Below are 115343 nucleotides of genomic sequence, written 5' to 3'. Positions count from 1 at the left end.
TGCGCCAGCGGCATGCAGAACGGCCATGGGATCTGTGTAGGTGCCCGGGTTGCCATTCACGGGGACCACCGGTGTCGGCAGGATGAACGCCGGCCGGCAGATGCGCCCCGCAGGTGGTCGTGCGAGGCTGCGCGACGAACCGGCGACGACGCCGACGTGCCCCACCGGAGGTCGACGATGCGCATCGAGTCCCGCTACAACGGGCCCGCCGGCTCGGGCAACGGCGGCTGGAGCGCGGGAGTGTTCGCCGCCCAGGCGGGTGGCACCGGCCCGGTCGAGGTGACGCTGCGCCGGCCACCGCCGCTGGAGACCGAGTTGACCCTGGTCGGCGACGAGGTCCGGGACCCGGCCGGCGAGCTGGTGGCCGAGGTGCGCCCCGCCGGGGTGGTCGACGCCGTCGTACCCCCGGTCGACCTGGACACCGCGGTGGCCGCGGCGACCCGCTATCCCGGCCTGGTCGAGCATCCGTTTCCGGGTTGTTATGTCTGCGGGCCGCAGCGGACCGACGGGTTGCGGATCTTTCCCGGTCGGCTGCCGGACGGGCGGACCGCCGCGCCGTTCCGGGCGCCCGCGCAGGTCGGCGCGGCCACGGTCTGGGCGGCGTTGGACTGCCCCGGCGGCTGGACGGTGCTCGCGCCGGGCCGCCCGTACCTGCTGGGTCGGATCGCCGCCGTGGTCACGGCGCTGCCGAACCCCGGCGACGACTGCGTGGTGACCGGGGCGCTGCTCGGCGTCGACGGGCGCAAGGCGCTCGTGCACACCAGTCTGTACGGCCCGGACGGTGCGCTGCTCGGCGCGGCCCGGGCGACCTGGATCGCCCGCTGAGCCCCGGCCCGTCGTCCGCAGGGTGGACTCGCCTCCGCCCTGCGACGGAGGCGAACATACGGACCGCGCCTGATTGACCTTGTTGCCCCGGGCCGTCACGCTGTGCCACGGCGTACCTCGACGCCGTACACGGGAGGAGAACGATGACTGACGGGCAGCGAAGCCCCACCAGCGACGGTCAGATCGTGGTGTCCGGTCTGACGAAGCAGTACAAGAACGTGCGGGCGGTGAACAACCTGTCCTTCACCGTGGCACCGGGGCGGGTGACCGGCTTCCTCGGCCCGAACGGCGCTGGCAAGACCACCACCCTGCGCATGCTGCTGAACCTGGTCACGCCGACTGCCGGCACGGCCACCATCAGCGGCCACCGGTACACCGACCTGTCGGACCCGCTGCGGCACGTCGGCGCGGTGCTGGAAGCCTCCAGCGCGCACAAGGGCCGCACCGGCATCAACCACCTGCGGGTCATCTGCGCGGCGGCCGGGCTGCCCCGGCAGCGAGCCGACGAGGCGCTGGCCCTGGTCGGGTTGACCCCGGCGGCGAAGCGCAAGTTCAAGGGCTACTCGCTGGGCATGAAGCAGCGGCTCGGCATCGCCGCCGCGATGCTCGGTGACCCCCGCGTGCTGATCCTCGACGAGCCCGCCAACGGGCTCGACCCGGAGGGCATCCGGTGGATGCGCGGGTTCCTCAAGAACCTCGCCGTCGAGGGCCGCACCGTGCTGGTCTCCAGCCACCTGCTGTCGGAGATGCAGTTGCTCGCCGACGACGTGGTGATCATCGCGGCTGGGCAGTTGGTCCGGCAGGGACCTGTCGAGCAGGTCCTCGGCTCGATGGCGCAGAGCGCCCGGGTGCGGGTGCGCACGCCGCAGGCCGAGGCGCTGGTCGCGGCCCTGAAGGCGCAGTCGGCGACCATCGAGACCGACGAGCAGGGCGTGCTGCTGGTCGGCGGGGTGGACGCCCCGACGATCGGCCGGGCCGCCCTGGCCACCGGGGTCGAGCTGCACGAACTGACCACCGAACGACCCGACCTGGAACGGGTCTTCCTGGAGCTGACGGCCGGAAAGGCGGGCATCCGATGAACCTGGTCCGAGCCGAACTGCTCAAGATCCGTACCACCAGCACCTGGTGGTGGCTGGCCCTCGGCGCGTTCCTCTCGATCGCCCTGGCGTTCGCGATCAACGCGTGGTTGCTCGTCACGGCGCTCGGTGGCGACGCCGAGAACATCGGCGTCAGCGCCGAGCAGGCGACCGCGCCGGCGCAGGCGGCGAACCTCTACACCTCGGGCCAGTACCTCGGGCTGATGTTCGTGATGCTCATCGGCATCCTGATGGTCACCAACGAGTTCTTCCACCAGACCGCGACGACGACGTTCCTGACGACTCCCCGGCGTACGTCGGTCATCGTCGGCAAGCTCATCGCCGCCAGCCTGCTCGGCTTCATGTTCTGGTTGGCGACGACGCTCATCGACCTGGCCGCCGGCTCGATCTTCCTGTCCCTGAACGACTACGGCACCCAGCTCGGTGAGTGGCCGGTGCAGCGGGCGCTGCTGTTCAACCTGCTCGCGTACGCCATCTGGACGATCCTCGGGGTGGGCATCGGCACGCTGATCACCAACCAGCTCGGAGCGGTGATCACGGCGGCGGTGCTCTACCTGATCGGCACGCAGGTGGTGGGTCTGCTGTTCCTGCTCCTGTCGAACCTGCTGGACAGCCAGGCGGTGCTCAAGTGGCAGGTGGTCTGGCCGGCGGTGGCGTCCCAGGTCATGATCACGGAGGGCACCTCGGAGTTCACCCCGTCCTGGTGGGTCGGCGCGCTGGTGCTGGTCGGCTACGCCCTGGTCACCGGGGTCGTCGGCGTCCTGATCACCCGACGGCGCGACATCGCCTGACGGCGGTCCCGACCCCGGGACGGCGGCGACAGTCCCGCCGCTCCGGGGTCGGTGCCCCGCCCTCGCGGGCGACCATGCGTTACCAGTCCCTCACCAGCCGCGCAGCGGTTGCTGAACTTCTGGCATCTTCTGTGAATCCGGCCACGGGACCGAGGCTGAAATGCCTGCGGGATCGGTACGGCGTAGCCTGGGAGCCGTCCAGTCCGTGCTCCTAATCGGGCACGAGGGACACACCGCGTGCCACACAAACCCGCGTGAAAGAGGCGATTACCGGCCGTGTCGACCCAGCAGACTTCGCAGGAGAACCCACTGGCGGGTTTCGGCCCGAATGAGTGGATCGTCGAGGAGATGTACCAGCGGTACCTCGCCGACCCATCGAGCGTCGATTCGGCCTGGCACGACTTCTTCGCCGACTACCGGCCGGCGCCCGGCGCGGCCACGCCAAGCGGGGCCGAGTCGTCGGAAAAGCCGGCCGCCGCTCCCGAGCCGGACGGGCAGCCGGAGGCAGCCGCCACGGTCAGCCAGCCGAGCGCCACGCCGCCGGCGACCGCGAGCAAGCCGAGCGCCGCACAGCCGTCCGCAGCGCAGCCGTCCGCCGCGCAGCCGGCACCGGCCAAGCCCGCCGCCGCACAGTCGGCACCGGCCAAGCCCGCCGCCGCGCCGGCCGCGCCCAAGGCCGCCCCGGCGAAGGCCGCCCCGACCAAGCCGGCCGCCGCGCCCAGCGCCGACGGCCCGCAGACCACGCCGTTGCGGGGCGTCGCGGCGAAGATCGTCCAGAACATGGACGCCTCGCTGAGCGTGCCCACCGCGACAAGCGTGCGCGCGGTCCCGGCCAAGCTGCTCGTCGACAACCGCATCGTGATCAACAACCACCTCGCCCGGGGGCGCGGTGGCAAGGTCAGTTTCACCCACCTGGTCGGCTACGCGCTGGTCCGGGCGCTGGCCCAGCACCCCGAGATGAACAACTCCTTCGCCGAGGCCAACGGCAAGCCGGCGATGATCCGCCCGGCGCACGTCAACCTCGGCATCGCGATCGACCTGGCCAAGCCGGACGGCACCCGCAACCTGGTGGTCCCCTCCATCAAGGGCTGCGAGCAGATGGACTTCCGGCAGTTCTGGCAGGCGTACGAGGACGTGGTCCGGCGGGCGCGGCGCAACGAGCTGACCATGGACGACTACTCCGGCACCACGATCTCGCTGACCAACCCGGGCGGCATCGGCACCGTGCACTCGATGCCGCGCCTGATGCAGGGGCAGAGCGCGATCATCGGCGTGGGCGCGATGGAATACCCGGCTCCCTACCAGGGCATGTCCGAGGCCACCCTGGCCGAGCTGGCCGTCAGCAAGATCATCACGCTGACCAGCACGTACGACCACCGGATCATCCAGGGCGCGCAGTCCGGCGAGTTCCTCAAGGTGATGCACGAGCTGATCCTCGGCGAGCACGGCTTCTACGACCAGATCTTCACCTCGCTGCGCATCCCGTACGAGCCGGTGCGGTGGATGCGCGACGTGGCGGTCAACTCCGAGGGTCAGATCAACAAGACCGCCCGGGTGCACGAGCTGATCCACGCGTACCGGGTGCGCGGTCACCTGATGGCCGACACCGACCCGCTGGAATTCAAGATCCGCAAGCACCCCGACCTGGACGTCCTCCAGCACGGGCTCACCCTGTGGGACCTCGACCGCGAGTTCCCGGTCAACGGCTTCGCCGGCCGGCAGCGGATGAAGCTGCGCTCGATCCTGGGCGTGCTGCGAGACTCCTACTGCCGCCGGGTCGGCATCGAGTACATGCACATCCAGGACCCGGAGGAGCGGCGCTGGATCCAGGAACGGATCGAGCGCAAGTACGAGAAGCCGTCCGCCGACGAGCAGAAGCACGTGCTCAACCGGCTCAACGCCGCCGAGGCGTTCGAGACCTTCCTGCAGACCAAGTACGTGGGCCAGAAGCGCTTCTCGCTGGAGGGCGGCGAGTCGCTGATCCCGCTGCTCGGTGAGGTGTTGGAGTCGTCCGCCGAGAACGGCTTGGACGAGGTCGTCATCGGCATGGCGCACCGGGGTCGGCTCAACGTGCTGGCCAACATCGTCGGCAAGCCGTACGAGAAGATCTTCTCGGAGTTCGAGGGTCACCTGGACCCGCGCTCGACGCAGGGCTCCGGCGACGTGAAATACCACCTCGGCCAGAACGGCAAGTTCACCACCCCCGACGGCGAGCACGCGGTCAAGGTGTCGGTGGTGGCCAACCCGTCGCACCTGGAGGCCGTCGACCCGGTGCTGGAGGGCATCGTCCGGGCCAAGCAGGACCGGATCGACCTCAAGCTGGAGGGTTACACCGTGCTGCCGCTGGCGGTGCACGGTGACGCCGCGTTCGCCGGGCAGGGCGTGGTCGCCGAGACGCTCAACCTGTCGCAGTTGCGCGGCTACCGCACCGGCGGCACCGTGCACGTGGTGGTCAACAACCAGGTCGGCTTCACCACCGCCCCGGAGTACAGCCGGTCCAGCCTCTACAGCACCGACGTGGCCCGGATGATCCAGGCGCCGATCTTCCACGTGAACGGCGACGACCCGGAGGCTGTGGTCCGGGTGGCCCGGTTGGCCTTCGAGTACCGGCAGACGTTCAACAAGGACGTCGTGATCGACATGGTCTGCTACCGCCGGCGCGGGCACAACGAGGGCGACGACCCGTCGATGTCCAACCCCCAGATGTACAAGATCATTGATTCGAAGCGCTCGGTGCGCAAGCTCTACACCGAGGAGCTGATCGGTCGCGGCGACATCACCGTGGAGGACGCGGAGGAGCTGCTGCGCGACTACCAGGCGCAGCTGGAGAAGGTCTTCAAGGCCACCCGGGACGCCGCCTCGGCGCCACGGCAGCTCAACCGGCCGCGCCGCGAGGAGGAGCCGGAGCCGCAGGTCGACACCGCCACCGACGCGTCAGTGGTCAAGGCCATCGGCGAGGCGCACATCAACCTCCCGGAGGGCTTCACCCCGCACAAGCGGATCCAGCAACTGCTGGACCGGCGGGCCAAGATGTCCACCGAGGGCAACATCGACTGGGGCTTCGGCGAGATCATCGCGCTCGGGGCGCTGCTGCACGACGGGGTCACCGTCCGGCTGGCCGGGCAGGACTCGCGGCGCGGCACCTTCGTCCAGCGGCACGCCTCGGTGGTCGACTCCCGCACCGGCGAGGACTACCTGCCGCTGAAGTCGCTCACCGGCGACGGCGAACGCTCCCGGTTCTTCGTGCACGACTCGCTGCTCAGCGAGTACGCGGCGATGGGCTTCGAGTACGGCTACTCGGTGGAGAACATCAATGCCCTCGTCGCCTGGGAAGCCCAGTTCGGCGACTTCGTCAACGGCGCCCAGTCGGTGATCGACGAGTTCATCTCCTCCGGCGAGGTGAAGTGGGGCCAGCGCTCCGCCATCACCCTGCTGCTGCCGCACGGCCACGAGGGCCAGGGCCCGGACCACACCTCCGGCCGGCCGGAGCGGTTCCTACAGATGTGCGCCGAGGACAACATGCGGGTGTCCATCCCGACGACCCCGGCGAACTACTTCCACCTGCTGCGCCGCCAGGCCCTGTCGCCCAAGCGCAAGCCGCTCGTGGTGTTCACACCGAAGTCGCTGCTGCGGCACAAGCTCTGCGTCTCCTCGGTGGAGGACTTCACCACCGGCACCTTCCAGCCGGTGCTGCGCGACCCGGCCGCCCCGGCACCGGAGGCGGTGAAGCGGGTGCTGCTCTGCTCCGGCAAGGTCTACTACGACCTGTTCCAGGCCCGGCAGGATCGCGGCGTCACCGACACCGCGATCCTCCGCATCGAGCAGCTGTACCCGCTGCCGGTGGAAGAGATCCGGGCCGCCCTCGCGCAGTTCCCGAACGCGGAGGACTTCGCCTGGGTGCAGGAGGAGCCGGCCAACCAGGGCGCCTGGTCGTTCGTCGCGCTCAACCTGCTGGAGCACCTCACGGACGTCCGGCTGCGGCGGATCTCCCGCCCGGCCGCGGCCGCCCCGGCGGTCGGCTCGGCCAAGACCCACGAGGTCGAGCAGAACGCACTGATCGAGGCGGCTCTCCCCCGCCCGTGACCTGACCGCACCACGCGAGCCGGGGCAGGGCCGTTTCACAGCGGTCCTGCCCCGGCTCGCGTCGGTCCCGCCCGGTCCACCCCGCGCTGGCCTACCTGTTGACCAGTCGACCATCCACGCACCCACCAACCGAACCCGCCCGGTCCGACCCGGGCCGAGCACGAGGACGTACCCATGTACTTCACCGACCGTGGCATCGAGGAGCTCGTCGAGCGCCGGGGCGAAGAGCAGGTGACCCTGGAGTGGCTGGGTGAACGCCTACGCGACTTCGTGGACCTCAACCCCGACTTCGAAACCCCCATCGAACGCCTGGCCACCTACCTGGCCCGCCTAGACGACCCAGACGACGAAGACGCCTAACCCCCTCCCGCCCCGCCCCACCCCGCCCCGCCCCACCCCGCCCCGTCCGCGTTGCCCCGCCCCGTCCGCGTTACCCCGCCCCGTCCGCGTTGATCATGAGGTTAGCCGCGCGTGTCGTCGGCGTGTCGAGCAACAACCTCATGATCACCGAGGGCGGGCGGGGAGAGGGCCGGCCGCCCCGCCGCCCCGCCGCCCCGTCAGCGGTGATCATGAGGTTATCCGCGCGTGTCGTCGGCGTGTCGGGCAATAACCCCATGATCACCGGGAACAGGCCGGCCGGGGGCGGGGGTGGGTGGGTCGGCCGAGGGCGGGCGGGGTGGGGGCGGGCGGGGCAGGCTGGGTGGGGGTGGGGTTTTGGGGTTTGCGATCTTTTAGGGTGGGGGCTGTGGCTCGCAGTGTGTATCTGACCAGCGTGGGGTCCGGTGGGGGGAAGTCGACGGTTGCCCTCGGACTGGCGGAGTTGTTGTCCCGTCAGGTGGGGCGGATCGGGGTGTTCCGGCCGTTGGTCTCCGACACCGGGCAGGACCCGATCCTCGCCCTGCTCAGCGAGCGGTACCGGGTCGAGCTGCCGCTTGCCGAGCTGGCCGGGGCGACCTACTCCCAGGCTGCGGCGCTTGTCGCCGACGGCCGGCGCGAGGAGCTGATCTCCACGGTCGTCGAGCGGTACCGGGCGGTGGAGCGGCAGTGCCCGGCGGTGGTCGTGGTGGGCAGCGACTTCGACGACCCGGGCGACCCGGCCCACCCTCGGGAGTTGGCCTTCAACGCCCGGCTGGCCACCGAGTTCGGCAGCGTCGTGGTGCCGGTGGTGGACGGCTTCGGGCAGGAGCCGTCGGCGGTGGCGGCGGCTGTGCGCGGGGCGTACCACGATCTGGCCGACCTGGGCGCGACGGTGCTCGCGGTGATCGCCAACCGGGTCACCGAGCCGATGACGCTGCCGGACCTGCCGGTCCCCGCGTACGCCATCCCGGAGGTGCCGAGCGTGTCGGCGCCGACGGTGGCCGAGGTGGCGGCGGCGCTCGGCGCCACCCTGCTGGCCGGGGACGACGCGGCGCTCGGTCGGGACGTCCTGGACTTCGTGGTCGGCGCGGCGCATGTGCCGACGCTGCTGGGCCACCTCACCGAGGGCGCCCTGGTGATCACCCCCGGAGACCGGGCCGACCTGCTGGTGGCCGCGAGTGCCGCGCACGTGGCCGGGCAGGTGTCGGTGGCCGGGCTGGTGCTCACCCTCGGCGTTCAGCCCGACCCCAGGGTCATGCGGCTGGTGGAGGGCCTGAACACCGGGCTGGCGGTGCTCTCCGTAGGTAGCGACAGCTACGACACCGTGGCCGCGTCCAGTCGGATCGAGGGCCGGCCCAGCACGGCGAACCCGCGCAAGGTGGAGGCGGCGCTGGGGGCGTTCGAGCGTTGCGTGGACACCGACGACCTGGCCCGCCGGCTGCGGGTCAGCCGGTCGACGCGGGTGACCCCGCTGATGTTCGAGAACGAACTGATCGACCGGGCCCGGTCGAAGCCGCGGCACCTGGTGCTGCCGGAGGGCGCCGACGAGCGGATCCTGCGCGCGGCCGAGATCCTGCTGCGCCGGGGCGTCGCCGAGTTGACCCTGCTCGGCCGGCCGGACGACATCACCCGACGCACCCGCGAGCTGGGCATCGACCTCGGTGACGCGAACGTCGTCGACCCGGTCACCAGCGGGTGGCGCGACGACTTCGCCGCCGAGTACGCGCGGCTGCGCGCCCACCGGGGTGTCAGCGCCGAGTTGGCGTACGACATCGTGGCCCAGCCCAACTACTTCGGCACGCTGATGGTGGCGACCGGCCGGGCCGACGGCATGGTCTCCGGCGCGACGCACACCACCGCCGCGACGATCCGACCGGCGTTCGAGGTCATCCGTACCGTGCCGAACGTGTCGGTGGCGTCCAGCGTCTTCTTCATGCTGCTCGCCGACCGGGTGCTGGTCTACGGCGACTGCGCGGTCAACCGCGACCCGGACGCCCCCCAGCTCGCCGACATCGCGATCTCGTCGGCCGACACCGCCGCCCGGTTCGGCATCGAACCCCGGGTGGCCATGCTGTCGTACTCCACCGGCAGCTCCGGCGCGGGCGCGGACGTGGAGAAGGTCGCCATGGCCACCGCCCTGGTCCGGGAGCGCCGGCCCGACCTGCTGGTGGAGGGGCCGATCCAGTACGACGCGGCGATCGACCCCGCGGTGGCGGCGACGAAGCTGCCCGGCAGCCCGGTCGCCGGTCAGGCCACCGTCTTCATCTTTCCGGACCTGAACACGGGCAACAACACGTACAAGGCGGTGCAGCGCTCCGCCGGGGCGGTCGCCGTCGGCCCGGTCATGCAGGGCCTACGCCGGCCGGTGAACGACCTGTCCCGCGGCGCGGGAGTGCCGGACATCGTCAACACGGTGGCGATCACCGCCATCCAGGCGGCAACGGAGGAGCCCTCGTGAGTCGGGTGCTGGTGCTGAACTGCGGGTCGTCGTCGGTGAAGTGGCGCCACTACGACGGGGACCGGGTGCTCGACCACGGCACCGTCGAGCGGGTCGGTGAGCCCGGCGGCGGCCCGGCGGACCACGCCGGTGCGGTCCGGCAGATCCTGGACGGTCTGGACCTGACCGGGCTGACCGCGGTGGGGCACCGGGTGGTGCACGGCGGCCGGAGGTTCGCCGCACCGGTGCTCGTCGACGACGAGGTGCTGGCCGCGATCAAGGATCTGGTGCCGCTCGCCCCGCTGCACAACCCGGCGAACCTGGCCGGCATCGAGGTGGCCCGCGCGGCGCTGCCGGACGTCGCGCAGGTCGCCGTCTTCGACACCGCGTTCCACCACACCCTGCCGGAGGCCGCCGCGACGTACGCGATCGACCGGGACACCGCCGAGCGGTACGACATCCGCCGGTACGGCTTCCACGGCACCTCGCACGCGTACGTGTCCCGGCGTACCGCCGAGCTGTTGGGCCGCCCGTACGAGCGGGTCAACACGATCACCCTGCACCTGGGCAACGGGGCCAGCGCGTGCGCGGTGGCGAACGGTCGCAGCGTCGCCACCTCGATGGGCATGTCCCCGTTGCAGGGGCTGGTGATGGGCACCCGCAGCGGCGACGTGGACCCGACCGTGATCTTCCACCTGCGCCGGGAGGGTGGGCTGTCCGTGGACGACATCGACGACCTGCTCAACCACCGCAGCGGCCTGTTGGGGCTGACCGGCGCCAACGACATGCGTGAGGTGCTCGAACGTCGGGCGGCCGGTGACCGGGCGGCGGCACTGGCCTTCGACGTGTACTGCCGGCGGATCACCGAGTACGTCGGGGCGTACTACGCGCTGCTCGGCCACGTCGACGCGATCGCCTTCACCGCCGGGGTCGGCGAGAACGCCGCGCCGGTGCGGGCTGCCGCGCTGGCCGGCCTGGGCCGGCTCGGCATCACCGTGGACGACGCCCGTAACGACGGCGCGGGCGACCGGTTGATCTCGCCCGAGGGCGCCGAGGTGAGCGTGTGTGTCATCCGGACCGACGAGGAGCGGGAGATCGCCCGGCAGACCCGGGACGTGGTCGGGGCGGCCTGACGCCACGCAGGCGCGCACCCCCGGGAAGCCCGAGGGTGCGCGTGAGTCGGTGCGACTCGATCAGCCGGTCGCCAGCCAGGCGACGAGTGCCACCAGCACCACGACGACCACTGCCGCACCGATGATGAGCGGCAGGCGGGACGGGGTCTCCGTCGGCGCCGCAGTCTCCGGCGTCTGGTTGAAGGCGCGGAACGCCTCGGTGTTGCCGCTGGGGTCCGTGTAGTTCTCAGGCATGTCGGTGACCCTAGCGAAGCTGGTCACCCGGCATCGCCCCCGGCCCACTGACGCGGACGACCTGGCCCGACCGCGGGCCGGGCCTTGTCGAGCAGGTCCTCGTACACCCCGACCTTGAAGGTGATCAGATCCAGGCTCTGGGTGAGCCTGTCGATCTGGTCCGTGACGCGCCCGTGGTGCTCACGCATGAGCGCGAGTCGTTCCTCCTCGTTGCCCGCGCCCGCACGAACGAGTTCGGTGTAGCGGCGCAGCGCCGGCAGTGGCATGCCGGAGGCGCGGAGGATGACGCAGACGGTCAGCCAGTCCACGTCGTCCTGGCTGTAGAGACGACGTCCGGTGGAGCCACGGCGGACCGGGCTGACGAAGATGCCCTCCTGCTCGTAGAAGCGGAGGGTGTGCACGCTCAGACCGGTGCGTTCGGCAACCTGTCCGATGCTCAGCGTCTCGGTGACCTCAACCATGCCGAGCAGGGTAACGAGGGTTGACCTAGAGCCGACTCCAGCTCCTACGGTGCCAGGTGATCACTACTGGAGCACCGAGGAGAACATCGACATGCGCTATCGCACTCTCGGCGGCACCGGCATCGAGGTGAGCACCCACTGCCTCGGGACCATGATGTTCGGTGCCGTCGGAAACCCCGACCACGACGACTGCGCCCGGATCATCCACACCGCGCTCGACCAGGGCATCAACATGGTCGACACCGCCGACATGTACGGCCGGGGTGAGTCCGAGGAGATCGTCGGCACGGCGCTGCGGGGGCGCCGCGACGACGTCGTACTGGCCACCAAGGTGCACTTTCCGATGGGCGAGGGCCCCAACCAGGGCGGCAACTCGCGGCGGTGGATCCTGAAGGCGGTCGAGGGCAGCCTGCGGCGTCTGAACACCGACTGGATCGACCTCTACCAGATCCACCGTCCCGACCCCGCGACCGACATCGAGGAGACGCTCTCGGTGCTCACCGACCTCGTCCGCGACGGAAAGATCCGCGCCTTCGGCTGCTCGACGTTCCCGGCCGAGGAGATCGTCGAGGCGCACCAGGTGTCCGAGCGTCGCGGCCTCGGACGGCTGCGCACCGAGCAGCCGCCGTACTCGATCCTGGCCCGCGGGGTGGAGGCCTCGACCCTCCCGGTCTGCCAGCGCTACGGGATGGGAGTGCTGGTCTGGAGCCCGCTCGCCTTCGGGTTCCTCAGCGGGAGGTACCGCAGGGACCAGCCCGTCGACCTGACGACCGGGCGGGCCGCCCTGCGGCCGGCACAGTTCGACCCCACGATCGCCGAGAACGCCGCCAAGCTCGACGCCGTCGAGCAGCTCGTCGACCTCGCGGCCAGTCTCGGCTGCACGCTTCCGCAGTTGGCCATCGCCTTCACCGTTGCCCACCCGGCCGTCACCTCGGCGATCATCGGACCGCGCACCCTGCCGCAACTGGAGGATCTGCTCGCGGGCGCCACGCTCACCCTGGACGACGCGACCCTCGACCGGATCGACGAGATCGTGCCGCCCGGGACGAACAGGTACAACCCCAACGCCGCCTTCCCACTCCGCGCACTGACCGACACCACACGGCGGCGGCGCCCACTCGCCGAACGCGCCGCGGCCTGAGTACGCCCGGTGCCGGCCGTGCGACGTCGGGTGATCGAATGGACACACCGCGCCAGAACGCACCGGGCAGGTCCGGTGGGCGAGGCACAATCGGATTCATGTCCCGTCGCGTCACCCCGGCACTGCTGGCCGGCACCGTGTTGCTGGCCGGTCTCGTCGGCTGCTCCGCGGACGCCCGGAAGAACGAGGACCGGCAGGCACCCGTCGAACGACCGCCCGCCGCCACACCAACTCCGAAGGTTCCCGCTGGCAAGGCCCCGCAACGCAGCTTCGCGGTCGGCGTACGCCAACTGAAGCTGAACCGGGACGGCCGGGCGCTGCCGACGACGCTCTGGTACCCGGCGGCCGGGGAATCCGGCGGCGCGGCCAGACGGTCCGCGACGGCGGCCGAGGGCCGGTTTCCGGTGGTGATGTTCAGCCACGGGCTGGGCGGGCGGCCGGACGACTACGCCACGCTGCTGACCCGGTGGGCGGCGGCGGGTTTCGTGGTGGCCGCGCCGACGTTCCCGCACACCTCTTCCGGCGGCGACAACAACGTCCTCGACGTGCTCAACCAGCCGGCCGACGTGTCGTACGCGCTGGATCAGGTGTTGGCGCTGGACGGCACGGCCGGCGACTCGTTGCGCGGCCGGGTGGACGGCGAGCGGGTCGCCGCGGCCGGGCACTCGGCGGGCGGGGTGACCACCATCGGCCTCTTCACCGCCAGCCGGGACAAGCGGCTGGACGCGGGAGTGGTGTTCGCCGGCACGGCCCTCGGCGTGGGCACCGCGTTCGCCGGCGCGTCCGCGCCGCAACTGTTCGTGCACGGCGAGTTGGACGAGGTGGTCGACTACGCGGCGGGCAAGGCGGCGTACGACAAGGTGCCCTGGCCCAAGGCGATGCTGAGCCTGCCCAGGGGCGACCACGGGCGGACGATGCTCAAGGACAAGGCCGCGCTGCGAGTCGTCTCGGACACGACTGTCGAGTTCCTGCGCTGGTCGCTCTACGGCGACCCGGCGGCCAAGAAGCGCATCGCCACCGACGCCACCCGCGGCGACATAGCCACCCTCGACGACCACCTGTAACCCGCCCCGCGCCAGCCCCCGGGGGCGGGGGGGCTTTAGGCGGTGTGGTCGATGACGACCTTGCCGAAGGCGTCGCCGGAGTGCAGGCGGGCGAAGGCGTTCTCGACCTGGCTGAACGGGACGACGCTGTCCACCACCGGGCGCACCTCGTTCTCGGAGCAGAACGCCAGCAGCTCGTACAACTCGCCCGGCGTACCCATCGAGGTGCCCAGGATCTCCAACTGCATCGCGAAGACCCGACGCAGGTTGACCGTCGGCTCGTGCCCGGCGGTCGCCCCGGAGACCACGATCCGGGCCATCGGCGCGGCCGACTTCAGCGAGTGGTCGAAGGTGGCCGCGCCGACCGTCTCGATCACCACGTCGACCCGTTCCGGCAGCCGGGCACCGGGTTCCACGGCGGTGGCGCCGAGGGCCGAGATCCGGTCCCGCTTGGCGGCGTCGCGGCTGGTCGCGTACACCCGCTTGCCCATCGCGACGGCGAGCGCGACGGCCGCGGTGGCGACGCCACCGCCCGCGCCCTGGACCAGCACGCTGTCGGCGTCCGCGACGCGGCCCTTGGTGGTCAGCATCCGCCAGGCCGTCAGCCAGGCCGTGGGCAGGCACGCCGCGTCGGTCGCCGCCATGCCGTCGGGCAGCGGGATCAGATTCGACCGGGGTACGGCGACCCGCTCGGCGAGCGTCCCGGCGAAGTGCTCGGAGAGGATGGAGACCCCGCGCGGGTCACCCCGAGTGACCACCACCGGGTACACGACCACCGGGCGGCCCTCCGGGTCCAGCCCGACCGCGTCGCAGCCGAGGATCATGGGCAGCTGGGCCTCGGCGAGCCCCACCCCGCGCAGCGACCAGAGGTCGTGGTGGTTGAGCGAGGTGGCTCGCACCTGCACGGTCACCCAGTCGTCGGCCGGCTGGGTCGGCTCGGGCCGCTCACCGACGGTGAGCGCGGCGAGCGGGTCGGCGTCGTCGAAGCGGGAGGCAAAGGCAGCACGCATGATCGGCACGGTAACAAGCTGAGCGCCCGTTAAGAAGCCGTGCACGCAGACCGGCGGCGCATGCTGCGCCGGAGCGCCCCCGGCCCACGCGTGCACGCAGACCGGCTGCGCATGCCGCGCCGGAGCGCCCCCGGCCCACGCGTGCGCACAGACCGGCGGCGCATGCCGCGCCGGAACACCCCCGGCCCAGGCGTGCGCACAGGCCGCGCCTAGCGGCGGGCGACGCCGTCGCGGCGGGCGGCTTCGGCGACCGCCTCGGCGACGGCCGGCGCGACGCGCGGGTCCAGCGGCGAGGGAACGATCGCGTCGGCGGTCAGCGACTCGGCCACCACACCGGCGATGGCGTCCGCGGCGGCGACCTTCATCGCCTCGGTGATCCGGGTCGCACCGGCGTCCAGCGCGCCGCGGAACACACCCGGAAAGGCCAACACGTTGTTGATCTGGTTGGGGTAGTCACTGCGCCCGGTGGCGACCACCGCGACGTGCCGGGCGGCCACCTCGGGGTGCACCTCCGGGGTCGGGTTGGCCAGCGCGAACACGATCCCGCCGGGGGCCATCCCGGCCACCGCCGCCTCGGGGATCTGCCCGCCGGAGACCCCGATCAGCACGTCCGCATCGCGCAGCGCCTCGGTGATGTCGCCGTGGCGGCCGTCGGCGTTGGTGTTCGCCGCCAGCTCGGCCTTGGTGCCGGTCAGCTCGGTGCGGTGCCGGCCGATGATCCCCTTGGAGTCGCAGACCACCACCTGGTCGGGGTTGACGCCCCCGGCGATCAGCATCTTCGTCACGGCCACCCCGGCCGCGCCCGCGCCGCTCACCGCCACCCGCAGGTCACCGAGCTTGCGGTCGAGCAGGGTGGCGGCGTTGCGCAGCGCGGCGAGCACCACGATCGCGGTGCCGTGCTGGTCGTCGTGGAAGACCGGGATGTCCAGCGCCTCGTCGAGCCGGCGCTCGATCTCGAAGCAGCGCGGCGCGCTGATGTCCTCCAGGTTGATCCCACCGAACGAGGGGGCCAGCGCCCGGACCACGGCGACGATCTCGTCCGCGTCCTGGGTGTCCAGGCAGACCGGCACGGCGTCCACCCCGCCGAACTGCTTGAACAGCACCGCCTTGCCCTCCATCACCGGCAGCGCGGCGCGCGGGCCGATGTTGCCGAGCCCGAGGACCGCCGAGCCGTCGGTGACCACCGCGACGGTGTGCGACACCCAGGTGTAGTCGTCCACCAGGGCGGGATCGGCGGCGATCGCCTCACACACCCGCGCCACCCCCGGGGTGTACGCCAGGGAGAGATCTTCCCTGCTGGTGAGCGGCACGGTCGAGGTGACGGCCATCTTGCCGCCACGGTGCAGCAGGAAGACGGGATCAGCGGGGTCCATGGTGGACGAAGACATGGTGGTGACTCCAGGATCTGTCGAGCAGACGGAGCGGGCCAGCCGGCCGCGAGGTGGGCGGCGAGCGATGGCGCGCGGTGCAGGGGGTCACCCGGTCACTTCCAAGCATAGTGCCGGCCCTACCCCCCGGGTGTGAGCAGGGTCATATCTAACGACGGCGCACCCGGCCGGGGCGTGGCCAGTAGCGGACCACCACCCGCCCCCGCACGTCCGCCACCCCGTACGCCCGGGAGTCGTCGGTGACCAGGTCGTTGTCCCCGCGCAGCCACCAGCCGCCGTCCTGTTTCCGGACCGCCCGCTTCACCACCAGCAGGTCGGGACGACTCCGGAAGACCGCGACCACCACGTCCCCGGGTCGGATCCGGTGGTCACCGGGGCGGACCAGGACCGAGTCGCCGTGCCGCAGGGTGGGTGCCATGGACGGGCCAACCACCAGAACGGCGGTCACCGGCCCGCGCAGCCGCGCCGCCTCCGCCGGGTGATCGGTGCCCATTGGTTTCACCTCCACCCGGTGAGGGGAGCATCCCCAGGAGTAATGTCGCCTTTGATCATCGCAAACTTCCCATGGAGGATCCCGATGCGATTTCTGCGCATCCTTGCGCCCCGCGTCACCGCGAGCGCTCACTGCGACCTACCGTGCGGCGTCTACGACCCGGCCCAGGCCCGGATCGAGGCCGAATCGGTCAAAATGATCTGCGAGAAGTACCAGGCGAACACCGACCCGGAGTTCCGCACCCGCGCCATCATCATCAAGGAGCAGCGCGCCGAACTGGTCAAGCACCACCTGTGGGTGCTGTGGACCGACTACTTCAAGCCGCCGCACTTCGAGAAGTACCCGAACCTGCACAGCCTGTTCAACGAGGCCACCAAGCTCGCCGGCGCCGGTGGCGTCAAGGGCAGCCTCGACCCGGCCACCGCCGACAAGCTGCTCGCGAAGATCGACGAGATCTCGAAGATCTTCTGGGAGACCAAGAAGGCGTGACCCCATCGGTCACTCCGACGATCCGGCCGGCACGTCCCGAGGACGTGCCGGCCGTCGTCGCCATGGTGCACGAGTTGGCGGAGTACGAGCGGGCCCCCGACCAGTGCCACCTCACCGCGGAGCAGTTGACCTCGGCCCTGTTCCCGGCCGCTCCGGACAGCGGCGCGGCCTCGGACGCGTCCAGCCCCGCGCCGGCTCCGGCGCTCTTCGGTCACGTCGCGGTCGATGAGCAGGACGAGCCGATCGGCTTCGCGTTGTGGTTCCTCAACTTCTCCACCTGGGCCGGCGTGCACGGCATCTACCTGGAGGACCTCTACGTGCGGCCGGCCGCCCGGGGCACCGGGGCGGGTCGGCTGCTGCTCGCCACCCTGGCCGAGATCTGCGTACGACGCGGCTACCGGCGACTGGAGTGGTGGATGATCAACTGGAACCCGGCCGCCGGTTTCTACGCCTCGATCGGCGCGCAGCCGATGAGCGAGTGGGTGCCCTATCGGCTCGGTGGCGACGCGCTGCGCGAACTGGCCGACCATGCCGCCACCGCTGACACGCGCACGGGCGACCGACCGGGTAGAGTCCCCGACCGGGGGGATGAGGCGTGACTCAACTGACTGGCCAGCCAGCGACCGACGACGACGTGGTGCACCTCACGGTGCCTGCCGACGGCGGTTACCTCGGCGTGCTCCGCACCGCCACCGCCGGTCTCGCGGCCCGGTTGCAGTTCGCGCTCGACGAGATCGAGGATCTGCGGATCGCGGTCGACGAGGCGTGCGCGATGCTGCTCGCCATCGCCACCCGCGACGCCGAGTTGGAGTGCCGCTTCGCGGTCACCGAGGACGCGTTGACAGTCGAGGTGACGGTGCCGACCGTGCGCGGAGCCACGCTGCCCGCCGAGTCGTCCTTCGCCTGGAAGGTGCTCACCGCGTTGACCACGTCGGCGTCCGCCACGGCCGTCGACGGTCGGGCCACGATCGCGTTGCTGACCCGCCGCTCCGGCGGCTACTGACCGGCTCGGCGCACGCCGGCCCGACTCAGGCCGCCCGGCGCACGCCGGCCTGGTCACTCGAAGCCGAGCGCCCGGGTCGTCGGTGGGCTGACCAGCAGCCAGCCCACGCCCAGACCGAGCGCCATCAGCGGCACGCCCAGCCAGCCCAGCCCACCCTGGATCATGAACCACCCGATCGGCAGCAGCATCAGCTGAAGCACGATCGCGGGCGCGCGGGCGCCGGCCTTTCGGCGCGACAGCGCCCGGCCCAGCGCCCAGAGCACGACGGCGGCCCCGATGGCGAACGCGGTCACCAGCAACGCCGACGCCAGGTCGGTGGTGGTGGCCGTGAGGTCGGCCCAGACCAGCCATGCCGCGATCAGCCCGACGGCGGCCGCCTCCGCCCACAGCAGCCGCACCGCCCAGCGGAGCGTGACGGGAAACGGGGCCGAGTCGATGGTCACGCGCGCCACGATACCCGGGCTACCGAGAGGTACAGTGCCGCCCATGCGGGCCGTCCTGGTGGTCAATCCAAAGGCCACCACCACCAGCGAACGCAGCCGGGACGTGCTTGTCCGGGCGCTGCGCAGCGAAGTCGACCTCAGCGTGCGCTACACCCGCCGGCGTGGGCACGCCATGGCGTTGGCGCGGGAGGCCGCCGCGGAGGGTGTCGACCTCGTTGTCACCCTCGGTGGCGACGGCACCGTGAACGAGGTGGTGAACGGCCTGATGACGGCCGACCCGCCGTCCCGCGCCGATGACGCGCCGATGGCCGAGCGGCTGCCCGCGCTGGCGACCGTGCCGGGTGGCTCGACGAACGTGTTCGCCCGTGCGCTGGGCCTGCCCCGGGAGTGGCCGGAGGCGACCAGCATGATCCTCGAAGGGTTGCGGCTGGGCCGGAGCCGAACGGTCGGGCTGGGCCGCGCGGACGACCGCTACTTCACCTTCTGCGCCGGGTTCGGCCTGGACGCCGCGGTCATCCACCGGGTGGAGCAGGCCCGGCGGAAGGGTCGGGTGTCCACGCCGACGCTCTATCTGCGTTCGATCATGAACCAGTACTTCCTCGCCTCGGACCGGCGGCACCCGGCGATCACCCTGGAGCGTCCGGGCGAGGCGGCCGAGGCCGAGCTGGCCACCGTCATCATCCAGAACACGGCGCCGTGGACGTACCTGGGCGACCGGGAGGTCAACCCGAACCCGGCCGCGTCGTTCGATCTCGGGCTGGATGTGCTGGCGTTGCGTCAGCTCCGGGTGGCTAGCACAACACGGACAGTGACGCAATTCTTCTCCCGGCAGCCGGATCCGCGCGGTCGGCAGGTGTTACGACTCCATGACACGCCGGAGTTCACCCTGCTCTCCAGCCGTCCGCAGGCGTTTCAGCTGGACGGGGACTATCTCGGCGAGCGGGAGAAAGTCAGATTCACCTCCGTTCCCGCCGCACTGAGAGTAATCTGCTAGGTCTCGGGTACTGCCCTAGGTCGACACGGTGGCCACAACCGCATCGACGGGTCACCGCCACACCGAGGGGCAGGTGCCGGAAATGTCAGCAATGTCACGCGGACTGTACTATATTGATCCTCGACTGTGGCACGGCGGGTAATCGGGAAGGCCCCGAAAACCGGACAAAGGGGCTGTGGGCTTGCTCACCGCCCGGAGTTTTTCCGAGCGTCACCCTTGACATCACGAGCGTTCGTGAAAGTATTCACAAGCGGACTTGAGTTACCGGGACATTGCCTGGATATGCTCGTCAGGTTGAGCTGTTCCAGCAGGTCCCCGGCGCTGAACGCCTGCTCACGCACTGCCGAATGGACGAACGCTAACTGTCACCATCGGCACTGCGGATGCATATAGGAAACGCACGACAAGCAATTGTTCGCCACCCATCCAGAATGAGGAGTGTTGCCGCCATGGACTGGCGTCACCATAGTGTCTGCCGCGACGAGGACCCGGAGCTGTTCTTCCCGATCGGGACGTCTGGACCGGCTCTGCTGCAGGTCGAGCAGGCAAAGGCCGTCTGCAGGCGCTGCTCCGTGACCGACCAGTGCCTGCAGTGGGCGCTCGAGTCAGGTCAGGACGCCGGCGTCTGGGGCGGGATGAGCGAAGAGGAACGGCGGGCCGTCAAGCGGCGCGGCGGCCTCCGCGTGCTGCGCGCTCACTCCGCCTGATCCCCAACGACACCGCTGTACGCCCCGGTGGGTTCGCCCACCGGGGCGTACCGCTGTCCGGTACCGGTTTTCAGCCCGCCGGCGCCATGAGACGGCCGGACGACCCGTCGTCGACCCGGCGCAGCACCATCTCGACCAGCTCCGGCGCGTCGGTCAACGGGGCGGACACCGCCACCGCACCGGCCGCCCGAGCCGCCTCGGTCACCCCGTCGTGGAACAAACCCGGCGCCAGGAAGTACCCGGCCACCGCGACCCGCCGTGCGCCGGCCGCCCGCAGCCGGGACACCGCCACGCCGGCCGCCGGTGGAGCCGCCGAGGCGTACGCCACCCGGCAGGGCACCCCGAACTCCGCGCCGAGCGCGTCCGCGACCTGGCCCACCGAGCGGCGTGCCCGCGCGTCCCTGGTGCCCGCCGCCGCCAACACCAGCGCGTCGAAGCGGCCCGGCCGCGCCTCCGCGAGCCGACGGCGCAGCCCCGCCATCAGCCCCGGGTCGACAGTCCCGTCCGCCGGGCCGAGCACGTCGGTCACGCGTACCGCCAGCGGTGACCCGGCCCGCACCGCCGCGGTGACCGCCGCCGGAATGTCGACCCGATGGTGGTACGCGGCGGTCAGCAGGAGCGGCACCAGGACCGCCCGCGGGTGACCGGCCGCCGCCAGCCCCCGCAGCACCTCGGTCGGCCCCGGCTCGGTGTGGTCCAGCCAGCTCGCCGACACCGGGGTGCCCGGCCGGGCCGCCGACACGGCCCGGGCCAGTGCCCGGGTGGCGTCGGCCGCTCGCGGATCCCGACTGCCGTGTGCGACGAGCACCACCGGGTCCGCCCCGCCGGCCGCCCCTGGGCCGGTCGGGGCCGTCGCCGGCGAGGTCAGACGTGCAGCCCGCACTCGGTCTTCTCGAACATGGCCCACCGGCCGGCGCGAGCGTCCTCGCCGGCCTTGGTCCGCCGGGTGCACGGCCAGCAGCCGATCGACCCGTACCCCTGCTTGAACAGCTCGTTCACCGGCACGTTGAAGCGGGCGATGTAGGCGTCGACATCCTTCTGCGACCACGCCGCGATCGGGTTGACCTTCACCCTGCCGCGCCGCGCGTCGAAGGTCACCACCGGCGTGTTGGCCCGGGTCGGCGACTCGTCCCGGCGCAGGCCCGCCGCCCAGGCGTCGTACCCGGTCAGCGCCCGTTCCAGTGGCTCCACCTTGCGCAGCTGGCAGCAGTCGTCCGGCGACTTGTTGAACAGCCGGGGGCCGTACTGGCCGTCCTGCTGACCGACGGTGAGCCGGGGACGGATCGACCGGACGTTCACCGGGAGCGTCCGGGCCACCTCGTCGCGGACCCGTAGCGTCTCGGGGAAGTGCAGGCCGGTGTCGAGGAAGACCACGTCCACACCCGGGGCCACCCGGGACACCAGGTGGGCCAGCACGGCGTCGGCCATCGAGCTGGTGACGCAGAACCGGTCACCGAAGGTCTGCGCCGCCCAGCGGGCGATCTCCAGCGCCGGGGCGCCCTCCAGGTCGCGAGCCGCCTGCTCGGCCAGCGCCCGCAGCTCGTCCGGGTCGCGGCGGGCCGGGTCGGCCTTCGTCGTCGCACCCGGACCGACCAGGCGCAGGTTGGCTGCGGAGACGAGACTCATCGGGTCACCGCCGCCCGCGAGAGCAGCCCGGTGAACTTCACCGAGAAGACCCGGGTGCAGGCGTGGCACTCCCAGGCGCCGTGCCCCGCCTCGTGCGGCCGCAGGTCTTCCTCGCCGCAGTAGGGGCAGTACAGAGGTGCCGCTCGGTTCTCGCTGCTCACCGCAGTGCCTCCTCGTCGACTCTGATCACCCAGTTGGCGAAGGTCTCGCCCTCGCTCCGGCCGGCCAGGTAGCGGGTGGCCAGCCGTTCCACGTAGTCCGGAAGCTCCTCGGCGGTGGTCTTCAGCCCGCGTAGCTTGCGACCGAAGCCGGCCGTCTGCCCCTGGGCCATGCCCAGCCCGCCGCCGAGATGCACCTGGAAGCCCTCCACCTGCCGGCCGTCGGGACCGACCACCAGCTGCCCCTTGAGCCCGATGTCGGCCACCTGGGTGCGGGCGCAGGCGTTGGGGCAGCCGTTGATGTGGATCGAGATGTCCGCGTCGAAGTCACGCAGCCGCTGCTCCAGCCGGGCCACCAGCTCCTCGCCGCGGGCCTTCGTCTCGACGATTGCCAACTTGCAGTACTCGATGCCGGTGCACGCCATCGTGCCGCGTCGCCACGCTGACGGCCGGGCCTCCAGGCCAATGCCGCGCAGCGCGTCGACAAGCGACTCCGTCCGCTCCGACGGCACGTCGAGCACCAGCAGCTTCTGGTACGGGGTGAGCCGCACCCGGTCGCTGCCGTGCGCCTCGACCACGTCGGCCAGCTGGGCGAGCTGCCCGCCGGAGACCCGTCCCACCACCGGCGCGGCACCGACGTAGTTTCGCCCGTCGGACTGCTCGTGCACGCCCACGTGGTCGACCGGCTTCGACGGCAGGACCGGCGCCGGGCCGTCGAGCAGCGTACGACCGAGGTAGTCCTTCTCCAGGACCTCGCGGAAGCGCTCCACACCCCAGTCGGCCACCAGGAACTTCAGCCGGGCCCGGTTGCGCAGGCGGCGGTAGCCGTAGTCGCGGAAGATGCCGACCACCCCGGCCCACACGTCCGGCACCTCGGCCAGCGGCACCCAGACGCCGAGCCGCTTGGCGAGCATCGGGTTGGTGGACAGACCCCCGCCGACCCAGACGTCGAAGCCGGGCCCGTGCTCCGGGTGGTCGACACCGAGGAAGGCGATGTCGTTCGACTCGTACGGGGTGTCCACCAGCCAGGAGATGGACGTCTTGAACTTGCGGGGCAGGTTGGAGAACTGCTTGTCACCCACGTACCGGGAGACGATCTCGTCGATCGCCGGGGTCGGGTCGAGCAGCTCGTCGCGGGCCACCCCGGCGACCGGGCTGCCCAGCACGATCCGCGGGCAGTCGCCGCACGCCTCGGTGGTCTGTAGGCCGACCGACTCCAACCGGCGCCAGATCTCCGGCATGTCCTCGACCCGAATCCAGTGGTACTGGATGTTCTGCCGGTCGGTGATGTCGGCGGTGTCCCGCCCGAACTCCCGCGAGATGTCCGCGATCACCCGCAGCTGAGCCAGGCTGAGCTGACCGCCGTCGATGCGGACCCGGAGCATGAAGAACTCGTCCTCCAGCTCGTGCGGCTCCAGCACGGCGGTGCGCCCGCCGTCGATGCCCGCCTTGCGCTGGGTGTAGAGGCCCCACCAGCGGAACCGCCCGCGCAGATCCTGCGGGTCGATCGAGGCGAAGCCGCCGTGCGCGTAGATGTTCTCGATACGCGCCCGGACGTTGAGCGGGTCGTCGTCCTTCTTGATCCGCTCGTTGGGGTTGAGGGGCTCGCGGTGGCCGAGCGCCCACTGACCCTCACCCCGTGGCCGGCGCGGCGCCCGGGCCGGGCGGGTCGTCGGGTCCTCGGAACGGGCAGGGATGCTGCTGACCGCCATCGCGGCGTCCTCCGTTGTCTGCGGTGCCTCGAAGCAGGCGGGGCGCGACGGCCGGCCCGGCGGAAGCGGGCGGGACAACGGTGTCTGAGACAGCCGGCGCGGAGCGCACCCGAGACAGATTGGTCGGGCGTCGTCAGGAAGCCGGACAGATCGCGCTGCGCACGCGGCCGTAATCGACGTGGCGACGAGCCACGAAGCGGCGGACGACAGCGGCGGTCATGCCGACCATGCTGCCACACGACATGAGGCCCGGCCAATGTCCACGTGCTGGATCCCACATCACGGACCAGGGGTTAGCCGACGAGTTGGTCACCGAGAACAGTTCGGGCATAGCGCACCACTCGCCCCTGTCGTACGCCGACGACCAGGCCGTTGTCGCGCAGTGTGGTGAGGTGGTGCGACGCGGTCGCCGCCGCGAGGCCCAACATCGCGGCCAGCTCGCCGGTGCTCAGCGGTGTGTCGAGCAGGGACAGCGCCGCCGCCCGCGTGCTGCCGAGCAGCGCACCGAGCGCGGCGCTGGGCGGCGGCGAGGCCCACAGCCCGCCCAGACCGGCGGGCGGATAGCAGAGGGCCGGACCGGCGTCCCCTTCCATGATCGCGTGCACCGTCGGCCCGGAGAACGAGGTGGGCAGCAGCGTCCACGGGCGGTCGTCCGGACCGGCCGGCCGGGTGGCGCCGACGGCGACCCGCAGCGCCGCGCCGTCCCAGCGGATCAGCGGGTGCAGCCCGCGGAGCAGGGTGCGCCCGCCCTGCTCCGCGGCGAGGAGCGTCCGCCGCCGGATGTCGGCCAGCGCGAGCGCCCGCAGCCGGGGCCAGTCCGGCGCGATCAGCAGGGAGAAGTACCGGTGTAGCTGCGCCACCAACTCGTCCGGGGCCAGCCGGGGCGCGCCGGCCCGGTCCAGCTGCCGCCGTACCCTCCTCGGGTCGGTGCTCGCGACCGCCCGCAGCTCGGCCGCCAGGTTCGGTGCCACCCCGATCGGGGTGAGGAAGTCCGGCATGTATCCGTTGGACGACCGGAGCACCGCCAGCAGCGGCTCCAGGCCCGCGCCGGGCAGCAGCCGCTCGGCACGCTCCCGCCACGGGCGGTGCATCCAGTACTTCGCCGGCTTGCGCAGCGCCCAGGAACTGGCCACCAGCTCGGCCAGCGGCGAGTGCACGAATCGGACGCGACTCAGGTCGTCGGGCGTGAACCGAACCTCGATCACCGACAGATTCGACCACGTTCGAACGGTTCGGCGACAGCGCGCGCCCGGCCGAGGATCCTGGAATGGAATACAGGCAACTCGGCCGGTCGGGCCTGCGCGTGAGCGCGGTCGCGTACGGCAACTGGGTCACCCACGGCAACCAGCTCGACGACGACGCGGCGGCCGCGTGCGTGGCCGCCGCCCTGGACGCGGGCATCACCACCTTCGACACCGCCGACCGGTACGCCCAGGGGCGGGCCGAGGAGGCGTTGGGCAGGGCACTGAGCGGCGTCCGGCGCAGCTCGATCGAGCTGTGCACGAAGGTGTACCTGCCGGTCGGGCCGGGCGCCAACGACTCCGGGCTGTCCCGCAAGCACATCATCGAGAGCTGCCACGCCTCGCTGGGTCGGCTGGGCACCGACTACGTCGACCTCTACCAGGCACACCGGTACGACGACAGCGTGCCGCTTCAGGAGACGATGCTCGCCTTCGCCGACCTGGTCCGCCAGGGCAAGGTGCTCTACGTCGGCGCCTCCGAGTGGACCGCCGCGCAGCTGCGTGCGGGCCTGCGGCTCGCCGCCGACCTGCACGTCCCGTTCATCGCCAACCAGCCGCAGTACTCGATGCTGTGGCGGGTGCCAGAGGCCGAGGTGGTGCCCACCAGCGCCGAACTCGGGTTGGGTCTGCTCGCCTGGGCGCCGCTCGCCATGGGGGTGCTGACCGGCAAGTACGAGCCCGGCCAGCGCCCGCCCGCCGGTTCCCGGGCCACCGACGGCTTCGGCGGGTCGTTCATCGCCCGTTACTCCTCGGATCTGCTGCTCTCCCGGGTCCGCCAGCTCCGGCCGATCGCCGATGCCGCCGGCTGCACGATGGCCCAGTTGGCGGTGGCCTGGGTGTTGCACCGGCCGACAGTGGCCAGCGCGATCGTCGGCGCGTCCCGACCCGCGCAGCTCGCCGAGACGGCCGCCGCCACCGCGGTCCGGCTGGACGACGAGCTGATGGCGCGCATCGATACCGTGCTCGGCGACCTCGTCGAGCGTGATCCGGCGAAGACCGCCCGGCCGAACGACGTGCCGCCCGCCTGGCGCCCACCGCCTGCGGCCGGCTGACGCCCACGAACGGCACGGCCGTGGCAGGCTCGAACCGTGGGCAGATTGTCCGAGTCGACCGGGGCGGCGTGGGAGCACCTGCGCCGCGTACCGGTCTGGCTCGCCCCGGCGCTGCTGACCCTGGCGGTGACCGTGACCGGGTTGGGCTCCGCCCAGCTCTGGCGGGACGAGTTGGCGACCTGGAGCGCGGCCAGCCGATCGCCCGCGGATCTGGCCCGGCTGGCCGGCACCATCGACGCCGCCACCGGGCCGTACTACCTGCTGATGCACGGCTGGACCGCGCTCGTCGGCGACTCCACGATCGCCCTGCGCGTACCGGCCGTGCTGGCGATGACCGTGGCGGCCGGGTTGCTCGCCGTGCTCGGCGCGCGGCTCGTCGACCGGCGCACCGGCCTGTTCGCCGGGCTGCTGTTCGCGGTCCTGCCCGGCACGTCCCGCTACGGGCAGGAGGCCCGCCCGTACGCGCTGGCCACCATGCTCGCGGTGCTCGCCACCCTGCTGCTGGTGGCCGCACTGCGCCGGCCGGGTTGGGCCCGCTGGGCCGGGTACGCCGCCGCCGTCGCCGCTCTCGGACTCATCCACCTGATCGCGCTCACCCTGCTCGCCGCGCACGGCCTGGTCGTCCTGCTCGCCTGGTGGCGCGGCCCGGCCACGGCCGGCGTAGCCAGCCGGGACCAGGATGGCGCCGCGCGGGACCGGCGGGTGTGGCGGTGGGTGGTCTCCGTGGTGCCGGTCGCGCTGCTGGTCGCCCCCCTGCTGCTCAAGGCCCGCGCGCAGCGGTCCCGGCAGCTCAACTGGGTCCACCTGGTCCGCCTGGACGACCTGACCGCGCTGCCCGGCGGGGTGGCACAGAGCAGCGTGGTGGGTGGCCTGCTGGTCGGGGTCGCCGCGCTGGGTGCGGCCCGGCTCGGGCGGCGTGCCGTGCTGCCGGTGAGCGCGGTGCTGCTGCCCGTGCTGCTGCTCTTCGCCGCCGGCGAGGTCGTACCGCTGTGGGTGCCCCGGTACCTGGTCTTCGTGGTGCCCTTCGCCTGCCTGCTGGCGGGTGCGGCGGTGGCCGCGGTATCCGTGCCGGCCGGGCTCGCCGTGGTGGTGCTGGCCGGGCTGCTCGGCCTTCCCGACCAGGCGGCGCTGCGGCGCACCCACGAGTGGCCGCGCAGCGCGCCGGTGGACTACGCGGGTGCGGCCCGGGTGATCGGCGACGGCCAGCGGCCGGGCGACGCGGTGGTCTACTCCCCCCGGCAGAGCTGGCTCTTCCTCGATCTCGGCATCGAATACCACCTCGACGACCCACCGCGCGACGTGCTGGTCACCGAGGACGAGGTCCGCCGGGGCGACCTGTGGGCCGCCGAGTGCCCCCAACCGGCGCAGTGCCTGGCCGGTACGACGCGGGTCTGGCTCGTTGTGTCCGGTCGGCACGCCGAGCCGCTGTCCGCCGTGACCGGCCCCAAGGGCGAGGCCCTGCGCGCGGACTTCACCGTCGCCCAGGTCTGGCCGCGCCCCGGCCTCACCGTCGCCCTGCTGACCAGCCGCCCCGGCCGCTGACCCGACCAACACCGGGCAGGCCGACTCCCGGCCCACCTGCCTCGATCAGTGTGATGCCGGTGAGTCATCTTGATGACTCACCGGCATCACGCTCGTTCTGGTGCCCGCCCCCCTCAGGCGGTCTCCCGCCCGGCACAGGACGGACCCGCCCGGCAGGAGGCGGCTCAGCCCGAGGCGCGGCCGTCGTGGGCGTTGCGGGCCAGCGGGACGACCAGCACGGCCTCGGTGCCACCGGTGGCGCCGGCACGCAACTCGATGGTGCCGCGCAGTTCCCCGGTGACCAGGGCCCGGACGATCTGGAGACCGAGCCGGCTGCCACGTTCGGCGTCGAAGTCCGGTGGCAGCCCACGCCCGTTGTCGGTCACCGAGACGTGCAGCATCTTGCGGAACCGGTGCGCCGACACCACCACCTCCGGCCGGTCCGACGGGTCGACCTCGGCAACGGCGATCGGCACCATGCCCGAGGCGGCGGGTGTCGGAGCGTCCTCCGTCTCGTCGGCCGGCGGGAAGCCGTGCTCGACGGCGTTGAGCAGCAACTCGTTGAGGACCATCACCAGGGAGGTGGCGATCTCCGCCGGCAGCACACCGAAGCTGCCCCGCCGCCGCATGCCGACGCTCACCTCAGTCGCCGCGACCTCGGTCGCCGCGCTGGCCACCCGGTCGACGATGCCGTCGAACTCGACCGCCTCGTCACTGGACATGGAGAGTGTCTCGTGCACCAGGGCGATCGAGGCGACCCGGCGGACCGACTCCTCCAGCGCGACGCGGGCCTCCGGCATGGACACCCGGCGGGCCTGCAACCGCAGCAGCGCGGCGACGGTCTGGAGGTTGTTCTTCACCCGGTGGTGGATCTCCCGGATCGTGGCGTCCTTGGTGATCAGCGCTCGATCCCGGCGGCGAACCTCGGTGATGTCGCGGACCAGCACCAGCGCGCCGATCGGCACCCCGGCGGGCATCAGCGGCAGCGCCCGGGTGAGCATCGTGGCGCCGCGTGCGTCGATCTCCCGTCGGGGCGGCGCCTCACCGCGCAGCGCGGCCAGGATGCCGTTCGCCGCCTCGGTGCCGTCCAGCGGATCGCCGGCGAGCCGGCGGTGCAGCGCGGCCAGATCCTCGCCCACCAGGTGCGAGGCGTAGCCCAGTCGGCGGTACGCGGACTGCGCGTTCGGGCTGGCGTAGGTGACCTTGCCGCCGGCGTCGAGCCGGACCAGGCCGTCGCCGACCCGGGGCGCCGACGTGGTCTCGCCCGGGTGCCGCGGTGGCGGGAACGTGCCGTCCGCGATCATCTGCGCCAGGTCGTCGGCCGTGGTCAGGTAGTTGAGTTCCAGCTGGCTGGGCGTACGGGCGGTGGAGAGGTTGGTGTCCCGACCCACCACGGCGATCACCTCGCCGGCCTCACCCTCGGCGGTCCGCAGCCGGACCGGGATCGCCTCGTGCCGGGCCGGCACGTCGCCATACCAGACCGGGTCGCCCTCCCGCCAGATCCGGCCCTGGGAGTACGCCACCCCCAGGTGGGCCACCTCCGGCCCGCCGACGATCCGCCCCACCTGGTCATCCTGGTAGGCGGTCGGTGCGGTGGTCGGGCGGACCTGGGCGACGCACAGGAAGGTGCCGTCGGCGTCGACCGGCACCCAGAGCAGCAGGTCAGCGAAGGAGAGATCGCCGAGCAGTTGCCAGTCGCCGGCGATGCGGTGCAGGTGATCGATGTCGGCCGGACGGAGATGGGTGTGCTCCTCGGCGAGGTCGCGCAGCGTGGACACGGTGACCAGGGTGCCACGCCGCGCCGTGCCTCACATCGTCGCGGTGACCTTCTTCAAGCCGCGCGGCGCGTCCGGGTCCTCACCCCGGGTGAGCGCCAGGGCCAGCGCCAACCGCTGCAACGGCAGGATGTCCAACAGTGGCGCGTACCGTTCGTCGACCTCGGGGACGGCCAGCCGGGTGGCACCGGGCACGTCGGCCGAGCCGACCACCACGACGTCGGCGCGGCGCTCGCCGAGGCGGGGCAGCACCTCACCCATCGAGCGGCCACCGGGCCCGGAGCCGACCACGGCGAGCACCGGGACCTCCGGGTCGGTCATCGCGAGCGGGCCGTGCAGCAGGTCGGCGCCGGAGAAGGCGAGCGCCGGCAGGTACGAGGTCTCCATCAGCTTCAGCGCGGCCTCCCGGGCGGTCGGGTAGGCGTACCCCCGACCGGTGGTGACCAGTTGGCGGGCGAACCGGTAGCGCGGCGCGAGCCGAGCCGGCGTGTCGTCGGCGAGGGTGCGGGCGGCCAGCTCGGGCAGCGCGTCGAGCGCCTCCCGTTCGGCCGCGGGGAGCACGCCGTCACCGGCCCGGATCCCCTCCACAAGCATCAGCAGGGCGAGCAACTCGGCGGTGTAGGTCTTGGTGGCGGCCACGGCCCGCTCGTGCCCGGCGGCGATGTCGACGCTCAGCTCGGCCACGTCCGCCAGCGGCGAGTCTGGCGCGTTGGTCACCGCGAGGGTCAGCGCCCCGGTGGCGCGGGCGGCGCGCAACACCTCGGCCAGGTCGGGCGAGCCGCCACTCTGGCTGACCCCCACGACGAGCGCGTCGGACAGGTCGGGCCGGGCCCCGAACAGGGTGACCGAGCTGGGCGAGGCGAGCCCGGCGGGCAGGCCGAGCCGGATCTCGGTCAGGTACGCCCCGTAGAGCGCCGCGTGGTCGGAGGTGCCCCGGGCGGTGAAGACCACGTGTCGGGGGCGACGTTCGGCGATGACCGCCGCCACCCGCGCGATCTCGGCGGCGTTGGCGGTCGAGAGCAGGCGGGCGTAGCCAGCGGGCTGCTCGTCGATGTCGGCGGCCATGCCGGCCCCTGCACGTGTCACGGAAACCCCTCCCCTGCGCGGTTTCCGCGCGATTCTTGCTCAGTCTTGCACGTTTAACGGTATCTCAGTAATCGAACGAGCAGGAGTGCGCAGATGATCACCAGTTGATCTCAATATCAACTAAGCTTGGCGTGTTGCACCCAGCCCCGCGACGAGAGGACGACGTGCCCGAGGGAACGGACGACCCCGCGCTCTCCGTGACGGAGGAGCTGGCGCTGGCCCGGCTGGCACTCGACGAGGGTGACCTGCACCATGCCGCCGGCCACCTCGCCGGCGCGCTGGCGCGGGCCCCCACCCTTCCGGAGGTGCACGAGACGCTGACCCGGCTCGCCGCGGCGAGCGGCGGTGGCCTCGACCTCTTCCCGATCAACCACCACACCTTCGTGGGCGCGGTCGTCGCCCGCGCCCATCTGCTCGCCACCGCCGGCCGTCCCGCCGAAGGGCTGGAGCTGCTGGCCGCGGCGACCACGTACGCGCCCGGCACCGAGTGGGCCGGAGTGCCCTGGGTCACCGCCCCCGAGCTGGCCGAACGGCTGAACCCGGAGCACATCGCCCGCGTCCTCATGCAGGTCTGCGCCGCGCTGCCCGACCCGGTGCCGCGGGTCGACCGGGGCGCCCTCACGCCGTACCTCACGTTGGCCCGCAACGCGGTCACCGTCCACCCCGAGCACGGCCTGCTGCTCGGTGCGGCGTCCGCGCTGGCCCGGCGTCTCGGCGAAGCCACGCTGGCCGTGCGCTGGGCCACCCGAGGGGTACGCGCACAACCCTCGAAGATGGGCGAGGTCTGGCTCGGGTACGCGTACCGCAGCGCCGGCCGGACCCGCGACGGCCTGGCCGCCCTCGGTCGGGCCGTCGAGCTGGACCCCGACGACCTGGCGATCTACGCGGACATCGCCGGCACCCTGGCCGACATCGGCCGCCTCGACGAGGCACTGGAGTGGACCGAGCGGGCGCTGGCGCGCGACCCGTCGTTCGACTGCGCGGTGCACACCGCCCACCGTCTGCGGCACCTGCGCGACGGCGACCTGGCCCACCTGGTCGCGCTCGCCGACTTCGTACGCGACCACCCCGACGACAGCCACGAGCATGGTGACCTGGCCCAGTGCTGTCGAGGCCGGCCGTGGCTCGGCCAACTGACCCCGGCCGGCGGCCCACTCGTCGACGCCATGCGCCAGGCGGTGGCCGATGACGACAACGGTTCCGGCAACGCCGTACGCCTGGCCGCCGCGGCCCCGCCCAGCGCCGTCCGGACGGCGACGTCCACCGCCCCCGGGCTGCGGATCGACGTCGTGGGTACGCCCGATCCGGACCCGCGCGAGCCCCGGCGGGCGTCCGGCCAGCGGTTGTGGCACTACGCGGAGAACGTTCCCACGCCCGCGCTGCCGGCGCCCTCGGCGACAGCTGTCGAACGGATCGGCCAGCTCGCCCACCCGGCGTGGCCGCACCCACCGGCGGCGTACGACGCGGCGGTGGGTCTCGCCGGCCTCGACGTGACGGACCTGCTCGGCCTGCTGGTGCACCCGCCGGCGGCGCCGGCCAGCGCGGTGGGTCGACTGCTGGCCGCCCACGACCCGTCGATCTGGGTCCGTGGCGTGCAGGTCTGGGCCTGCCTGGGGCTGCTGCACCACCGCACCGACGAGCCGTGGGAGGGCTCGACCCGACGCCGCGTACTGCTCGACCTGATCTGGGACGTCGAGGACTGGGTCACCGAGGCGGCGTTGTTCGCCCTGGTCACGGCCGCCTGGGTGGACCCCTCGGTGCGGTCGGACGTGGCGCGGGTGGTGGCGGAGCGGCTCGCCGACGCGGCCGACGTCGCGCGGGCCCGACCGGTCCCGATCGCCGCCTCGCTGGCCCACCTGGCGCTCGCCGTCCCGGAGCTGGACAAGGCCACCGCGGCGCTGGCCACCCAATTGCTCGGCACGCGATCCCCCAACCTCCCCCGCCCCCGCAATCCCCTCCGCCGCCTCTGGCAACGCCTAACCCGCCGCGACTGAACGCGCCGCGCCGTCCCCGAGGGGGACGACGCGGCGCGTCGGAACAGTTGTGGGTCAGGCGACCGGGGCCGCCTTGCCGAGGGCGACCTCGGCGTCCTCCTCCGGAGTGGCCTGCGGCGGCGCCTCGTTGGCGGTGCGCAGCGGGATCTCCTTGATGAACCAGGCGAGCACCGGGATCGCGATGGTGAACACCACTGCCCACAGGAACACGTGCGAGATCGCGTCGGAGAGACCGCCGAGCACCAGCTCCCGCGCCTGGGCCGGCAGCTGCTTGAGCTTCTCCAGGTCCATGCTGCCGCCGGACTCGCCACCGAAGGCCGCGCCCGCGGCGGAGTCGGCCAGCCGGTTGGCGAAGATCGCGCCGAACAGCGAGATGCCGAACGAGCCGCCGATCGACCGGAAGAACGTCGCCGCGCCGCTCGCCGCGCCGAGGTCCTTCTGCTCGACGCTGTTCTGCGCGATCAGCATCGACGTCTGCATCAGGAAGCCCATGCCGACGCCGAGCACGACCATGTACAGCGAGGACATCAGCTTGCTGGTGTCGGTGTCGAGCATGGACAGCAGCGCCATGCCCGCGGTCATCACGACGCCACCGATGATCGGGTACGCCCGGTACCTGCCGTTCTTGGTGATCGCCCGGCCGATGACAAGCGAGACGACGAGCATGCCGAACATCAGGGGCAGCAGCAGCAGACCACTGTTGGTCGCCGACGCCCCCTGCACGGTCTGCTGGTAGAGCGGCAGGAAGTTCATCGCGCCGAACATCGCGAAGCCGAGCAGGAAACCGATCACCGAGATCAGCGCGAAGTTGCGGTTGGCGAAGAGCGCCAACGGGAGGATCGGCTCCTGGACGCGGCGTTCCACCAGGCCGAACGCCACCAACGCGAGCACGCCCAGCACGGCCAGGCCGAGGATCTGCGGCGACGTCCAGTCGTACTCGTTGCCGCCCCAGGTGGTGATGAGCACGATCGCGGTGATGCCGACCGACAGCAGCCCGGCGCCGAGCCAGTCGATCCGGTGCTCGGTGCGGTACTTCGGCAGGTGCATCGTGGTGATCAGAACGAGCAGCGCGATCCCACCCAGCGGCAGGTTCACGTAGAACGCCCACCGCCAGGACAGGTGGTCGGTGATGAAGCCACCGGCCAGCGGGCCGGCGACCATGGCGATGGCCATGATGCCGGCGATCATGCCCTGGTAGCGCCCACGCTCGCGGGGCGGGACCAGGTCACCGATGATCGCCATCACGCCGACCATGAGCCCACCGGCGCCGAGGCCCTGCACGGCACGGAAGGCGATGAGCTGGACCATGCCGTCCTCCGGGCCGCCGAGCATCCCGGAGCCGGCCATGCCGCAGAGGGCGGAACCGACGAGGAAGGTGACCACCGAGGTCAGGAAGACCGACTTGCGGCCGTACAGGTCACCGAGCTTGCCCCAGATCGGGGTCGAGACGGTGGTGCCCAGGACGTATGCGGTAACCACCCAGGTGAAGTGGTTGAGGCCGCCGAACTCGCCGACGATCCGCGGCAGCGCGGTGCTGACGATCATGTTGTCGAGCATCGCGAGCATCATCGCGATCATCAGCCCGAACAGCACGACCCGGATGTTGTTGGGTCGCACGCCGGTCTGGGTTGCCTGAGTCATGGGTAAGCTCCCCCTGAGAATTGCCATACTTACTTGCCGCCCGGCTAGTCACCTTACTAGCCGCACGGTAAGTTGGGTAGGAAGCAACGGTCAAGTCAATTGGAGGGCGTGGGTGAGGGAGAGCACAGGCGGGACGCGGGAGCGGATCAAGGCCGTCGCGCTCGAGCTCTTCACCGAGCAGGGGTACGAGAAGACCTCGCTACGGGAGATCGCCGAGCGCCTCAATGTGACGAAGGCCGCGCTCTACTACCACTTCAAGAGCAAGGACGACATCGTCGCCAGCTTCGTCGAGGACCGGCTGGAGGGGATGGACGCGCTGATCGCCTGGGCCGCCACCCAGCCCGCCACCCTGGACACCCGGCGCGAGCTGATCTCCCGGTACGCCGACACGATGTTCGACGGGACCCAGCCGTCGGTGATGCGCTTCTTCGAGCAGAACCAGACCGCGCTCAAGAGCCTCTCCGCCGGCCAACAGATGCGCGGTCGGATGTTGGATCTGGCCGACGCGCTCTGCCGGGGCGACGACTCCCCCGCCGCCCAACTTCGCGCCGCGCTGTCGATCTTCGCGGTGCACACGAGCTGGTTCGCCGTCCGCGCGCCCCACATCAGTGACGACGAACGCCGCAAGCTCGCCCTGGAGGTGGCCGACGAGCTGCTGGCCGCCATCGGCACGCGGCTCGACGCCTGATCCGGGCGGTCGCGACCCGGGCTCGACGGTCGACGGCTCAGCCGCGCGTCAACTCCAGGCGCAGGCCGAGCAGCTGCACGCCCGGCGTCGGCGCCCAGTCCTTCTCCGGCGCGCGGACGAACCCGCGCCGCGTGTAGAGCCGGTGCGCCGGATCGGCCATTCCGGCCCGTACGCAGATCACCACCGCCGTGCAACCCAACTCGGTCGCACGGGCGACACAGGCCTCGACCAGGGCCGCACCGACGCCCCGCCCCTGCGTGCCCGGGTCGACCGCGAGCATCCGGAACTCCGCCTCGCCCGGCCCGCACAGCTCGGCGAACGGGGTGCCCGGCAGCGCGAAGGTCACCGAGCCGAGCACCGCCCCGGTCACCTCGTCGACCGCGACCAGCACCTCGCCGCTGGTGGCCCGGGTCGACACGTCGACAAGCACCTCGGCATACCAGTGCTCGTCCTTGAGCTGGCCGTCCGCCTCGTACGCGGCCACGGTCAGCCGGGCCACCGCCGGGAAGTCGGCCGGCTCGGCCCGACGGACGCGCACCCCGGTCAAGCAATCACCGCGATGAGATCGCCGTCCTGCACGACGTCGCCCTCGTGGACCACGAGCTGTTCGAGCACACCGTCGGACTCGGCGACGACCGGGATCTCCATCTTCATCGACTCGAGGATCACCAGGGTGTCGCCCTCGGTCACCGTGTCACCTGCCGTGGCGACGACCTTCCAGACGTTGGCCACCATCTCGGCGCGGATCTCCTCGGCCATGTCCAGGCCCTCCCTTTTCGCGATGTGCCTGCCGACGTATCCAATCATGCGGCCACCGGCCCCGGGTGCGCAGCGGCCTCGTCGGATAGCGCACCCGCCCTGGGGAAGGCGACGGGTGCCGACCGCACTACCATCAGCGGGTCGGACCCGTTGCCGGGCCGCCGGTGGGTGCACCGGCGCCGAGGTCGTGGGCAGCACGGATCCGCCCCAACACGAGGAGGTCAGCATGGCGAAGAAGTCCCGGAAGAAGAAGGCTCGTAAGAAGAGCGCCGCGAACCACGGCAAGCGTCCCAACTCCTGAACGGGTCGACGGGCCGGCGGCCCGTCGCCGATCAGCTGGACCCGGCCGACGCCGGACACACCGGTGGCCCGGGTCGACATCGACCCGGGCCACCGGTCTTGACACTGTGCCGCGCTGACGCTCAGTCGGCCAGCTCGCGGGAGTCACTGGTCTCGAACACCACCAGCTCGGTCAGCTTGACCCGCAGGCGCTCGCGCAGCTCGTCCGGCGCGGTCTCGTTGCCGCAGCAACGAGCGACCAACGCCCGCACCTCCTGCTCCAGCCCGTACTCGCGCAGGCAGGGCCCGCACTCGTCCAGGTGGTGCCGGATCAGCGAGCGCCGCTCGTCGGCGCACTCGAGATCCAGGTAGAGGTAGACCTCCGCGAGCACCTCGCGGCAATCCGTCTCGTGCGGCTCCCCACAGCTCACGTCACACCTCCCGGCCGGCGGCGGCGGTCGAGCCCTTCGACGAGCGGGCCGCACTGAAGCCCCGCTCCCCGGCGTAGCGCTCAAGCAACTTGCGCAGATTACGACGCCCCCGGTGCAGACGCGACATCACCGTGCCGATCGGCGTACCCATGATGTCGGCGACCTCCTTGTACGAGAAGCCCTCGACATCGGTCAGGTAGACGGCCAGCCGGAACTCCTCCGGCAACTGCTGGAGGGCTTCCTTGACGTCGCTGTCCGGCAGTCGGTCAAGCGCCTCGGTCTCGGCCGAGCGCAGCCCACTGGAGGTGTGCGACTCGGCCTCGGCGAGCTGCCAGTCGGTGATCTCCTCGGTGGGCGCCTGGATCGGCTGGCGCTGCCGCTTGCGGTAGGAGTTGATGTAGGTGTTGGTCAGGATCCGGTAGAGCCAGGCCTTCAGGTTCGTGCCCTGCTCGAACTGGTGGAAGGCCGCGTACGCCTTCAGGTAGGTCTCCTGGACCAGGTCCTCGGCATCCGCCGGGTTGCGTGTCATCCGCAGCCCAGCAGCGTAGAGCTGATCGACGAATGGCATCGCGTCCCGCTCGAATCGGGCCCTGCGCTCGTCCGTCTTCTCGGTGGTCAACCGCACATCCCCTCGCGTCGGATGCTTTCCCGCCGAGGATACGCGCACCGACCTGCCCGCAGATTCACTTCCGGCCGGTGTGCCCGTGCTCACCGCACCCACCCCGCCCGGTCCCGCCGTCGCGGGCCATTCCGGGCCATCCAGCAGCCGCTTCAGCTGCCGGGCGTCCCGTCCGTCCCGTTCCAGGCTTCGTGTCTCGGTTGGCACCGGTCACCCCCCTCGCAGAAAACTCGTCCGGGGTTTGTAACGCGAGATGACCACCGGGGCATTCCGGCTGACCTCCCGTTCCTGGTCCCGGCCCCGACGGCGGCCGGCGCTGGGACCAGGAAGGGCCTGGGAGGACTGGTGTCGCCGGTCCGGATCGGGCCGGCGGCACCATCGGATGCAACGACCCGCGCCGGGCAGCGGAAACGGTCGTCCGGGCGCGCCGGGGTCGGCCGGATCAGTTGGGTGCCCAGCCCTGGGCGCCCAGCCAGGCCCGGACGAGGGCGGCGGTGGCGGCCGGATCCCGCCGCAGGTCGTGCGTCTCCCCAGGACGGGTCACCACCTGCACGGTCGGCCCCGGCTCCGGTGTCCCGAACGGGTCCCGGTCGCCGTTGACGACAAGCGTCGGCAGGCCGGTGGCCAGTTCGGCGGCGCGCGAGCGCTCCGGCCGCCCGGGTGGGTGCAGCGGGAAGGCCAACGCGACCACGCCGGCCGCACCCACCGCACGGGCCGTGCGGCAGGCCACCCGAGCGCCACTGGAGCGACCACCGACCAGGATCGTCGGCACGTCGGCGTGCCTCTCTCGCAGCACGGCGAGCACCGCCGTCCAGGCCTCGTCGAGGTGACCCGCCGGTGCCGGCGCACGTCGACCGGCGACCCGGTAGGGCTGGGTCACCCGGACCACCGCCAGGCCGGCCGCGACCGACGCGTCCCGGACCGCGAGCAGGTCAGGGGCGTCGACGCTGCCGCCCGCGCCGTGCCCGAGCACGAGCAGCGCGGTGGCCCGACGGGTCGGCAGGTCGGTGTCGACCCGCGCCGAGCCGCGCGGAGTGTCGATCTCGTCGCTGGGCAGCACCGACCCATTCTGCGCCGCCTGGTCGGCGGCGGGTGCGGGCCGGGTGGCCGATCAGCTCAACGGGACCAGGGTGAGCAGGCGATCCCGCACCGGCGGGCCGGCGTCGTCGACGGCGTCCGGGTCCGGATCGACCTCGCCACGCCACGCAACAAGCATCGCCCGCCGCTCGCGGGGTGTGGTGGCACCCCAGACGCCGTGGCAGTCACCGACGTCGAGGGCCCAGGCCAAACAGGACCCCTGCACGTCGCAACTGCGGCACAGCGCGACGGCGGCGTCCGCCGGCTCGTTCGGTGCCGGAAAGAACGTCTCCGGATCGACGCTCTGACAGGTGCCTCTGGTGCGCCACGCGTCGTCCTGTCGTCGATCCCGCACGGCCCGCAGCAGTCGCGGATCTCGCCGCGCCGCAGCCACCTCGTGCGGGCGAGGCATACGCGCCCGTGTCATCCACCCACCTCCCCCGTGGGACCGGCAAGATCAGTGAACGTCGTTCGCCCCGTGCGAATCGACGGTCACTACCGGCGCTGTGTTCTATCGCACTTCACAACACCGGGACAAGGGTCTGCCGGGAACATGACTGAACAGCCGGGAGACGAATCGCGCGCAACCCTGGCAAATCGGCGCCCGACGATGTGCGCCGATCTCAGAACAGGGTCAGCTCCTGTGGCGTCACCGTCGGCGCCACCGACACCCGGGCGGTCAACTGCGGCCCGTCATTGCGGACGTCGCCCACCGCGGCCCCGACCGGGCGGATCTCCAGACCGGCGAGCCACTCCGCCGACGCCGGCACGAGCAGCCGCTCCGGCTCGTCGGTCGGCGCCAGCCACGACGACCACCGCTCGGGCGGCAGCAGCACCGGCATCCGGTCGTGCACCTCGGCCAGGTCGCCGAGCGCCGCGGTGGTCAGCACGCTGAAGGTGAGCCGGGTCTCGGCGTCGGACTCCCAGACCGACCAGATGCCGGCCAGCGCGAGCACCGAGCCGTCGCGGGGGGTCATGAAGTAGGCCTGCCGCCCGCCGTCGGGCCGACGGACCCACTCGTACCAGCCGTCGGCCGGGACCAGACAGCGACGCCGGGAGAACGACCCGGCGTACGCCCGGCTGGTGGCCACCGTCTCCGCCCGCGCGTTGATCATGCGGGCTGCCCCGGCGGGAGACCGGGACCAGTGCGGCAGCAGACCCCAGCGACCGAGACAGAGGCTGCGGTGCCCCTCGGGGCTGACCCGGACCAGCGGCACCTGGTCGGTCGGCGCGACGTTGTAATCGGGTCGGAGCGGGCCGTCGGAGTCGTCGGACGACTCGAACAGCGCGCTCAGCTCGCCGGAGCTCCGAGTCGTCGCGTACCTGCCGCACATGGGCCACACGCTAACGCGTCGGGGCCCCGTCGGCTGTCCCGCCAAGCGGGAGTACGACCACCGCCTCCCGCCGCCGACCGGCCGACGCGGCAGAATGTAACCGTGGGGAATCTGACCGCGACCCGGCCGCCACAGCCGTGGACCGCACCGACGGCATCCGACCCGGTGTCGACGACGCTGCGCCTGCCCGGTTCCAAATCGATGACCGCGCGCGCCCTGGTGCTCAGCGCGCTGGCCGCCGGGCCGTCGACGCTGGCCCGGCCGCTGCGTGCCCGGGACACCGAGTTGATGGCCGCCGGCCTGCGGGCGATGGGCGCGCACGTGTCGATCAGCGACGAGGAGCGCTGGCTGGTCCGGCCGCACCCGCTCGCCGGCCCCGCCCACGTCGACGTGGGGCTGGCCGGCACCGTGATGCGCTTCGTGCCACCGGTGGCGGGCCTGGCCGACGGGCAGGTCACCTTCGACGGCGACCCGTACGCGCGCACCCGGCCGCTCGGCCCACTGGTCGGCGCACTGCGCTCGCTGGGCGTCCGGATCGACGTCCCCGGCACCGGCAGCCTGCCGCTGACCGTGTTCGGCACCGGTGGGGTCACCGGCGGGGAGGTGGTGCTCGACGCGTCCGTGTCCAGCCAGTTCGTCTCCGCGTTGCTGCTGGCCGCCCCGCGTTTCGACCGGGGCGTCGTGGTCCGCCACGTCGGCCCGCCGGTGCCCTCCGCGCCGCACCTGCGGATGACGGTGCGGATGCTGCGGGCCGCCGGCGCGGCGGTCGACGACAACACCCCCGACGTGTGGGCCGTCGAGCCCGGCCCGCTCACCGGGCGCGGCTGGGACATCGAGCCGGACCTCTCCGGCGCCGTGCCGTTCTTCGCCGCCGCCCTGGTCACCGGTGGCGAGGTGACCCTGCAGGGTTGGCCGCACAGCAGCGCCCAGCCGGTCGAGCAGCTCCGCTCGCTGCTGCAGCGGATGGGCGGCGAGGTCACCCTCTCCACCACCGGGCTGACCGTGCGCGGCACCGGTGTGGTGCACGGCCTGACCGCCGACCTCTCCGACGTCAGCGAGCTGACCCCGGCGCTGACCGCGTTGGCCATGCTTGCCGACTCGCCGTCGGTGTTCACCGGCGTCGGGCACATCCGCGGCCACGAGACCGACCGGCTCGCCGCGCTCGCGCGCGAGTTCACCGCGCTCGGGGCGGACGTCACCGAGGCACCGGACGGGCTGGAGATCCGGCCCCGGCCGCTGCGCGGCGGGATGTTCCGCACCTACCACGACCACCGGATGGCGCACGCCGCCGCGGTGGCCGGGCTCGCCGTTCCCGGCATCGAGGTCGACGACGTGGGTTGTACCTCCAAGACCATGCCCGAGTTCCCGGCACTATGGTCAGCGATGGTGACCGGAAAGTGAGCGTCCGGAAACCCGGTGGCGAGCGAGGCGGAGTCCAGCCGCAGCCGCTGCGGGGTTTCCGGACGCTCACTAAGAGCTGACGCGAGAAGAGGACAGGTCCTGGCGACCAAACGGCGGGAGTACGACGAGGACGACGTACGGGTCCGGCCCGGGAAGTCGTCGCGCCCGCGTACGCGCACCCGCCCGCAGCACAACGACGCGGTGGACGGCTTCGTCATCGCCGTCGACCGGGGGCGCTACCAGTGCGTGCTCGCCGGTGCCGAGCGCGGCGTGGTGGGGGCCGAGCTGCCCACGGTGACCGCGATGCGGGCCCGTGAGCTGGGCCGCAAGTCGGTGGTGGTGGGCGACCGGGTCAGCCTGGTCGGGGACACGTCCGGGGCGGAGGGCGCTCTCGCCCGCATCGTCCGGATCGCCGAGCGCCGCTCGGTGCTGCGCCGCACCGCCGACGACGACGAGACCACCGCCGAGGGCCGGTTGGAACGGGTGGTGGTGGCCAACGCCGACCAACTGGTGATCGTCAGCGCGCTGGCCGACCCGCCGCCGCGCACCGGGTTCATCGACCGGTGCCTGGTGGCCGCGTACGACGCGGACGTCGAGCCGCTGCTCTGCCTCACCAAGGCCGACCTGGCCGGGCCGGAGGAGGTGCTCGGCTACTACACCGAGCTGGAGCTGCCGTACGTGCTCAACCGTCCCGACGCCGACCTGGGCGCGCTCCGCGCGTTGCTCAGCGGCAAGGTGTCGGTGCTGGTCGGGCACTCCGGGGTGGGCAAGTCGACACTCGTCAACCGCCTCGTTCCGGACGCGCTGCGCGCGGTCGGCGTGGTCAGCGCGATCGGCCGTGGCCGGCACACCTCCACCAGCGCGGTGGCGCTGCGGCTGCCACCGGTGCCCGGCGTCGACACCGATCCCGGTTGGATCATCGACACTCCCGGGATCCGCAGTTTCGGGCTGGCGCACGTCTCGGCCGACAGCCTGTTGCACGGCTTCCCCGACCTGGTCGAGGGCACCGTCGACTGCCCGCCCAACTGCCAGCACACCGCCGACGAGGCCGCCTGCGGGCTGGACGCCTGGGTGGCCGCCGGCAAGGCCGACCCGCGCCGGCTGGCCTCGTACCGCCGGTTGCTCGCCTCCCGGGCCGGCGAGGGCGACTCGCGCGGCGAGAGTGACCAGCGGGGGCCCGGCGAGGGTGACCGGCGCGGGCCCGACGAGTGACCCGGCGGGCGTCGGCTAGGTTGCCGGCATGACCGGGTACGCCGACGACCTCGCCCTCGCCCACCTGCTCGCCGACCGGGCCGATGCCATCTCCACGGCCCGGTTCCGCGCGCTCGACCTACGGGTGGAGGCGAAGCCCGACCTGACCCCCGTCTCGGACGCGGACACCGCCGTCGAGCGGGAGATCCGCGCCCTGCTGGCCGAGCACCGGCCGACCGACGGGCTGCTCGGCGAGGAGTACGGCGCACAGCCGGCCAGCGACCCGGACGGCCGCCGCTGGATCATCGACCCGATCGACGGCACCAAGAACTTCGTCCGTGGCGTGCCGGTCTGGGCCACCCTGATCGCGCTCTACGACGGTGACCTGCCGGCGGTCGGTGTGGTGTCCGCACCGGCGCTGGGCCGGCGCTGGTGGGCGAGCGCGGGCGCGGGCGCGTACGCCGGTCCCGGCCCCGCCACCGGCGCGCGGATCGGGGTGTCCGCGGTGCGCGACCTCGCGGACGCCAGCCTCTGCTACTCGTCGCTGGAGGGGTGGGAGCGCGCCGGTCGGCTCGACGCGATGCTCGACCTGATGCGGGCCACCTGGCGCAGCCGGGCGTACGGCGACTTCTACGGCTACATGCTGCTGGCCGAGGGCGCACTGGAGGTGATGGTGGAGCCGGAGCTGTCACTGTGGGACGTGGCGGCGCTGGTGCCGATCATCACCGAGGCGGGTGGCACGGCCACGGATCTGTCCGGTCGGCCGGCCCCGACCGGCACGCCGGGCACCGAGAGCAGCGTGGTGGCCACCAACGGTGTGCTGCACACCGACATCCTCACCCGGCTCGATCGTCCAGCCGAGCGCTGACCGTCGCCAACCTCTATCCTCGCCAGGTGGTCTCCTCCGGTTGGTGCTTCCTCGCGGCGATGATCGTCGCGTACGGCTTCGCCAACCTGCTCCAGTCGGTGGCCGCGGCCCGCACCACGGTCCACCACACCTTCGACCCGGGCCTGCTGCTGCGTCTCGCCGGGCACCGGACGTACCTGGTCGGCCTGGGCTGCCAGATCGGCGGGTTCGTGCTCGCCTTCCTGGCCCGACGGGACCTGCCGCTGTTCCTGGTGCAGGCGAGCGTCGCGGCCGGGCTCGGGGTGACCGCCATCCTCGGCGTGCTGGTGCTCAAGTGGCGGCTGCCGGTGGCGGAGGTGGTGCTGTTGGCCCTGCTCTTCGCCGGGATCACCGCCCTGGTGCTGGCCGCCCGCCCGGCGCCGTCGAAGCAGCTCGGCACCGCTGGCTCGATCGCCCTGCTGGTGGCGCTCGGTGTCATCGCGGTGCTCGGGGTCTTCGCCGTCCGGCTGCACGGTGCACCCGGCTCGGTGGCCCTCGGCTCGCTGGCCGGGTTGGCGTTCAGCTCCGCGGCGGTCGCCGCCCGGCCACTGGCGTCCGCGTCGTCCGCCGAGGCGTTCCTCTCCCACCCGCTGTTCTACCTGCTGATCGCCCACTCGATCGTCGGTCAGCTCCTGCTCGGGCTGGCCATGCAGCGCGGTTCGACGACCGCCGCGGTCGCCGCGATGGACGCCGCCGGCGCGGTGCCGGCCGCGATCGTCGGTCTGCTGCTGCTCAACGACAAGATCTGGCCGGGGCGGGAGTGGTTGGCCGCGGCTGGTTTCCTGGTCACCCTGGCCGCGGTGATCGGGCTGACCCGCTACGCCGAGCCACAGCAGCAGCGCGCGCTGGCGCACCGTCGCGACCAGGCCGTGGTCGTCGTCGGGCGGTCCGGCGCAGACACCGGGCCGCCCGAACGGCCCGCTCAGGCCTCGACCGGCTTGCGGCGACTCACCACCCGCTCGTAGAGGCGCTCCAACGCGCCGGCGGTGCGCTCCCACGTGTAGCTGCTGCGCACCCGGTCCACCGCGGCGTGCCCGTACGCGAACCGGCCGGCGTTGTCGGCGAGCAGCCGGCGCAGCGAGACGCCGAGCGCCCGTACGTCGCCGGGGGGCACCAGGCGGCCGGTGACCTCGTCGACGACGGCGTCCGCCAGCCCACCCATCGCGTAGCCGATCACCGGCACACCGCAGGCCATCGCCTCCAGCGAGACCCGCCCGGCGGAGGAGTAGTGCGGCGTGCAGGCGACCACGTCCGCCGAGCGGTACCAGGTGGCCATCTGGTCGTGCGGCACCGCGCCGACGAGGCGTACCTGGTCGACGACGCCGACCTGCTCGGCCAGCTCGCGCAGCCGTCGTGCCTCGGCGTGGTTGGCCAGTTGGTCGGCCGGCGGGCCACCGGCGATCACCAGTTCGGCGTCACCGACCAGTCGCATGGCCCGGATCAGGTCCTCCTGGCCGTGCCCGGCGGCGAGCGAGCCGACCGACAGGATCCGGGCCCGCTGCTCGCGCGGTGCCGCCTCCCCGTCGGGTTGGAACTGCTCGATGTCCACCCCGGCCGGCACCAACGCGACCGAGCTGCGTTGCAGACCCATCCGGGTCAACTCGTCGACCTCGTCGTTCGACTGGGCGACGGCGATGTCGACCGCGCGGGTCAGCGCGCGTTCCAGCGTGATCCGCTCCCCCGGCCCGCCGTAGTGGCCGCCCAGGTGGCGTAGCTGCTCGACGCCGAGCGAGTGGAACGTCTGCACCACCGGGATGTCGGTCTCCCGGACGGCGTGCGCGGCGGCCAGGCCACCGACCCAGTAGTGCCCGTGCACCACCTCGGGCCGCCAGGCGCCGGACCAATCCTCGGCCAGCCAGCGGCCGAACTCGGTCACGTGCGGGATGAGCTCGGCGGTGGGTAGCGGGTTGGGCGGGCCGGCCGGCACCTGGTGCACCTGGTAGCCGTCGATGTCGGCGATCGCCGGCAGCCCTGGGGCGTCCCGGCGCTCGTAGAGCCGGACGTCATGGCCTCGCTCGGCCAACTCGGCGGCGACCCGTGCGATGTGCTGGCGGGTGCCGACCGGTGGGCCGTCGGCGTGGCGGTACGAGCTGGCGTGCGCGCAGACGAGGCCGACGCGCATGGGTCACCTCCCTGCGATCTTTCCTCGGCGGTGGTCCTCCCGTTTCAGAGCGTCCCATTAACCTCGGGAGCCGGAGTCGAAACCTGGCAGATCGGGAACAGTCCCCGCGAGTGCCACCGACGCTTGCGCCACGACAATCACAGTGGCCACGTGCCCGCCGGGTTGCGAAGATCGACAATGGGTACGTTGCATGACCAGGCCCGGGTGGGGGTACCGCTGAGGAATGCCGCTGACCCGCAGCCTCGACGATTCGACCGTGGTGATCACTGGCGCGTCCAGCGGGATCGGCACGGCGACCGCGTACGCGTTGGCCCGCCGCGGTGCGGCCGTCGTGCTGGCCGCCCGCAGCGAGGCGGCCCTCCGACAGGTCGCGCTGCGCTGCGTCGAGTTGGGCGGTCAGGCGCTTGTCGTGCCGACCGACGTGACCGACCTGGAGTCGGTGCGACGGCTGGCCGATCGGGCGGCGGCCGAGTTCGGCCGGATCGACGCCTGGGTGAACAACGCGGCGGTGAGCGCGGTGGGTCTGTTCGACGAGATACCGGTCGCCGAGTTCCGCCGGGTGCTGGAGGTCAACCTGCTCGGCGCGGTGCACGGCATCAAGGCCGCACTGCCGTACCTGAGCGCGGCCGGCGGCGGGGTGCTCGTCAACAACGCTTCGGTGCTGGCCGAGGTGGCCATGCCGTACCAGTCGGCGTACAACGCCACCAAGCACGGCATCCGCGGGCTGGCCGACACGGTCCGACAGGAGCTGCGGGTCACCGGCCGCGGTCAGATCTCCGTCTGCACCGTGCTGCCGGCCACCATCGACACCCCGTTCTTCCGGCACGCGGCCAACCACACCGGCCGCGAACTGGTGCCGCCACCCCCGATCTATCCGCCGGAGGTGGTCGCCGAGACCATCGTGCGGCTGCTGCGCCGGCCCCGCCGCGAGGCGTACGCCGGCGGGGCGGCCCGCCTGCTCGGCCTCCAGTGGCGGCTGGCGCCCGCGCTGGTGGAGCGCACCCTCGGCTGGTACGCCCAGCGCACCCAGTTCGGCCCGGGGGCGCGGGTGGACAGCAGCGGCAACGTCTTCCACGCCGACGCACAGGCCCAACGGGACGGCGGCTGGCACGGTCGGCGGCGCCAGTTGGTGCGGATGACTGCCGCGTTCGGCCTGGCCGCCGCCGGCACCGCGGTCGGCACGATGGCGGCGATCAACCGCCGTTCCCGGTTGGTCCGCTGATGACCGGCATCGACCGCCCGAATGCGCGAACCGTCACCGACGCGCACACTGGGACGATCATGTCGAGCTGTCTGGTGAACATCGACGACTCGTCGGCGGTGGTCCGGCTGACGGGCACGCTCGACGTCGCCGGGGCCGAGACGGTACGCGGCGCGCTGCTCGCCCGTCTCTGGGACCGTCCGGGCCAGGTGGTGGTCGACGTGACCGGACTGCGGGTCAGCGAGCCGCGGGCCTGGGATGTCTTCGCCGAGGTTCGGCGGGAGGTCGCCGACTGGCCGGCCGCGGATCTGCTGCTGTGTGACCCGAGCGTCGACCGGCCCGACCAGACGGCCACCGTGCTGACCGGCGTGTCGGCCTGGTCGAGCACGACGGCCGGCGTGCCGGCCTGGCCGACCCTGGACGGCGCGCTGGCCGCGGTCGCGGCGGTGCCGCTGGCCGGGGTGCTCAGCGCCGAACTGGCCGCGACAGTGGTGGCCGCCCGGGAGGCCCGCGAGCTGGTCACCACCGGTTGCCGCACCTGGGGCGTGCCGACACTCGTCGACCCGGCGGGCATCGCGATCACCGAGATGGTCAACAACGTGGTGGCGCATGCCCGGACCCCGATGACCGTGCGGCTGGCCGCCCAGGACGGCGCCCTGCACCTGGCGGTCCGCGACCACTCCTCGCGTCGGCCGACGTTCGCCGGGTTGTCACCGCCGACCCGGGTGGGCGGCCGGGGCCTGCTGCTGATCGACACGGTGGCCCGTCGCTGGGGCAGCAGCGCCCTACCGGACGGCAAGGTCGTCTGGTGCGTCCTGCACCCGGACGACGAGGCCGAGGCTCTCGGCTGACGGGGCGTTTCGCCGTCGGTGCCGGTTTCGAGCCGGCGGTGCCCCGGTTACGGCGGGAGGGCAGCGGGTAGTGATCAGACATGCGCGACAACGAGTACCCGACCCCCGTGTCCGACACCGAGGCGCAAGGTCTGCCCGACACCGCCGATGACGACTCGACCGCCAACGACGACGTCCTCACCGGGCGCGAGGCGGACGGCCCGGACCCGGCCCAGCTCCCCGGCGACCGCACGCCGGTGGCGGTGGACCGGTTCGGGACGACCGCCGAGGAGCAGCTCGACGGTGAGTCGTTGGACTACAAGCTCGACCGCGAGGTCTACGAGCGCCCGGCGGACGACCCGCTGGCCGGAACGATCGACCCGAAGATCGCCTTCGAGGCGGACAATCTGGAAGCCGCCGCGGAGGCCCAGCTGGACGCCGACGTGATGGACCCGGGGCCCACCTCGGACCCGAACTCGCCGGTCTCCCTCTACGACCACGGTCAGCTCGGCACGGTGGCCGATGCCACGGTGGGTCGGCTGGTGGAGCCGGACGAGGGGGCGCACACCGACCAGGAGACCGACTCGGTGGCGTACGACGCAGGTTCCGCGGGCGGCGGGGCGACCGCCGAGGAGTTGGCCATCCACGAGACGGAGCCGCCGCGCTCGGTCTGACCTCTCAGGCGTCCAGGCCGCGCTCGATGGCATAGCGGGTCAGCTCGACCCGATTGTGCAGTTGCAGCTTGCCCAGGGTGTTCTGCACGTGGTTCTGCACGGTGCGGTGCGACAGCCCGAGCCGCTGGGCGATCTGCTTGTACGACATCCCCTTCGCCACCAACCGCAGCACCTCGGTCTCCCGGTCGGTGAGCCGGGGCGTCGCGGGCTCCGCGCCGCCGGCCGGGTCGGTGCCCTGCCCCGGCCCGGCGGCCAGCCGCCGGTACTCGCCGAGGACGAGCCCGGCGAGGCCGGGGGTGAAGACCGCGTTGCCGGCCGCGGTGCGGCGGACCGCGTCGAGGAACTCCGCGGGCGCTGTCGACTTCACCAGGTATCCGGTGGCACCGGCCTTGACCGCGTCCAGCACGCTCTGCTGTTCGCCACTGGCGCTGAGCATCAACACCCGCACGTCGGGCAGTGCCGCGCGCAGCCCCAGGATCACCTCGACGCCGGAGATGTCCGGCAGTTGCAGGTCCAGGACGACGACGTCGGGCCGGGCGGCGGCGGCCACCCGGATGGCCTGTCGCCCCTCGCCGCTCGTCGCCACCACCAGGAATCCGGCCTCGGTCAGGTCGCGGGCGACCCCCTCCCGCCACATCGGATGGTCGTCGACGACCATGACCCGGGTCTGGTTCACCGCACTGCCCTCGGCACGGTCAGCTCGATCTCGGTGCCGGCGTCGGGGGCGGACACGATCCGAACGGTCCCGCCCAGGTCGGACACCCGCCCCCGGATGGACTGGGTCACGCCGAGCCGGCCCTGAGCGGCGGCCTCGGCCAGCCGACCGTCCGGGATGCCCGGCCCCTCGTCACGGATCGACACGGTCACCGTCGCCCCCTCGTCCTCGATCAGCACCCAGGCCCGCCCACCGGCGTGGCGGCCCACGTTGTCCAGGGCCGCGCCGGTCGCGGCGGCCAACTCTCCGGCCACCCGGCGCGGCAGCGGGACCGGGGTGGCCGGGGCGGAGAGCGCCACCGCCGACGACGCGTACCGGCTGAGCAGGGTTCGCAGGTCCACCGCCTCGGGGCCGGCCGGGAGGCTGGCGACGACCGGGCCGCCACCGGCGATCAGCGCCCGCAACGCGGCCTCCTGCTCGCCGGCCAGCCGGGCCAGCTCGCCAGCCTCGCCGGGCAGGTCAGCACCACGCCGCTGCACCAGCGCCAGCACCTGGAGCACCGAGTCGTGGATGGTGCGGGCCAGTCGCTCCCGTTCCCGGGTGGCGGCCTCCAGCTCCACCGCGCGTTGCAGTCGCTCCTCGGCGCCCGCCGCGAGCCGGGCCACGTGCCCGACCACCACTCCGGCGAGCAGCATGAGGATCACCCCGGTGAACGACGACTGGCCGATCCGTTCCCGGGTGGCCAGGTCCGCGCCGGCGACGAGCAGCGCCGCGACAGTGCCCCGCCGCCGGCCGCCGGAGACGGCCCAGGCCAGCACCGGGCCGGCCATCCAGGCGACCCCCATGGTGGGTACGCCGTGGGTGAGCGCCGTCCGCCCGACCACCCACGGGGTGGCCAGCACGATGGCCAACACCACCCCGAGATCGGCCAGCAGCAGCGGCCAGCGCCGCCAGGCCGGCCGCGCGTACCCGATCGCGGTCGCCCCGGTCCAGATGATCATCACAAGGACCAGGGCGGCGACGGCGTACGGGTGGGCGTACCGGTCGGCGTCGCGTACCGCGAGCACGCAGACGTACGCCAGGGACGCCATCCGGAACACCGCGAGCGCACGCCACAGCGGCACCTCGAACCCACCCGGCGACGGCATGGCGGTCACGATGCCACACGCGGCAAGTGGCGCGGCGAGCAGCGAGTGCGGTTCGGGAAACCCTGACGTACGGTGGAAAAGCCGCGAAATACTCCGAGATCCGCCGCCGGGACGGGGCCATGACGAATGCAGATCCGCACGCACCGCGTACGGTTGTGCCCATCGAACCTGCCCTCCTGATCGCCGATGCCTTCGACCAGGCCCAGGTGACCGAGATTCGACACTCGGTCACCTCCTGTGCGTATGCCTCCGGGCTCACCGGCCAACGGCTCGACGATTTCGTGCTCGCGATCAACGAATTGATCACCAACGCGGTGCGGCACGGCGGCGGCCAGGGGTGGCTACGGCTCTGGCACGAGCCGGACCTGCTGGTGTGCGAGGTCGCCGACCACGGGCACGGGATCAGCCCGCAGCGGCTGGGCGACCGCAGTCGGCCCACCCCGGACACCGCCGGCGGCTGGGGCCTGTGGCTGGCCCGCGAGCTGACCGACGCGATGGAGGTCGTCACCAGCACCGCCGGCACCACAGTCCGCATCACCACAGGCCTCAGGGCCTGAAGTCACCGCCCAGGGCATCGCTGCTTTCAGCGTGATGCCGGTGAGTCATCATGATGCCGCACAGGCATCACGCTCAACAGCCCGTGACGCCCGGCGCCACGCCGACCGGCCGACGCAGGTCAGCCGAAGAGGGCGGAGACGGATTCTCCGTTGTGGATTCGGCGCATCGCCTCGGCCAGCGCGGGGGCCACCGACAGCACCTCCAGCGCGGGGACCCGCTTCGCGGCCGGGATGGGCACCGTGTTGGTGCAGACGATCTCCAGGACGCCGTCCTGGTCGCTGAGCCGCTGCAACGCGTCGCCGGAGAAGAGCCCGTGCGTGCAGGCGAGCCGGATCGAGCGGACCTTCAGGCCGCGCAGGTGCTCCATCAACTCGACAACCGTGCTGCCCTTGGCGATCTCGTCGTCCAGCACGATGACGTCCCGGTCGGTCACGTCGCCGATCACCGCACTGATCTTGACCAGGTCGTCACTGAACCGCTGCTTCGCACCGGCCGCGACCGGCGTGCCGAGCAGCCGGGCGAAGGCCGCCGCCTCCTTGGCGTTACCCAGGTCGGGTGAGACCACCACGGTGTCGCTCAGGTCGTAGCGCCGGAAGTGGGTGGCCAGCTCACGCAACGCGTGCAGGTGGTCCACGGGAACGCTGAAGAAGCCGTGCACCTGCGGCGAGTGCAGCGTCATCGCCAGCACCCGGTCCGCCCCGGCCGACGTGAGCAGATCGGCGACGAGCCGAGCGCCGATCGAGATCCGCGGCGCGTCCTTCTTGTCGGAACGGGCGTACGCGTAGTGCGGCAACACCACGGTGATCCGGCCGGCGGACGCGCCCCGGGCGGCGTCGATCATCAACAGCAACTCGACCAGGTTTTCCTGGACGGGCGGCACCAGCGGCTGGATCAGGAAGACGTCGCGCTCCCGGCAGTTGGCCTGCAACTGCACTTCCAGACAGTCGTTCGCGAATCGGGAAACCCGCACCGGGTGCAGCGGCACCCCGAGGTGGGCACAGATCTCGGCAGCGAGGTCGGGATGGGCGGTTCCACTGAAAACGGCGATGTCGCGCACGTTCGCACATCGTAGGCGAAGCGGCCGACGGTGAAGGGTGGCGGGCCGAGACTGGCCGTGACGACCGTCGCACCGCGCCGCCGGTCCGGGTACGGTGCTGCGGTGACCCCCGAGTACGTCGCCGCCATCGACCAGGGCACCACCTCCTCGCGGTGCATCGTCTTCGACCGGGCCGGGGAGATCGTCGCCGTGGCCCAGCGCGAACACCGGCAGATCTTCCCCCGCCCCGGCTGGGTGGAGCACGACGCCGAGGAGATCTGGGACAACGTCCAGCAGGTGGTCGCCGAGGCCCTGCGAGCCGCCGGCACCGACGCGACCGGGCTGGCCGCCGTCGGCATCACCAACCAGCGGGAGACCACTGTCGTCTGGGACCGGGCCACCGGCCGCCCGGTGGCCAACGCCATCGTCTGGCAGGACACCCGGACCGGGCCGCTGCTGCGCGAGCTGGCCTCGGCGTACGGCGAGGAGCGGTTCCGGGCCCGCACCGGCCTGCCGCTGGCCACCTACTTCGCCGGGCCGAAGCTGCGCTGGCTGCTCGACGAGGTCGACGGCCTGCGCGAGCGTGCGGAGCGCGGCGAGGTGCTCTTCGGCACCATGGACAGCTGGCTGATCTGGAAGCTGACCGGCGCGCACGTCACCGACGTGACGAACGCCAGCCGGACCATGCTGATGGACCTCACCACCCTGGACTGGGCACCGGACCTGCTGGACGCGATGGGCGTCCCGGCGGCGATGCTGCCGGAGATCCGCTGCTCCGCCGAGGTGTACGGCCACGCCACCGGGGTGCTCGCCGGGGTGCCGGTGGCCAGCGCGCTCGGTGACCAGCAGGCCGCCCTGTTCGGGCAGACCTGCTTCCAGCCGGGTGAGGCGAAGTGCACCTACGGCACCGGCAGCTTCCTGCTGCTCAACACCGGGGCCAGCCCGGTCCCGTCCACGCACGGCCTACTCACCACGGTCGCCTACCGGATCAAGGACCAACCCCCGGCGTACGCCCTGGAGGGCGCGATCGCGGTCACCGGCTCGCTGGTGCAGTGGCTGCGGGACAACCTCGGGCTGATCTCCACGGCCGCGGAGGTGGAGGAGCTGGCCCGCACCGTGGACGACAACGGCGGCTGTTACATCGTGCCGGCGTTCTCCGGGCTGTTCGCCCCGCACTGGCGCAGCGACGCGCGTGGTGTGATCGCCGGCCTGACCGGCTACGTCACCAAGGGGCACCTGGCGCGGGCGGTGCTGGAGGCGTCGGCGTGGCAGACCCGCGAGGTGGTCGACGCGATGGACGCCGACTCCGACGTGGCGCTGCGCCGCCTCCGGGTGGACGGTGGGATGACCGCCAACGGGCTGCTCATGCAGTTCCTCGCGGACGTGCTCGACGTGCCGGTGATCCGGTCCCGGATCACCGAGACCACCTGCCTGGGCGCCGCGTACGCGGCCGGTCTGGCGGTCGGTTTCTGGCCGGATCTGGCCACCCTGCGGGCGCAGTGGCGCTCCGACGCGCAGTGGGAGCCGGCGATGGCCCCGGAGCTGCGCGAGCAGGAGCTGGGCCAGTGGCGCAAGGCCGTGCGGCGCACCCTGGACTGGGTGGAGTGATGGCCGGCCCGGCGGGTCACTCCCAGCGGTTGCCGGTCAGCTTCTCGTACACCTCGACGTAGCGGGCACGGGTCGCCTCGACCACCTCGTCCGGCACGTCCGGCGCCGGCGCCTGCTTGTTCCAGCCGCCGCCGGTGGCCCAGTCCCGCACGTACTGCTTGTCGTAGGAGAACTGCACGCGGCCCGGCTGGTACGACTCGGCCGGCCAGAACCGCGACGAGTCGGAGGTCAGCAGCTCGTCGGCGAGGACCAGGGTGCCGTCCGGCGCCCAACCCAGCTCGATCTTGGTGTCGGCGATCAGGATGCCCCGGTCGGCGGCCAACTCGGCCCCGCGCCGGTAGACGTCGATGGTGATCTGCCGCAGTCGTTCCGCGGTTGCCTGGCCCACCTTGTCCACCACCTGGTCGTACGTGATGGGTTCGTCGTGTTCACCCATCGGCGCCTTGCTCGACGGCGTGAAGATCGGCTCGGGCAGGATCGACGCCTCACCGAGCCCGCGGGGCAGTGCCACGCCGGAGACGGCACCGGTCCGCTCGTACTCCCGCAGGCCACCGCCGGTCAGGTAGCCGCGGGCGACGCACTCGACCGGGAGCATGTCCAGCCGCTGGCAGCGGATCGCCCGCCCGGCGAACTCGGCGGGCACGTCGGTGGCCGAGATGACGTGGTTCGGCACCAGGTCGGCGAGCTGCTCGAACCACCACAGCGAGAGTGCGGTGAGCAGGCGACCCTTGTCCGGGATCGGCGTCGGCAGCGCCACGTCGTAGATCGAGATGCGGTCCGAGGCGACCAGGATCAGGTCGTCGCCGTCGGCGTAGACGTCCCGAACCTTGCCCGAGTGCAGAAGTTCCACGCGCCCTAGTACACCACGCGACATCGGGGGGCCTGATTCGACCACCCGCGCCGGGGGCTGACCGGACGGACGTTGACACCTTCGTGCGCTCCCTGCGTGAATGGTGCCGCCGTACTCCCGCAGGTCCAGGAGACCCCCGTGCCCGTTGTTCCATCCCCGATCGACCGCCTCGGCGCCGACCCGGGCCGGCGCCGACTGCTCACCGCGCTGCTCGGTGCACCGCTGCTCACCTCCGCCGGGCTGGCCGGTTGCAGCGACGGGGCCGACACGTCGACCCAGGACGGGCCGGTCGAGCTGTCGGTCTTCTGGTGGGGCGGGACCAAGCGGGCCGAGCTCACCGAGAAGGTGCTGCGGCTCTACTCGGATCGCAACCCCCGGGTCACCTTCCGGGTCACCTGGCAGGGCGCCGACGGCTACTACGAGCGGCTGGCCACCCAGGCGGCCGGCGGGAACGTACCGGACCTGATCCAGATCGACGACGCGGTGTTGACCGAGTACGCCCAACGCCAGATCATCCTCGACCTCACCGACCGGGTCGCCGACCACCACCTCGATCTGCGGAGCCTGCCGGAGGGCCTGATCCGCTCCGGCACGGTCCAGGGGCGGACGATGGCGGTGGCCGGCGGGCAGACCCACGCCGCCGTGGTCTTCAACCGGGACCTGCTGCGGGATCTGAAGGTGCCGGAGCCGCGGGCCGGAATGACCTGGGCCGACTACATCGCCTGGGCGGAGCAGGTCACCGAGACCAGCGAAGGTCAGGTGGCCGGCACCGTGGACGCGTCAGGTGACCACCGGGCGCTCTGGCTGTGGCTGCGGTCGCAGGGTGGCGAATTCTACCGGGGCAACCAGCTCGGTTTCGGCGCGGACGAGCTGATCGCGTGGTTCGAGCTGTGGCAGCGGGCTCGCACCGCGCGGGCCACACCGGGTGCCGCGCTTGTCGAGCAGACCGACAGCAGGGAGCTGAACCGGCAACTGGTGGTGACCGGGATGACCGCCGCGTCGTTCGCCTGGTCGCATCAACTACCCGAGTTGCAGCGGCTCACCAAGGCCGAGCTGGGTGTCGTCGGCCTCCCCGGACCGCCGGGTGCGCAGTGGGCACGCGCGTCGATGTACTGGGCCGCGTTCCGGGGCACCCGCCACCCGGACACCGTCACCGACGTGATCAACTTCTTGACCACGAACGGAGAGGCCGGCACCGTCCTCGGCCACGAACGCGGGCTGAACCCCAGCCTCGCCGTCCGCCGCTACACCGAGGGCAGCATCACCGACCCTGCTCAGCAGCGCGCCGCCGCGTTCGGCGCCAGCCTCGCCGACCAGCTCGGGCCGGCGCCGGCACCACCGTCGACGGGGCACGCCAGGGTGCGTACCCTGCTGGTCGCCGCCGCGGAGAGCATCCGCGTCAAGCGGGCCGGCACCCGGGCGGCCACCTCGCGTTTCCTCTCCCAGGCCAACGCCGCACTGGCGGCGTGACCCCGGCGGTCGGCCGACGGCCCGCCGCCGTCGACCGACCGATGGGGACGACCCGCTGCTCAGCGCGGCGGGCGGTTCCGACGATTGCGGGTCAGACGCAGCACCAGGAACACGATGACCCCGACCACCACCAGGCAGCAGAGCAGGCTGAGGATGCCGAAGCCGCCGCCGCCACGGGACCGCCGCCGCGCGGCCTCCACCACCACCTCGCCGGTGCCCGTGGACGCCCACGCCGCGACGGGCACGAAGACCGCCAGTACGGCCGCACCGAGGACCGTGCTCAGCCGGCCCCACCACTTACCGAAAGAAGACATGTGCCCATCCTCGCCGAAGGACGCAACCTGGGCACGTCGGTCCACGCCGAACCAGGGACCGAGATCGTCCGGAGCACCCCGGATCGCACGCAACGTGGCCGCAACCTGCCGGCAAAGATGATGATCTTTACATGAATCTCCGGAGGTGATCGGATTCGCGCATGGTCAACCCTGGAGGCGATGTGCGGCTCTCTCTCACCCGAAGATCTGCGGCAACAGCGGTCGGCGTCACCCTCGTCGCCGCTCTTCTGACCCCGACGACCGCCCACGGTGCCCCACCGTCCCCACCCCCTCCGACGCCACCCGCCGCGACCGGCAACACGCCGCCCGCACCCGTCACCGTCACGCTGATCACCGGCGACCGGGTGACGGTGACCCCGGGCGTCGACGGCGCGGCCCCCGCGGTGGACGTCACACGCGCCCCGGGTGCCACCGGCCCGGTGCGCGTCGCCACCGAGCGCGGCGACACCTACGTGTATCCCGACGAGGCCATGCCCTACCTGGCGACCGGTCGACTCGACAAGCAACTGTTCGACGTCACCCGGTTGATCGCCCAGGGCTACGACGACGCGCGGACCAGCGAACTCCCCCTGATCGTCACCCGCACGACGGGCTCGGCGACGCTGCGGACCGGCACCACGCTGCCGGGCGCGCGGACCACACTGGAGCTTCCGTCCGTCCGGGGCGAGGCGATCCGCACCAACCGGTCCACGGCCGCCGACTTCTGGTCGGCCCTCACCAGCGGCCCGGCACCAACCAGCCGCGGTGCCGCCCCGTCCACGCCGACCTTCACCGCCGGGGTCGACAAGGTCTGGCTCGACGGCAAGGCCAACGCGTCCCTCGCCGACACCACCGCGCAGGTCGGCGCGCCCGCCGCCTGGGCCGCGGGAGGCACCGGCCGCGGTGTCCGGGTCGCCGTCCTGGACAGCGGGGTGGACACGACCCACCCGGATCTCGTGAACCGGGTGGTCGCGTCCCGCAGTTTCATCCCCGGCCAGGACGTGATCGACCGCAACGGGCACGGCACCCACACCGCCTCCACCGTCGCCGGCACCGGTGCCGCCTCCGGCGGGAAGGAACGCGGCGTCGCTCCCGACGCCGACCTGGTGGTGGGCAAGGTCCTCGACCAGAACGGCAGCGGGTCCATCTCCGGGATCATCGCGGGGATGGAGTGGGCGACGCGCACCGAACGCGCCAAGGTGGTCAACATGAGCCTCGGTGTGAGCGCGTGGCACACCCAGGACGACCCACTGAGCCAGTCCGTGAACCAGCTGACCGCCGAGACCGGCGCACTCTTCGTCGTCGCCGCCGGCAACAGCGGTCCCGACCCGTACACCCTCGGGGCACCGGCCACCGCGGACGCCGCACTCACCATCGGCGCGGTGGACGGCTCCGACCACTTGGCCGACTTCTCCAGTGCCGGGCCGCGGATGATCGACGAGGCTCTGAAGCCCGACCTGACCGCTCCCGGGGTGGACGTGTTGGCGGCGCGCTCGCAGCACATCCCCTGGGGCGAGGGCTACTACCAGACCGACAGCGGCACCTCCATGGCGGCGCCGCACGTCGCCGGGGCGGCAGCCCTGCTGGTCCAGAAACACCCGACGTGGAGTGGGCAGCAGATCAAGGACGCGCTGATGAGCACCAGCGTGCGCACGCCCGACTACGACGCCTACCAGGCGGGCAGTGGCCGGCTGAACGTGGCCGGCGCCTACCACCAGGACCAGGTCATCGCGACCGGCTCGGTGGACGCCGGGCTGGTCAGGTCGTCCTCCGGCACGCCACAGCGGCCGATCACGCGGAAGATCACCTACACCAACACCACTGCCGACCCGGTCCCGTTGGCACTCTCCGTCGACGGTGGCACCTCCCCCGCGCAGGCGTTCACCGCGGCCACCGACCGCGTGACGGTGCCGGCGAACGGCACCTCGACAGTCGACGTCGTGGTGAACCCGGGGGGTCTCCCGCCGGGCCGGTACTCCGCGCAGGTCACGGCCCGCTCCGCGACCGGCGAGGTCCACACGGCCGTGGGGGTCGTCGTCGAGGCGAAGAAGTACGACCTCACCATCCACCTGAAGGACCGCGCCGGCCGACCCATGAGCGGTGAGGTCGAGATCGTCAGCGCCGACGAGGGCTCCACCTTCGTGTGGGTGCCGGACGGCAAGCTGACCAGCCGCTGGGCTCCCGGCTCCTACACCGTCGTCGCCGCCGCCGACGTGCAGGGCCGCAACGGGCCCCGCTCTCTCGGGCTGGCGATGTTGACGGTTCCCGAGGTCGACCTGTCGACCGACCGGGTCGTGGAGCTCGACGCCTCGCGGGCACGCCAGGTGAAGGTGGCGACCGCCCAGCCGACCGCCGTCACCAACACCAGGATCGACGTCTACCGTTCCTTCACCTCGCCGGAGCCGACGCCCACCGACTGGGCCGCCCTGCGCGAGACCTTCTGGCCGGGTGCGACCTACGACAGCCTGTGGGCCCTGCCGAGCAAGGAACGGGTGACGAGGGGCAGCTTCGTCCTCACCACCAGGATTCGCGCCGTGCAGACGCCGTTGGAGCTCAGCTACGGCGGCCGACGCGTCAGCGATCCCCTCGTGCAGCCCGGTGCACGGCCACTGGCCGACGGCACCGCCCGCCTCGACGCCGTCTTCGCGGGCAACGGCGCGACGAGCGACTACGCCGGCCGGTCCGTCCGTGGCAGGGCCGTGGTCGTACACGCCAACGACTCGGTGCCCCCCACGGACCAGGCGGCGTCGGCACACGCGGCCGGTGCGGCGATGCTTGTCGTGGTCAACGACCGCGAGGGCCGCCGGAGCGACTGGTACGGCAACCCCGACGCCGTGACGACCGGCCCGATCGCGGTCGCCTCGGTGAGCATGGACGAGGGCGAGGCGTTGATCCAGAAGATCGCCGTCGCCGGGCGCCACACGGTACGGCTGGCCGTGACGGCCCACCCCGCACCGAAATACCTGTACGACCTGGTGGACTACCACCGTGGCGGGGTGCCCAGGGACCCGTCCGCCCGGACCGGCCCCCGCGACCTCGCCCGGATCGACCTGACCTTCGCCCCGCCGCCGGGAAAGCAGTCCAGCGAGACGCGGATGGACTTCCCGCCCTACGAGTACGCGGCGGCCCGCTCGTTCCCGTTCGAGCCGGTCGCACCGGGGCCACGGACCGACTGGGTCTCCGCCGGTGACGGCGTCAGGTGGATGCAGTACGCCGACGTCGCCGACTGGGCGCGGTCGAACACGGAGGCGATCGCCTACCGTCCGGGCAGCGTCCAGCGGGACCGCTGGTTCGGGCCCATCACCCGGCCGCGCCTGCTCAGCACCGAGATCCCGTTCCGCGGTGAGACCGCCATGAGCGCGTACATCCAGGGGTTCGGCGACGCGGGGGCCGCGCACAGCGGCGGGGCCAGCATGCCGCAGGTCGTCACCTTCTATCAGGGCGACAGGGAGCTGACCCGGTTCGACGGCTGGCCGAAGGTCGGCGCGGGTGACCTGTCGCCGGAGAAACTGCCGTACCGGCTGGTCGTCGAGACCACGGGCAAGCCCGAGTTCAGCCCGTACTCGACAGCCACGCACACCGAGTGGCGCTTCGTCTCCGGTGGCACCACGGAGGTGCAGGCCATCCCGCTTGTCCAACTGGACTACGGAACGGACGTGGACGCGGCGGGTCGGGCGACGCGCAGGACCGACTTCTCCATCACGCCGGTGGTGGTGGGCAGCACCGCGGCACGTGACGCGGTGTCCTCGCTCACGCTGGAGGTCTCCTACGACGACGGGGCGACCTGGCAGCGGCAGGGCCTGACCGAGAAGCGGGGCACCTGGCAGGCGCACCTGAACGCGCCGCACCGGGCCGACTTCGTGTCCATCCGGGTCACCGCCAGGCAGCGCAGCGGCGACGGCGTCACCCAGCGCGTCACCCGGGCCCTCGGCCTCCGGTAACAACCGGGTGGGGCCGGTGCCCGCCGGGCACCGGCCCCACGACGACGTGCCGTGCGGCGCGGCCTCACCGGCTGTCGAAGAGGAACACCTGACCCCGCGCCAGGGAGTCACAGGCGAGCTGGACCAGTTGGGCGCCCGCCACCGCGGAGTTGTCCCGGAAGCCGACGCACAGGTTGCTGTGTACCGGTCGCAGCCGATAACCCCACAGCGGCGCGGCCACCGGCTCGACGCGGAACAGTTGCCCGCGCCCGGCGGCGCAGTAGTCGTCGTAGAGCGGCGCGCCGACGCTCACCGATCCGTTCTGCACCCCCGTGCAGCCGGGCCCGTACACCTCGTGGTCGGTCGTGATCCGATAGGTGTCGCTCCCGGCCGCCACCAGAGTCATCCTCGGGAACTGGGTGCCGCACGACGGCTGCTGGTAGAGGTAGCCGCTGTCGCCACCCTGCTCGGTCAGGCACATGCCGCTGTGCACGGCGCGGATCCGCACCGGCCCCGGGGTGACGGCCGGCGGCAGACCAACGAGACCGGGCACCTCCTGCGCGGTGATGGCACGCGGGAGCACCCGCACCTCGTCGACGTCACCCGGCCAGAAGTCCGCCGCCGAGCCGTCCCGCAGCCCCCGGCCCAGCACGAGGGCACCGGTGGCCGGCCAACTCGCCACGTGGCTCGCCGTGCCGGCAAGCGTCCCGTTGACGTACAGCCGTAGTTGGCCGGCGGCGGCGTCGAAGACACCGGTCAGGTGCGTCCAACTGTCGACGCTCGCCGTCGAGGACACCGCCGCGTCGGTGGCCGCGCTGCCGCCCGGCTCGTCGACCCGGTCCATCCGGAAGGCCCACCGGCCGGTCGCGGCCTCGTAGCGCAGCCGGAACCGGCTGGTGTGCTGCCCGTCCTGGCCGACCGCGACGGCATCCCGACCGGCCCCGGCGAGCCGCACCCAGGCCGACACGGTGAAGCTGGCGTCCCCCGAAACCACCGGCCCCGCCGTGTACGCCACTCCGGACGTCCCGTCCAGGCGCACGCCCCCGTCGCGCGCATCCCTCTGGAATGCCGCACCGGGTGCCAGGTAGAGCGAGTGACCGTTCCCGCTGGCATCCGTGCCGACCACACCTGTCGGCTCGTTCAGGTGCCACCACGCCTCCGGGCCGAACGGCTCGCCGGCCATCTCCTCGATGATCTTCTTGGGCGCCGCCGGGTAGTCGTAGAGCTGGACCTCGTCGAGCGCACCGGTCCAGGCGCCACGCCCGCCGGACACACCGTTCGCCTGGCCGACCAGGAGGGGACCGGAGGCGTTCCAGGTGCTGCGGTACGACGTACTGCCGGCCAGCCGACCGTTGAGGTAGATCCGCAACTCGCCCGCATCGTGGTCGTACACGCCGGCGAGGTGGGTCCAGGTGCCGAGTTGGGGAGCCGTGTTGGCCACCGCGACCCGCTCCGCCGCCGCCGCGCCGTCCGCCTCGCGGAGCACGAATGCCCACCGTCTGCGGGCACTGTCGTAGCGCAACACGAAACCGTTGCCGGCGACCCCGGCCTGGGCCACCGCGACCCGGTCCTGGCCGACCTGGTCCAGTCGGACCCAGGCCAGCACGGAGAAGCTCTGGCCGGTGTTCACCACCGGTCCGGTCGACCGACCGTGACTGCCCTCGACGCCGTTCAGCAGCACCGCGCCGCCGTGCCGCCCGGACGCCTGCCACGACGCCCCGCCGCTGAACGTGACGCTGCCGTCGGGGGCGCGTGTCGCCACGTCCCGGCCGATGACGCCCTGCCCCTCGTCGAGCGGCAGCTCGACAAGGGGCGCCGGCACCGATCGCAGATGGAAGCCGTACGACTGCGGCCAACCGAGGTTGTCGGCCCGGTCCACGGCGAGCACGCGGAGTTCGTACCCGCCGGGCTCCTGGCCGGTCCAGCGCAGCACAGCGCTGCCACCCGGTCGGTCCGCGGTCACCCGCCCGGTGAGGTAGCCGTCCGTGCCGCCGAGCTGGTATTCGAAGGCCACCACGTCCTGGTCGCCGTCCGCGTCGAACCGGAACACACCCGTGCGGTCGACCCTGGCGCCCGGCCCGGACGAGGGGAAGTCGACCGAGGTGACAGTCGGCACGGTGGTGGGACCTGTGGTGTCCACCGTGAACTCGCACCAGGGCCCCGGCGGCCCGGTGTCGATCTGGTCGTTGACCGTCGCCCGCCACCGGTACGTGCCGCCCTCGGCGAGCACCCAGTCGGGCACCTGGTAGGTCTTGATGTGCTCGGGCAGCCTCTCGCTGGTGTGCACGGGGGTGCCGTCCGGCGCCTGCACCTCGAAGGTGACCTGCTGGCCGCCGCCCTGGCTGCCCGACGCGAGATCCTCGGCCACCTCCACGGCCAGCACCGGCCCGAGGGTCCGTACCCAGGCCGTCGCCCCGGCACCGGAACAGCCGGGCATGCTGTCGGTCGGCGTCATCACCGGCGTTTCCGGCACGGTGTTGAACTGCACCGCGAGCACCGGCTTGTTGTCGAAGGCCATCGCCCCGGAGATGCTCTGGTCGTCTCCGGTCAGGCCCAGCGTGAGCTGTCGCCAACTGTTCGCCGCCGCCTCGCGCATCAGGGCCCGCACGTCCACCTCCACCGTGCCGCCCGGACATTCGGGACCGCCGCCCTTGCCGGTCCGCACGGTGCCGAGCAGCCGCTGCTCGGTGGGCGGATTCGACCAACTCGTCGACGGGCTGATCGGGCCGGTGAGGTGCGTTTGCAGGGCCTGCGGATAGCACGAGTAGGAGTACAGCTGGTTGAGGCTGAAGGCGGTGTTTTCCAGGATGGTCTTGCCGGCGAAGAACGCCGTGTCCATCTGGAAGTACGAGTGGTACATGTTGTACGAGGACTCCTGCGGGTCGTGCCCGACCCGGGCATGGTAGTCGTCGATGTCCCACCACACCTGGGAGGGCAGCTCCCGGGAGGTCATCGCCCAGTGCTGGCGCTGGCCCGGCGAGGTTGGGTCGGCGCTGGCGGTGCCGGCCCGCAGTTCGGCGGTGAAGGTGCGGTCCGGGTTGGCGAAGACGGTCCGGTCCGGCGTACGCAGTGCGGGCATCTCGACGCGGCGGCCGAGCCGGACTGCCGACGCCGTGGCCGCCGACGCCGTGGCCGCCGGCCAGGACGACGGTGCCCCGGGGGCCGGTCGAGCCGTCGACCGGACCGGCCCCGGCGGGGCGACCAGCGGGGTTGCCGCCGCCCGGCCCTGCGGAGCGGGGAAGGGCACGGTCATGGCGGCAGCCACCAGGACGAACACCGCCACTGTGGCGACAGCTCGCCCGACCACGCCGAGCCGGATACTCTTCGACACCTGCCCTCCCCCGTCCCGCATCAGCCGACGATCACGACGCCGCGTGGCGACCCGGCCGTCCGGGGGATCACCAGGCCACCCGACGAGCTTCCGGACCCACCACCGACCGGGCGCAGCGGCGACGACGAGCCCTTCGGCACCCCGTACGGCCCGCCGTACACCTGTGCCGGTCCCGGGCACGGCAACGGGTACCCGCAGGACGGAGCCTCCGCCAGCTCCTCCAGCCAGCCAAACGCGACACCGAAGCCTGACTTGCCGGGCGGCTTCTTGCCGGACTTCCCCTGCGGCTTCTTCTGGTCCGGGCCGTACTTGGGGAGCGAGTTCGCGCTGTTCGACGCCGCACCCGCCCAGACGCCACCCGCCGACGCCCCGCCCGCGCTCTTCGCCGGGTGGGCCAGCGTCGCCGCCAGTGAACGGCTACCGCCGCCGGTGGAGGAACCCGTCGATTCCACCTCGTCCGCCGGTTGCCACTCCACCGGACGCGGCGAGATGCACTGGTCCCAACCACGGCAGGGCCGCTCGGCCAGGACGTACGCGCTCTGGCTCGGACTGCGCTGCTGGCAGGCGACGGCCGGCCCGGGGTTGTCGTACGAGCAGCCGTAGACCGGTGACTTCGACGCGTCCCGGGTGGAGTTCGGGGTGTAGACCTCGTGGATCATCTCCCAGCCGAGGTCACCGTCCGGGTCGACAGTGCCGCTGCACATCGACCCGAAGTTGGCGCAGGCCCACGGGTCGTAGAGGCCGTCCGCGGCCGGCGCCGGAATGCCCCGGTAGACCTTCAACCCGTTGGCGTCGCTGAACGAGACCGGGTTGCCACTGGCGTACGAGTAGCCCTGCACCTGCTGGGGGTCGTCGTGGTCGACGATCGGGTCGGCCGAGACGAACCCGCCGGTGTCCGGGTCGTACTCCCGCGCCCCGAGGTGGGTGAGACCGGTCGGGTCAGCCACCCCGCCGACGAAGTCCCGGCCGCCGGGCCAGGCGGCCGGGTCGACGCCGCGCTGTCCACCGAACGGCAGCCGGTAGCGGCGGGTGACGCCCAGCTCCTCGGCGTCGACGCTGACCCCGGCCGTGCCGTGCAGGTCGGTCACCAGCCAACTCAGCTCGGCACCGACGCGTACCGCCACCGGGTCACCGCCGAACCGGTAGTACCGGGTGCCGGTGACCGCGCCGGTACCGGTCGCGCGCAGTTCGGTGTCGCCCAGGTACAGCGTCGTACCGCCCGCGTCCCGACGCAGCAGTCGGGTGCCGTCGGCGTCGTACAGGTAACTGGTGCCGCCGGCACCCGTCGTGACCGACCCGAGGTGGCCCTCGGCATCCCAGTCGAGTTGCTGGGAGGTGCCGTCGACGCGACGACTCGTCTGGTTGCCGCTGGCGTCGTACCCGAAGGTGTCGGTCCCGGATTCGCCGGGGCCGCTGCTGGTCACCGACCGCACGGTGTGCGGCTGGGCCGTCCCGGCGGCCGGGTGGTCGAACGTGCGGGTGACGTCCCCGCCCGCGAGGTGCCGCACCTCGGCCAGGCGGTTGCCGGTCCGGTCGTAGCCGTACGAGTGCCAGTACGGCGCCGCGCCGCCGAGACCGCTCACCGCGGGTGTCGCGCAGCCACCGGTCGGCGTCCAGGCGTCGGTGAGTCGGCGCAGGTGGTCGTAGCCGAAACACTGGGTGTCCGCCGCGCTCCCGTCGTCCGGTGCGTCCACGACCGATCGGACGTTGCCCGCGGGGTCGTAGGTGTAGCCCAGCGCGGTCACCCGAGAGGTGTACTCGTCCTCCACGGTCGTCGACGTGGCGGTCAGCCGCCCGCTCGCGGCATCCCACTGCTGTGCCTGCCAGAGCCGCCGGCCGGATGCACCGGAGGTTCGGGAGATCGGTCGGCCGACACCGTCCCTGGTGGTCGCCCCGACGTACCGACCGGCGCCGCTGGTCATGGTCGTCGGCAGGCCGAGCCCGTCGAAGCCGTAGACGAGGGTTTCCGCCGGCAGGCCGCCGCCACCGAAGATCGTGGTGCTGGTGACCTGGTCGGTCTCGTCGTACTGGTAGCCGGTCGCGTAGGTGCCGCCCAGGCCGGTCTCCGCCGCCGGGATCGTCACCGCGGTCCCGGTACGCCGACCACGCACGTCGTAGCCGGTCACCGCGCTCACGTACGCGTTCGCCCCGACGTGGCGGGTGGAGGCGGCGAGCAGCCCCCTGCCGTTGGGCGCGGTGTCGTACGCCCACCCGGCGAGCCGGGTCGCACCCTCGTCGGTGCTCGTCCGACGCCCGAGCGCGTCGTAGGTGTGGCTGAGTGTGCGCCCACGGGCGTCCGTCGTGGAGAGCACGTGCCCCTCCGCGTCGAACGTGCGCGTCGTCGCGCCGGTGTCGGGCGTCTCGGCCCGAACCTGGCGGCCACGCATGTCGTACGCGTACCGCCAGGTGTTGCCGGCCGGGTCGACCACGGTGGCCAACTGCCCACCCCGGGTGTAGCCGTACCGGGTGGCGTCGTAGTTTCCGCTCGGCGTGTCACCCACGTACTGACGCCGCTCCACCACCCGGCCGGCCGCGTCCGCCAGGCTCATCGTCGCGGTGCCACCCTGGGGTGGGTCCACCGCCGTCCAGTTGCCGCCGTACGTGGTGCTGGTGCGCCACCTCTCCACGCCCCGGGACAGGAGGATCTCCGCCGTCGGCCGGCCCGCGCTGTCGTACACGGTGCGGGTCTGCGACTCGGCCGCGCTGTCGGGCAGGCCGAGCAGCGTGGTGCCGGGCGGCCCGCTGCGGTCGTACTGCGGTCCGGATCTGCGGTCCACCCGGCCCACCGGGTCGTACTGGACGTCGGTGAGCACCCGCCCACCGGCCGGCGAGGGGTCCTGGGTCTGCCGCAGCCGCAGCAGCCCGTCGTACACCTCGTAGCTGGTCCGGTAACCGCCGCCGGCCAGCAGGCTGCGGGTGGTCACCGCCGCCCCGCCGGAGCGCAGCAGGTACTCGTAGCGCAGGTTGGCCGGATCCGTGGTGGCCCGGCCGGGCAGCCAGACCGAGGTCGCCCGACCAAGCGCGTCGTACGCCCGGCTGGTCCGGCCGCCGTTGGCGTCCACCCCCGCGGTGACCGCACCGCGCAGCGGCTCCAGGGTCGTCGTACTGGTGTGGCCGAGCGGGTTGGTCCGGACCAGCTGGGTCACCGGGCCACCCAGGGCCGGCGTGTAGGAGATGCCGGTCCGGTTGTTGCGGGCGTCGAACTCCTCGACGGGCCGTCCGTGCTGGTCGGCGACGACCCGGGACAGGGTCTGGTAGACCGGCGCCCCGGAAGCCCAGGTGGCCGCCTCCTCCGTGCGGGTCAGGTCACCCTTCGTCGGCGCGGTGCCCCAGGCGTTCTCGTCGTAGTGGTAGCGCTGGTCGGAGATGAGATCACCGGGGTACGAGACGTCGCCGCCGCACCGCACGCCGACCTTCTGCACCCGGGAGACCTTGTCCACGATCCAGTCCGTGGTGTTGCGGGCATAGGTGTACGTGGTGCAGGTGTCGTCCCCGTCGAGCGACACGTCGCCCTGGTCATCGACCTCGGTCAGCGTGCCGTGGTCCGGCTCGTGCGTGTAGACCACCCTGGTCCGGCGCACCCCACCGTCGGCCAGCGCGGTGTAGGTCTCCTCGGCCCGCTCGGCGACCAGGTGCGACTCCAGCGGGGTGCTCGTCGGCCGGTCGCGGCTGGCGGTCTCCCTGAGCTGCGTCGGCTCGGAGATCACCGTGGACACCCACCCGCCGCCCGCTCCCCGGTAGGTGGTCGTCTCGCGGGCGAAGCCGCGCCAGTAGGCCCGGTCGGGAAGGCTGCCACCACGCGAGTCGACCACCGACACGGTACGGGTTCCGCCCGCCGTCCGGTCGCCGTCCAGGCCGCGCAGGAACAGGTGCTCGGTCACCGTACGCAGATCGGGTGCCCCGGCCGCCGGTGGGGCGCCGGTCAGCACCCGGACCCGCTGGTAGCCGCGCCACTGTCCCCAACTCTTGCGGTCGGCGGGCACCAGTTCGGCGTCGTCGTACGCCCAGGCCGCGTCCCCGGCGCTGAGGTACTGGTACTGGGTGATCCGGTCCGGTCCGGTCGTCGCGTCGTCCTCGACGACCTGGGTGACAGCGGTCTTGATGAACCAGTCCGGCACGAGCTGCCCGCCGTCCGGCGTCCACTTCACCGGGAAACACCTGGTGGTGTTGGTGTCCGGGACGGGCAGCGCGGACCGGTCACACGGTTCCCGACCGTAGGAGACGGCGATCCGACCGCCCGTCTCGTTGGTGATCGTCGTGATCCGCCACTTGTTCATCGGCGAGATGTTCTCCAGCCCGTCGACCCGGTTGGCCCACCGGGTGCCGCCGAACGTCACGGCGGGCAGGCTGGTGTTGCCGCCCACGTGCCCGGTGCGCACGACGGACTGCAACCACAGCCCCGGGCTGGTGCCGTCACCGGTGTCCAGGTAACCATGGGTGAGCGTCCAGGAGTCGGCGTTCTGGTAGGCGGTGCCGACGCGCACCTGCGCGGTCACCGTCGCCAGCCGCTTGGTGCTCCAGAAGGTCGGCGTGGTGACCGCGCAGGACGTCGCCGAGCAGGCGGTGTCCCACGGCACGTCCGGCCAGTTCTGCGGCTGGGCCTGGGTGCAGGTGCTGCCCGGCAGGCACCGGTCGGCCGCGGTGAGCACCACCCGCGCTCCGGCGGGGGCGCTGGACCCGGCCCGCAGCCCGTACTCGATGCGCGCGAGGTTGCCACCGCGGACGTACGCGGTCGGGGTGGTGTCGTTGCGCGCGTAGTAGTTGATCTCCTGGTCGTAGTGGTAGGCCACCGCGTCGCCGTGCCGGTCGAGCACGTAGTCGAGATTCCAGCGGTACGCCTGCTGGCACCACGATGTGGCGAACGTCGACTGGTGGCAGGGCTCACCGGTCCCGTTGCCGAAGACCGGAACGGTGAACGCCGAGTTCGCCGCCGTGGTCCGGCCGAAGAAGTACTGCGTCCCGTCCGGTGCGGTCACCCGCCAGTGCTCGCCGTTGTCGTCGCCGTTGGACGCCCCGGTCAGCAGGGTGACCCGCCAGCCCCGGTCGTCGGCGAGGTGCCAGTTCTTGTTGTCGGTCGCCGACGTCTCCGGCACCAGCTCACCGGCTGCCAGGCCGGGCAGCACCAGCGTGGCGTTGGGGGCCTCCCAGCACAGGTCGCCACCGCTGCCCGTCCCACCGTCGTCGCGGCAGGCCCGGTACGACCGTTCGATGAACCCGCTGGGCAGGTCGAAGCCCTCACCCACCCAGGACGGTTGGTTGTTCGTCGCCACCACCCGGCCGTCCACGCTGCCGGAGGAGTAGGCCAGGGAGACCTCCGGCGCGCGGCCCGGCATGGGCGGCAGTGCCATCGGGTACGACCAGTTGAAGTCGCCGGACTGGAGCCCCACCTGCCAGGTGGCCGAGGGGGCGAGCGACGTCGGCTGGAAGGTGCCCGCACTGCCGCTGGGCGCGGCGGCCAGGGCGTACAGCCCGTCGCTCACCTTCGCCCGCACCCGCCCGGTGACCGCGTCGTTGGTGCTGGCCAGCGGGGTTGGCGCGCAGTTGCCTGCGGAGGCGGTGGTCAGCGCGCACTCCGGCAGCCGGAGCAGCCGCAACCGCGAGCCGTAGTCGCCGCCGTAGGCGTGCCGGAAGCCCGAGTAGTCGACTTCCACCGACGCCGGGCCCACCGCATCGCCGACGTGTGCCAGCCGCAGCACCACTCCCCGTACGCCGGCCGCCGCGCTGACCTTGCGGTCCAACACCTCGACCCGGATCCTCGCCTCTGGTCGGGCACCTGACACCCGGGTCGTCGACGGACCGGCGGCGTCCGGGTGGCCCACCCGGATCGGCAGGTCACCGGCCCGCTGCCAGGACGGTGTGGCGTCCGACTTGGCCGCCGCCGCGCTCACCGCGGGCAAACTCACCTCGGCGGTGCCGGCGGTCGGCCAGCTCACCGCCGGGGCCTTCCGCAGGGCGCTGGTGGCGCTGGGATCAGCGGCCGGTACGGGTGCCGGCCGGGCCGCCGAGAGCGCCGGGCCGGACGGTATCGCCTGTGGTTTCGGGGCCCCGGGGCGGGCGGCCAGCGCCGGCCCGCTCCACAGCGACGACGCGACCAGCGCTACTGCCACCCCCGTGGCCATCATGGACAGATATCTGCGAGGTACGTGCATCTCAACCTCCGTGCCGACCGATTGGACAGGACCGATCAGGAGTGATCGAAGACCGGACAGACGATTACTCATCGGTATCGATCCAATACCTCTTGTTCGGGCTGGTGGCGTCCCAGAATTCCCCTGCAAGCCAGCCCCCCAGCGCCCCGCCGGCAAATCCGAGTATCGGAGAGCAGACCATCACGGCCGGCCCGCAGAAGAAGCCGGCCCCCACTCCGATCGCAGATCCGGCCGCCGATGCCGCCAGTCCTGCGACCTGCTTGAAAGCGGCCTCGGGTCTGTCCATGCCACGCTCCACATCGGCTGCATAACCCAATGCGGCCGCGGCATAGGGCATCACCTTGCCGACCGCTTTGACCGACGGGTTTCGTACATAGCGAGCGAGCGGGCCGATCTCCCTCGCCCCACGAGACAGCTTCTCGATGTTCTTCGGATTCCGCAGCGCCGGATTCCCACTCCGAGCAGCCTTGTCGCGCATCAGTTTCTTCTCAGCACGCACTTCTTGGGCAGCCTCGGTCGACGCGTTGGATTCGTCGGCCAAAGTCGCGAGGTCTGCTCTCTTCTTCGCGGATATCGCCTTCTGCTGTTCGTGCCACCGCTTCTTCAGCACGGCGGCCTTCACCTTCCACTGCTGCGCCTGGATCTTCCGCGCCTTCGCTGACGCCTTCTCCGCCGCCTTCACGCGCTTCGCCGCGGTCGACGCCCCGCCCCGCTTCTCCATGCGATCCAACTGGGCGTCCTTGGCCAACAGCCGCTTTCGGGCCGCGGCGTTCGAGGCGTTCGGCCTCTTCGCGACAGTCGCCTTCGGCCGGGGCTTCGGCGCCGCCGGCTTGGCCTTGGGCTTCGGCTTGACGAACGTGGTGCACTTCTCGTTCGCGCAGGCGCGCAGGCCGTCGGCGTCGGCGTAGGTCGCCGGGCTGTTGTTGGCGTACGCGTACCCGTGCATCTGCTGCGGGTCCTCGTCGTCGATGACGGGGTCGACGGAGAGGAACCGGCCCGTTGCCGGGTCGTACTCGCGGGCGCCCAGGTGCACCAGGCCGGTAGGGTCCGCCGACCCGCCGACGAAGCTGCGCTGACCGGGCCAGGTGGTCGGCTTCGCTCCCCGGGACTCACCGAACGGCAGCGAGTAGCGGCGGGTGACGGCGAGGGTGTCCGCCCGGATGGCGGTGTCGGCGGTGCCGTGGTGATCGGAGACGAGCCAGCTCAACCCGTCCGAGCCGGTGCCGGTACGCACCGCGAACGTGCCGTCGCCCTGGCTGTAGTACCGGGTCGCGTTGACCAGCCCGCTGCCGGCCTCCCGGCGCAGCTCCGTCGCTCCGAGGTAGACGGTGGTGCCGGTCCGGTCCCGGCTGACGATGCGGTTGCCCTCCGCGTCGTACAGGTAGTCGGTGGTGGTGCCGTTCTCGGTCGCCGACACCAGGTGGCCCTCGGCGTCCCAGTCGAAGGACTGCGTCCGGCCGGCGACGGTACGAGCTGTGGTGTTGCCGTCGCTGTCGTAGCTGTAGGTGTCGGTACGCGAGCCACCCGGCCCGGTGGTGGCGACCGACCGCAGCGTGTGCGGCTGGGCCGAACCGGCATCCGGATAGCCGTAGGTGCGGGTGGTGTCACCGGTGGCGGCGTGTTGCACCTCGGCGAGCCGGTTGCCCACCTTGTCGTAGCGGTACGAGTGCCAGTACGGGGCCGGCCCGCCGAGCGCCGCTGTCGCCGGGGCGGCCGCGCAGTCGCCCGACGCCGGTGTCCACGCCTCGGTCATCCGGCGCAGGTAGTCGGCGCGGAAGCACTGCGTGTCGGCGGTGACCCCGTCCGGGGCGTCGGTGACCGAGAGCAGGTTGCCCGCCGGGTCCCAGGTGTAGCTACGGGCGCTGACCTGCGGATCGTCGTCGGTTTCCCGGATCACCGAACTGCGGGAGAGTCGTCGGGTCACGTCGTCGCGCTGGTACGACTGCCAGACCTGGCTGCCCGCCGCCCCGAGGGTCACCGAGGACACGTCGCCGAACCTGTCGTAGGAGGTGCCGGCGACGTACTGGGCCAGCCCGGTGAGCGTGCTGGGCAGGTCGGAGGAGGCGTCGTAGCCCTGGGTCAGGGTCTCCGCGCCGAGCCCGCCGGCCGCCGGCAACGTGGTCTTGGTGATCCGGCCGGACGTGTCGTACTCGATTGTCGTGTCGTAGCTGCCGCCGAGCCCGGTCTCGCTCGCCGGGACGGTGACCCGGCTGCCGGTGGGCAGCCCGGTCGCGGCCAGGTAGCCGAGCGCCTCGCTGCTGTAGACGTCGGTGCCGACGAACCGCTTCGCGGCGACCGGCAGCCCCTTGCCGCCGGGCAGCGAGTCGTACGTCCACTCGCTCAGCTTCGTGCCGGTGGCGGACCCCTCGCGGACGGTGGTCCGACGGTCGAGCGCGTCGTAGGTGTTGACCAGGGTCCGGCCGAGGGAGTCGGTGCTGGAGACCAGCCGGTCACCGTTGTCGTAGGTGAAGGTGTTCGTCCCGGTGTCCGGGTCCTCGGCGCGGATCTTGCGGTCCCGCAGGTCGTAGCCGTACCGCCAGGTGTTGCCAGCCGGATCGACGACGGTGGCCTGCTCTCCCGACCTGGTGTAGGTGTAGCGGGTGGCGTCGTAGGCGCCGGTCGGGCCGGTGCCGGTGTACTGGCGCAGCTCGACAGTCTGCCCGTCGGCGTCGAAGATCTCCATGGTCGGCGTTTCCCCGTCGGGCGGGTCGATCGCCGTCCAGTTGCCGCCGTAGGTGGTGGTGGTCCGCCACTTCTCCACACCCCGCGACACCAGGATCTCCGCCGTCTGCCGACCCGCGCCGTCGTAGAGGTAGCGGTTCTGCGCGACCAGGTTCGAATCCGCAGGTGCGGCGACGAGGGTCGTGCTGGGCGCGGCGCTGTTCCAGTACGCCGGGTTGGTCTTCACCACCTCGCCGCGACTGTTGTAGAACGTGTCGGTGACCAGCCGGCCGCCCGTCGCGGAGGGGGCCTGCGTCTGGCGGGCCCGCAGGAAGCCGTCCATGATGCTGTGGCCGTCCCGGTACGCGCCGTTGGGTCGCAGCGTGCTGGTGGTCACCGCGCTGGCGCCGTTGTTGCGGATCAGGTAGGCGAACTTCGCGTGCGGGCTGTCGCCGGCGGACCTGGATCGGCCCGGGGCCCAGGCGGCGACGACCCGGCCCAGTGGGTCGTAGCTCAGCTCGGTACGCCGGCCGTTGGCGTCCACGGTGGTCGTGGCGTCGCCGAGCAGCGGGTCGAGGTTGACAGTGCTGGTGTGCCCGAGCGCGTTGGTGGTGGTCACCCTGGTGACCGGCCCACCGACCTCCGGTGTGAAGGTGACCTGGTCGGTGTTGCCGAGCGCGTCGGTCGCCGTGGTCGTGCGGCCGTGTTTGTCCAGCTTGACGCTGCGGCCACTGACGTACACCGGGCCGTTCGACCAGGAGGCGAGTTCCTCGACCGCGGTGACGTCCCCGACGGTCGGCGGCGCCCCCCAGGTCTTGCTGTCGTCGTAGTAGTAGCGCTGGTCGGAGAGCAGGTCCCCGGGGTAGGACACGTCCGCGCCGCAGCGCACCCCGACGGTGCGGACCCGGGACTCCGCGTCGATGATCCAGGCGTCCCTGTTGCTGGTGTAGGTGTAGTCGGTGCAGGTGTCGTCGGCGTCGGTGGCGACGTCGCCGAGGTCGTTCGTCTGCTCCAGGGTGCCGTTGGCGTCGAACTTCTGGACCGACTCGGTGACGCGTTCGGTGCCGTCGGCCAACGCGACGTACGCCCGCTGGGACAACTCCTCGACCAGGTACGCCTTGAGCTGGGTGCCGTCGCGGCGGTCCCGGGTCGCCGTCGTCGCCAGCATGGTGGGCTCCGAGATCGTCCGCTCGGTCCAGGCGCCGCTGGTGCCGTTGTACTCGGTCACCTCCCGGGCGAAGCCACGCCAGTACGCCTCGTCGACCTTCTTCTTCCCGGTCGAGTCGGTCACCTCGACGTCACGAGTGCCGGTGCTGGTCCGGTCGCCGTGCATGCCCCGCAGGAACAGGTGCTCCGTCCGGGTCTGTTCGCCGCCGTTGGGATCACCGGTGCGCACCACCACCCGCTGGAAGCCACGCCACTGCCCCCAGGTGCGGAACCGGTTCGGGGTCAGTTCCGTGTCGTCGTGGTGCCAGGCCGCCGCGCCGACGTACTCGTACTGGGTGATCTCGTCCGGGTTCTCGACCAACCGGTCGTCCTCGACGACCTGGCTGACCACGAACTTCCGGAACCAGTCGAGCTGCGGATCGACCGCACCCGACCGCCCCCAGAACGCGGGGAAGCACGTCCCGGCGTTCTGGTCCGGGGCCGGCAACGCCGACCGGGTGCAGGGCACCTCGGTGTAGCTGATCCGGACCTGACCGCCGGTCTCGTTGGTGACCCCCACGAGGCGCCACTTGTTCATCGGGGCGTCGCCGTTGTCGTCGACGGTGTCGACCCGGTTGGCCCTGCGCTCGCCCGTGAAGGTCATCGGCGGCAGGCTCGCCGTACCGCCGACGTGCCCGGTTCGCACGATCGAGTCGAGCCACAGCGAGGCGGTGGTGATGTCACCGGTGGCCGGGAAGGAGTGGGTGAGCGTCCACGACTCCACGGGCTGGTAGCTGCCACCGGAGCGGACCTGGGTGGTGACCTTGGCCAGCCGCTTGCTGATCCAGAACGTCGGCGAGACGACCTGGCAGGGCGTACCGGCGCAGGCCCGGTCCCACGGCGTGTCCGGCCAGTTCTGTGGTTGGGCCTGGGTGCAGGTGCTGCCCGGGACGCAGCGGTCGGCGACGGAGAACACCACCCGCGCCGACGCGGGCGCGGCCGAGTCGGTCCGCAGGCCGTATTCGATCCGGTCCAGGTAACCACCCCTGGTGTACGGCGTGGGAGTGGCGCCGCCGCGGGCGTAGTTGTTCGTCTCCCGCTGGTAGAAGTACGCCATCGCGTCGCCGTGCCGGTCCACGACGTAGTCGAGGTTCCACCGGTACGCCTGCTGGCACCACGACGCCGCGAACGTCGACTGGTGACACGGCTCGTCCTTGCCCCCCACCACGTTGTTGCCGTAGACCGGGACGGTCCAGGTGGAGTTCGCGGCCGGGGCGCGGCCGAAGAAGTACTGCGTGCCGTCCGGTGCGGTCAGTTTCCAGTGCTCGCCGTCGTTGTCGCCGTTGCCCGCGTTCGCGTCGGTCAGCCGCTCGATGCGCCAGCCCTCGTCGCGCTCGGCGTGCCAGTGCCCCGTGGCGTCGTCGAGGACCAGCTCGCCGCTCATCCCGGGCAGCGACACCGTGGCGTTGTCGGACCGCCAGCACAGTTCCTCCGAGCCGGCCTGCCCGTCCTCCTTGCACGCCACGTAGGACCGCTCGATGAACCCGCCCTGGAGGTCGAAACCCTCCCCCGCCCAGGACGGCTGGTTGTTCGTGGAGGCGGTCCGCCCGTCCACCGCGCCGGAGGAGTAGCCGAGCGCGATGCCGGGCGTCAGACCCGGCATCGCGGGTGCGCTCATCGGGTACTGCCAGCCGAAGTCGCCCGACTCCAAGCCGACCGACCAGGCGGCCGACGGGGCGAGCGAGGTGGGTTGGAAGCTTCCCGAACTGCCACCGGACGCGGCGGTGACGGCGAACAGACCGGCGTCGACCCGCGCGCCGACCCGCGCGTTGCGAGTGTCGTTGCGGGAGGGCACCGGTTCGCCCCTGGCGCATCCGGCGACCTCGGGAGTGGACAGCACGCACTCGGGCAGTCGCACCACGCCGAGCCGGGCGGCCCAGTCGCCGCCGTACGCGTTGCGGAACCCGGAATAGTCGAACTCCACGTCCACCGGGGCGACACCAGCCGGGCGGGCGCCTGCGGTCGCCCCGCCCGACGCCAGCCGCACCAGGACCCCGGGTACTCCGGCCCGACGCGCGGCAGCCTGGTCCAGCACCTCCACCCGTACCCGACCGGCGGTGGTGTCGGTGCGCCGCGTCGCCGCGTCGCGCTGCCCGGCCACCCAGACCGGCAGGCTCCCCACCCGGGCCGGCGCCGCGCCCGTCCCCGGCCGGTCGACCTCGACGGCACCCGGCGCGGGCCAGGTCACCGGGGGCGCCGACCGCACGGCCGCGACGTCCTCCGGGCCGGGTCGCGCGGCGGCCCAGGTCGGTGCCGCCCGCAGCGGCACCGAGGCGGGTGCCGCCTGCGCCCCCGGAGGCCCGGCCCGGTTCGGGCCCGCGTACGCGGGTGCGACGCCGCCCCCGGAATTGACCAGGACGACGGCCAGGAACGCGGCAGTCGTGGCGAACAAGAATCGGATCCCCCGTGCAGCCGTCATTCGCGTCTCCCCGATGTCAACCAGCCGCCGTCCGCGCCCACCCGGCGCGGGATCGCAGCGTGGCATCCGGGTTCTCACAGGTCACTCACAGCGACCTGACGGCCAGGCTCGCGGAATGACCGGGGTCCGGGGGCGGGGTTTTCGGGCCAACGGGTACGCCGCTGCCCGGCTTAGAATTTCGTCGATGCAGGAGGACGTCGTTTCGGTGGCTGTGCTGGGGCCACTGCGGGTCAGCGTGGGCGGCAGCACGGTTGCGCTACCCGGGCCGGGGCCACGCATGCTGCTCGGCGTGCTGGCGCTGTCACCGGGCCAGCCGGTGAATCCGGATCAGCTCGTCGAGCTGATCTGGGGCCCGGACCGGGGCAGCCAGGCCGCACTGCACACGAGCGTCTACCGGCTGCGCGCCTGGCTACGCGACAGGTTCGCCGACCGCGTCACGTTGGAGCGGGCCGACGACGGCTACCTGCTGCGCACCCCGCGCTGCGACGTGGACACCGCGGCGTTTCGCGACCTGGTCGTCCAGGGCGCGGCGGGCGTCGAGAGCGAGCGGATAGCCGCCCTGGACCGCGCCCTGGACCTGTGGCGAGGCCCGGTCCTCGGCTCGGCGGTGAGCTGGCTGCACGACGCTCCGATGGTGGTCGCCCTCGAACGCGAGCGGCAGGCCGCCGCCCGCGACCTGGCCGACCTCTGCCTGCGGGTGGGCGACCCCTCGGTGGCGGTACGACAACTGCAACGCCTCGTCGACGCCCACCTGTTCGACGAACCCCTGCACGCGCTGCTGATCCGGGCGCTCGGCGCAAACGGCGCGGTGGCCGATGCCCTCCGCCTCTACGACCAACTCCGCGCCCGGCTGGCCACGGAGCTGGGGATCGACCCGAGTCAGGAGCTTCAGCGCCTGTACCAGCAGCTGCTCTGCGCCGAGACGACGCCGGCCGCAAGCGATCCGGGCGCGTCGGCGCTGATCCACCCGACACCGCGCCAGCTACCCGCACCACCACCCGAGTTCACCGGGCGCGACGAGGAGGTGGCGGCGCTCTGCGCGGCGCTGCTGCACCCCCGCGACGACCACCCACCACTTGTCGCCGTGGACGGGGTGGCGGGGGTCGGAAAATCCGCGCTCGCCCTGCACGTGGCCAGCCGCGTCGCCGGTTCGTTCCCGGACGGTCAGCTCTACGTCAACCTCCAGGGCGCGGGCGTCGGGATGCCGCCCCTGGAGCCGTCCGCGATCGTCGGTCGATGGCTGCGGCAGCTCGGCGTCGCGGGCAGTGCGGTGCCCGCGCAGCTTGCGGACGCGGCCGCGCTGTGGCGCTCACTGCTGGCCGGCAAGCGGCTTCTGCTGCTGTTCGACGACGCCGTGTCGCCGGAGCAGATCCGGGCCCTGCTGCCGTCCGGGCCCGGTTGTGCCACGTTGGTCACCAGCAGATCGGTGCTGTCGACACTCGACTGCACGAGTTTCGTTCGGCTACAACCGCTGACCACCGACGACGCGGTCACGCTGATCGGTCGACTGGTGGGCGAGCGGCGGGTGTCCGACGATCCCGCCGCCACCGACATGATCGTCAACCTGTGCGAGCACCTTCCGCTGCTCCTGCGGATCGTGAGCGCCCGGCTGATGGCCCGCCCGTCCTGGACGATCCAGGCGATTGCCGACCGTCTCAGTCAGGAACAACGACGCCTGGACGAGTTGCAGGTCGACAACCTGAGCATGCGGGCCAGCCTGGCGGTCGGCCTGCGGGGCGCCGGCGACGACGCGATACGCGGGTTCCCGTTCCTCGGCCTGCTCGGGGTGCCCGAGTTCGACCTCGCGCTCGCCGCGGCACTCGCCGGGAGCACGCTCACCGACACCGAGGCCGCCATTGAGCGGCTCGTCGACGCCCGCCTTGTCGACTCCCCCGCGCCGAATCGTTTCCGGATGCACGACGTGATCCGCCTCTACGCCCGCGACCAGGCCGAGCGTCACCTCACCGACACCGAACGGCGGGCTGCCCTCGGTCGTGCCTTGGCCCACTACCTCTCGGTCGCCGAGCAGGCGAGGTTCCTTCTCGATCCGAACGAACCCGTGGACCTCCAGGTCGGCCCGGCTCCCACCCACCCGGCGGGGTTCAGCCTGCCCGACCGGGCGGCCGCGAGGGAGTGGATCGACGCCAACGCCCCGCACCTGCCCGATGTCGTGGCGGGCCTGGCCGCCGGGGCGGAGCACACCGCCGGCGCCGCCCGCCTCGCCCTGCTGGCCTACCCGGCCCTCGCGATCCGCGACCACTGGCCCGAGATGATCCGCCTCGACCGGATCGCGATTCGCGCCGCGCGGGCCGCCGGCCAGCCGGAGGTGGAGGCGTTGGCGCGCAACCACCTCGGCATGGCGTACGGGCAGACCAACCAGCTCGACGAGGGCCTTGCCGAGTTCCGCACCGCGCTGGAGCTGTGGGAAGGGCTCGACGACAGGCATCACACGGCCAAGGTGCTCAACAACCTCGGCATCCTCAACCGCATGCGGGGTGACCTGACAGAGTCCGCGCGCTGCCACGAGCGCTGCATCACCCAGTTCAACGCTCTGGGCGACAGTAACAACGAGGCCCGCGGCCTCCAGAATCTCGCGGTGGTCGAGCGCCGTCTCGGTCGGTACGCCAACGCGGTCGCCGCCTGCGAGCAGGCGGTCGAGATCTTCCGCCGCCTGGGTGACGACTACCGCCTGGGCCTGACGCTTGGCGCGCTCGCGGACTGCGTCCGGCTGATCGGGCGTCCCCGTGACTCGGTCGCCATCTTTCAGGAGGGCCTGCTCGTCCTGCGGCAGTGCGGCAATCGCTTCGGGGAGGCCCAGCAGTTGTGGGGGCTCGGTCTTGCGCTGGACGCCCTGGGTGATCGACTCCAGGCCCGGTCGCACTGGCAGTCGGCCCTCGAAGTCCTGCGCGACTGCGGGTACGTCGGCGACGACGACATCAAGGCGATCATGGCGGAGCCGACGCCGAGCACGCCCGCTGCCATCCGCAACAGCACGTAGCTGCGACCAGGGGTGGGCCTACCCACCAACGAACGAGGGCCCGTCTCCAGAAAAATCTGGGGACGGGCCCTCGCCGGTGTGGTAGCGGGGACAGGATTTGAACCTGCGACCTCTGGGTTATGAGCCCAGCGAGCTACCGAGCTGCTCCACCCCGCGTCGACTGGTTAACCCTAACCCATCCCGGTCGGCGATGATCAGCCGGGGGTCGGCACCCGTCGTGGGTGCGTCGCCCGCGCAAGAAGAAGCCCGCCTCCCCGAGGTGCGGGAGACGGGCTTCACTTTGTAGCGGGGACAGGATTTGAACCTGCGACCTCTGGGTTATGAGCCCAGCGAGCTACCGAGCTGCTCCACCCCGCGTCGGCTCGCTAACCGTAGCGCACCACCCCCGGGCCCCGCAAAACGACATCTGAATCCGCCGGATCGCGATCCGGCACGCCGGGGTCAACCGAGCCAGGCCTCGACGGCGTCGACCGCGCGGCGACTGTCCGCGTCGACCTGTGTACGCGGGCTGGACCCGGTCTCCCAGCCCTTCTCCCAGAGCGTGGTCACCACGTCGCCGACCCGGATCGCCCGGACCAGCCGGACCTCCTCCCCGCCGGTCGGGTCGCCGTTGCGGTCCTGAGCCGGCTTCCGCAGCTCGAACAGCACCGACTCGTCGCCGTACCCGACGTCGCTGAGCAGCCGTTGCCTGCTCGGCACCGGCGGGACCTGGAGACGCAGTGCCGGCTGCTCGGGGCAGTCGCGCACCGCCCGCCGCAACTCCTCCAGCACGTGTGTGGCTCGCCCGGCCCGGTAGACGGTGATGGAGTGCGCGTAGCTGCCGTCCGGGTCGTTCCCCTGGGGCGTTTTCGGCAGCTTGAAGACCAACGACCGGGTGCGCCGGTGCAGGATCGGTTCGCTCGGGAGGTGGGCACCGCACAGGCCCGGCAACGCGGCCACGTCTCGGTAGTCCGGCGCGATGCCGGTCTGGTTGGCCGGCGGGAGCGTGAAGAACGCCCGATCCGGAATGCCGCCGGGAACCCGCGGAGACTCGGGGGTCGTACCCGGAGGTCGGCCCGGCGTGGCGGACGGCGACGGCGACCCGGCAGTCACGTTCGGCGCGGGAATCGTCGGTGTGCCGGCCGGCGGGGCGACGGGCGTCGGCGTCGGCATGGCGACCACCTGGGTACCGATCACCACGCCACCCACCAGCAACGCCGCGGCGAGGGCACCCCCGGCCGCGCGCAGCCGGGCCCGCCGGTCCGCCCGCCGCCGCAGCACGTCGGGAACGCCCAGGTCACCGGCATCGGCGTCGGCGGCGAGGCGCCGATACCACTCGGCAAGTTCACGCGACATCGCTGGTCTCCAATTCCATCTTGGCGAGATCGGGCAGCAGCGCGGCAAGCCGGGCCCGGCCCCGGGAGAGCCAGGACTTCACCGTGCCGACGGGCGCGCCGACCTCGCGGGCGATCTCTTCCACCGGCATGTCGAACAGGTAGTGCAGGGCCAACGCCTGCCGGTGGTTCGCCGGCAGTTGGCGCAGCGCCTGGAGCAGCAGCACGCTGTCCTCGTTGGGCGGCGGGGCCGCCGGTGGGGGCCCCGCCAACCGCAACGCCCCGCGCAGGCCGCGCAGCCGACGCCAGCGGTCGGTCGCCAACCGCGCGACCACCAGCCGCAGCCACGCCTCCGGCGCGGGATGTGCCGCCAGCCGCCCCCAGTGCCGCCAGGCCCGGGTGTACGCCTCCTGCACCAGGTCCTGCGCCTCGTTGTGATCGCCGGCGACCGCATAGCCGTACCTCGCCATCCGCCGCGCCGTGCCGCGGTAGAAGTCATCGAAGCTCTGCGTGTCCCGCAAGACTGTTCCCCCTCGTCGCACACCGTCGACCTGAGGACGGCGGGCCGGTGTCACAGGTTGCGGTCGGTCGAACTTTTTTCGGCGCGGCGACGGGCGGACAGCCGGCCGGACGACAGCGGAGCCCCCGTCGTGCGGACCGGGATGGTCCGACGACGGGGGCTCCGAGAGTCGCAGCCGACGACTGCGGTCAGCCGCCCGCGCTCGGGCTGCCGCTGGGCGACGGTGACGCGCCGCCGCTCGGTGCCGCGCTACCACTGGGCGCCCCCGTCGGGTTGGCGGCCTGCTGCGCCTGCTGGAACGCGGTCAGCGCCTCGTCCAGCGCCTTGAGCGCGCGCCCGTACCGCTCGAAGTCACCAGAGGTCTGCGCGGCCCGGACCTCGGTGATCGCGCTCTGCACCCGGTCGGCGGCCGTGGCCAACGGACCCGTCGGCGGCGGGGTGCCGGTGCCGGCGCTCGGCGTCGGCGTGGGGGTCGTCGGCGTGGGGGTCGTCGGCGTTGTCGGGTTGCCCCCGGTGGTCGGTGGCGGCGACGTGCCCTGCCCGGCCTTCTTGCCCTGCTCCACCAACTGCTTGATGCCGTCGTTGATGTTGTCGGCGAGCGCCACGAAGGAGCCGCCGTCACCGTAGGAGAGCAGCACCTTCTGCAACAGCGGGTACGCGTCCTGCTGGTTGCTCTTCACGTAGACCGGCTCGACGTACAGCATGCCGTCGGCGAAGGGCAACGAGAGCAGGTTGCCGTACTGCACCTGCGCCTGGTTACTGGAGAGCAGGTTGAGCTGCTGACGGATGTTGGCGTTGTTCGTCATCTGTTGGTGCACCTGCACCGGGCCGGAGATCCGGGTCTGATCCGGCAACTCCAGCACCTCCAGCCGGGGATTCCCGTCGACGTACGAGCCGGAGATCAGGGCGGCCAGGTTCTGCCGACCGTTCGGGGTGACCGCGGCGGTGAGCTGGAACCGGGGGCTCTCCTGCCCGGGGAACTGGGTGAACAGGTAGTACGGAGGCTGCTTCTGGCCGCTGTCCGGGGCGTCCGGCACGGTCGGCACCTGCCAGAAGTCCTGGGCGGAGTAGAAGTCGCCCGGGTTGGTCACGTGGAACTTGGTGAGCAGGTTGCGCTGCACCTTGAACATGTCCGCCGGGTAGCGCAGGTGCTCGGTCAACTCGACCGGGATGTCCGCCTTGGGCAGCACCAGGTCACCGCCGAACGCCTTGTTCCACGCCTTGAGCACCGGGTCGGTGTCGTCGTACTCGTAGAGCTTCACGGTGCCGTCGTACGCGTCGACGGTGGCCTTCACCGAGTTGCGCATGTAGTTGACGTTCTCCCGGGCCAACTGGAAGGTGCCCCGGTTGGTCAACTCGTCGGTGGTCTCGGTCTGCAGGTTGACCCGCTCGGCGTACGGGTAGGTGGCCGCCGTGGTGTAGCCGTCGACGATCCACTGCACCCGACCGCCGACCACCGCCGGGTACGGGTCGCCGTCGAGGGTGAGGAACGGCGCGACCTTCTCCACCCGGTCCCGCGGATTACGCACGTAGAGCAGCTTGGAGTCCTTGTTGACCGCCTCGGAGAGCAGGAAGTTCGACTCCTGCTCCTTGATGGCGTACAGCAGCCGGCGGGTGAAGGACCCGATCTCGACGCCGCCCTCACCGGTGTAGGTGTAGGACTCGCCGCCACCCTCACCGACCGGCCTGTCGAACTCGGCCTTCTTGTTCGGGTCGGCCTGACCGACGATCGCGTAGTCGTCGGGCGCCATCCGCTCGCCGTAGTAGATGCGCGGCTGCTTGGCCGGGATCTGCTCGGTCTGCGAGGAGCACGCCTCCTGGGTCTTCTCGCCGAGGAAGCCGGAGACGAAGAACGGCTGCCCGCCGCAGACCACCTGGTTGGCCGGGGCGGCCACCAGCCCGTACCCGTGGGTGTAGACGGTGTGCCGGTTGATCCAGGTGTTCTGCTGGTCAGTCAGCTCGCCGTAGTTGATCTCCCGGACGCCGACCACGTAGTCGGAGACCTTCCCGTTCACCCCGTAGCGGTCGATGTCCAGCTTGGGGCCGAAGTCGTAGAAGCCACGCACCTGCTGGAGCTGGGTGTACGTCTCGCTGACCAACTGCGGGTCGAGCAGCCGCACGTTCGACACCACCGAGGTGTCGGTGGCCAGGTTCGCCGGTGGGGTGAGGTTGCTCGCCGCGTACGGGGTCGTCTGGGTGGCCCCCAGCCCGAACGCCGCCCGCGTCGCGTCGATGCTGCGCTGGATGTACGGCGCTTCCTTGTCCTTGGCGCTCGGCTTGACCTCGAAGGTCTGCACCGCCCAGGGGTAGATGCCGCCGATGGCCACCGCGGACACACCGAGCAGCGCCAGCGAGATCCCCGGCCAGACCAGGTTGCGCATCCAGGCGTTGGAGAACACGACGATCGCGATCGCCACCACGATCGAGATGTAGGCCAGGATCTCCTTCGCCGGCAGCAACGCGTTGACGTCGGCGTAGCCGGCGCCGTACAACTTGGCACCCTCGTTGTACTCCAGCAGCATCGCCCGCCGGTCCAGCACATACGCGATGGCCTTCAGCAGCACGAACACCGCGACCAGGCTGCTCAGGTGCGCGCGGGCGGCGTTGCTCATCCGGTCACCGATGCCCTGCAGACGGACCCCGCCGAAGAGGTAGTGCACCGCCAGCGCGCCGATCACGGCCAGCACCACCGCGGTGAAGGCGACCCCGAGCAGGTAACGCCAGAACGGCAGTTGGAAGACGTAGAAGCCGATGTCCACCCCGAACTCCGGGTCCTTGATCCCGAAGTCACCGCCGTTGCGGAAGAGCAGCCACTGGTTCCACCGGTTCTGCGCGGAGAGGCCGGCGAACAGCCCGACCACCGCGGCGACCAGCGTGATCCAGGTGCCGAGTCGGGGGCTGAGCGCCATCCGATAGCGCTCCAGGGTCGCCTGCTCCACCGAGTGCGGACGCAGTCGCGGGCGCAACCGGTGGGCCAGCCAGAGGTTGCCACCGACGACCACCGCCATGCCGAGCCCGATGGCGAGGAAGAGCACCAGCCGGGTCAGCAGGACACCGGTGAAGACCTCGGTGTAGCGGACCTCGTCGAACCAGAGCCAGTCCGTCCACGCCTGGACACCCCAGCCGAGCAGGGTGAAGAGCACGAACACCCCGACCAGGACAGCGATGGTGACGCGCCCGCGCCGGCTCATCCTGGGAAGGGGGCTGCTGCTACGCATGACCACTGTTGGCTCCGCACGCTCGATGTGATCGGCTCCGACCAGGCACCCAGAGTACGGGGTGTTCCTGAGCGTGTCGGGGCACGGTCACACCGGTCAGCAGCGGGTCGGCTGACCCCCCGCGCGCAACGTGTCCAGAGCGGTCATCGCCTCGTCCAACGAACCCACCCGCAACAACGGCAGACCCGGCTGCGGATTGCGGACGGCCTCGGCGCAGTTGTCCGCCGGCACCAGAAAGACCTTGGCGCCGGCCCGCTTCGCACCGACCAGCTTCTGGGCGATCCCGCCGATCGGGCCGACGGTGCCCTCGTCGTCGATGGTGCCGGTGCCGGCGATGATCTGGCCGCCGGTGAGATCGGCCGGGGTCAGCTTGTCGACGATCCCCAGGGCGAACATCAGACCGGCGCTCGGCCCGCCGATGTCCCCCAGGTCGATGCCGAGGGTGAACGGGTGCGGCTGCTGCTGATCGATCTCCACACCGATCCGCGGTCGGCCGTCCTGCTCGCGACTTGTCACAGTCGCCGTGGCCGGCGCGCCGTCGCGGGTGTAGGCGATCGTCAACGCCGTACCGGCCGGCTTGGCCCGAACCAGCTCGGTGACCTTCGCGGCCACCGGCACCGGCTGACCGTCGACCGCGGTGATCACGTCGCCGGCCTTCAGCGTCCCGGCCGCCGGGCCGTCCCCGGCCACCGTCTTGATCACGACCTGCACCGGAAAGCCCAACTCGCGCAGCGCGGCGGTCTCCGCGCTGGTCTGCGACGCCTTGAAGTCCTCGGCGTTGCGCTGCTCGACCTGCTCGGTCGACTCTCCCGGCGGGTAGACCAGCTCGCGCGGCACCACCGCCTCGTCGTCGGAGAACCAGCCCGCGATCGCCCCGCGCAGCCGCACCGTGGGCTGCACCCCCACCGTGGTCAGCCGCAGCTGGCCCGCGGAGGTCGAGGTCTCCCGTCCGGAGACCTGGATGACCTCCTTGCCGTCGGCCGTGCCGAGGGTGTTGACCGTCGGGCCCGGACCGAGCACCACGTACGGGATCGGCACCCGCAGCACCCCGATGCTCAGCAGGGCGGTGAACAGGGCACCGAGCAGGACCGTCAGGCCACGACGTCTCATGCCGCAGAGCGTACCGACCGGCCGGGCGCCTCCTGCCGAATGCGTCGGGCGACTTCGCCCTCAGCGCAACGCCAGCGGCGGCGACCTGGGGCGCGGTCCGCGTACCGTAGACGTCGTGCCTGATATTCCGTTCGGTTTCGCGCTCCCGGGTGGGCAACCACCAGACCCCAACGATCCCGCGCAGATGCAGCAGTTCATGTCGCAGTTGCAGCACCTGCTCTCCGCGCCGGGCAGCGGTCCGGTCAACTGGGACCTGGCCCGGCAGGTAGCGGCCAGCCAGCTCGCGGCCGCCGGCGACCCGGCGGTGTCACCGTATGAGCGCAACGCCGTCGAGGAGGCGCTGCGCCTGGCCGACCTGTGGTTGGAGCCGGCCTCGGCATGGCCGTCGGGCATCCAGTCACCGGTCGCCTGGAACCGCAATGAGTGGATCTTCAAGACGCTCGACGTGTGGCGCAAGCTCTGCGACCCGGTCGCCAGCCGGATGGTCGGCGCGATGGGCGACCTGGTGCCACCGGAGGCGCGCGCCCAGCTCGGGCCGATGCAGTCGATGGTGGCCACCCTCGGCGGCGCGCTCTTCGGCGGTCAGCTGGGCCAGGCCCTCGGTTCGCTCGCCGCGGAGGTGCTCTCCGCCGGCGACATCGGGCTGCCGCTCGGCCCGGCCGGCACGGCCGCGCTGATCCCGGCCAACATCCGCGCGTACGGCGAGGGCCTGGAGCTTCCCGAGGACGAGGTCCGCCTCTACGTGGCGCTGCGCGAGGCCGCCCACCAGCGGCTGTTCCAGCACGTCCCGTGGCTGCGCGGTCACGTGCTCAGCGCGGTCGAGATGTACGCCTCGGGCATCCGGGTCAACCGGGACGCGATCGAGGAGGCGATGGGCCGGGTTGACCCGACCGACCCGGAGTCGATGCAGGCGATCGCCCTGGAGGGCATCTTCACGCCGGAGGACACTCCGGCGCAGAAGGCCTCCCTGGCCCGACTGGAGACCGCACTCGCCCTGGTCGAGGGCTGGGTCTGCCACGTCGTGGACAGCGCCGCCAGCGACCGGCTGCCCAACGTCGTCCGGTTGGGCGAGGCGTTCCGCCGCCGCCGTGCCGCCGGCGGCCCCGCCGAGCAGACCTTCGCCGCCCTCGTCGGCCTGGAGCTGCGCCCGCGCCGACTGCGCGAGGCCGCGGCGCTCTGGGCCGCGCTCACCGAGCACCGCGGCATCGAGGGCCGCGACGCCGTCTGGGGTCACCCGGACCTGCTCCCCTCGGATGACGACTTCGCCGACCCGGTCGCCTTCGCCATGAACGACATGGACCTGAGCGAGCTGGACAGCTTCGACTTCAGCGCACCCGGCGGCGCGGAGGAGAAGGCCCCGGGCCAGCCCGACAAGACCGACGACGAGGGCGACGCCAAGCCCTGACGCGCCAGCGCCCGGGTGCCCGCCCGATCGACGGCGGGCACCCGCCGGCACGGCTGACCGGCCGGCCCGCCCCGTTCGGCGCCCGGGGGCGCGGCTGGCTGGTCAGGTGGGTCGGCGCGAGCCCGAGAGAAGAGCGCGTGTCGCTTCCCAGCCCTCGAAGGCCGGGTCCAGCGTGGCCAGGTCAGCCGGGCCGCGCAGCCGTCGCCACCCGGTGGTGACCGCCACGTCCCCCGGTGCGGCGGCCCCGGAGCGCACGTCGGCCGCCACTGTCGTGTCCAGGTCGAGGGCGGGGAGCCAACCCGGCACCGGCAGCCGCACAGCCACCCCGAGTAGGCCCGGACCGCCGCCCTCGACCGGAGCCACCGCGACCGGTCGGGTGGTGAGCGGGCGCAGCAGCTTGCCGACGGTCAGTGCGGGTAGATCGGGCACGTCGCCGGCGAGCACTGCTGCCTGGTCGTAACCCTCCAGCGCGGCGAACACGGCGTTCGGCGTCGGCTCGGCCACCTCGTGCACGGCCGTGCCGGGCCAGACCAGCGCGTCGGCCAGAGCACGATCGGCCGGCGTCACCGCGACCGCGGTCTCCACCTCGTGGAGAGTCGCGAGCAGGTCGATGACGTCCTCCGCGAGAGCCGCTCGCCAATCCGCCAGGTCCACGCCCGGCGGCGACCAGTGCACCGGCCCGAGCAACGCCACCACCACCCGTCGCGCCATCCCCCGACCCTAGCCCCCTGTCCCGTACGGCCACCCGACCCCACCCTGGCGCGGCTCGGCCACATGATCGACTCGGCTTCATTGAAGTCGCGGTATCCCGGCGACCCGGATAGCGCGGCATTCAGGAAGGCGAGTGGATCTAGGCGGCTCGGCGGGCTGTGGAATCAGGTCGGGACCGGGGCGCAGGAGGCGGCGGCGACACCTTCGAGGTAGCCGCGGGCGCGTTCCGCTTTGGGGTAGCGACCGACCAGGGCCCAGAACCGGGCGTTGTGGCTGGGCACGATCAGGTGCGTCAGCTCGTGCAGCAGCACGTAGTCGATCACCCAGTCGGGCATTTCCTGGACCCGGTGCGAGATCCGGATGCTGCGGTCGGCAGGCGTGCACGAGCCCCACCGGCCGTTCTGGTTGGTGACCCATCGAACGCTGGCCGGCACCGCCTTCGTGGCGTACCCGGCGAGGTAGAGGTCGATGAGCCGGGTGGCGCGGGCCAGCAGCTCGGCGTCGGAGCGCGCCAGGCGCCCCTCCCGGGCGGCGAGCCGGGCGAGCATCCGGTCGACCCACTCGCTCTCCTCGGCGCGGGAGAACTGGTCCGGGATGAGGACGACGACGCGCTCACCGTCACGGTACGCAGACACCGTGCGTCGCCGACGCTGGCTGCGCCGCACCTCGACGACCGGCTTGCGCGTCCCCGCCATCACTGGCCCGCGCAGCCTCGGCTACGTGTCACGAAGGACAGCTAATGCCCTCTGACCAGGGGTCCGCAAGAGTCAACCACACGACACGCGCCCGGAAAATGGTGATTGGTCGTCAGGTGTCCCGAAAATTTCTTGACCGCGACGCCATCGCACCGTCTCGTCACCCTTGGTGAACACCGACGGCACCAGTGCGCGGCACCTCTCTCCACCGTAGGTGATCACGACGCCGGATGCCGCCCCGGGGGCACTCGCACGGGTGGCTGTGGGGGTTTGGTCGGCGTGTCCCCGCCAAACTGACTTATCCGACCTATTTCGCCATGCACACTCTCGACGTCGACTTGCTCACAGTGTCGATGCACAGCTGACATGGAACCGCCCAGACCTGGGTAGGGTCCGCGGACCAGCGGTCACGAAGGTGGCCGTGGAGTGAGACCCAGCGCCGGCGCCCCGTGTGGCCCGCCGCCGGGCAACCCGCCGGGACGGCATCGACCGGCGGACGAGACGAGGAGGGCACCGTGGCCGACCAGGCCCAGACGACCTACAACGGTTACTGCGTGAAGTGCAAGGAGAAGCGGGACTTCGAGGGGCACGTCGAGGTCTCGAAGACCGGTATGAACATGGCCAAGGGCAAGTGTCCGGTATGCGGAACAACAGTGAACCGCATCCTGGGTAAGGCCAAGGTCTGACCCGTACGAGTGACGGGGGCGGGGTGGCCGGTGGCCACCCCGCCCCCGTGGCATGTCGGGTCACTGACAGCCTCGTTGGCAGGCTGTGGATAACTCAGCGAAGCCTGTGGACAATGCTGGACAGAGGCTCGCGCGCCTGTGGACAACCGTCGACCCAACGCGAATGTGTGATCACAATTCGTGACCATGAGTCGCACCGTACTGCCCCGCCCCACGCTGCTGCCCGGTCTCCACCGCCTCTGGCGGGACCGGCACACCCTCCAACTCGGCGTCGGCCCCGGGCCGGCGGTGCTGCTGGAGCTGGCCAGTCCCCGCGCCGCCCACCTGCTCGACCTGCTCGACGGCACCCACAGCGAGCGGGCCGTGCTGGCTCAGGCGGCCACCGCCCAGGTCACCACCGACGATGCGCGCACCCTGCTCGACGCCCTGCGTACGGCCGGCCTGCTGGTGCCCGCGCACAGCCTGCTCCCCCGTGACCTGACCGGCCCGGTCCGCGCCCGGCTCACCGCGGAGGCCGGCGCGCTGGCCCTGGCCGCCGCTCGACTGCCCGGCACCCCTGCCCAGGTGCTGCGTCGGCGACGGACCGCCCGAGTCGTGCTCAGCGGCGCCGGGGCGCTCGGCGGGCCGCTGACTGTGGCGTTGGCCCAATCCGGCGTCGGGCAGGTGGTGCCGCTTCTCCCCGGCCCGGTGCGCGCCATCGACCTGGTCGGGACCGGCATTCCCGCCACCGAGTTGGGCCAGCCGCTGGCACCGGCGGTGCGGGCCGCGGTCGACCGCGTCGCGCCGGGTACGGGCACCCAGCCGATCCGGGCCAGACGGGTGGACCTGGTGATCCAACTCGGCACGGACCGGCCACCCGCGTTGCTCGCCGCCGGTCTCGCCCAACGTCGGCAGCCGCACCTGCTGATCACCCTGCGCGAGGGCGTACCGGTCATCGGGCCGCTGGTCTGCCCACCCGCCGGGCCCTGCCTGCACTGCGTCGAACTGCACCGGGCGGACCGCGACCCGGACTGGCCGCGACTCGCCGCCCAGATCGCCGCCGCCGACCCGGTGACCGCCGGCGCGACCGGGACGCTGTTCGCGGCCATCGGGTACGCGCTCGCCGAGGCACTGGCACAGCTCGACGGCGGGCAGCCGGAGACGCTGGGTGGGGCCATGGAGATCACCGGCGCGGGCCGTTTCCGACGTCGGGGCTGGCCGCCACACCCGGCGTGTGCGTGCTCGCGGGGGCGAGTGTCCGCACCAGCCCGGCCGCAGAGCAGCAGCGGGGCCCTCCGGTCGGTAACAATGACCGAGTGACCGACATCCCGCGCCGCGCCGTGTCCCGCACCGCCAAGCTCGCCGCCCTGCCGCTCGGCTTCGCCGGCCGGACCGTTCTCGGCATGGGAAAGCGCGTTACCGGGCTGGCCTCCGACGTGATCTCCGCGGAGATCCAGCAGCGCACCGCCGAGCAACTGTTCAGCGTGTTGGGCCAGCTCAAGGGCGGGGCGATGAAGTTCGGCCAGGCGCTGTCGGTCTTCGAGGCCGCGTTGCCGGAGGAGATCGCCGCGCCCTACCGCCAGGCGCTCACCAAGCTCCAGGAGGCGGCACCACCGCTGCCGGTCGCCAGCGTGCACAAGGTGCTGGCCGAGCAGCTCGGTCCCGACTGGCGGGAGCTGTTCGTCGAGTTCAACGACACCCCGGCCGCCGCCGCCAGCATCGGCCAGGTGCACCGGGCGCGGTGGCGGGAGCCGGGGGTCGACGAGTCGGGCGCACCGAACGGCCGGGACGTGGCCGTCAAGATCCAGTATCCGGGCGCGGGTGAGGCGCTGCTCTCCGACCTCAAGCAGCTCTCCCGCCTGGGCGGAATGTTCCGGGCCATCCAGCCCGGCCTGGACGTCAAGCCGCTCCTGGTCGAGCTGCGCGAACGCATCACCGAGGAGTTGGACTACGAGCTGGAGGCCGAGTCGCAGCGCGCCTTCGCCGAGGCGTACGCCGACGATCCGGAGATCTACATCCCGAAGGTGATCAACGCGGCGCCCCGGGTGCTGGTCACCGAGTGGATGACGGGCACCCCGCTGGCCGACATCATCCGCGAGGGCACCGAGGAGGAGCGGGACGAGGCGGGCCGGTTGATGGCCACCCTGCACCTCTCCGCGCCGCAGCGGGCGGGGCTGCTGCACGCCGACCCGCACCCGGGAAACTTCCGGCTGCTGCCCGACGGCCGGCTCGGGGTGATCGACTTCGGTGCGGTGGCCCGGATGCCGGAGGGCACGCCGGAGCCGATCGGTCGCATCGCCGCGCTGGCCCTGCGGGGCGACGCCGACGGGGTGGTCGCCGGGCTGCGGTCGGAGGGATTCATCGGCTCCGCGGAGGAGATCGACGCCGAGGGGGTGCTCGACTTCATCCGTCCGATGCTGGAGCCCATCGCGGCGGACGGGTTCCGGTTCACCCGGGCCTGGCTGCGGGGTGAGGCGGGTCGACTCGCCAGCCCCCGCTCCCCCACGTACCAGCTGAGCAGGCAGCTCAACCTGCCGCCGTCGTACCTGCTGATCCACCGGGTGACGCTCGGGTCGATCGGGGTGCTCTGCCAGTTGGAGGCGAAGGCCCCGTACCGCAGCATCCTGGAACGCTGGCTGCCCGGTTTCGCCCCGGTGGCGTGAGCCCACCGGGCTGAGGACGTGACGAAGGGCGGGTGCCGGTCGGCACCCGCCCTTCTAGGCGGAGTGAATCTAGAGAACGCCCAGGTCGCGAGCCGTCTGGTTGCGGCTGCTCATGGCGACGGTACGGGCGGAACGGGTTGCCTCAGTGCTCGTGGTGATACGACCGGCCTGAGGCCGGCGCATTCGAGCCCGGGACAACGCTTCGTGAAGTAGTTGCATCTCGAAGGCTCCACTCGGAAGGTTGAACATCGTCTTCTCGCTCACTGCCGGTGTGACACCGGCGTAGTTGGTACGGGTCGGGAACATGTCAGGCTGCCAGCCGGACCGCGCCACGCACCTCGGACAGCCCACTGGCCGCCAGGCGCGCCTCGGCCTCGACCCGAAGCTCGGCGTCACGGGCGACGTCCTCCTTACGCGGACGGCCACGGGGCCGCTTACGCGGGACAACCGCGCCACGCTCGAAGATCTCGCCGCCCCAGACGCCCCACGGCTCCGCCCGCTCCACCGCCCCGGCCAGGCACTCGACGCGCAGCGGGCAGTCCCCGCAGAGCGACTTGGCCAGCTCGAGCTCGGCAGGCGAGTCGGAGAACCACAGGTCGGGGTCGAACTTCCGGCAGGGCAGGTTCGCCTCCATCTCGACACTCACGTCGAGGGGGGCCAACGCCAGACTCATCTCCCGGTCACCTCTCTCTCACATCGATCTCGTGGATCGCATTCCGACGTACTTCGGCGGGGCAAAAAACTGAGGCCGCGGATCCCGGTAAGCGGGTTCCGCGGCCTCGAGGTGAGCCGGTGTCTGATGGTCAGACCGGTTTACCTCGAGGTGGAACGCCGCGGACATTGGTGCGCTTCTTGACGCCCTGGATGTCCATGCCCGTGAAGCCACTGGTCCCATCGACTCCGGTTGGTGCGACGGCCAGGATCAGCTCGGCCTGAACCTGGTGCACCTGCGGAACCGACGGTCGTGCGGCCGTAAGGGCCACCCGGACAGTCGACAGCGGAGCGCAGACAGACGGCATCGCCGCCAGACGCTCATAGGTGAAGATCTTCACGGGACCCACCTCCCTCACGTTCCTCGGAATCGACTGGACCAACCCCCGTGAGCAGCCGGAATGGCGCCGCTCGCGTGGTGTGTCCTGAGGCTATTCCTCGCGCCGGGGCGAGGGCAAACGAATTTACGACTCGATTTCGAAAGTTTTCTCCGGGCAGACGTCGTCCACCCCCGCGCCATCGACCAACGCCAGCACCGACTCCCCGTAGAGGCCCAGCTTGCGGGGGCCGATACCGGCGATGGCGATCAGCTCCTCGGGCCGGCCGGGCCGCCGCTCGGCCAGCGCGACAAGTGTCGCGTCGGTGAAGACCACGTACGCCGGGACCTTCTGCGCACCGGCCACCCGCTGCCGCCACTCACGCAGCCGTTCGTGCAGCTCATCGTCGATGTCGGACGGGCAGGTCGGGCAGCGGCCGAGCTTGCGGTCCGGGCCGGCGAGCAGGGTGGCGCCGCAGATCCGGCAGGACACGATCTGGGTGCGCCGCCGCTCGGGGCGGCGGGCCGGACCGGTGCCGGTCGCCCGTTCGGTGCCGCCGGAGCGGTCCAGTTGGGGCAGGAACCGCGACGGCCGGCGGGCTCGTCCGCCCGGCGAGCGCGCGGCGGCGTACGACAGCCAGAGCCACTGCCGGGCGCGGGTGATGCCGACGTAGAGCAGCCGGCGCTCCTCCTCGACCTGCTCGACGGTCTTGGCGTACGTGGTCGGCAGGGTGCCCTCGGCGAGACCGACCAGGAAGACCGCGTCCCACTCCAACCCCTTGGCCGAGTGCAGTGAGGCGAGGGTCACCCCGTCCACGGTCGGTACGTGCTGCTGGGCGGCCCGGCGGGCCAACTCCTCGGTGAAGTCGGTGAGGGTGACCGGGCGCTCCACCGAGGCGGCCTCGCCGATCGGCACCACCTCGGGGGTGGCCGCGTACTCCTCGGAGAGCTGGACCAGCGCGGACAGCGCCTCCCAGCGCTCGCGGGCGGCCCCACCGGCCGGGGGTGCGTCCGGGGCCCAGCCGACGGCGGTGAGTGCCTCCACGACGGCGGCCGGCAGCGGCGTCTCCCCCGGGATGGACCGGGTGGCGGCACGCAGCGCGATCATCGCCTGGCGCACCTCGGTTCGTTCGAAGAAGCGCTCCGCGCCCTGCACGACGTACGGGACGCCGGCCTCGGTGAGCGCCTTCTCGTACGCCTCGGACTGCGCGTTGACCCGGAACAGCACGGCGATCTCCTTCGCCGGCGTGCCCGCGTCGATGAGCGACCGGCAGCGCGCCGCCACCGCGTTCGCCTCGGCCGGCTCGTCGGTGAAGATCCGCAGGTCCGGCTCGGGGCCGGGTGGGCGCTGCCCGCTCAGCTCCAGCCGCAGCCGCGCCTCGGTGCCCCGGGCCTGGGCGATCACCGCGTTGGCCAGCCCGACCACCTGCGGGGTGGAGCGGTAGTCGCGGACCAGCCGGACCACCGTGGCACCCCGGTGCCGGCGTGGGAAGTCGACCAGGTACGCCGAGGTCGCCCCGGTGAACGAGTAGATCGTCTGGCTGGCGTCACCGACGACGGTGAGGTCGTTGCGGCCGGCCAGCCAGGCTTCGAGCAACCGCTGCTGGAGTGGGTTGACGTCCTGGTACTCGTCGACCACGAAGTGCCGGTACTGGCCGCGGATCTGCTCGCCGACGTCCGGGTGCTCCTCGATGCCCCACACCGCGGCGCGCAGCATGTCCTCGAAGTCGATCACGCCGTTCGAGCGTTTGAGCTGCTCGTACGCGGTGAACACGTCGGCCACCTTCGCCGGCTCGTGCGGTGTGTCGCGCAGGGCGCGGGCGGCGGCCACCACGTAGTCCGTCGGCTCGACAAGCGACGACTTGGCCCACTCGATCTCGCCGGCCAGGTCGCGCGCGGCGGCCCGGTCGGTGCGCAGGCCGACCCGGGCCGCGGCGAGGGTGACCAGCCGTACCTTGCTGTCCAGCAGCTCGGGCATGGCGCGGCCGGCCAGCAACCGGGGCGCGAAGTACCGCACCTGGCGCAGCGCGGCGGCGTGGAAGGTCCGCGCCTGCACGCCGCCCACCCCGAGGACGGTGAGCCGGCTCCGCATCTCGGCGGCGGCACGGGCGGTGAAGGTGACCGCGAGCACGTGCCGGGGCGAGATCTCGCCGGAGAGCGCCCGATGGGCGATCCGGGAGGTGATCGCCCTGGTCTTGCCGGTGCCGGCGCCGGCCAGGATGCAGACCGGGCCGGCGGGTGCGGTCACCGCGGAGCGTTGCTCCGGGTCCAGCCCGGCGAGCACCTGTTCCGACGCTGAGTGAACCACCACAACCAGGAATCATCTCAGCTCCTCCGAGCGTTGCAGCGAACAGGCTCGGCTTGATCCGCAAGCCGCGGCCGGAGGAGTTGGAGGATCCGAGGATGCTGACGATGTATTCCACCCCCTGGTGCGGCTACTGCCACCGGCTGAAGTCGCAGCTCGACCGGGAGGGCATCGGGTACGAGGTGGTCGACATCGAGCAGGACCCGAAGGCCGCCGAGTTCGTGATGAGCGTCAACGGCGGCAACCAGACGGTGCCGACGCTGCGCTTCGCCGACGGCAGCGCCCTGACGAACCCCTCGATCACCCAGGTCAAGCAACACCTGGAGACCCTCGACGCCTGACCGGCCGGATCACTTGTCGGTGAGCGGCCGCCCCCGTCGGGGCGGCCGTTCGTCGTGTCCGGTATACGTCACCCGGCCGGCGGCCGGTGGGTGCCGGTCGCGACCGACCGCTCGGCGTCCTCGACCGGTCGGCGGGGCGCCGGGACCCGAGGGTGGGTCGGACGGGTCGGCGGCGGTGGCGGGCGGGAGCCGGGCGGCGCGCTCAGGTGCCGGCCCCGCCAGAGGTAGGTGCCGGCCGCCAGGGTGGCCATCCCGACAAGCGCGAACAGCACCCGGTAGTCCAGGAAACCGACGAGCAACGCGCCCGCCCCGATGGAGAACGCCTGCGGCCCGCTGACCACCGCCTGGGTGGCCGCGGCGACCCGGCCGACGAGCGTCGGCGGGGTCCGACGCTGGATCAGCGTGTGCAGCCCCACCATCGTCAGGGGCAGGGAGATGCCGGCCAGCAGCACCGCCACGAACGCCAGCCGCAGATCGGGGTACGCGAGGGCGAGCGCGGCCGGTGAGAAGAAGGCGACCCCGGCGGCCAGTGTGCCGACCTCTCCGAGCCGGCGGACCAGCGTCGGTGAGCAGAGCCCGCCGAGCAGCCCGCCCACGCCCTGCACGGTGACCAGCACACCCACGAAGGCGGCGTCCCGGTGCAGGCCCTGGTCCACGTAGGCGAAGATGAGCGACTCGCTGAAGCCCATCACCAGCGATCCGAGCCCGTAGCCGAGCAGGGCCCGACGCAGGGCCGCCTCGCCGGCCAGATGTCGCAGACCGGCGCCCATCTCGGCCGGCCAGCGCAGTCGCCTGGCCGAGGGCACCTGTTGCGGGGAGGGTAACGCGGTCACCACGGCCGCCGCGGTCAGAAATCCGACCATGCCGACCCCGGCCAGCGCCCACCCACCGAGCGCCGCGTAGAGCCCCGCGCCGGCCAGCGGACCGACCAGCCGCATGCCCTGACGCACGGTCTGCAACGCGCCGTTCGCCTCCGCCAGCAGCTCGACCGGCACCAACTCCCGGATGAGCCCGCTGAGCGCCGCGCCGAGCGTGATGGACGACAGCCCGTACAGGGCCGCCACCAGGTAGACGATCCAGACGTCACCGGCGTCCGCGACGGTGAACAGCGGGGTGAGCAGCACCGCGGTGACCACGTTGGCGGCGACGAAGAACGGCCGGCGTGGGTGGCGGTCGACAAACCAGCCGATCACCGGTGCCAGTGTCATCGGGGCGACGACGGCGAAGATCGTGCCGCCGGCGAGCCCGTTGGAGCCGGTCAGATCCTTGACCCAGATGGCGAGCGCGAGCAGCAGGATCGACTCGGCGGTCATGCTGGCCAGCAGGCCACCGAAGAGCAGGCGGAAGTCGGGTCGGCGCAGGACGGTGCGCATGGGTCCCTCCGGCGGGGATGGCGTGCCCGGGATGGGCATGGGTCGACGGGGCTGCGACCACAGGTCCGTCGTCGTCCGGCGTTCCCGTGGTCCATTTTTCGCAAGACACGCCCCCGCCGGAACCTCCGACGCCGGTCGCGCCGTCCATACTGGCCGTGGGGGGCGAATTTCATACAGTTACCGTCGCGTCTGCGGCGGTCGACGGGAAAGAGGACACTGTGCCTCCTGCCGCACCCAGCCCGATCATGCGTCGACGACGGTTGGGCCTAGAACTGCGCCGCCTACGCGAGGCCGCGGGCCTCACCGGTGATCAGGTCATCGAGAGGATCGGTTGGGCGTCCGCATCCAAGCTGTCCCGCCTGGAGAACGGCCGTAGCCGGCCGGACCCACAGGACGTGGGCGTTCTGCTGGACCTGTACGGAGCCGACGAGGGGCTGCACGCGGAGCTGCTCGGGATAGCCGGCGAGGCCGGCGACATGCGCGGCTGGTTGAAGAACTTCCCGGTGATGACCCAGCAGCAGCGGGTGTGGGCCGAGCTGGAGGCCGGCTGCACCGAGATCTCCGAGTACAACCCGGTGTTGGTGCCGGGTCTGTTGCAGACCCCGGGGTACGCGAAGGTCCGCATCGTCTCGGCCCGCGAGGTGGGCGCGGGCGCCGGTGAACCGGAGCCCGGCGACGAGCCCGACACCGAGGTGCAGGCGCGGATGGCCCGTCAGTTGCTGCTGACCCGGGAGCCGCACGCCCCGCGCTACACCGCGGTCCTGGAGGAGGCGGCCCTCGGCAACCGGGCCGGGCCGCCCGAGGTGCTGCACGAGCAACTGGTCCAGCTCTGCGAGCTGGCCCTGCTGCCGAACGTGACGCTGCACGTGCTGCTCCGGGATACACCGGTCGGCAATTTCTACCTTCCGCCGACCGCCTTCTCCGTCTATCGGTTCGCCGATCCGCTCGATCCGGAGACATTGGCCATCGAAGGGGGGTTCACCGACGTCATGTCGACCGAGGCAATCACGCTAAATAGCTATAAAGTGGTGTTCGAGTGGCTATGCACGGCGGCACTAACCGAGTCGGAAACCCTCTCCTGGCTGATCGAGTCGACGGGACGGCTGACCGAGGCGGTGCCCCCATCCACAGTGGCGTTCGGGCCGGCAACGGCGCCGACCCAACGCCGCCGTGACTCGGGGCGGCTGACGGACCGGTGATCCACGGGGGCCCATCCGTCGGGACGTGCGGCACCACTCGTCCCATCGGATCGGTTCACACAGGAGCAGAGCCATGAACGACATCCGCACGACGCTGTCCACCTCCGCCCGCTCGTTGGCGGACGCCCCGTGGCGTACCAGCACACGCAGCCAGACCTCCAACTGCGTGGAGGTCGCCCCACTGGGCACCGGCCCGTCCGCCGTCGCGCTGCGCGACAGCAAGGACCGCGGCGGCCCGGTGCTGCTGTTCAATCGGGCCGGCTGGCTCGGCTTCATCGCCGGAGCGAAGGGTGGCCAGTTCGATCTGAACTGACCCGGTGACCGGGACGGGGCCGTCGGCATCTCGCCGGCGGCCCCGTCTCGTTGGGCGCGTAGGCCCGCTGAGCAGGCATCGGATGATCGGACGAGGCTCCGGGCCGATAGGCGAGTTTGCGTTACTGGAACGACCACGCGGCGTAACATGGCCGTCGAGTCCGTGGAACTTCCACACTGGCTCATCCGTCGCGGTTCATCCGGAGACCCTCATGCGGTTCCTGATCGTTCGCACCGACATCCGCTCCGTCGCCGACGGGGACATCGCCGCCGCCTGGGTGGATGGTCACCTGCTCCGCGACGAGACGACCGCGCCCGAGCCGCGACGGCAGATCGTGCACGCCGATGACCGGGACGCCGCACTCCTGCTGGCCCGCGCCCTGGCCACGGTCGGCGCGGTCCGCGCCGGCAAGCAACGGGTCAAGGTCCTGCCGCTGAACGAGCCCCGGCCCGCCTTCCGCAGCAGATCGGGCCGCCTCGGCACCTGACACCACCCCGGACGTCCGTCGTGGTCGGACCGGCTCCCCCGCCGCGTTTCTCGCACCCGCCGACCACGACGGCCCGTGTTCCCGGCCTGTGACCGTCGCGGCAACGGCGGCCACGGGCCGGGACCGTGCTCAGCGGCCGGCGTCCACCCAACCGTCCAGCCAGCGGTGGATGAGGAACAACGCGATCGACGACGGTGGCGGCAGGATCAGCCGGGCACCGTCGCCCACGTCGACGGTCCGCCCGGCCAGCGCCGCCCCGATCTCCCGGCGGGAGAACCACCGCGCGTACGCGATCTCGGACGGGTCGACCCGCACCGGATCGGTGGGGTTCGCGGTGGCCAGGAAGCCCAGCATCAGCGAGCCCGGGAACGGCCAGGCCTGGCTGCCCACGTACCCGATGTGGTCGATCCCGATGCCCACCTCCTCGCGGACCTCGCGCAGCACGGCGGCCTCCGCCGACTCGCCCGGCTCGACATAGCCGGCCAGACACGAGTACCGCCGGCCATCCGGGGTGCCCGCCCAGCTGGCGTTGTTGCCGAGCAGGCAGCGCCCGTCCGGACCGTCCACGCCGTCGTGCACCAGCACGATCATCGCCGGATCGGTACGCGGCCAGACCCGCCCACCGTTGCGGTCCACCCGGGACCAACCGGCCTCGTCCATGGCGGTCGGCGCCCCGGTGCTCGTCGAGTAACCGTGCCGGGTGTGCCAGTTGACAAGCGCCAACGCGGTGGTGAAGATGCCGGCCTCCCGGTCGGCGAGCAGGTGACCCACCTCGCGCAGGTTGACCGCCCGGGTCCCCGGCACCTGCGGCAGCGGCGCGTCGACCGCGAAGACCGGCACCCCGTCCGGCTCGACGCCGAGGAACATCGCCGTCGACTCGGACCCGGCGGGCACGTCGGCCGAGGAGAGCAGCACGAGCGCCGGCGGTGACGTGTCGGCACGGGCCAACGCCCGACCCTCGTCGGACGAGTCGAGCACCAACACCCGGGCGCGCAGCCACGCCTCGGTCAACCACTGCGCGTCACCCCGCCGGTGGGCCGCCCGATCCAGCGTCGACCGGGCCAACGGTGGCGCGACCTCGCCGCTCATGACACCGGCTCGGTACGGATCGTGGTCAGCGCGGCCAGCCCCGGCGTGACCCGCTCGGCGTCACCGAGCACCACGATCGCCGCCCGAGCCGGCGCCAGGTAACGGGCGGCCACCCGTGCGACGTCGTCGATGCTCGCGTTCGCCAACCTCGCGGCGTACTCGGCGAGGAAGTCCAGACGCAGCCCGTTGCCCGCGTACGCGCTTGTCAACGCCGCCAACCCGGCCTGGGTGGACATGCCGAGCTGGAGGGTGCCCAGGGCGTACTGACGGGCCTGCTCCAACTCCTCGGGCTTCGGCGGCAGCGACGCCAGCCGACCCAGCTCGTACGTCGTCTCCAGCAACGCCGGACCGGTGACCTCGGTGGCCACGTCGGCGGCGGCGACGAGCACCGACCCGGCCACCGAGTGCTCGATGCCCGAGTGCGGGCCGTACGTGTAGCCCTTGTCCTCGCGGATGTTCTCCACCCAGCGGGAGGAGAAGTAGCCACCGAAGATCAGGTTGGCCAGTTGCAGCGGGGCGTGGTCCGGGTCGGTGCGGGACACGGCCGGAAGCGCGATCCGCAACGACGACTGCACCGAGCCGGGCCGGTCGACGAGCAGCAGCGGCCCCGGCTCCAGCGGCGGGGTCGCCGGCAGCTCGGCGACACGCCCGGCGCCGGCCCAGCCGCCCAGCGCCCGCTCGGCCGCGTCCAGGGCCTTCTCCGGCTGCACGTCGCCGACCACCACCAGCTGCGCGCCGGCCGGGTGCACCCGCTCGGCGTGCAGGCTGCGCAGCGCCGCCGGTCGGACGGCGCGGATCTGGCCGGGCTCCGGGGTCTGCGTCGCGTACGGGTGTCGCCCGTAGATCCGCTTCAGCAGCGCCTCCCGGGCCAGGTGCGACGGCTGGCTCTGCGCCACCTGGATCCGGTCGACGAGGCGGTCCCGTTCGGTGGCCACCTCGTCGCTGGGGTAGCTGGCGCCGGTCAGCACCTCGGCCAACAGCTCCAGCATCCGGTCCAGGCCGGTGACCAGGCCGGCGCCGGAGAGCATCAGCCGGTCCGGATCGACGCCCGCGGAGAGCCCACCGCCCACCTTCTGCAACTCGGCGGCGATCTGCACGCTCGTCATCGACTCGGTGCCGGACAGCATGGTCTGCGAAAGCATCGCGCCGCGGGCCAGGTGCACCCGGCCGAACGGCACCCAGAGCCGCAGCTCGACGAGCGGCACGGCGGGCCGGCGTACGGCGATCACGGTGAGGCCGTTACGCAGCGTGCGCTCGGCCTGCCTGGGCACCTTGAGCTTGCGGGTGGGCCCGAGCGGAGGCAGCGTACGCGGCCCGGCGGGAGCGGTGGTGGTGGCAGTAGCAGCAGTCATCGGGCACCTCCGGCAATGACCTCGATCGCGGCGCGCCGCTCCGGGCGCAGGGTGGCCGCGGCGGCCCGGACCTGCTCCTCGGTGACCTCGCCGACCAGCCGGGGCAGTTCGTTGAGCAGGCCCGGCTCGCCGCGTTGCTGCTCCAACACGGCCATCCGCAGCGCCCGGCCGAGCACCGCGTCGGTGTCGCGCAGCAGGTGGGTCGCCATCCGAGCCTGGGTGCGGGCCAGCTCGCCGTCGGTCAGCCCGTCGGCGGCCAGCCGGTCCAACTCCTCGTCGATGGTGCGCAGGACCTTGTCCACGTCACCCCCGGGCGGCAGGTGCGCCTGCAACAGCAGCGCGGTGGGGTCGCGGACGTCGAACGGGTCACCCATGAAACCGAGGTACCCGCCGAGGCTGGTCACCGTGCGGTCGCGCTGCACCAGCCGCTCCACCAGCCGCGACGCGTCACCGTCGGTGAGCACCTCGGCCAGCACCACGTAGGGCAGGTAGCCGGCGAAGTCGGTGACGGGGTCGGGCACCCGCCAGGCCCCGGCGACCGCCGGCAGCGGCGCCAGGGCATCGGTGTACGAGGTGCGCCGCTCGGCGGTCAGGTCGGGCTCGGTGAAGTCGGGCCGAAGCGGTGCCGGTCGGGCCGGCACGTCGCCGAAGTGCCGGGTGACGAGTTCGGTCGCCTCCGCCACGTCGATGTCGCCGCTGACGGCCAGCACGGCGTTGCCGCTGGCGTAGTAGCGGCGGAAGAAGTCCGCGGCGTCGGCGACCGTCGCCGACTCCAGATCGTCGAAGGAGCCGTAGCCGTCGTGCGCGTTCGGGAAGGTGTCGAACATGACCGGCGGCAGGGTCAACCAGGGGAAACCGCCGTACGGCCGGTTGAGGACGTTGACCCGGATCTCCTCCTTGACCACGTCGACCTGGTTGCGCAGGTTCTCCTCGGTCAGCCGGGGGCCGCGCATCCGGTCCGCCTCCAGGAACAACGCGCGTTCCAGCGCGTTGCTCGGCAGCGTCTCGAAGTAGTCGGTGTAGTCCAGGTGGGTGGAGCCGTTGAACGTGCCACCCGCCCCCTGCACGTGCCGGAAGTGAGCCAGCTTCTCCAGATTTTCCGAGCCCTGGAACATCAGGTGCTCGAAGAGGTGGGCGAAGCCGGTGCGCCCCTCCGGCTCGGAGCGGATGCCGACGTCGTAGACCACCGCCACCCCGATCACCGGGGCGCTGCGATCAGGGGTCAGCACCACCCGCAGGCCGTTGTCGAGGGTGAACCGCTCGACCGGATACTTCGTCGCTGGAATTCTGGATCTCCGGGCAGCCACGGAGTCGACCCTAGCGTGTCGGCACCCCCGCCACCCGCGACCTCCACGGAGCCGCCGCGACCGGGGCGTTCACGAGGGGCAGCACCTCGGCGCCGACCCGCTCAGCCTCCTCCCGGTGCGGCCAGCCGGAGAGGACGAACTCGTCGACGCCGAGCGCCGCGTACTCGTCGATCCGGGCCGCGACCTCGGCGTAGCTGCCCACCAGCGCGGTGCCGGCGCCCTCGCGGACCAGGCCGACGCCGGCCCAGAGGTTCGGTGCGACGGTGAGCCCGTCGGTGCGGCCGGCGTTGAGCGCGGCCATCCGGGCCTGTCCGACGGAGTCCATCCGGCGGAATCTGGCCTGGGCGGCGGCGATCCGCTCCGGGCTCATCCCGGCCAGCAGCCGGTCGGCCTCCGCCCACGCCTCGGCGCTGGTGGGTCGGGCGATGACGTGCAGCCGCAGGCCGGTGCGCAGGGTGCGGCCCTGCTCGGCGGCGAGCGCCCGCACCCGGGCGACCCGGGCCGCGATCGACGTCGGCGGTTCGCCCCACATCAGGTACACGTCGGCCTGTCGGGCGGCCACCGTCTCGGCGGCCGGGGACGCGCCGCCGAAGTAGACGGGCGGCGCTGGGGCGAGCGGGGTGGCCAGGCCGCCGCCGTCGACCCGGTAGTGCCGCCCGGCGTAGTCGAAGGGCCGTCCGGCCCAGGCGCGGCGGAGCACCTCGATGAACTCGCCGGTGCGCGCGTAGCGGTCGTCGTGCCCGAGGAAGTCGCCGTACGCCCGCTGCTCGGTCGGGTCGCCGCCGGTCACGATGTTGAGCGACAGCCGGCCACCGGAGACGGCCTGGAACGCCTCGGCCTGCTGGGCGATCAGGGTGGGCAACGCGAAGCCGGCCCGGACCGCGACGAGCATGCCCAGCCGCTCGGTGTGCTGGGCGACCGCGGCGCAGACGATCCACGGGTCGGGGCAGCCGGCGCCCACCGGCGTGAGGACGGCGGTGAAGCCGTGCGTCTCGGCGGCCCGGCCGACCTCGGCCAGGTACGCCACGGTGGCGGCCCGGTCGTGCCGGGCGGCACCCGCGGTGACGGTGGCGGCGCCAACCTGGTCGCCGTCGCCGGAGGTGGGCAGGAACCAGTGGAAGGTCATCGATCGAGTCACCCGCCTACCCTAGCTAATCAGTAGGAAATACCGACATGACTGAGACGCCCCTTCCCGGCATGTGGATGAGCCTTGACGCTGGCTCCGCCCTGGCCCAGTCTTCCTACCAACTAAGTAGGAATACTGCGGATTGGATGGACGATGAGACGGCTCCCCTTGCGCCGGTTGGTCACCCTGGCCACCCTTGCCGCCCTCGGGGCGGCGACCGTGGGCAGCGCCGCCGCGTGCGGAGACGACAGCGATGGCACCGGTGGCGCCTCCGGCGGCCCGGTGACGCTGCGTCTCGGCTACTTCCCCAACATCACCCACGCGCCGGCGGTCGTCGGCGTACAGAAGAACATCTTCGCCGAGAAGCTCGGCGCCGACGTCAAGCTTGAACCGAAGACCTTCAACGCCGGCCCGGCGGCCATCGAGGCTGTCTTCTCCGGTGCGCTGGACGCCACCTACATCGGTCCGAACCCGACGGTCAACGCCTTCTCCAAGTCCAAGGGCGAAGCCGTCCGCGTCATCTCCGGCGCCGCCTCCGGCGGCGTGGCCCTGGTCGTCAAGCCCGGCATCACCGGCGCGCCGGACCTGAAGGGCAAGAAGATCGCCACCCCGCAGCTGGGCAACACCCAGGACGTGGCGATCCGCTACTGGCTCAAGCAGCAGGGTCTGACCACCACCAAGGAGGGTGGCGGCGACGTCAAGATCGTCCCCCAGGAGAACGCCCAGACTGTCGAGACGTTCAACAGCGGTGCGATCGACGGCGCCTGGGTGCCCGAGCCGTTCGTCTCCCGCCTGGTCAACGCCGGCGGCAAGGTGCTCGTCGACGAGCGCGACCTGTGGCCGGACAAGAAGTTCGTCATCACCAACCTGCTGGTCAGCACGAAGTTCCTCAAGGCACACCCGGACGTGGTGCAGAAGCTGGTCGACGGCCAGGTGGCCGCGAACGAGTTCGTCAACGGCAAGCCCGAGGAGGCCCAGCAGGCCATCTCCGACGCGATCGGCCAGATCACCGGCAAGCCGCTGGACCTGAAGCTGATCAAGCAGGCGTGGCCGACGTTGGAGTTCACCAACGACCCCATCCCGTCCTCCCTGAAGGCGGGCCTCGACCACGCCGTCGAGGTCAAGCTGACCGACCCGGTCGACCTCAAGGGCCTGTACGACCTCAAGTACCTCAACAACGCCCTCAAGGCGGCCGGCAAGCCCGAGGTCGTCCAGCCATGACGTCGACCACGACGACGCCGCAGAGCGCGACCACCGCGGTCGCGCTCTCCGGCGTGACGAAGGTGTACGGGCGCGGGGCGAACGCCGTCCTGGCCCTGGACGGCGTGTCGCTGGACGTCGCACCCGGCGAGTTCGTCTGTCTGGTCGGTGCGTCCGGCTGCGGCAAGAGCACCCTGCTCAACCTGGTCGCCGGGCTGGACCGGCCCAGCGGCGGGCAGATCGGGCTGGCCGGCGACGCCAACCCGGGGCTGATGTTCCAGGAGCCGGCGCTGTTTCCGTGGCTGACCGTCGAGGGCAACGTGGAGGTGCCGCTCAAACTACGCGGGATGCCCCGGGCCGAACGCCGCGAGCGGGTCGCCGAGTTGCTGCGCACGGTGCACCTGGGCGACTTCGGCCGCAAGCGTCCGCACGAGCTGTCCGGTGGCATGCGCCAGCGGGTCGCGCTGGCCCGCACGCTGGCCCTGGACACCCCGGTGCTGCTGATGGACGAGCCGTTCGGCGCACTGGACGCGATGACCCGCGACATCCTGCACGACGAACTGGAACGCATCTGGTCCGAGCGCCAACTCTCGGTGCTCTTCGTGACGCACAACGTCCGCGAGGCCGCCCGGCTGGCCGACCGGATCATCCTGCTCTCCAGCCGCCCCGGCCGGATCATCTACTCCGCCGAGGTGGACATCCCGCGCCCACGGCGGATCGACTCCCCCGAGGTCGCCGCCATCGCCGCCGAGGTCACCGAGCGGCTCCGTACGGAGGTGGGCCGCCATGGCCAGTGACACCCTCACCGACTCGGCGCGTACCGACGCGCAGATCTCCGGCCTGGACGCGCTGGACATCGCCGGCCGGGACAAGGAGGTCTCCCGGGGTGCCCGCTTCTGGGCCGCCACCTGGCCCAAGTTGGCGGCGCTGGCCATCGCCATCCTGGCCTGGCAGCTCGTGGTCTGGTCGGGCTGGAAGCCGCCGTACTCGCTGCCGGGGCCACTGGAGGTCGGCCGTGAGCTGGTCGCCCAGGCCCAGGGCCCACAGCTCTGGGAGGGCCTGGTGACGACGTTGCGCCGGGCTGCCCTCGGGTACGTCTTCTCGGTCGCCGTCGGCCTGCTGCTGGGCCTCGCGGTCGCCCGGTCCAAGGTGCTCCGGGCGGCCATCGGCTCGATGATCACGGCGTTGCAGACCATGCCGTCGATCGCCTGGTTCCCGCTGGCCATCCTGCTGTTCGAGCTGAGCGAGAAGGCGATCTTCTTCGTGGTGGTGCTCGGTGCCGCGCCGTCCATCGCCAACGGGGTGATCTCCGGTGTGGACTATGTGCCGCCGCTGCTGCTGCGCGCCGGCCGCAACCTGGGTGCCCGAGGGCTCAACCTCTACCGGTACGTCATCGCACCGGCCGCCCTGCCGGCGATCGTCGCCGGCCTGAAGCAGGGGTGGGCCTTCTCCTGGCGCAGCCTGATGGCCGGTGAACTGCTCGTGGTCGGCATCTCACAGACCTCGCTCGGCGCCCAACTGACCTACTCGCGCGAGTTGTCCGACGCACCCTGGCTGCTCTCCACCATGATCGTCATCCTGGTGCTCGGTCTCGGCGTGGACGCCGCCTTCGGTGCCGCGGACAAGGCGATCCGGCGCCGCTGGGGCGTGCTCGACCAGGCGGGCAACTGACCGGTGTACGTCTCCGCGCGCAGCGACTATGCGCTCCGGGCGATGCTCGCCGTCGCCGCCGGTGGTGGCGGCGGCGAGTTGGTCAAGGCGGCCAGCCTCGCCGAGGTGCAGGACATCCCGCTCAGCTTCCTCCAGGGCATCCTGCTCGATCTACGCCGAGCGGGTCTGCTGCACAGTCATCGTGGCGCTGACGGCGGGTACGAGCTGACCCGCTCAGCCGACGAGATCACCGTCGGGGACGTGTTGCGCGCGGTCGGCGGTTCGCTCACCACGGTGCGCGGCCTGCCGGCCGAGCGCGCCGGCTACCACGGAGTGGCCGCGGGGTTGACCGACGTCTGGCTGGCGGTGCACGGGGCGATCGCCACGGTGGTCGACAGCACCACCCTGGCCAACCTGCTCAGCCGCCACTCGACGGACCACGCCCCCACCACCTGAGCGGCGGAGGCGAGATGGTCGGGTCGGCGCCCCGCCGACCCGACCACCTCTCGTACCGTTCCTGACCGGGCCGGCCCCTCCGCCGGCACCGGTCGGCCGGCCACCGCTCAGCCCACGTGTGCGACCACCGCGCCGGAGCCCGGATTGTCGGGGCTGTGCAGTTCCACCAGGCCAGCGGGAGCGTCGCCCGCCAGGGTGGCATGCCACGGTGCGAAGGCCGCAACCATGGCGAGCAACAGACCTGCGAGCGCGACCGCGACCACCAGGATCAGCTCGTGCAGTGCACCCGAGCCGGCTTCGCCCGCCATGGCCATCCCTCCCGCGTCGGGCCCCCCGCCCGACGTACCCCGCTGGCCAGCTTCGACCACGGCCAGCCGGGGCACAATCGGCCAGCCGACCCAGCCGAGGCTGATTACCGACTGAACGGTTCGGTCGGCCCGCCGACCAAGAGGTTTGGCCGGCCCACCGATTGAGCGGCGTGGCCGGCCTACCGAGTGAGCCGCGTGGCCGGCCTACCGAGTGAGCGACGTGGCCGGCCCACCGAGTGAGCGACGTGGCCGGCCAGGAGGAGCGAACCCCCCGCTCGCCGCCTTTGCTCTGCACCCGCGGATGCGACGGCTACGGTCCGTGACCGGTGCATATCGGGGTGCAGAGCATAGGCGGTCAGGAGGTGTCGGTCGCCCGCACCCGGCGGTCGCTCGCACCCCGCCGGCCGCGCGCCCGCCGGCCGCCGGCCGCCGGGCGCCGCAGACAGACCGACCCGCCACGCCGAAGCGGGGCGGGTCGGTCGAAGCGCAAAAGATCAGACGGTACGCGGGCGGCGCGGCCGGCGGGACCGACCCGACGCGCGGTGGGCCGGACGGGCGGCACCGTCGGCGACCGTTGCGCCACCGGTGCGGACCCGACCGGCGGGCGCCGGCGGAGCGACGATGGTCACCGGCACCCCGGACGGCTCACGGGCACCGGTGACCCGGGCCAACGACCCGTCACCAGGGCGCACCTGGACCGACTCGGGCCGGATGCCGGCAACCGCCATCAGCCGCGACACGTCCCGGCGCTGCTCGGGCAGGACCAGGGTGACCACGGAACCGGACTCGCCGGCCCGTGCGGTCCGGCCGCCCCGGTGCAGGTAGTCCTTCGCCTCGGTCGGCGGGTCCACGTTGACCACCATGTCCAGGCCGTCGACGTGGATGCCCCGGGCCGCCACGTCGGTGGCCACCAGAGCGGTCACCTGGCCGTTGCGGAACTGCTCCAGGATGCGGGTGCGCTGCGGCTGGGACTTGCCACCGTGCAGCGCGGCCGCGCGTACACCCTTGGACAGCAACTGCCGGGCGAGCCGGTCGGCGCGGTGCTTGGTGCCCATGAACAGGATGGTGCGGCCCTCACGGGCGGCGATCCGGGTCAGCGCGTCGGGCTTGTCCACGGCGTCGACGTGCAGCACGTGGTGGGTCATCGCGGTGACCGTGGCGGTGCCCGGGTCGACCGAGTGGGTGACCGGGTTGCTCAGGAAGCGGCGGACCAGCCGGTCCACGCCACCGTCCAGGGTGGCGGAGAAGAGCATCCGCTGCCCCTGCGGCGCGACCTGCTCCAGCAGCTTGGTGACCTGCGGCAGGAAGCCCATGTCGGCCATCTGGTCGGCCTCGTCCAGCACGGTGATCTCGACCTGGTCCAGCCGGGCGTCGCCACGGTTGATCAGGTCGTGCAGCCGGCCGGGGGTGGCGACGACCACCTCGGCGCCGGCCCGCAGGGCGTCCGCCTGCCGCTGCAACGACAACCCGCCGACGACGGTGGCGCAGCGCAGCCCGACGGCGCGGGCGTACGGGGACAGTGCGGTGGTGACCTGCTGGGCCAGCTCACGGGTCGGCACCAGCACCAGGGCCAGCGGGCGACCCGGCCGGGCCTTACGGCCGGCGGTGCGGGACAGCAGCGGGAGCCCGAAGGCGAGCGTCTTGCCGGAGCCGGTACGACCCCGGCCCAGCACGTCCCGGCCGGCGAGCGAGTCGGGCAGCGTCGCCGTCTGGATCGGGAACGGCTCGGTGATGCCCTGCGCGGTCAGCGCGGTGAGCAGCCCCGGTGCCAGACCGGTATGAGCGAACGACGGAATAACTGTGGTCACGCAGAAGCCTTCCTCGACGCGGCACGTGTCGAGGGAGGGCGCCGACGTCGGCGCTGTCACCGGCTGCGAAGAGGCAGCCAGGACTCACAAGCACGAACCGATTGGAGTACGGGCCGGCCCGCCGCCGGGCCGCCGCCTGCTTACGCAGGTCGACGGCGGGGCGGGCCGGTCCCGTCACCGTCACACCCGGAGGGCGCGACAGGTAATGCTGACCGATCCGAAGATCAGATCGGGCGGATGTTCTCCGCCTGCGGGCCCTTCTGGCCCTGGGTCACCTCGAACTCGACCCGCTGGTTCTCGTCCAGGCTCCGGTAGCCGGAGGACTGGATCGCCGAGAAGTGGGCGAAGACGTCAGCGCCGCCGCCGTCCGGGGTGATGAAGCCGAAGCCCTTGTCAGCGTTGAACCACTTCACGGTGCCAATAGCCATGTGTTTCGTCTCCTTGACGGAACGTCGGACACGCACGTGTTGCGTGCCCGAAGAGGAGCGCTCCGCGCGGGGATGCGCGAATCGCCTGTCGCTTCTGGTCGCCCCGCCCGGAGAACTCCGGACACAACAAAGAGCGCCTGGGGCCACAATCCCGCCAGGCGCACACAGAGTCTCTGGTAACCAAAACTGCAACCCGGTCAACATACCATGGTTTTCCCGCGAGCGGTCAATGTTGGGCGGAATCTTCGGGCAACTGGGCGATCATGGCGGTGAGCCCCGTCACGTCCAGCAGATCCGCGGGGCGGACCGTCACCCCGTGCCGGACGTAGTGGAACGCCGCGCCCACCCGGTCCACCGGCACGCCGGCCAGCTCCGCCCAGGCCAACCGGTACACGGCCAACTGCACGGCGGCCACCTCCGCCGCCGGCCCGACGGGCTGCGCGCCGGTCTTCCAGTCGACCACGTCGAACCGCCCACCCGGCCGGGCGAACACCGCGTCCATCCGCCCCCGCACCACGACGCCGCCGATCACCGTGGCGAACGGCACCTCCACCTCCACCGGCGCCCGGTCGGCCCACTCGCTGGCCAGGAACCGCTCCTGAAGCTCGACAAGCGCCTCGTCGGGCGCGGCATCCGCGTCGGCCGCACCGGGCAGCTCGTCCAGGTCCAGGAGGCGGTCCGCGCCGAAACGCTGCTCCAGCCAGGCGTGGAAGGCGGTGCCTCGGCGGGCGTACGGGTTCGGCTCGGCCGGCACCGGGCGGCGCAGCGTACGGGCCAGCGCCGCCGGGTCGCGCCGCAACGCCACCAGTTGCGTGACGCTCAACTGCCCGGGCAGGGCCACCTCCACGGCACCGGAGAGCCGGGTCAGCTCGGCCCGCTCGGCCAGCAACAGATCCGCCTCGCGCTGCCAGCGCGCCACCTCCGGGTCGACCTCCGTCTCGACCGACACGACCGACCCGGCGACCACCGACCCGTCCGGCCCGACAGCCACCGGACCGGTGACCACCGGCCCGACAGCCACCGGCCCGACAGCCACCGTGGTCGGGCCGTCGGTCATCAGGCGGCGCACCAGCCCGGCGGCCTGGGCCAACGCCGGTCGGCGGCCACCCAGCGGGTCGGCCGGCCACTCCGCGCGGAGCACCACCTCGGCCGTGGGGTTCGTGGCGTCCGGCGTGGGCTCCGGCGCCCACGCGTCGATCAGGTGCCCCGGCCCACCGTCGAGGCAGGCGTCGTACACCTCACGCAGGAAGACCGACGGACCGCGCGGTCGCTTCGTGCCGTCCCCCCACCAGTAGCCGGAGCACAGCAGCAGCCGGCGCGGCCGGGTGACCGCCACGTACGTCAGCCGGCGTTCCTCGCGCTCGTCGTGTGCCCGCCAGGCGTCGGTGAAGTCGTTCACCGCCCGCGCCACCGCCCGCTGGTCGGCCGCCTCGTCGAGCGCCAACTCGGGCAACCCGTCGGCGTCGCCCCGCAGCGGGAACGGCAGCACCCCGAGCCCGCCCAACCAGTGGTCGGAGTTGCGCACCGGCCCCGGCCACGACCCACGGCACAGTCCGGCCACCGACACCACGTCCCACTCCAGGCCCTTGGCGGCGTGCGCGGTCACCACCTGCACCGCGCCCTCCACCACCTCGACCTCGCCCGGCGCCAGACCGCGCTCCTCGTCCTCGGCGGCGGTCAGGTAGGACAGGAACCCGGACAGCGTCGCGCCCGGCGTTTCCCCGCTGAAGCGGGCCGCCACGTCACCGAGGGCGTCCAGGTGACCCCGGGCCAGGCCGGCGTCGCCGGCACCGTCGCGGCCGGCCCGCACCGCGACCTCCACGTCCAGGCCGATGGTCCGCTCGATGTCCGCGATCAGGTCCGGCAGCGCCTGGTCCAGTCGGTACCGCAACAGCGCCAGCTCCATGCCGTACGCGCGCAGTCGCGCGAAGCCCTCCGCCGAGTACGCCTGTGCCGGGCCGAGATCGGCCAACGCCTCCACCAGGGTCGCCTCGTCCAGCAGGTCAGGACTGATCTCCGCGGCCTCGTCAGCGGCCACCTGACGGCGGGCGTTGGCGATGGCTCGGGCCCGCCGGTGCAACGCCACCAGGTCACGCGGGCCGATCCGCCAACGGGCGCCGGTGAGCAGCCGCAGCAGCGCCGCCCCGTCGGTCGGGTCGGCCAGCACCCGCAGCGTGCAGACCACGTCGCGTACCTCGGGAGTGTCCAACAGGCCGCCGAGCCCCACCACCTCCACCGGTAGGCCGCGCTCGCGCAGCGCCGACTCGATCGCCGGAATCTGGCTGCGGACCCGGACCAGCACGGCGGTGGTCGGGCGCTGCGCCACCGGGATGTGCTCGGGGGCCGCGCCGGGCATCCGGGCCGCCCCCCGCCAGGCGGCCAGCACGCTGTCGGCGATCCAGTCCGCCTCGTCGGCGTACGTGGGCAGCAGCGCGCAGTGCACCGCGCCGCCGGCCGCACCGCCGGGGCTGCGGTGTGGGATCGGATCCCGGACGGTCAGCGCCGAGCGCAGCTCCGGCACCCGGGCGCCGGCCGCCCGCAACGGAGTCGACAGTGCGTTCGCCACCCGGAGGATCTCCGGACGGTTACGCCAGCTCGTGGTGAGCCCCAGCGCCGGGGCGGGCGCACCGTCGGCGCGGGCGAACTCGGTGGGGAACCGGTCCAGGGTGCCGGCGCTGGCACCACGCCAGCCGTAGATCGACTGGCACGGGTCGCCCACCGCGGTCACCGGGTGCCCACCCCCGAACAGGGCGTTGAGCAGCACCACCTGGGCGTGGCTGGTGTCCTGGTACTCGTCGAGCAGCACCGCCCGGAAACGGTCCCGCTCGATCTCGCCGACCCCCGGGTGATCGCGGGCCACCCGGGCCGCCCGCGCGAGCTGGTCGGCGAAGTCCATCGCCTCGAAGTCCTCCTTGCGCCGGGCGTACGCCCGCACCAGCGGCAGCAGGCGCAGCCGGGTCTGCTGGAGGGTGAGCGCCTTGCGCACGTCGGCGTACACCCGGCCCGGCCGGGACTGCACCTCGGCGAAGAACCGACCGGTCCAGGCCGCCAGCTGGTCCGGCGCGACCAGGTGTTCGTCCAGCTCCCCGGCGAGCGCCAGCACCGCGTCGGTGATGGTGCTCGGCATCCGGTCCACTTCGGACATGTCGCCGTCGTAGTTGCGCACCAGCAGGTCGACCAACTGCCAGCGGGACGCCTCGGTGAGCAGCCGGGTCGACGGCTCGTAGCCGGACCGCAGCCCGTGCTCGGTGACGATCCGCCCCGCGTAGGAGTGGTAGGTGGAGACTGTGGGTTCACCGGCGAGCGGATCGTCCAGCGGGTCCCGGCCCTGCCGGCCGAGTCGGCGGATCAGCTGGTCGAGTCGGGTACGGACCCGGTGGGCCAACTCGCCGGCCGCCTTACGGGTGAAGGTCAGCCCGAGGATCTGCTCCGGGCGCACGTACGAGTTGGCCACCAGCCAGACCACCCGCGCGGCCATCGTCTCGGTCTTGCCCGACCCGGCTCCCGCGACCACCAGCAGCGGCTCCACCGGGGCGGCGATGATCGCGGCCTGCTCCCGGGTGGGCGCCGGCAGCCGCAGCAGCTTGGCCAACTCCACGGGCGTGTACCGGGGGCCGGAGTCCGCCAGCCGGGGCGCCGGCGTGGGACCCGCGCCGAACAGGGTGGGCTGGCTCACGGTGCCTTCTCACTCCTCGCCCTCACGGGTGCGCCGGACGGTCGGCGGCTCGACGACCTGACGCCCCTGCCCGGAGACCGGGCAGCTGGTGCGGACCGGGCAGACCCGGCACTTCGAGTTGGCCACCGCGGCGAACGTGGCGGCTGCCATCGTATCGGCGGTGCGCCGGACCAGCGCGGTCGCCCAGCCGGCCGCCGGGCCCTCGCCCGCCGCCGGCTGGTTCTGTTCCCGGGCATCCTTCGCGGAGGTGCCGAGCTGCACCAGCGCCGCGCCGCCGGACTCGTCGCCGAACTCGGCGAACGCCCCCGCCTCCACCGCCGCCTGGTACGCGCCGAGCTGCGGGTGCTCGGCCAGCTCGCTGCCGGTGACCGCGGTGGACTTGCCGGTCTTCAGGTCGATCACCACCAGCCGGCCGGCCTCGTCGACCTCCAGCCGGTCGACCCGACCGGTCAGGTCGACGGGCCGATTCGGGTCGTCCAGGCGGACCGCGAACTCGTGCTCGATGGCGAGCAACCGACGCGGGTTGGTGGCCAGCCAGCGCAGCAGCTTGTCGACCATCGCCTCGGCGCGGTCCCGCTCCGGGCCGGCCATCCAGCGGGCGGCCAGCTCGATCGCGTCGAACCGGGCTGCCACGTAGTCGAGCAGGGCACCCCGGTCGGCGCTGGCGTCCTCGGCGAGCATCGCGGCGGCGTGCACCAGGTTGCCCACCCCCTGCGCCGTGCTGGTCGGGCCACTGCCGCCGTGCCGTTCCAGCAACCACCGCAGGCTGCACCGTAGTGCGCTCTCCATGGCCGACGGGGTGACCCGCACCGGGTCCCCGTCGTCGACCAGCGGCCGGTCGTCGGAGAGCGCGCGCAACCCCCACCAGTCGTCCGGGTGCGCACCGGGCACCCCGGCGGCGGCGAGCCGGGCCAGCTCGGCCGCCGCCGCGCGCCGCCGGGCCGCCGGAGCGGCCGGGTCGGTGATGGCGGTACGCAGTTCGGCCACCAACGCCGGCAGAGTGAGCGCCCGGGGCGGACGGGTCACCGGCAGTGCCCCGGGACGGTCCGGCTCACCGTCGTCCTCGGTCGCGCCGCCAGTCGTGCCGTCGGATCCGCCGCCGTTCGCGCCGCTCGTCCCGCCGCCGGTCGCAGCGTTTGTCCCGCCGCCGGTCGCGCCTTCGGCGGTGGCGGTGACGTCTGGTGAGTTGCCGGCGGGGCCCCCGGCCTGCGGGGCGGTGCGCGGACCCGGTGGTGCGGTCGGGTCGGCCGGTCCGGCACCGCTCGGCGGTGCGGGCGGCGTGGAGGGGCCCAGCTCGTGCAGGAACCGGCTCGGCTGCTCCTCGTGGTCGTCACCGCCGACGGCGGCCGAGGCCACGGCGCTGACCAGCAGCCGATGCCGGGCCCGGCTGATCGCGACGTGGAAGAGCCGGCGTTCCTCGTCCAGCAAGGCCGAGGTCTGGCCCACCACGTTCGCCCTGGTGGCGCCGTCGACGGACCGGCCGGCCAGCACGTCGACCAGCCGCTCCGAGCCGAGCAGACTGCCCCTCAGTCGCAGGTCCGGCCAGATGCCCTCCTGCACGCCGGCCACCGCGACCAGGTCCCATTCCAGGCCCTTCGCGGCGTGCGCGGTGAGCAGGCGCACCGCCGCGCCCCGGTCGGCGGTCGGCGCGATGGTGTCGGCCGGCAGATCCTGGGCGAGCACGTGGTCGAGGAAGACCTCGGTGCGGGCGCCGGGCAGCCGGTCGGTGAACCGGGCCGCCGCGTCGAAGAGCACGAGCACGGCGTCGAGGTCGCGGTCGGCCGCCTCGGCCCGCCGCCGCCGGGCCAGGTCCCCCTCGCCGGCCGCCGGCCGCCCCTGGTTGATCGCACCCGCCCAGCGTTCGGCGAGACCACTGGCACTCCACACGGCCCAGAGCACGTCCTCGGCGGTCGACCCCGGCCGGGCGGCGGCCTCGCGGGCAATGGCCAACAGCCCGGCCACCGCCTGCGCCGGCTCGGCCCAGCGGCGCTCGATGTCGGCCAGTTCCTCCGGGTCGCGCAATGCCTCGACGATCAGCTCCCCGGAGGGGCGGCGGTCACCGCCGGCCAGCGCGAGGGCGCGCAGGCCCTGCCGCAGCCGCCGCTCGGCCAGCGGGTCGGCCCCGCCGAGCGGCGAGTGCAGCAGCGCGACCGCGGATTCCTCGTCGAGTCGGTCCGGTTCGAGCGCGCAGCGCAGCAGAAGCAGCAGCGGCGCGACCGCCGGTTGCAGGTGCAGGGGCAGGTCCTCGCCGTGCACCACTGTCGGCACGCCGGCAGCGTGCAGCGCCCGTCGCAGAGTGGGCAGTTGCAGGGCGGTGGACCGCACCAGCACCGCCATCCGCGACCAGGGCACGCCGTCGAGCAGGTGGGCCGAGCGCAGCGCGTGGGCCAACCAGGCGGCCTCACTTGTCGCCGAGCGAAACGTGTGCACCTCGACCGTCCCGGGCGGCGCGTCCGGCAGCGGGTGCAGCCGACGGTGCGCGGCCGGGCCACGCAGCCGGCGCCCCAGCCGGGCGATCGCCGCGAGCAGACCCGGCCCGGCCCGGTACGACGTGGTCAGCAGCACCTGCGCGGCCGGCGCGCCGGAGGCGGTCCGGAATCGGTGCGCGAACGTGGTCACCCCGGCCGGGTCGGCGCCCCGGAAGGCGTACGTGGAGGAGTCCGGGTCGGCGAACGCGACGAGCGACTTGCCTCCGCCCGCGATCACCGAGAGCAGCTCCAGTTGGGCGGGGTCGGTGTCGGCCAACTCGTCGATGTACACGTGGGCGAGCCGACGGCGCTCGGCGGCCAGCAGCTCCTCGTCGTCGCGCAGCAGCCCGGTGGCCGCCCGGACCAGCTCCGCCGGGTCGTACGCGATGGAGCCCCGGTTGCTGACGTCGCGCAGCGCGAGCACGGCGACGTACTCCCGCAGGAAGCGGGCGGCGGCCGGCCAGTCGGCGCGGCCGAGCCTCGCACCCAGCCGGGCCAGCTCCACCGGGCCCACGCCGCGCTCGGCGGCCCGCATGAGCAGGTCGCGCAGTTGGCCGGCGAAGGCCCGCGTCCGCAGGGCCGGGCGCAGGTCGGTCGGCCAACCGACCGGGTCGTCCTCGGGCTCCTCGCCCACCACGTCCAACAGCTCGCGGATGATCAGATCCTGCTCGGGGCCGGTCAGCAGCCGGGGCGAGGGCTCGCCTCGTTCGGCGGCGGCGCGGCGCAGCAGACCGAAGGCGTACGCCGGGAAGGTGCGCACCAGCGGCTCGCGCAGCACCCGGTGGCCGTCCTGCGCGACCCGGGCCTCGATGCGCTGGCGCAGGGCGGTGGCCCCGCGACGGCCGAAGGTCAGCACCAGGATCCGTTCCGGGTCGACCCCCTCGGTCACCCGGGTGGCGACCGCCTCGACCAGGGTGCTGGTCTTGCCGGTGCCCGGCCCGCCGAGCACGAGCATCGGCCCGTCGGTGTGCCCGACCACCTCGGCCTGCACCGCGTCGACCCGCCAGCCGGTGCCGCCGACCGTCAGCTCGGACCCGGCCCCGCGATCGGGCCCCGCCGACACGCCGACACCGCCCCCGGACGTGCCGCCGCTGGCGGGCACGGAAGCGCTGTCAGGCGTCGCCCCGTCCCCCCGCGGCGGCCCTCCGGACCGCCGCACCAACCGGTACGCCTGCATCAGCTCATCCCATCAGACCCATACGACACCCCCCACTCCCCCACCCCCCGGGAGCCCTCCCCCCGCGCCCCCCCGCGTTGATCATGGAGTTATTGCCCGGCTGCTCGGCTTGGGGTCAAGGGGTGAGTGCAATCGTTAGGTAGCGATGAGGTGGTCCAGGCGTTCGGCTGGGGTTGCCCAGTCGAGCGTCTGGCGGGGGCGGG

At 72.3% G+C, this 115343-nt stretch carries 92 protein-coding genes and 2 tRNA genes (1 of these 94 running past the window's edge); 42 read left to right on the top strand and 52 right to left on the bottom strand.

The window, feature by feature from the left end; translation table 11 throughout:
• Nucleotides 1–27, bottom strand: partial view of a GNAT family N-acyltransferase gene (locus AB0B57_RS08415; RefSeq protein ID WP_357066731.1) — the beginning only. 738 nt of this gene lie to the left of the window's left edge; only the first 27 of its 765 coding nucleotides appear in the window; the start codon lies at nt 25–27; its stop codon lies off the left edge, out of view.
• Between the two features lie 150 nt (nt 28–177).
• Here AB0B57_RS08415 and AB0B57_RS08410 point away from each other — a divergent pair, with 150 nt between their 5' ends.
• From AB0B57_RS08410 to AB0B57_RS08380, 7 genes are all read left to right on the top strand, one after another.
• The gene (locus tag AB0B57_RS08410; RefSeq protein ID WP_357066729.1) at nt 178–825 is read left to right on the top strand and encodes a hypothetical protein; all 648 of its coding nucleotides are present in this window, start codon (nt 178–180) and stop codon (nt 823–825) included.
• 143 nt (nt 826–968) lie between these two features.
• The gene (locus AB0B57_RS08405) at nt 969–1904 is read left to right on the top strand and encodes an ATP-binding cassette domain-containing protein (RefSeq protein WP_357066727.1); all 936 of its coding nucleotides are present in this window, start codon (nt 969–971) and stop codon (nt 1902–1904) included.
• Nucleotides 1901–2713, top strand: a complete 813-nt coding sequence (locus tag AB0B57_RS08400) for an ABC transporter permease (RefSeq protein WP_357066725.1) — start codon at nt 1901–1903, stop codon at nt 2711–2713. Before AB0B57_RS08405 ends, AB0B57_RS08400 begins: the two co-directional genes overlap by 4 nt.
• Nucleotides 2714–2989: 276 nt before the next feature.
• The gene (locus tag AB0B57_RS08395; RefSeq protein ID WP_357066723.1) at nt 2990–6796 is read left to right on the top strand and encodes a multifunctional oxoglutarate decarboxylase/oxoglutarate dehydrogenase thiamine pyrophosphate-binding subunit/dihydrolipoyllysine-residue succinyltransferase subunit; all 3807 of its coding nucleotides are present in this window, start codon (nt 2990–2992) and stop codon (nt 6794–6796) included.
• Between the two features lie 174 nt (nt 6797–6970).
• Complete coding sequence (locus AB0B57_RS08390) at nt 6971–7156, top strand: DUF6104 family protein (RefSeq protein WP_030490374.1); 186 nt, start codon at nt 6971–6973, stop codon at nt 7154–7156.
• A gap of 376 nt (nt 7157–7532) precedes the next feature.
• A complete protein-coding gene (gene pta / locus AB0B57_RS08385) occupies nt 7533–9611 on the top strand; it encodes a phosphate acetyltransferase (RefSeq protein WP_357066720.1) in 2079 nt (692 codons plus the stop codon).
• Nucleotides 9608–10723 (top strand): acetate kinase, encoded by a 1116-nt coding sequence (locus AB0B57_RS08380; protein WP_357066718.1) that lies wholly within the window; start codon nt 9608–9610, stop codon nt 10721–10723. Before pta ends, AB0B57_RS08380 begins: the two co-directional genes overlap by 4 nt.
• A gap of 60 nt (nt 10724–10783) precedes the next feature.
• On the opposite strand, the gene AB0B57_RS08375 is transcribed toward AB0B57_RS08380, so the two are convergent.
• Together AB0B57_RS08375 and AB0B57_RS08370 are read right to left on the bottom strand one after the other, a co-directional pair.
• Nucleotides 10784–10957: a hypothetical protein gene (locus AB0B57_RS08375; RefSeq protein WP_357066716.1), complete on the bottom strand. Its 174-nt coding sequence runs from the start codon at nt 10955–10957 to the stop codon at nt 10784–10786.
• Nucleotides 10958–10980: 23 nt separating this feature from the next.
• Complete coding sequence (locus AB0B57_RS08370; RefSeq protein WP_357066714.1) at nt 10981–11418, bottom strand: MerR family transcriptional regulator; 438 nt, start codon at nt 11416–11418, stop codon at nt 10981–10983.
• Between the two features lie 49 nt (nt 11419–11467).
• On the opposite strand from AB0B57_RS08370, the gene AB0B57_RS08365 reads away from it, so the two are divergent.
• Together AB0B57_RS08365 and AB0B57_RS08360 are read left to right on the top strand one after the other, a co-directional pair.
• Nucleotides 11468–12559 carry an aldo/keto reductase gene (locus AB0B57_RS08365; protein ID WP_357066712.1) on the top strand — a complete coding sequence of 364 codons (1092 nt, stop codon included), beginning with the start codon at nt 11468–11470 and terminating at the stop codon, nt 12557–12559.
• Between the two features lie 98 nt (nt 12560–12657).
• The gene (locus tag AB0B57_RS08360; protein ID WP_357066710.1) at nt 12658–13623 is read left to right on the top strand and encodes a chlorophyllase; all 966 of its coding nucleotides are present in this window, start codon (nt 12658–12660) and stop codon (nt 13621–13623) included.
• Between the two features lie 35 nt (nt 13624–13658).
• Here AB0B57_RS08360 and AB0B57_RS08355 read toward each other — a convergent pair whose 3' ends face one another.
• The 3 genes from AB0B57_RS08355 to AB0B57_RS08345 all read right to left on the bottom strand — a co-directional run bounded on the left by AB0B57_RS08355 (nt 13659) and on the right by AB0B57_RS08345 (nt 16493).
• Entirely contained in the window at nt 13659–14621 is a 963-nt protein-coding gene (locus AB0B57_RS08355; RefSeq protein WP_357066708.1) for a zinc-binding dehydrogenase, read from the bottom strand.
• Nucleotides 14622–14821: 200 nt separating this feature from the next.
• Nucleotides 14822–16000, bottom strand: coding sequence for an NADP-dependent malic enzyme (locus AB0B57_RS08350; protein WP_357066706.1), 1179 nt, complete (start codon nt 15998–16000; stop codon nt 14822–14824).
• A 148-nt stretch (nt 16001–16148) separates the two neighbouring features.
• Entirely contained in the window at nt 16149–16493 is a 345-nt protein-coding gene (locus AB0B57_RS08345) for a S24 family peptidase (protein WP_357066704.1), read from the bottom strand.
• An 84-nt stretch (nt 16494–16577) separates the two neighbouring features.
• On the opposite strand from AB0B57_RS08345, the gene sodN reads away from it, so the two are divergent.
• From sodN to AB0B57_RS08330, 3 genes are read left to right on the top strand one after another with little or no spacing between them, the layout of a single operon-like run.
• Nucleotides 16578–16982, top strand: a complete 405-nt coding sequence (gene sodN / locus AB0B57_RS08340) for a superoxide dismutase, Ni (RefSeq protein ID WP_357066702.1) — start codon at nt 16578–16580, stop codon at nt 16980–16982.
• Complete coding sequence (locus AB0B57_RS08335; protein ID WP_357066700.1) at nt 16979–17581, top strand: GNAT family N-acetyltransferase; 603 nt, start codon at nt 16979–16981, stop codon at nt 17579–17581. The genes sodN and AB0B57_RS08335 overlap by 4 nt, the downstream gene beginning before the upstream one ends.
• Nucleotides 17578–17985 carry an ATP-binding protein gene (locus AB0B57_RS08330; RefSeq protein WP_355031264.1) on the top strand — a complete coding sequence of 136 codons (408 nt, stop codon included), beginning with the start codon at nt 17578–17580 and terminating at the stop codon, nt 17983–17985. The genes AB0B57_RS08335 and AB0B57_RS08330 overlap by 4 nt, the downstream gene beginning before the upstream one ends.
• Before the next feature lie 53 nt (nt 17986–18038).
• On the opposite strand, the gene AB0B57_RS08325 is transcribed toward AB0B57_RS08330, so the two are convergent.
• Nucleotides 18039–18473, bottom strand: a complete 435-nt coding sequence (locus AB0B57_RS08325; protein ID WP_357066697.1) for a hypothetical protein — start codon at nt 18471–18473, stop codon at nt 18039–18041.
• Here AB0B57_RS08325 and AB0B57_RS08320 point away from each other — a divergent pair.
• A complete protein-coding gene (locus tag AB0B57_RS08320) occupies nt 18472–19422 on the top strand; it encodes a diacylglycerol kinase family protein (protein ID WP_357066695.1) in 951 nt (316 codons plus the stop codon). The two genes, AB0B57_RS08325 and AB0B57_RS08320, sit on opposite strands and share 2 nt — an antisense overlap.
• Before the next feature lie 449 nt (nt 19423–19871).
• Nucleotides 19872–20129 carry a WhiB family transcriptional regulator gene (locus AB0B57_RS08315; protein ID WP_088950012.1) on the top strand — a complete coding sequence of 86 codons (258 nt, stop codon included), beginning with the start codon at nt 19872–19874 and terminating at the stop codon, nt 20127–20129.
• Nucleotides 20130–20199: 70 nt separating this feature from the next.
• Here the strand turns inward: AB0B57_RS08315 and AB0B57_RS08310 are convergent, their stop codons facing one another.
• The 5 genes from AB0B57_RS08310 to AB0B57_RS08290 form a co-directional block, all read right to left on the bottom strand.
• A complete protein-coding gene (locus AB0B57_RS08310) occupies nt 20200–20997 on the bottom strand; it encodes a CbiX/SirB N-terminal domain-containing protein (RefSeq protein WP_357067199.1) in 798 nt (265 codons plus the stop codon).
• Complete coding sequence (locus tag AB0B57_RS08305) at nt 20994–21755, bottom strand: phosphoadenylyl-sulfate reductase (RefSeq protein ID WP_357066693.1); 762 nt, start codon at nt 21753–21755, stop codon at nt 20994–20996. The genes AB0B57_RS08310 and AB0B57_RS08305 overlap by 4 nt, the downstream gene beginning before the upstream one ends.
• Nucleotides 21752–21916 carry a hypothetical protein gene (locus AB0B57_RS08300; protein WP_357066691.1) on the bottom strand — a complete coding sequence of 55 codons (165 nt, stop codon included), beginning with the start codon at nt 21914–21916 and terminating at the stop codon, nt 21752–21754. Before AB0B57_RS08300 ends, AB0B57_RS08305 begins: the two co-directional genes overlap by 4 nt.
• The gene (locus tag AB0B57_RS08295; RefSeq protein ID WP_357066689.1) at nt 21913–23625 is read right to left on the bottom strand and encodes a nitrite/sulfite reductase; all 1713 of its coding nucleotides are present in this window, start codon (nt 23623–23625) and stop codon (nt 21913–21915) included. Before AB0B57_RS08295 ends, AB0B57_RS08300 begins: the two co-directional genes overlap by 4 nt.
• A gap of 293 nt (nt 23626–23918) precedes the next feature.
• Nucleotides 23919–24830, bottom strand: a complete 912-nt coding sequence (locus tag AB0B57_RS08290) for an ArsR family transcriptional regulator (RefSeq protein ID WP_357066687.1) — start codon at nt 24828–24830, stop codon at nt 23919–23921.
• Between the two features lie 62 nt (nt 24831–24892).
• Between AB0B57_RS08290 and AB0B57_RS08285 the strand changes: the two genes are divergently transcribed.
• Together AB0B57_RS08285 and AB0B57_RS08280 are read left to right on the top strand one after the other, a co-directional pair.
• Nucleotides 24893–25918 carry an aldo/keto reductase family protein gene (locus AB0B57_RS08285; protein WP_357066685.1) on the top strand — a complete coding sequence of 342 codons (1026 nt, stop codon included), beginning with the start codon at nt 24893–24895 and terminating at the stop codon, nt 25916–25918.
• A 36-nt stretch (nt 25919–25954) separates the two neighbouring features.
• Nucleotides 25955–27460 carry a glycosyltransferase family 39 protein gene (locus AB0B57_RS08280; RefSeq protein ID WP_357066683.1) on the top strand — a complete coding sequence of 502 codons (1506 nt, stop codon included), beginning with the start codon at nt 25955–25957 and terminating at the stop codon, nt 27458–27460.
• A 164-nt stretch (nt 27461–27624) separates the two neighbouring features.
• Here the strand turns inward: AB0B57_RS08280 and AB0B57_RS08275 are convergent, their stop codons facing one another.
• Both AB0B57_RS08275 and AB0B57_RS08270 read right to left on the bottom strand, forming a co-directional pair.
• Nucleotides 27625–29217, bottom strand: coding sequence for a histidine kinase N-terminal domain-containing protein (locus AB0B57_RS08275; protein WP_357066681.1), 1593 nt, complete (start codon nt 29215–29217; stop codon nt 27625–27627).
• Between the two features lie 30 nt (nt 29218–29247).
• The gene (locus tag AB0B57_RS08270) at nt 29248–30279 is read right to left on the bottom strand and encodes an SIS domain-containing protein (protein WP_357067197.1); all 1032 of its coding nucleotides are present in this window, start codon (nt 30277–30279) and stop codon (nt 29248–29250) included.
• A gap of 185 nt (nt 30280–30464) precedes the next feature.
• On the opposite strand from AB0B57_RS08270, the gene AB0B57_RS08265 reads away from it, so the two are divergent.
• Nucleotides 30465–32294, top strand: coding sequence for a tetratricopeptide repeat protein (locus tag AB0B57_RS08265; RefSeq protein WP_357066679.1), 1830 nt, complete (start codon nt 30465–30467; stop codon nt 32292–32294).
• A 54-nt stretch (nt 32295–32348) separates the two neighbouring features.
• Here the strand turns inward: AB0B57_RS08265 and AB0B57_RS08260 are convergent, their stop codons facing one another.
• Nucleotides 32349–33935 carry an MDR family MFS transporter gene (locus tag AB0B57_RS08260; protein WP_357066677.1) on the bottom strand — a complete coding sequence of 529 codons (1587 nt, stop codon included), beginning with the start codon at nt 33933–33935 and terminating at the stop codon, nt 32349–32351.
• A 112-nt stretch (nt 33936–34047) separates the two neighbouring features.
• Here AB0B57_RS08260 and AB0B57_RS08255 point away from each other — a divergent pair, with 112 nt between their 5' ends.
• Nucleotides 34048–34623 carry a helix-turn-helix domain-containing protein gene (locus AB0B57_RS08255; RefSeq protein WP_357066675.1) on the top strand — a complete coding sequence of 192 codons (576 nt, stop codon included), beginning with the start codon at nt 34048–34050 and terminating at the stop codon, nt 34621–34623.
• A 37-nt stretch (nt 34624–34660) separates the two neighbouring features.
• Here AB0B57_RS08255 and AB0B57_RS08250 read toward each other — a convergent pair whose 3' ends face one another.
• From AB0B57_RS08250 to AB0B57_RS08220, 7 genes are all read right to left on the bottom strand, one after another.
• Complete coding sequence (locus tag AB0B57_RS08250) at nt 34661–35170, bottom strand: GNAT family N-acetyltransferase (RefSeq protein WP_357066673.1); 510 nt, start codon at nt 35168–35170, stop codon at nt 34661–34663.
• Nucleotides 35167–35388: a biotin/lipoyl-binding carrier protein gene (locus AB0B57_RS08245; protein WP_357067195.1), complete on the bottom strand. Its 222-nt coding sequence runs from the start codon at nt 35386–35388 to the stop codon at nt 35167–35169. Before AB0B57_RS08245 ends, AB0B57_RS08250 begins: the two co-directional genes overlap by 4 nt.
• Before the next feature lie 416 nt (nt 35389–35804).
• Entirely contained in the window at nt 35805–36092 is a 288-nt protein-coding gene (gene rsrA, locus AB0B57_RS08240; protein ID WP_030336658.1) for a mycothiol system anti-sigma-R factor, read from the bottom strand.
• A gap of 1 nt (nt 36093) precedes the next feature.
• On the bottom strand, nt 36094–36918 hold the full coding sequence (locus AB0B57_RS08235; RefSeq protein ID WP_357066670.1) for a sigma-70 family RNA polymerase sigma factor: 825 nt from the start codon (nt 36916–36918) through the stop codon (nt 36094–36096).
• A 235-nt stretch (nt 36919–37153) separates the two neighbouring features.
• Nucleotides 37154–37771, bottom strand: coding sequence for an alpha/beta family hydrolase (locus tag AB0B57_RS08230; protein WP_357066668.1), 618 nt, complete (start codon nt 37769–37771; stop codon nt 37154–37156).
• Between the two features lie 51 nt (nt 37772–37822).
• The gene (locus AB0B57_RS08225) at nt 37823–38215 is read right to left on the bottom strand and encodes a WhiB family transcriptional regulator (protein WP_357066666.1); all 393 of its coding nucleotides are present in this window, start codon (nt 38213–38215) and stop codon (nt 37823–37825) included.
• A gap of 196 nt (nt 38216–38411) precedes the next feature.
• Nucleotides 38412–39122 carry an SOS response-associated peptidase gene (locus tag AB0B57_RS08220; protein WP_357066664.1) on the bottom strand — a complete coding sequence of 237 codons (711 nt, stop codon included), beginning with the start codon at nt 39120–39122 and terminating at the stop codon, nt 38412–38414.
• A gap of 102 nt (nt 39123–39224) precedes the next feature.
• On the opposite strand from AB0B57_RS08220, the gene aroA reads away from it, so the two are divergent.
• From aroA to AB0B57_RS08200, 4 genes are all read left to right on the top strand, one after another.
• Entirely contained in the window at nt 39225–40523 is a 1299-nt protein-coding gene (gene aroA, locus AB0B57_RS08215; protein ID WP_357066663.1) for a 3-phosphoshikimate 1-carboxyvinyltransferase, read from the top strand.
• Nucleotides 40524–40724: 201 nt separating this feature from the next.
• On the top strand, nt 40725–41735 hold the full coding sequence (gene rsgA / locus AB0B57_RS08210) for a ribosome small subunit-dependent GTPase A (protein ID WP_357067193.1): 1011 nt from the start codon (nt 40725–40727) through the stop codon (nt 41733–41735).
• A gap of 28 nt (nt 41736–41763) precedes the next feature.
• Nucleotides 41764–42582 carry a histidinol-phosphatase gene (hisN, locus tag AB0B57_RS08205; RefSeq protein ID WP_357066660.1) on the top strand — a complete coding sequence of 273 codons (819 nt, stop codon included), beginning with the start codon at nt 41764–41766 and terminating at the stop codon, nt 42580–42582.
• 59 nt (nt 42583–42641) lie between these two features.
• Nucleotides 42642–43565 carry a hypothetical protein gene (locus tag AB0B57_RS08200; RefSeq protein ID WP_357067191.1) on the top strand — a complete coding sequence of 308 codons (924 nt, stop codon included), beginning with the start codon at nt 42642–42644 and terminating at the stop codon, nt 43563–43565.
• On the opposite strand, the gene AB0B57_RS08195 is transcribed toward AB0B57_RS08200, so the two are convergent.
• Nucleotides 43523–44722 carry a glycosyltransferase gene (locus AB0B57_RS08195; protein ID WP_357066658.1) on the bottom strand — a complete coding sequence of 400 codons (1200 nt, stop codon included), beginning with the start codon at nt 44720–44722 and terminating at the stop codon, nt 43523–43525. The two genes, AB0B57_RS08200 and AB0B57_RS08195, sit on opposite strands and share 43 nt — an antisense overlap.
• 223 nt (nt 44723–44945) lie before the next feature.
• Here AB0B57_RS08195 and AB0B57_RS08190 point away from each other — a divergent pair, with 223 nt between their 5' ends.
• The 3 genes from AB0B57_RS08190 (at nt 44946) to AB0B57_RS08180 (ending at nt 47427) form a co-directional block, all read left to right on the top strand.
• Complete coding sequence (locus AB0B57_RS08190; protein WP_357066656.1) at nt 44946–45944, top strand: SDR family oxidoreductase; 999 nt, start codon at nt 44946–44948, stop codon at nt 45942–45944.
• A 59-nt stretch (nt 45945–46003) separates the two neighbouring features.
• On the top strand, nt 46004–46774 hold the full coding sequence (locus AB0B57_RS08185; protein ID WP_357066654.1) for an ATP-binding protein: 771 nt from the start codon (nt 46004–46006) through the stop codon (nt 46772–46774).
• Nucleotides 46775–46854: 80 nt separating this feature from the next.
• A complete protein-coding gene (locus AB0B57_RS08180; protein ID WP_099848385.1) occupies nt 46855–47427 on the top strand; it encodes a DUF5709 domain-containing protein in 573 nt (190 codons plus the stop codon).
• Between the two features lie 4 nt (nt 47428–47431).
• On the opposite strand, the gene AB0B57_RS08175 is transcribed toward AB0B57_RS08180, so the two are convergent.
• Nucleotides 47432–48085 carry a response regulator transcription factor gene (locus AB0B57_RS08175; protein WP_357067189.1) on the bottom strand — a complete coding sequence of 218 codons (654 nt, stop codon included), beginning with the start codon at nt 48083–48085 and terminating at the stop codon, nt 47432–47434.
• A gap of 14 nt (nt 48086–48099) precedes the next feature.
• Nucleotides 48100–49230 carry a DUF5931 domain-containing protein gene (locus tag AB0B57_RS08170; RefSeq protein WP_357066652.1) on the bottom strand — a complete coding sequence of 377 codons (1131 nt, stop codon included), beginning with the start codon at nt 49228–49230 and terminating at the stop codon, nt 48100–48102.
• A gap of 119 nt (nt 49231–49349) precedes the next feature.
• Here AB0B57_RS08170 and AB0B57_RS08165 point away from each other — a divergent pair, with 119 nt between their 5' ends.
• Nucleotides 49350–49787, top strand: coding sequence for an ATP-binding protein (locus AB0B57_RS08165; RefSeq protein WP_357066650.1), 438 nt, complete (start codon nt 49350–49352; stop codon nt 49785–49787).
• 119 nt (nt 49788–49906) lie between these two features.
• Here the strand turns inward: AB0B57_RS08165 and AB0B57_RS08160 are convergent, their stop codons facing one another.
• Entirely contained in the window at nt 49907–50845 is a 939-nt protein-coding gene (locus AB0B57_RS08160; protein ID WP_357066648.1) for a ribose-phosphate pyrophosphokinase, read from the bottom strand.
• A gap of 102 nt (nt 50846–50947) precedes the next feature.
• Between AB0B57_RS08160 and glpK the strand changes: the two genes are divergently transcribed.
• A complete protein-coding gene (glpK, locus tag AB0B57_RS08155) occupies nt 50948–52432 on the top strand; it encodes a glycerol kinase GlpK (RefSeq protein ID WP_357066646.1) in 1485 nt (494 codons plus the stop codon).
• A gap of 16 nt (nt 52433–52448) precedes the next feature.
• Here glpK and AB0B57_RS08150 read toward each other — a convergent pair whose 3' ends face one another.
• The gene (locus AB0B57_RS08150) at nt 52449–53282 is read right to left on the bottom strand and encodes a phosphoribosylaminoimidazolesuccinocarboxamide synthase (RefSeq protein WP_357066644.1); all 834 of its coding nucleotides are present in this window, start codon (nt 53280–53282) and stop codon (nt 52449–52451) included.
• Nucleotides 53283–53420: 138 nt separating this feature from the next.
• Here AB0B57_RS08150 and AB0B57_RS08145 point away from each other — a divergent pair, with 138 nt between their 5' ends.
• Nucleotides 53421–54752, top strand: coding sequence for an extracellular solute-binding protein (locus AB0B57_RS08145; RefSeq protein ID WP_357066642.1), 1332 nt, complete (start codon nt 53421–53423; stop codon nt 54750–54752).
• 59 nt (nt 54753–54811) lie between these two features.
• On the opposite strand, the gene AB0B57_RS08140 is transcribed toward AB0B57_RS08145, so the two are convergent.
• Nucleotides 54812–55066 (bottom strand): hypothetical protein, encoded by a 255-nt coding sequence (locus AB0B57_RS08140; protein WP_357066640.1) that lies wholly within the window; start codon nt 55064–55066, stop codon nt 54812–54814.
• Between the two features lie 182 nt (nt 55067–55248).
• On the opposite strand from AB0B57_RS08140, the gene AB0B57_RS08135 reads away from it, so the two are divergent.
• The gene (locus AB0B57_RS08135) at nt 55249–59007 is read left to right on the top strand and encodes a S8 family serine peptidase (protein ID WP_357066638.1); all 3759 of its coding nucleotides are present in this window, start codon (nt 55249–55251) and stop codon (nt 59005–59007) included.
• 64 nt (nt 59008–59071) lie between these two features.
• Here AB0B57_RS08135 and AB0B57_RS08130 read toward each other — a convergent pair whose 3' ends face one another.
• The 3 genes from AB0B57_RS08130 to AB0B57_RS08120 all read right to left on the bottom strand — a co-directional run bounded on the left by AB0B57_RS08130 (nt 59072) and on the right by AB0B57_RS08120 (nt 74752).
• Nucleotides 59072–62317, bottom strand: a complete 3246-nt coding sequence (locus tag AB0B57_RS08130) for a LamG-like jellyroll fold domain-containing protein (RefSeq protein ID WP_357066635.1) — start codon at nt 62315–62317, stop codon at nt 59072–59074.
• Nucleotides 62318–62337: 20 nt separating this feature from the next.
• The gene (locus tag AB0B57_RS08125; protein ID WP_357066633.1) at nt 62338–68466 is read right to left on the bottom strand and encodes an RHS repeat-associated core domain-containing protein; all 6129 of its coding nucleotides are present in this window, start codon (nt 68464–68466) and stop codon (nt 62338–62340) included.
• A gap of 64 nt (nt 68467–68530) precedes the next feature.
• On the bottom strand, nt 68531–74752 hold the full coding sequence (locus tag AB0B57_RS08120; RefSeq protein ID WP_357066631.1) for an RHS repeat-associated core domain-containing protein: 6222 nt from the start codon (nt 74750–74752) through the stop codon (nt 68531–68533).
• Between the two features lie 184 nt (nt 74753–74936).
• On the opposite strand from AB0B57_RS08120, the gene AB0B57_RS08115 reads away from it, so the two are divergent.
• Entirely contained in the window at nt 74937–77750 is a 2814-nt protein-coding gene (locus AB0B57_RS08115; protein WP_357066629.1) for a BTAD domain-containing putative transcriptional regulator, read from the top strand.
• Between the two features lie 79 nt (nt 77751–77829).
• On the opposite strand, the gene AB0B57_RS08110 is transcribed toward AB0B57_RS08115, so the two are convergent.
• The 6 genes from AB0B57_RS08110 to AB0B57_RS08085 form a co-directional block, all read right to left on the bottom strand.
• Nucleotides 77830–77906, bottom strand: a tRNA-Met gene (locus AB0B57_RS08110).
• A gap of 127 nt (nt 77907–78033) precedes the next feature.
• A tRNA-Met gene (locus AB0B57_RS08105) sits at nt 78034–78107 on the bottom strand.
• An 84-nt stretch (nt 78108–78191) separates the two neighbouring features.
• Nucleotides 78192–79085 carry a hypothetical protein gene (locus AB0B57_RS08100; protein ID WP_357066627.1) on the bottom strand — a complete coding sequence of 298 codons (894 nt, stop codon included), beginning with the start codon at nt 79083–79085 and terminating at the stop codon, nt 78192–78194.
• Entirely contained in the window at nt 79075–79584 is a 510-nt protein-coding gene (locus AB0B57_RS08095; RefSeq protein ID WP_357066625.1) for a SigE family RNA polymerase sigma factor, read from the bottom strand. The genes AB0B57_RS08100 and AB0B57_RS08095 overlap by 11 nt, the downstream gene beginning before the upstream one ends.
• 187 nt (nt 79585–79771) lie before the next feature.
• Complete coding sequence (locus AB0B57_RS08090) at nt 79772–82801, bottom strand: UPF0182 family protein (RefSeq protein WP_357066623.1); 3030 nt, start codon at nt 82799–82801, stop codon at nt 79772–79774.
• A 96-nt stretch (nt 82802–82897) separates the two neighbouring features.
• Nucleotides 82898–83911: a PDZ domain-containing protein gene (locus AB0B57_RS08085; protein WP_357066620.1), complete on the bottom strand. Its 1014-nt coding sequence runs from the start codon at nt 83909–83911 to the stop codon at nt 82898–82900.
• A 184-nt stretch (nt 83912–84095) separates the two neighbouring features.
• Here AB0B57_RS08085 and AB0B57_RS08080 point away from each other — a divergent pair, with 184 nt between their 5' ends.
• A complete protein-coding gene (locus AB0B57_RS08080) occupies nt 84096–85316 on the top strand; it encodes a zinc-dependent metalloprotease (RefSeq protein WP_357067187.1) in 1221 nt (406 codons plus the stop codon).
• A gap of 102 nt (nt 85317–85418) precedes the next feature.
• Here the strand turns inward: AB0B57_RS08080 and AB0B57_RS08075 are convergent, their stop codons facing one another.
• Both AB0B57_RS08075 and AB0B57_RS08070 read right to left on the bottom strand, forming a co-directional pair.
• Nucleotides 85419–86027: a hypothetical protein gene (locus AB0B57_RS08075; RefSeq protein ID WP_357066618.1), complete on the bottom strand. Its 609-nt coding sequence runs from the start codon at nt 86025–86027 to the stop codon at nt 85419–85421.
• A gap of 164 nt (nt 86028–86191) precedes the next feature.
• Nucleotides 86192–86722 (bottom strand): M48 family metallopeptidase, encoded by a 531-nt coding sequence (locus AB0B57_RS08070; RefSeq protein WP_357066616.1) that lies wholly within the window; start codon nt 86720–86722, stop codon nt 86192–86194.
• A gap of 515 nt (nt 86723–87237) precedes the next feature.
• On the opposite strand from AB0B57_RS08070, the gene AB0B57_RS08065 reads away from it, so the two are divergent.
• The 3 genes from AB0B57_RS08065 (at nt 87238) to AB0B57_RS08055 (ending at nt 90050) form a co-directional block, all read left to right on the top strand.
• Nucleotides 87238–87408 (top strand): DUF5679 domain-containing protein, encoded by a 171-nt coding sequence (locus tag AB0B57_RS08065; RefSeq protein WP_167457767.1) that lies wholly within the window; start codon nt 87238–87240, stop codon nt 87406–87408.
• 186 nt (nt 87409–87594) lie between these two features.
• A complete protein-coding gene (locus AB0B57_RS08060; RefSeq protein ID WP_357066613.1) occupies nt 87595–88707 on the top strand; it encodes a hypothetical protein in 1113 nt (370 codons plus the stop codon).
• Nucleotides 88704–90050 (top strand): AarF/ABC1/UbiB kinase family protein, encoded by a 1347-nt coding sequence (locus tag AB0B57_RS08055; protein WP_357066611.1) that lies wholly within the window; start codon nt 88704–88706, stop codon nt 90048–90050. The genes AB0B57_RS08060 and AB0B57_RS08055 overlap by 4 nt, the downstream gene beginning before the upstream one ends.
• Before the next feature lie 307 nt (nt 90051–90357).
• Here the strand turns inward: AB0B57_RS08055 and AB0B57_RS08050 are convergent, their stop codons facing one another.
• The 3 genes from AB0B57_RS08050 to AB0B57_RS08040 form a co-directional block, all read right to left on the bottom strand.
• On the bottom strand, nt 90358–90723 hold the full coding sequence (locus tag AB0B57_RS08050) for a WhiB family transcriptional regulator (RefSeq protein ID WP_328420094.1): 366 nt from the start codon (nt 90721–90723) through the stop codon (nt 90358–90360).
• Nucleotides 90724–90853: 130 nt separating this feature from the next.
• Entirely contained in the window at nt 90854–91102 is a 249-nt protein-coding gene (locus AB0B57_RS08045; RefSeq protein WP_357066609.1) for a hypothetical protein, read from the bottom strand.
• Nucleotides 91103–91225: 123 nt separating this feature from the next.
• On the bottom strand, nt 91226–93388 hold the full coding sequence (locus AB0B57_RS08040; RefSeq protein ID WP_357066607.1) for an ATP-dependent DNA helicase UvrD2: 2163 nt from the start codon (nt 93386–93388) through the stop codon (nt 91226–91228).
• A 92-nt stretch (nt 93389–93480) separates the two neighbouring features.
• On the opposite strand from AB0B57_RS08040, the gene AB0B57_RS08035 reads away from it, so the two are divergent.
• Nucleotides 93481–93723, top strand: a complete 243-nt coding sequence (locus AB0B57_RS08035) for a mycoredoxin (protein WP_357066605.1) — start codon at nt 93481–93483, stop codon at nt 93721–93723.
• A gap of 68 nt (nt 93724–93791) precedes the next feature.
• On the opposite strand, the gene AB0B57_RS08030 is transcribed toward AB0B57_RS08035, so the two are convergent.
• On the bottom strand, nt 93792–95096 hold the full coding sequence (locus tag AB0B57_RS08030; RefSeq protein ID WP_357066603.1) for an MFS transporter: 1305 nt from the start codon (nt 95094–95096) through the stop codon (nt 93792–93794).
• A gap of 218 nt (nt 95097–95314) precedes the next feature.
• Between AB0B57_RS08030 and AB0B57_RS08025 the strand changes: the two genes are divergently transcribed.
• The 3 genes from AB0B57_RS08025 to AB0B57_RS08015 all read left to right on the top strand — a co-directional run bounded on the left by AB0B57_RS08025 (nt 95315) and on the right by AB0B57_RS08015 (nt 97095).
• Nucleotides 95315–96295, top strand: coding sequence for a helix-turn-helix transcriptional regulator (locus AB0B57_RS08025; protein WP_357066601.1), 981 nt, complete (start codon nt 95315–95317; stop codon nt 96293–96295).
• Between the two features lie 73 nt (nt 96296–96368).
• Nucleotides 96369–96608 (top strand): DUF397 domain-containing protein, encoded by a 240-nt coding sequence (locus tag AB0B57_RS08020; RefSeq protein WP_357066599.1) that lies wholly within the window; start codon nt 96369–96371, stop codon nt 96606–96608.
• 211 nt (nt 96609–96819) lie between these two features.
• Nucleotides 96820–97095 carry a hypothetical protein gene (locus AB0B57_RS08015; RefSeq protein WP_357066597.1) on the top strand — a complete coding sequence of 92 codons (276 nt, stop codon included), beginning with the start codon at nt 96820–96822 and terminating at the stop codon, nt 97093–97095.
• Between the two features lie 129 nt (nt 97096–97224).
• On the opposite strand, the gene nudC is transcribed toward AB0B57_RS08015, so the two are convergent.
• Genes nudC through AB0B57_RS07995 form a run of 4 tightly spaced genes read right to left on the bottom strand, consistent with a single transcriptional unit; the run spans nt 97225 to nt 101981 of the window.
• Complete coding sequence (gene nudC, locus AB0B57_RS08010; RefSeq protein ID WP_357066595.1) at nt 97225–98184, bottom strand: NAD(+) diphosphatase; 960 nt, start codon at nt 98182–98184, stop codon at nt 97225–97227.
• Nucleotides 98181–99536, bottom strand: coding sequence for a pitrilysin family protein (locus AB0B57_RS08005; protein WP_357066593.1), 1356 nt, complete (start codon nt 99534–99536; stop codon nt 98181–98183). The genes nudC and AB0B57_RS08005 overlap by 4 nt, the downstream gene beginning before the upstream one ends.
• Nucleotides 99533–100843, bottom strand: a complete 1311-nt coding sequence (locus tag AB0B57_RS08000) for a pitrilysin family protein (RefSeq protein WP_357066591.1) — start codon at nt 100841–100843, stop codon at nt 99533–99535. Before AB0B57_RS08000 ends, AB0B57_RS08005 begins: the two co-directional genes overlap by 4 nt.
• Before the next feature lie 10 nt (nt 100844–100853).
• The gene (locus AB0B57_RS07995) at nt 100854–101981 is read right to left on the bottom strand and encodes an LLM class flavin-dependent oxidoreductase (RefSeq protein ID WP_357066589.1); all 1128 of its coding nucleotides are present in this window, start codon (nt 101979–101981) and stop codon (nt 100854–100856) included.
• Nucleotides 101982–102122: 141 nt separating this feature from the next.
• Here AB0B57_RS07995 and AB0B57_RS07990 point away from each other — a divergent pair, with 141 nt between their 5' ends.
• Genes AB0B57_RS07990 through AB0B57_RS07975 form a run of 4 tightly spaced genes read left to right on the top strand, consistent with a single transcriptional unit; the run spans nt 102123 to nt 105275 of the window.
• A complete protein-coding gene (locus AB0B57_RS07990) occupies nt 102123–103190 on the top strand; it encodes an ABC transporter substrate-binding protein (RefSeq protein ID WP_357066587.1) in 1068 nt (355 codons plus the stop codon).
• Nucleotides 103187–103966, top strand: coding sequence for an ABC transporter ATP-binding protein (locus AB0B57_RS07985; protein ID WP_357066585.1), 780 nt, complete (start codon nt 103187–103189; stop codon nt 103964–103966). The genes AB0B57_RS07990 and AB0B57_RS07985 overlap by 4 nt, the downstream gene beginning before the upstream one ends.
• The gene (locus tag AB0B57_RS07980) at nt 103956–104840 is read left to right on the top strand and encodes an ABC transporter permease (protein ID WP_357066583.1); all 885 of its coding nucleotides are present in this window, start codon (nt 103956–103958) and stop codon (nt 104838–104840) included. Before AB0B57_RS07985 ends, AB0B57_RS07980 begins: the two co-directional genes overlap by 11 nt.
• Before the next feature lie 3 nt (nt 104841–104843).
• Nucleotides 104844–105275: an Rrf2 family transcriptional regulator gene (locus AB0B57_RS07975; protein ID WP_357066581.1), complete on the top strand. Its 432-nt coding sequence runs from the start codon at nt 104844–104846 to the stop codon at nt 105273–105275.
• Nucleotides 105276–105382: 107 nt separating this feature from the next.
• Here the strand turns inward: AB0B57_RS07975 and AB0B57_RS07970 are convergent, their stop codons facing one another.
• The 5 genes from AB0B57_RS07970 to AB0B57_RS07950 form a co-directional block, all read right to left on the bottom strand.
• Nucleotides 105383–105583, bottom strand: a complete 201-nt coding sequence (locus AB0B57_RS07970; RefSeq protein ID WP_357066579.1) for a hypothetical protein — start codon at nt 105581–105583, stop codon at nt 105383–105385.
• Nucleotides 105584–106077: 494 nt separating this feature from the next.
• The gene (locus tag AB0B57_RS07965) at nt 106078–107391 is read right to left on the bottom strand and encodes a DEAD/DEAH box helicase (RefSeq protein ID WP_357066577.1); all 1314 of its coding nucleotides are present in this window, start codon (nt 107389–107391) and stop codon (nt 106078–106080) included.
• Between the two features lie 224 nt (nt 107392–107615).
• Entirely contained in the window at nt 107616–107819 is a 204-nt protein-coding gene (locus AB0B57_RS07960) for a cold-shock protein (protein WP_101369720.1), read from the bottom strand.
• Between the two features lie 226 nt (nt 107820–108045).
• Nucleotides 108046–111495 (bottom strand): UvrD-helicase domain-containing protein, encoded by a 3450-nt coding sequence (locus AB0B57_RS07955; RefSeq protein ID WP_357066575.1) that lies wholly within the window; start codon nt 111493–111495, stop codon nt 108046–108048.
• A 9-nt stretch (nt 111496–111504) separates the two neighbouring features.
• The gene (locus AB0B57_RS07950; protein WP_357066573.1) at nt 111505–115140 is read right to left on the bottom strand and encodes an ATP-dependent DNA helicase; all 3636 of its coding nucleotides are present in this window, start codon (nt 115138–115140) and stop codon (nt 111505–111507) included.
• Nucleotides 115141–115343 lie beyond the last annotated feature (203 nt).

It is taken from the genome of Micromonospora sp. NPDC049101, assembly GCF_040648675.1.
Classification (GTDB): Bacteria; Actinomycetota; Actinomycetes; order Mycobacteriales; family Micromonosporaceae; genus Micromonospora.
Note: the sequence above shows the minus strand (reverse complement) of the source record. Positions and strands in the feature narration are given on the sequence as shown.

Coding starts and splice junctions, on each gene's coding strand:
- AB0B57_RS08410 (WP_357066729.1), top strand. CDS start 178: ATGCGCATCGAGTCCCGCTACAACGGGCCCGCCGGCTCGGGCAACGGC.
- AB0B57_RS08405 (WP_357066727.1), top strand. CDS start 969: ATGACTGACGGGCAGCGAAGCCCCACCAGCGACGGTCAGATCGTGGTG.
- AB0B57_RS08400 (WP_357066725.1), top strand. CDS start 1,901: ATGAACCTGGTCCGAGCCGAACTGCTCAAGATCCGTACCACCAGCACC.
- AB0B57_RS08390 (WP_030490374.1), top strand. CDS start 6,971: ATGTACTTCACCGACCGTGGCATCGAGGAGCTCGTCGAGCGCCGGGGC.
- AB0B57_RS08375 (WP_357066716.1), bottom strand. CDS start 10,957: ATGCCTGAGAACTACACGGACCCCAGCGGCAACACCGAGGCGTTCCGC.
- AB0B57_RS08370 (WP_357066714.1), bottom strand. CDS start 11,418: ATGGTTGAGGTCACCGAGACGCTGAGCATCGGACAGGTTGCCGAACGC.
- AB0B57_RS08360 (WP_357066710.1), top strand. CDS start 12,658: ATGTCCCGTCGCGTCACCCCGGCACTGCTGGCCGGCACCGTGTTGCTG.
- AB0B57_RS08350 (WP_357066706.1), bottom strand. CDS start 16,000: ATGTCTTCGTCCACCATGGACCCCGCTGATCCCGTCTTCCTGCTGCAC.
- AB0B57_RS08345 (WP_357066704.1), bottom strand. CDS start 16,493: ATGGGCACCGATCACCCGGCGGAGGCGGCGCGGCTGCGCGGGCCGGTG.
- sodN (WP_357066702.1), top strand. CDS start 16,578: ATGCGATTTCTGCGCATCCTTGCGCCCCGCGTCACCGCGAGCGCTCAC.
- AB0B57_RS08320 (WP_357066695.1), top strand. CDS start 18,472: ATGCGGGCCGTCCTGGTGGTCAATCCAAAGGCCACCACCACCAGCGAA.
- AB0B57_RS08325 (WP_357066697.1), bottom strand. CDS start 18,473: ATGGGCGGCACTGTACCTCTCGGTAGCCCGGGTATCGTGGCGCGCGTG.
- AB0B57_RS08315 (WP_088950012.1), top strand. CDS start 19,872: ATGGACTGGCGTCACCATAGTGTCTGCCGCGACGAGGACCCGGAGCTG.
- AB0B57_RS08305 (WP_357066693.1), bottom strand. CDS start 21,755: ATGAGTCTCGTCTCCGCAGCCAACCTGCGCCTGGTCGGTCCGGGTGCG.
- AB0B57_RS08295 (WP_357066689.1), bottom strand. CDS start 23,625: ATGGCGGTCAGCAGCATCCCTGCCCGTTCCGAGGACCCGACGACCCGC.
- AB0B57_RS08285 (WP_357066685.1), top strand. CDS start 24,893: ATGGAATACAGGCAACTCGGCCGGTCGGGCCTGCGCGTGAGCGCGGTC.
- AB0B57_RS08270 (WP_357067197.1), bottom strand. CDS start 30,279: ATGGCCGCCGACATCGACGAGCAGCCCGCTGGCTACGCCCGCCTGCTC.
- AB0B57_RS08260 (WP_357066677.1), bottom strand. CDS start 33,935: ATGACTCAGGCAACCCAGACCGGCGTGCGACCCAACAACATCCGGGTC.
- AB0B57_RS08225 (WP_357066666.1), bottom strand. CDS start 38,215: ATGACACGGGCGCGTATGCCTCGCCCGCACGAGGTGGCTGCGGCGCGG.
- AB0B57_RS08220 (WP_357066664.1), bottom strand. CDS start 39,122: ATGTGCGGCAGGTACGCGACGACTCGGAGCTCCGGCGAGCTGAGCGCG.
- hisN (WP_357066660.1), top strand. CDS start 41,764: ATGACCGGGTACGCCGACGACCTCGCCCTCGCCCACCTGCTCGCCGAC.
- AB0B57_RS08200 (WP_357067191.1), top strand. CDS start 42,642: ATGATCGTCGCGTACGGCTTCGCCAACCTGCTCCAGTCGGTGGCCGCG.
- AB0B57_RS08195 (WP_357066658.1), bottom strand. CDS start 44,722: ATGCGCGTCGGCCTCGTCTGCGCGCACGCCAGCTCGTACCGCCACGCC.
- AB0B57_RS08190 (WP_357066656.1), top strand. CDS start 44,946: ATGCCGCTGACCCGCAGCCTCGACGATTCGACCGTGGTGATCACTGGC.
- AB0B57_RS08185 (WP_357066654.1), top strand. CDS start 46,004: ATGTCGAGCTGTCTGGTGAACATCGACGACTCGTCGGCGGTGGTCCGG.
- AB0B57_RS08180 (WP_099848385.1), top strand. CDS start 46,855: ATGCGCGACAACGAGTACCCGACCCCCGTGTCCGACACCGAGGCGCAA.
- AB0B57_RS08175 (WP_357067189.1), bottom strand. CDS start 48,085: ATGGTCGTCGACGACCATCCGATGTGGCGGGAGGGGGTCGCCCGCGAC.
- AB0B57_RS08170 (WP_357066652.1), bottom strand. CDS start 49,230: ATGCCGTCGCCGGGTGGGTTCGAGGTGCCGCTGTGGCGTGCGCTCGCG.
- AB0B57_RS08165 (WP_357066650.1), top strand. CDS start 49,350: ATGACGAATGCAGATCCGCACGCACCGCGTACGGTTGTGCCCATCGAA.
- AB0B57_RS08140 (WP_357066640.1), bottom strand. CDS start 55,066: ATGTCTTCTTTCGGTAAGTGGTGGGGCCGGCTGAGCACGGTCCTCGGT.
- AB0B57_RS08125 (WP_357066633.1), bottom strand. CDS start 68,466: ATGCACGTACCTCGCAGATATCTGTCCATGATGGCCACGGGGGTGGCA.
- AB0B57_RS08120 (WP_357066631.1), bottom strand. CDS start 74,752: ATGACGGCTGCACGGGGGATCCGATTCTTGTTCGCCACGACTGCCGCG.
- AB0B57_RS08115 (WP_357066629.1), top strand. CDS start 74,937: ATGCAGGAGGACGTCGTTTCGGTGGCTGTGCTGGGGCCACTGCGGGTC.
- AB0B57_RS08100 (WP_357066627.1), bottom strand. CDS start 79,085: ATGTCGCGTGAACTTGCCGAGTGGTATCGGCGCCTCGCCGCCGACGCC.
- AB0B57_RS08090 (WP_357066623.1), bottom strand. CDS start 82,801: ATGCGTAGCAGCAGCCCCCTTCCCAGGATGAGCCGGCGCGGGCGCGTC.
- AB0B57_RS08085 (WP_357066620.1), bottom strand. CDS start 83,911: ATGAGACGTCGTGGCCTGACGGTCCTGCTCGGTGCCCTGTTCACCGCC.
- AB0B57_RS08080 (WP_357067187.1), top strand. CDS start 84,096: ATGCAGCAGTTCATGTCGCAGTTGCAGCACCTGCTCTCCGCGCCGGGC.
- AB0B57_RS08075 (WP_357066618.1), bottom strand. CDS start 86,027: ATGGCGCGACGGGTGGTGGTGGCGTTGCTCGGGCCGGTGCACTGGTCG.
- AB0B57_RS08070 (WP_357066616.1), bottom strand. CDS start 86,722: ATGGCGGGGACGCGCAAGCCGGTCGTCGAGGTGCGGCGCAGCCAGCGT.
- AB0B57_RS08060 (WP_357066613.1), top strand. CDS start 87,595: ATGAGTCGCACCGTACTGCCCCGCCCCACGCTGCTGCCCGGTCTCCAC.
- AB0B57_RS08050 (WP_328420094.1), bottom strand. CDS start 90,723: ATGAGTCTGGCGTTGGCCCCCCTCGACGTGAGTGTCGAGATGGAGGCG.
- AB0B57_RS08035 (WP_357066605.1), top strand. CDS start 93,481: ATGCTGACGATGTATTCCACCCCCTGGTGCGGCTACTGCCACCGGCTG.
- AB0B57_RS08030 (WP_357066603.1), bottom strand. CDS start 95,096: ATGCGCACCGTCCTGCGCCGACCCGACTTCCGCCTGCTCTTCGGTGGC.
- AB0B57_RS08020 (WP_357066599.1), top strand. CDS start 96,369: ATGAACGACATCCGCACGACGCTGTCCACCTCCGCCCGCTCGTTGGCG.
- AB0B57_RS08015 (WP_357066597.1), top strand. CDS start 96,820: ATGCGGTTCCTGATCGTTCGCACCGACATCCGCTCCGTCGCCGACGGG.
- nudC (WP_357066595.1), bottom strand. CDS start 98,184: ATGAGCGGCGAGGTCGCGCCACCGTTGGCCCGGTCGACGCTGGATCGG.
- AB0B57_RS08005 (WP_357066593.1), bottom strand. CDS start 99,536: ATGACTGCTGCTACTGCCACCACCACCGCTCCCGCCGGGCCGCGTACG.
- AB0B57_RS07990 (WP_357066587.1), top strand. CDS start 102,123: ATGAGACGGCTCCCCTTGCGCCGGTTGGTCACCCTGGCCACCCTTGCC.
- AB0B57_RS07985 (WP_357066585.1), top strand. CDS start 103,187: ATGACGTCGACCACGACGACGCCGCAGAGCGCGACCACCGCGGTCGCG.
- AB0B57_RS07980 (WP_357066583.1), top strand. CDS start 103,956: ATGGCCAGTGACACCCTCACCGACTCGGCGCGTACCGACGCGCAGATC.
- AB0B57_RS07970 (WP_357066579.1), bottom strand. CDS start 105,583: ATGGCGGGCGAAGCCGGCTCGGGTGCACTGCACGAGCTGATCCTGGTG.
- AB0B57_RS07960 (WP_101369720.1), bottom strand. CDS start 107,819: ATGGCTATTGGCACCGTGAAGTGGTTCAACGCTGACAAGGGCTTCGGC.
- AB0B57_RS07950 (WP_357066573.1), bottom strand. CDS start 115,140: ATGCAGGCGTACCGGTTGGTGCGGCGGTCCGGAGGGCCGCCGCGGGGG.